The following is a 97,707-nucleotide window of genomic DNA, read 5'->3' as shown; positions in this document are numbered from 1 at the left end:
AGGCCTACCTGCGCCCCGGCGCCCTCCTCGAGGTTGGCGACGTGCGCCTGCGCTTCAGCCCCCAGGTCGCCCCCGTCCAGATCGATCCCTCCGCCGAGGACCGGCTGGGGGATCTCGTCGGGCGCAGCGTCCCCATGCGGCAGATCTTCGCCCTGCTGCAGCGCATCTCCACCACGGACTCCACCATTCTGCTGGTGGGCGAGACGGGCGCGGGCAAGGGCGCCGCGGCCAAGGCCATTCACAAGCTGTCGCGCCGCGCCGCCGGGCCCCTGGTCGTCTTCGACTGCGCCTCCGTCTCCGACTCGCTCATCGAGAGCGAGCTGTTCGGCCACGAGAAGGGCGCCTTCACCGGCGCGGTGAGCGTGCGGCGCGGCAAGTTCGAGCTGGCCCACGAGGGCACGCTCTTCCTGGATGAGATTGGCGACATGCCCCAGGCCATGCAGACCAAGCTGCTGCGCGTGCTGCAGGAGGGCGAGCTGGAGCGGGTGGGCGGCGCGGAGACCCTCAAGGTGAACGTGCGCGTCATCGCCGCGACGAACAAGAACCTGGAGAAGGAGATCGAGGCCGGGCGCTTCCGCGAGGATCTCTACTACCGCATCAACGTGGTGCAGATTCACTCGCCCCCCCTGCGCGAGCGGCGGGAGGACCTGCCGGCGTTGATCGACGCCTTCCTGAAGGAGGCGTGCACGAAGAACGGGCGCCGGCCGCTGTCCCTGTCCCCCGAGGCGCTGGCGGTGATGTCCGCCTATGACTACCCGGGCAACGTGCGCGAGCTGCGCAACCTGGTGGAGCGGCTGGCCATCCTCTGCGAGGGCCCCGTCGTCACCGGCCAGGAGGCCGCCGAGCTGCTGCCCCGGGGCAAGGGGGCCGTGCCGCCGTCCGTGGCTCCGTTCGCCGAGGCCTCCGCGCCGCGTACCCCCGCCGTGCCCGTTCCCACGGCGCCTCCCGCGGCCCCGGCGCCCGGCGGCGGATTCCGTCCTCGCGTGGATCGGACCTTCCGCGAGCAGGTGGAGGACGCCGAGCGGGAGATCATCCTGTTCACACTCGCGCACACGCAGGACAACGTCACCGAGGCGGCGCGGCTGCTCGATCTGGAGCGCGGTCACTTCTACAAGAAGATGAAGGCCCTCGGACTCCGCCGGGGAGGCGGCGAACCGTAAGTACGCATTATTGCTGCCCCTTTCTGGTGCTTCCTGCTGCGTTGCTGACGAGCTTCAGGCGCCGTGTGCTCGCCTTGTGCTCGGGTGCTGAAGCTGGTTCCACCAGCCTCAGGGACTCGACGGCCTGGGAGAGGAAGTCGATGTTCCGGCCCAGGTAGTAGGTGGACGTGACGGCGGGCGTGGAGTGCCCAGCGAGCTGCTGGCCGGCACCGAGGTTTCCCAACGTGTCCGCCAACAGGTGGGTGAGGAACGTCTTCCTCAAGTCATGGAAGGTGAAGCCCCGGGGCAGCTCCACCCCTGCGCGAGCGGCAATCCGGCGCACCAGCTTCGCGGTGTGCCACCCCTCGTTGCGCAACCCGCCCTCGGGCGAGGCGAACACCAGCGGCTCCACGAGCGCCCCCTGCCCGTCCCGGGGCAGCGCCCTGAAGGCGGCCTCGAGCTCCGCCCGGAGCGCGGGGTGCAGGGGGATGATCCGCTCCTTGCCGCCCTTGGTGGTGTCGCGCTTCCAGCTGCGGCGCACGTGGATGAGGCCCAGGGGGCCCTCGTCCCAGTGGATGTCCCCCCAGGCCAGCGCCGCCAGCTCGCCCCGGCGCATGCCGGTGAGCACCGCGGTGAGCAGCAGTAGGCGGTACTGCCCGGCGGCCTGCAGCAGCGCGGCCACCTGCTCGCGCGAGAGGAAGCGGGGCGTCTTCACCGACACCTTCGGCCTGGGGACGCGATCCCAGGGGTTCTCCCGGATGGCGCCGAGCTGCACGGCGTACTTGAAGACGAGACGCGCGCGGATGTGCAACTGGCGCACCGTGGCCGGCTCCTGACCCGCGTCCCTGGACTTCATGAGAAGCGCGTCGCAGTCCGCCGGGGTGACGGCCGCCACGGGCTTCCTCTTGAAGTGCGGCACCAGCCACACCTTCACCTGCGAGCGCATGGGGGCCTGGGAGCCCAGGTGCTTGTTGGCATCCAGGTACCGGGTGAAGAGCTCCTCGCACGTCATCGGCACCGGCGCGGGCGCCGCCAGGCCCGAGGCCACCCGCTCGGCGTGGAGCGCCTTCTCCTGGGCCATCCGCTCGGCCTCGGCCTCCATCCTCGCGGACGTACGCTCGCGCACCAACCGCCCCGCGGCATCCCGGTAGCGGATCCACCAGGTGCCGAAGTCGGGGGCGCGCCGCTGCAGGCGCTTGCCGGCGGCCAGCACCGCCTTCCCCTTCTTGTTGGGCCGGAAGTACGCGCTCGTCACGGCTCAGCCCACCTGCCCGTGCTGCCCGCTCTGGGACGCCAGCCAGGCCTTCACCGCCTCGGGGTTGAAGCGGTAGTTGCGCTCGCCGAGCTCGATGAAGGGCAGCCCCAGGCGCTCGCGGCACTGCTTCCACACCCAGGACTTCGACACCTTCAGGTACTGCGCCACCTGGGCGGTGTCCCAGAGCCCGGCCTCGGGCACCTGCACCAGCTTCGGCCTTCTCTCGTTCTTGTTGCAGTTCGTCATCGTCGTCGGGCGCTCCACGGCAACACGCGGAGCGCGAGCTCCTGTGTCGGCCGTCACGTCTGCGTTGGTGTTTCCCCCGCTCCCCCCCCCGCCTCCCCCAGGTTACGTGCCGTTCACTTGCTAACAACTATTGTGCCAGCGCCCTTGCGCCACTCTGGCACGGGGCATCGCTCCGTTCTGGCGCACCCCGTCCATGGGCTGGCCGCGCTGTCTCGGAAGACGGACTACCGAAAGGGCCGCTCCATAGAGCGCGGTGACAAAACGCGTCAGGCGGCCTGTGAGCTCGGTCACAGGGGACCCTGACGGCGGGCGAACCGGCACATACAAGCCGCGCGTGCCGGTGACGTCTGAGAAAGGATTGAGCACCAATCGAGCCACAACCGGGACGCGTCCACCTCGGACGTGCCACGCGGGCGCTGCGCGCCGGTGCTGTCGGGTGCTACTGCGGACATCCCCCATCGCACACCCCAAAAACAGACGCCTCAGCACCGTCTGCAAGGCCGGTGCGAGGCGTCCGAGGCCGACCCCCAGGGCAGTCCATAGGGGCGGGCTTTCCTGAGGCCGACCAGCACAGAAAAAGGTCGGCGATGTCTTCGGGGTGTTGCTGGTACCTGCTTGCAGTCAGGTGGTCCGGCAACAGGGAACTGCAACTAACGGCAATAGATACGCCTACGGCCGGTCAAACGCAAGCGACTGGCGCGAGAGGGCCCGCGGCGACGACTCCGGCTTGGCAGCCGGCAGGTAGCACTTGCCCCCAAACTCATACAGGCGGTCCGGACAGGGAGCGCGCACCTCGTGGGGCACCCAGCATCCGTTGTTGATCTCCACCTCGAGCAGCTTCTCGCACGGCGGGCGCTTCTGGTTGGAGAACGGCTTCTTGGGCAGTGCGCGGGCCAGGACGATGGGGAGGTCATCGGCGCTGTTGGTGAGCACCATGCCCGTGGCGACCGAGGCGTCATCCCAGCCCCACCCGGCGTCCACGTCGCCCTGGGCCAGTTCGGCGCCGGGCTCGTAGTGGGGGGGCGGCTCGGCTCCGCCCAGGTGGAGGAGCACGGCGGCAGCTGCGGCCACGAGCCCCGCGGCGAGGAAGGGACGGCGCCAGCTCGGGGCGGGGCGAGTTTCGAAATTACGAAATTTCGTAATTTGTTGATCGGGGGTGGTCCGCGCGGCGGGATGCCGGGGTGCGGCGCGCAGGTGCGGCAGGGTCTCGGGGCGGTCCACGACGGCGTTGGCGAGCTGCTCAGCGTCTCCCATCATGACCACGAACTCCTCGGCGACATCGGCGGGGAGGCCAGCTGCGGGCGCGCACTCCACCTCGAGGGCGAGGAAGGCCGGGGACACGGAGGAGGTGACGCGCACCTGCCAGTTGGCCAGGGGCTGCTCGTCCACCTGTCGCTCGGTGCGCTGCAGCACCAGCGCGGGCGCGCCCGTCTCCACGTTGTGGGCCCGGTAGATGCGACCCATGTCCTGCGTGTCCCTGTACCTCGGTCCGAGCTGGTACTGCCCGAGCTGGTTCCCCCGCTGCGTGTCGGCCATGGCGCGTGAATCCCTCCCGCGCCGGGTTGTACCTCACCCGCACCGACGCTGTCTCCCAGTGGATATTCACGTCCACCCCTTCTCCTCGGTATGCCGATGCACCTCACCGAGCGCCACCGCAAGCTGATGGGCCTGCCGGAGCCCGAGGAGCCCGCGATCGTTTACGGCCCGGGCAACCTCGCCCACGTCGTTCGGTGCTGCGCCGAGGCGACCCTCTTTCAGTGCACCTGCGACTGGTACAAGTGGAAGTGCCGGGCGCACGGAGTGGCCGGTGAGTGCCACCCCACCAACAACCACGACTAGAGGCCGACTAGCCCCGGCCTCCGCGAGCCTCGGACGGCCCTCCCCCCGCCGTCCGGGGCTCGTGTCTTTCCACACCCACCCACAAGGAGGACTGCCATGCCCTGCCCCGTTCCGTCGCACCTGCCCACCCCCCCCTCCCTCTCCACCCTCCTCGAGGAGCTCGCGACCGTCGACCTGGCCCGGGCCGAGGCCTTCCGCGCCAACGTCGTGGACGTCGAGACGCGCCAGCTGCAGGCCCGAGAGCAGCTCGCCAAGGCCGAGTCGGCCCTGTCCCTCGTGAAGGCGGACGGCACGCTCTCGGCCCAGGCGGACTGGAACCTGCGTTACATGGAGGTCTCCGGCCGCCGGAAGAACCTCCGGCTCCTGGGGGTGGACGCGGACAGCCTCCGTGGGGAGCTCGAGCGCCAGCTGTTCCTCGCCCGGCAGAGTCAGGCCATCGGCCGCGCCGTCTGCTCGGCGTGCGGTGGCACCGGGGATGACGAGGGCAGCGACGGCGGAACCTCGGTGGTGGTGACGAGCTGCGATCCCTGCCGGGGCACCGGCTACGTGCCGGCTCGCCCCTCGGCATGAGGCGGCACCCCTTCTGGTTCGCACACCAGCCGCATCCCGCGCGCCGGTGCCATCGGAGGTCTCATGCGGTTCATCAGCATGTCGTTCGGAGTCCGGGCCATCGCCATCCTCTCGCTCCTCGGTGCCACCATCGCCTACGCCGAGACGCCCGCGCCCGCGCCGTACAGCATCAACACGAAAACGGGCCTGACGCGCACCGCCGAGCGCAATCTCTACGAGGCCGTCCGGCGGATGGTGGAGCCGGTGGCCAGGTCCCTGGGCTTCAACCAGGCCGAGGAGGAGTGCGCCAACGCCACGGCTGCCGAGAAGCTGATCAAGGCCACCCAGGAGGCCATGTCCGGGAAGCTGTTCGGCCTCACCGGTGCGGACGATGCGCTGGAGCACTTCCGCAACAGCCATGACGACTGGTGCAACAGGCAGGGTGGCCAGCGCGGTGCCGAGGCCATCGCCCCCTATGCCAGCAAGGCCGAGTCGTTCATGCGCCCGTTCCTCAAGGAACTGCTCGAGGAGTTGAAGGCGAAGCAGGTGGAGATCACCCCGGCGGCTGCGGCGGCGGCCATCGCGGCGGCGTTGGTCGCGCTTCCGGTTCTCGCCCCGCTGTAGGCGTTCGGGGTCAAGCGCAGTGGACGCATAGACACAGCTACAGAACAAGGAAGGGCCCGGCTCCGAGGTGGAGACCGGGCCCTTCGTGCTTCAGGGGTTGGTGCAGGTCAGCGCAATCGGATGTCGGCAGGCACGGGCCTCGTGGTCGCCGCCTTCAGCTTGGCTCCCCAGCTGAACAGGCCCGAGGCTCCCGCGGCGGTGGTGAGGATGCCCAGCACCAGCGAGAGCGTCACCGGCCTGCCGGCGCCCAGAGCGGCGGAGAGTTGCAGTCCGGCCGCCGTCACGAGCGCCAGGGCGATGCCGGCCGCGTCCGTCCGCAGCCAGGGCAGCTTGGACACCCCGAAGCGCCGCACCACGTACACGAGCCCGAGCACCACCGCGCAGGCAAGCAGGCCCCAGTTCCGGGAGCTCACGGCCTGGGCCACCAACTTCACCACCTCGCCCAACTGCACCTCGCCGGACGTGGAGGTGTCGGGGGGAGGCGCCTCGGGCAGGGCCACCTTGGGCGCGGTGCTCTGGGTCTGGGCCTGGGAGACCAGGTGCGCGGTGACGAGGCCCGCGCCCGTGGACTCGGCCTGGGGCTCGGCCAGCGCGGGGGCGGACAGGGACAGCAGGGTGATGACGGCGAGGGACGACAGGGACAGGCGACGCATGGGTGCTCCTGGGTGATGGGCGCCGGCACGCCGGGCCCGGGGTGAAAGGGTCAGCGGCTCGCCTGCGGCTTCTCGGTCAGCTTCTCGACGGCGCGCGAGAGGCGGGCGATCTCGCTGTTGAGGGCTCGGAGCTGCTCTTCGAGGCGTCCAGCCTGGATGGCGGCGTTGCTCTGGGTGGCAGCGACGCGGGACAGGTCCGTCTCGACGGTGGTGGTGCGGCGCTCGAGGTGGCGCACGTCGGCGCCCAGCGTGCCCCACTGCACGGCGAGCCCGAGCAGCGTGACGACGATGGGCACCGCCATGGTGAGCCAGGGCGAGGGCTTGGACTCGGGGGTGGTGGGGGTGCTCATGCCCAGCGAGAAGGGGCGAGCGCCTGTCCTACATGCACAGCGTTACCGTGAGAGTGAAACGCAATACATGTCCTACATGTGCGACATGTAGTCACCCCCACCCCAAAAAACCGTACAGTGGGGTCAAACTTTGGATTGCTCGGCGGGTACAATCCTGCGCACCCGGTTACCCCACGGATTTCCCGCCGGAAACTGTCGGACGACCCCCTGAATTTTGGGGTGTAGGGCCGCTACCTGGGCCGTAAACGCGCGGAACCACGTCCGACTGAGCGCCGGGAGGGGGTGTGGATCGGCACGAAAACGGACGAGCCAGCACCCCTTTTCGTGGGTGTCACCTCGCAGTCAGCCCAGGAGGGCATCCATGCCGACCCAGTCCAGCAGCACCGCCACCCCCTACACGCCGCCGCTCGAGATGCTGCAGGCGGCCGAGACGATGCTGGCCCAGGCCACGCCCGAGGACCTCGCCATCGCCGACAAGCTCTACATGGCGTACGGCGGCGTGACGGGGGGGCGCTCCGCCGTCACCGGCGCCGAGCTCCCCGAGTTCGAGATCTGCCGCCCCCTCGTCAAAGCGGGGTGGCTCGCGAGCGTCCGTGAGGCCCGGGCGCTGCTGGGCCAGAGCGCGACGCTCCGCATCGACACCACCGACCTGGACACCCGGCTGGCCGAGTTCAAGGCCGAGGTGGAGGAAGTGGTGAACGGTCCGGAGGGCCGGACCGACCCCTTCCTCATGGGCATCTCGGAGATCGCCTCGGCGACCCGCGACCTGGCCGAGGCCACGAAGTCGGTGGGCGGCGATGAGGAACCGGTGGCCAACCTCATCGAGAGCGTGACGAAGGCGCTGAACGAGCGTGTTCGCGCCCTGGCGACGCCGCCGGCCGAGTCCACCGCGACAGCGTAGCCCGGCGAGGGCAGGCCACCCCTTCTTCAGGGCATGGCCCGCCCTCGGAACCTGCCGCCGGAGCTGCTCGATGGCCCGGATGGGGGCGAGGGCGGGGATGTGCCCCTCGCCCCGGACCCGCTGGAGGGCTACGAGCCCACCGGGCTGCGTGGCCCCCGGACGTCCCTCACCCCGGACATGGTGCTCGTCATCGCCCGGGAGATCGCCCGGACGGGCGTGCTCCGGTCCGCAGCTGCGCGAGCGGGCACCACCGAGGACTGTGTTGGGCAGTGGCTGCGCCGGGGGAAGGACGCGGCGGCTCGCAAGAAGCGCAGCCTCTACACCCAGCTCTACATGGAGGTGGAGTACGCCCGGGCCCACCGGCGCGCGTACCTCATCAACCTGGGCGAGCGCAGCGTCACCGATCGCCACATGAACCCGCGCTTTGTCACCTGGCTGATGTCGGTGACGGAGCCCAAGGAATTCACCGTCCCGCGGGAGGCGGCTCCGACGCAGCAGGCCAATGGGCTTGGAGCCGCCTTCGACCTGGTCACACCCGAGGACGCGGTGAAAGCGATTGAGACGAAGCTCCGGCGGTTCCTCGAACTGGAGGACACGCGCGATGCGCTCTTCGCCAAGGTGCGCGCCGAGGCCGAACAGGGAGAGCAGGCCGATGGCGCCAGCTCCGAGGGGGCGTGATGGCCACCCCTGCTGTCAGCCCCCCGAGTCGCAACCCCTTCGCCGGCATCCCCATCCTCTCCTCGGACAACCTCGGCCGGTTCTCGCTCTCTGACCTCGCGGCGATGAAGTTCCGCGAGCAGTTGCGCAAGGCGGAGAAGGTGGCGGAGGGACTGGCCTCTCACCCCGGCATCGCCGAGCAGCTGCGGTTGAACCAGGCGGAGGTGCTGGCCTGGTACTACGAGCCGCGCTTCTGGCTCCGGCCGGTCCAGCAGCCCCCGCCGGACTCCACGAAGTGGCGCACGTGGTTCTTCCTCGGGGGCCGTGGCACGGGGAAGACGTACGCGGGTTCTGTTGCCGTGCTCGAGGAGGCGCGGAAGGACCCCAACGCGCGCATCCTCATCGTCGGCCCCACCGACTCGGAGATCCGCAAGAACCAGCTCGAGGGCCTGAGCGGCATCCTCACCCTGGCGCCACCCTGGTTCAAGCCGGTGCACCAGCGCAGCAAGCGCACGCTGGTGTTCCCCAACGGAGCGCTTGCCTTCTACGTCCCCGCCCAGGCCGGGCCCGACAAGTTCCGCGGCTACAACGTCACCTTCGTCTGGTTGGACGAGATCGTCGCGTGGAAGAAGAAGCCGGAGGACGTGTACGAGGAGTGCCGGAAGGTGGCTCGCGTGCGCACCCCGCGCATGGAGCAGCTGGACCTGCCGGCCCGGCTCGTCATCACCACCACCCCGGCACCCACCCCGCTCTTCGAGCAGATTCTGGCGGAGAAAGAGGGACTCTACCTCGCGCGCTCCACCACCCTCGACAACGCGGCCAACCTGGACCCGGCGACGGTGCGCCGCGCGCTGCGCCTCATCAACACTACGGATGGCCGGCGCGAGTACGGCGGCGAGCTCTTCTGGGGGATGAGCGCCTGCATCTACCAGTGCGTCAACTGGAACGCCTCGCGGGTGAAGAGCCTCGCCGCCATTCCGGAGCGCCGGGACGCGAAAGGCGAGCTGCGGCCGCTCTTCGACAAGATCGTCGTAGGCGTGGACCCGGCGACGGGCGAAAAGGTGAACAGCGACCAGCACGGCATTGTGGTGGAGGGCATCCGCGAGGAGGCGGACGGGCTCGTCCACACCTACGTGCTCGAGGACCTGTCCATGCGCAGTCCGGAGTCCTCTGCGTGGGCGAAGGTAGCAGTGGACGCGGTGCACCGGTGGAAGCACCTGGCGCCCAGGAGGAAGACGTTCATCTTCGCGGAGACGAACACCGGCGGCAGCCTCGTGAAGGACTGCGTCCGCAACGTGGATGCCACCGTGAAGGTGAAGGGCGAGCGGGCCCGGCAGAGCAAGGCGGAGCGCGCGGCCCCTGTGTCCCAGCTCGCCGAGGCGGGGCTGGTGCACATGGTGGGCAAGCACCACGAGCTCGAGAAGCAACTGGCCAAGTTCACCGGCCAGGAGGGCGGGCACGCGCGGGACGACCGCGCGGACGCCTTCGCGTGGCCCATTTTCAAGTACGTGTGCCCGAAGCGGGAGAACAAGGGCGCCCTCAAGAAGGTGGCCGAGGCGGGCCAGCAGCAGGAGGACGAGGACAACGAGGAGTAGCGGCGCGCCCCTTCTTACCGGGCATGGCTTCCAGGTACAGGCCGTCCCTCTTCGAGCGCTTCAAGGCCGCGTACACCGGCCTCCTGCTGGGCCCGGGCGCCGGGCGCCCCGCGGTGCATGGCATCCCCATGTTCCCCATGTCGCCCCGGCGGGGCTCGCGTGCGGTGCTGGCCTCCTACCGATCCAACGCGTGGCTGCAGGCGGTGGTGGACACCGTGGCCGAGGCCGTGGCCACGCCCCGTTGGCGAGTGCTGGTGCCGGTGAGCCAGGAGGGCAAGGCGCTCGCGCGCGCCTGTAAGGGGATGCCGAGCTCCGAGCGGGACAAGCTCGGCGGGCTGGAGCGTCACAAGGCGCTGGCCCGGGGCCTCGCACGCGGGCACCTGGTGGAGTTGGCGGAGCACGAGTTGCTCAACGTGCTTGAGGCGCCGCACCCCATGTTCACCGGGCGCGAGCTGCGCAAAGTGCAGCAGATTCACCTCGACCTGGCGGGCGAATCCTTCCTCTGGCTGCGCCGAACCCTGGACGGACAGCGCCGCGTGGCTGGCTTCGAGATACTGCCGCCCCAGTGCGTGACGCACATGCCCGGCGCCGCGGGCGAGCCGAGCCGCTTTCTCGTCACCTACAACCGCCTCTCTAGTTCGGTGGAGGAGTCGGAGATCCTCTGGCTGCGCCACCTGGATCCCGAGGACCTGTACGGCCGGGGCGTCGGCCGCGGGCACGCCCTGGGCAACGAGCTCGACACCGCTGAGTCCATTCAGGAGGCGCGCCAGGCGACGTTCGCCCGGGGTGGCCTGCCGGCGGCCACCGTGGGCATCGAGGGCGAGGAGAGTGAGGACGTCGCCGAGGACATGGAGAAGAAGTACACCGAGCGCAGCAACAAACCGAGCAGCGCCGGGTGGGTGTGGTTCGTCCCAGGCAAGGTGACGCTCTCCCAAATCCAGCAGGACTTCCGCGCCCTCCAGATGGACGAGGCGGAGAAGGGCCTGAGGGACTACATCCGCCAGTGCTTCAATATCCCCCCGGAGCTCCTGGGCGATCTCACCAGTTCCAACCGCTCCACCGCCGAGGCAGCGAAGTACACCCTGGCGGAGTACGCCGTGCTCCCTCGCCTGGAGTTCCTTCGCACCGAGTACCAGCTGCGCCTGGTGCCACTCATCGACGCGGACGCGCTCCTAGAGTACCACGATCCGCGTCCCCATTCCTGGGAGCGCACGCACCAGGCCATGACGGCGAGCTACGGGCCGCACGTGCTCCTCAACGAGGCACGCGCCCACGGCGGCCTGCCGCCCCTCAAGCGCTTCGAGGGCGTGCCCTTCATGCCGCTGCCGGGCGCCCAGCCGGTGCAGGACGACGACAAGACACCGAAGAACCCGCCGCCCCCTCGCGGCCCGGAGAAGTAGTCCCGCCCCTTCTCCACGAGCATGAAGCTCAAGCCCACCCCGCCCGCTGATGGCGTCATCAAGGCCCTCGGCCAGCTCGTGCAGAAAGCCGAGGGCGCTGCCGACGCGAAGCCCGTCTTCCGTATCACCTCCGAGGTGTTGGATCGGCACCGCGACCGGGTGAAGACGGGCGCGCTGAAGACGGAGAACTTCGACCAGAACCCCGTCCTGCTCTGGAACCACAACGACTGGGAGCCCGCCATCGGCACCTGTCGCGTGTTTCAGGAGAGCGGCGAGTGGTTCATGGAGCCCGCCTTCGATGGCATCGGCGAACTCTCCAAGGACGTGGCCGCGAAGGTGGCGGCCGGAACGCTTCGCACCTGCAGCATCCGCTTCCGCTTCCTCAAGTACGCGTACAACGAGGAAGGGGGCCTCGACTACGAGGAGGTGGAGTTGCTGGAGGTCTCAATCACTAACATCCCCGCCAACCCGGAGGCACTCCGCGTGAAGAACCAGGCCCAGCAGCAGAAGCAGAAGACCGAGACCCCACCCCCTGCCGAGGGCGATCAGTCCAAGGCGCTCGAGCAGGCGGATCTCGATGCCATACGCGCCGCCGTGGACGAGGCGATGAAGCCCTGCATGGAGGCGATTGCCCGAATCGAGGCGGCCCTGACGAAGCTCCTGGGCGAGGAGACCGCGGAGCAGACGCCCGGCGAGGAGGAGGCCAGCACCGACGCCGAAACGCCGGAGGAGGCCGCCAGCGCGGGTGACGGCGAGGAGATGACGTCCGAGGAGGAGGAGGAGCTGAAGTCCTTCCTCGACGCACTCGTCAAGCCGAAGGCGAAGTGAGCCGCCCGTTCTTCCCACCAACCGAGGCGCGAAGGGCGCCCCTCCACCGGAGACACATACCATGAAGTTTCCCAAGGTCATTCAGCGCGCCATTGCCGCCGAGACCGCCAAGGCGATGGCGGCGGAGTTGGCGCGCCGCACCTCCGCCGCCCCGGCCGACACTGCGGGCAAGGGCGCCAAGGGTCCGAGCCGCGACGAGCTGCGCGTGGCGATGGGCCTGCGCATCAAGTCGCTCTGGGCCAATCACCCCATGCACGCATCCAAGTCCTCGGCGTCGCTGCGCGACTGGGTGAAGAAGAGCGCGAGCGCCTACGAGTCCCTGTTCTCCCAGGGCGGCTCCCTGCTCGCGCAGGAGTACAGCTCGGAGATCATCGAGCTCCTCCGTCCGAAGACGGTGCTGCTGCGCGCCGGTGCCCGGAAGGAGGTCTTCACCGGCAAGCTCAACATCGGCCGGCTCAACGGCGGAGCGACGGCGGAGTTCGTCGCGGAGGGCAAGGCTCCCACCATCAACAAGATCGACACGGGCGCCGTCATCCTGGAGGGCCACAAGCTCATGGCCATCTACGAGCCCTCCAACGACATGCTGCGCAACCCCAGCATCGACTCCGCGGGGATGCTCTCTGATGATCTCCTGGCGGCGATGGCACTGGCGGCCGACAAGGCGGGGTTCATCGGTGACGGTACCGGCGCCAACCCGCGGGGCATCGTCCTGCAGGTGAAGGACTCCAACAAGGTGCCCGGCGTGGCCATCACCCAGGCCAACCTCAACAACGTCATCCGCTTCATCGACACGATGGAGCAGAAGGTGAAGGCCAGCAACCTGGAGTTGGAGGGCAACTCGCCGTTCTGGACCTTCTCCAGCGCGGTGGAGTCGGCGCTGAAGGCGCTGCGCTTCGAGAACGGCGGGTTCATTTACCGGGATCAGCTCGAGTCCGGGAAGCTCAACGGCAAGCCCGTCCACATCACCGAGAGCCTGGGGGACAACTACTTCTTCTTCGGGCTCGCCTCCCAGCTCTACTTCGGCCTCGACAACTCGACGGGTGACATCATCCTCGACATGAGCCAGCCGCACTTCGCCGAGGACCTGACGATGGTCAAGGCCATCTCCAAGCCGGACTGGAAGCTGCGCCACAATACGGCGTTCGCCTACTCGGACAACGTCGCGCTGTCCTGATGCCTGCTGGGCTGGGTGCTGCGCGGGCCCGGTCCGATCCCCCTCTCTCGTCTCACCCCTGGAGAACGAATCATGCACCCCACGTCCACGAATATTGGTGCGTACCTGCGCACCGCGGGCCCCTCGGGGGCCGTGCAGGGCTACCCGCCGTCCACCCTCTCCGCCTCCACCGATTACGGCGACGCCTTCAGCGTGGTGGGCTTCAAGTCGGCCGTGCTCACCGCGAGCACGGGCAGCGCCACGGGCGGGCCCACCACGCAGAGCACCACGGTGTCGCTCCAGTCCTCCACCGCCAGCGCGGCGGATGGCACCTGGGCGGACGTCGCCGGCACCACGGTGACGCTCACCGCCGACGAGAAGAGCGGCGAGGTGGACATCAACCTCGTGGAGTTGCCGTCCGGCCACGGGTACGTGCGCACCAAGGTGGTGGTGGCCTTCACCGGAGGTACCGCGCCCGAGCAGGCCGTGGCCGCCAACCTCACCCTGGCGGGCTCGAGCAACCTGCCCGTCTAACACTGCCGCAACCCTCCGCCGGGGAGCGCCCCTTCTTCTGGGTGTCTCCCCGGTTTCGTTTGGAGGTGCCCGTGCCGACGCCCTACGACTTCACCACGCTGGCCCGCGCCGCCACCCGGATAAGGGTGTCCACCTCGGACGCCGAACTGCCCGCCCTCATCACCGCAGCGAGCCGGGCACTGGCCAACTTCCTGGGCTACGAGGCCCACCTGCGCGAGGAGGTGGACGAGACGGTGGTGGGCCAGGGCGGCGTGTACGTGTGGTTGCGCGCGGGGCAGGTGCGGCAGCTGCATTCGGTGAAGGTGCACGGCGCCGAGCTCGCCGAGGGCGAGGTGGCGATCGACTGCCCCCGGGCCGGGCGCCTGGTGCGCCGCCGCGGGCGCTGGCCCTTCACCGGCAGCAGCACCGCCGGCATCGTCCCCATTCCCCTCCAGGCGCACGACAGCGGGGACATCGTGGTGTCCTTCGACTCGGGGTGGAGGACACCCGGACAGGTGGCCCTGGCGCTGGAGGCGGAGCCCTCCAGCACCCTCACGAGCGAGCTTCCGCCGGAGTTGGAGGAGGCCGCGCTGCTGGTGCTCACTGCGTGGTACCGCCGGCTTGGGCAGGACCCAGACGTCACGACGAAGAGCCTCGGCGACGCCTCTATCTCCTGGGGCGCGGACTCGATGCGTGGCGGCAAGGTGGCCATTCCTCTCATCGCAGCGCAACTCGCAGCCCACCACCGCAAGCCGGGGCGGGGGAGCACATGAGCCTCTGGGCCGGCGACATGAGGGAGACGTTTCATATCAAGCGCAACCTGGGCCCGGACTCCACCAACCCGGACCCGCGGCTGCGCATGGTGGAGCGCTACGGCCCCGCTGAGCCCCACCCCTGCCGATGGCAGCCCGGTGCGCGACTGGTGAAGGCGGCGGACGGGCGCCAGGTGGTGAGCGAGGGGACGCTCTTCACCACCGCCCGCTTTACCTCCAAGGACTTGCTGTGGCTGCCCGGGGAGGACCCCGAGGACGTGGGCGCCAGCAAGCGGGCCCTGCGCGCCTGGGAGCGCAAGGCGCTGGAGACGGGAGACTTCGACCACACCGAGGCCGCGCTATGAGCCTGCGAGACGTGGAGCTCGACGTCGCCCTACTGCTCGAAGCGGCGGGGCTGGGCAGCACCAGCGCCAACCCGCCCACCCTCTACCCGGGCCCGTACCCCGCGACGGCGCCGGACGCGTTCATTGCCTGTCGACACTCGGGTGCGGAGAAGCCGGAGAAGTACCTGGCCAACACGGGGCTGGCCTACCACCGCGAGTCCGTGACGGTGATGGTGCGGGGCACACGGGAGCCGGGCAGTTACGTGACGGACGGCGCCCGCGCCCGCGCCGCATGGAGCGCCCTGTACGACTTACACCCCAGCGAGTACGTGCTGGTGGACCCGGAGGACGGCGGACCCACGTACCTCGGCGATGACGAAGAGCACCGTCCGCGCTGGTCCTTCACCGTGGGGCTGGAGTACCTCTCGGCTACCGCGCCGGGCGTGGTGGTGCCGCTCTCCCGCGACGCCACCCTGCGCGTGGGCGGGCTGTCCGTCACCGGCGAGGCCTCGGTGGCCGGGCTGCTACGCCTGGGCGCCCTTCCCTTCGCGAGCCTCCCCGCCCCTGGTGAGCACCGCGGGGCCCTCGTCTTCGACACGGACGCGGGCCTGCTGCGCGTGTCCACCGGCACCACCTGGCTGGCCCTGGGCGAGCTGCCCCCCATACCCACCGCCGCCGAGGTGCTCGTCATCCCGGCCGGCGAGCTCGCGGCGAGCACAGTCCAGGGGGCCCTCGAGGAGATTCAGGCGGACGTGTCAGGACGGGCCACGGCGGCGCAGCTGGCGGCGAAGGCCGACGCCTCGGCGGTGAATGACGCCCTGGCGCTGAAGGCGAACGCGAGCGCACTCACCAGCCACACCTCGGTGACGGCGGCTCACGGGGTGGTCGGCAGCCTGGTGGGCACCACGGACGCCCAGACGCTCTCCAACAAGAAGCACTCCGGGGTGCTCGAGGTGGTGGACGTCGCCTCGGGCGCGGTGGCCTTCCGCATCCCCGCGGGCAGTTGGCTGAAGCTCGGGGCCGACACCGCGAATGCGGACGTCCTCCTCTGGAACGGTTCCCGCTTCCTCTTCGGCCCGGCGGGTGGCTCCTCTGCCACCGTTGGCTCGCTTATCGTGGGGACGGAGGTTGTGCTGCAGGGCGGCGTTCTGCGCCGCTCCACCACGGGCCTGCTGTCCTATTCATCCACGCCCTCCACCGTCGCGCACCGGTTCACCACCTCGGCCGTCATGGCCGCTGGCGGCGTGCTGGTGGAGTTCACGCAGCCGAGCGGCACGGGCGGCGCCGAGGTGCGCAGGTGGGCGGTGGACAGGGACGGCAAGCCGCTGCTCAACACGGGCGACAGCAGCGCCGCCCCGGGCAACGCCACGCTCAACACCCCGGCAGGGAAGAGCGCCATCCTCGCCGGGGCCTCGTCCGTCACCATCACCAACAGTTGCTGCACGGCCAGTTCGCTGGTGCGCGTCTGGGTGCAGCAGGTGAACGAGGACGCCACCCTCGTCCGCGTGCGCGCCGTCCCGGCGGCTGGCTCCTTCATCATCTACGGCAACGCCTCCGCCACGGCCAACGTCGTCGTGGGCTGGGAAATCACCAACTGAGGAGTGCACATGGGGACACGGACACAGCGGGAGCTGGAGGCGAAGCGCGCGGAGGTGGCGGCGCTCGAGGTGAAGGCAGCCGAGGAAGATGCGGCCCTGGCGTTGGACTCGCCGCACGTGCGCCAGCTGGCGGTGGCCCTGCACACCAAGCTATGCCCGGACAGCCACGACACCCTGGAGTGCTCCTGGTTCCTGGAGGACCCCGTCGCCGCGGATGACCCCGAGGGCGCGGACTGGACGGCTCCGTCGCACTCCGACTGGTTGCGGCGCGCGCGGGGTGGGCTGGCCACCGAGCGCGAGCTCGGCTGGCGCATCTACCCGCCGGGCTCCTCGGAACCGCTCCCCACCCTGCCGTGAGCCGCCCCTTCTCCGGGGCATGGGACGCGGCTTGTACAGGGTGAGGAAGTCCGTCGAGGTCAACGTCCTCGCGCTCAAGCGTCTGCGCTCGCAACCGGAGCGGGTGTTGAGCGACCTGGACAGGCCGGTGCTGGACGCGGCCCAGCGTGGCATGGACCAGGCGCAGTTCCTGGTCCCGCGCGGCGGAGCGCCGGACGATCCGCTGAACCTCGCCGACACGTCATTCGTCAGTGTCCCCCACCACAATCTGGGCGCGCCCCTGAGCACCACCGTCACCACCGGGTATGACCATCCGGAGGCCGGGTCCATTCACGCGGGCTGGCACTGGGGCCACCTGTTGATTCCCCCCGAGTGGTTGCGCCGTGCCTTCAAGAAGGGGGTGCGCCCCCTGCTCATCAAGGGCGTGTCCAGCCAGCTCATGAAGTCTCTCGCGAAGCTCTTTCCCAAGAAGTGAGGCTATCCATGTCCACGCCGATCATCGCCCACAAGGTACCCATCCACATTCACGAGACTGCCGAGGAGGTGCTCTCCGACGCCAATAAGTTGGAGGCCGGATCGAAGTTCTCGGTGACCCGCAACAACGTCCACGAAACCGACAAGTTCCTCAACTCGGACGGCTACGACGAGAACACGATCGTCTGGACGGAGCTCAGCGGAAACATCTCCGGCAAGCGGCGCCAGGGCAGCCCGACCCAGGAGGTGATGGCGGCCGCCTCGGAAAACCAGACGCACTTCTACATCTCCGTCGTGACCAATCCGACTGCGTCCGCCGGCAGCAAGGGCAAGCGCTACAAGGTCTCGATCGAGTCGGACCCGAACGACTTCGAGGCCGGCACCTCGCAGGCGTTCGATTACGGGCTGAAGTTCAGCGGCCCGCCCGTGGCATTCTAATCCCTCTCACCCTCCATCCTCACGCAGAGACCATATGCCCACCGATGCATTCAATTCCCCCCCCCGCCTCTACAAGACGGTCACCATCAACATCGGCGGCACGCCCGTTACGCTCGCCCTCCGGCGCATCTCGCCGTCGCTCGCGGCCATGGTCATGGCCGAGGCCCAGAAGGCCGGGGACGCGGACAAGGACAACAAGCCGATCGGTCTGGATGGCGGCATGCGGGTGATGGCGCGGATGGCCGCGTGCGTCATCTATCTCCCCGACGCCGTGCGCCCCCGGTTCAACCGACGCAACCCCGAGGACCTGGAGACGATCATCGAGTCCGACTGGCTGATGGACCTGCAGGACGACATCAACGGCGCCATGGCCCACTCGGGCGTCGCGCTGGAGCACATCAAGGGAAACTCCGAGGCGACCCAGACCGAGCCCTCGAAGTCCGGGTCGCCAGACTGATGGGGTGGACGCTCGCCACGGCGCGCGAACAGCCCTTCGAGGACATCCTCTCCTTGGCCGCAGACGCGATCATGGAGGCAGAAAGCGTGACGTCCGGACGTGAGCCGCCCGCGCCCCATCGGGACGGACGTCCGATGACCAGTCACTCCACCGTCATCTACGAGGCCGAATAGGCCCGGAGAGGTAGTTGAGCCATGGCCGGCGCGGGAAACGGTCCAGGTGGGTTGAAGGTCGGAGACCTCTACGTCTCCGTCACCGCCGCCATCGGCGAGGCGGTGAAGAACCTCAACGCCATCATGGAGAAGATCGAGGAGACGGCGGACACCATCGAGGAGCACATGTCCAAGGCCGCAGCTGCCCTGGGTGACTTCTCGGACGGCCTGCTGTCGGTGGCTGCCGTTGCTGCCGGCGCCTTCGCCGTAGCGAGCAAGACCTCCGAGCCCGCCAAGAAGGCACTGGATGATCTCACGGGCTCGCTCCAGACGCTGGGCAAGGAGGTGGGTTCCGTCTTCATCCCTCTCGTCCAGGAAATGACGGTATGGGTGAAGACGGCCGTGGCCACCTGGCGCAACCTCACCTCCGAACAGAAGGATGCAATCGTCGCGTTCGTGAAGATTGCGACTGTTGTGGGGGGCTTGGCCAAGGTGCTCGAGCGCTCGCTCGTCTTCACGAAGAGCTTTGCCGAGGGGACGGTGGTGCTCGCGCGGGTGGCCGGGCCTGCCGCCACCGCGGTGAGCAAGGGCTTCTCGTCCATGGCGGCGTCCGTCGTCATGACGATCAATAAGGTGGGAGACCTCACCAAGAAACTGGGCGAGCTCGGCAAGTCCGACGCGAGCAAGACGTTCAAGATGCTCGACGTCGGGCGGGTGAGCTCCGGCTTCGACAAGGTGGTGTCCGCCATCAAGGGCGCCATCGTCGCCATCCCCGCGGCACTCGCCGTGGGCGCGGCGAAGTTCAAGGCCCTGGCGCTCGCGGCCTCTCCGGTCCTGGCCACCGTGGGCGCCATCGCCCTGGCGGTGGGCTCGCTGGTGGTGCTGGCGGCCGTGCTCCGCGACACCTGGGAGCAGTCCGGAGAGGGGATCAAGGCCTGGTTTGAGGGCATCACCCAGGAGGCCGTGGCGCTGGGGAAGACTATCTCCAGCTTTGTCGGGGAGATGTTCTCGTCTCTGACGGGCTTCCTGCGTCGTGGCGTGGAGGCGGCCTTCGAATTCATCGCAGCACAGGTGCGATGGATCGCGAAGATGGCCGCGCCGGTGGCGAAGTGGGTGGGCGCCGACAAGGTGTCCGCCATGTTCGAGGCGATGGCCAACACCTCGGGCAAGAAGATGTTGGAGTACCTGGACCAGGGCGTGACGAAGCTCTGGGACGCGGGCAGCGCCAAGGCGCGCGAGGCAATGGAGGGCGTGCAGGAGATCGCCAACAAGGCGGGCGAGGCCCTGAAGGATGGCGCCTCGGGAGCAGTGGACATGCTCACCACCGCGAAGGCCTCGTACGACAGGGGCATGGCGCTGCTCAAGAAGGACTTCGGATTCAGCGTCGAACTGCCCTCCATCAACCTGCCGGAGATCGGAGACCCCAACACCGTCGAGGGGACGAAGACGCTCGACGAGATGAAGCGGGTAGCGGATGACGCGGCGAAGTTCGCGAAGGATGCACTGGACGTTGCTCGTGACGTGGCCAGCGGACTGGTTGACCTGGCGCTCCAACAGAAAGACTTGATGGAGAAGGCACAGGCATGGCTCGCCCAGAACGTGATGGCGCCTCAGTTTGAGCTGCTCTTCCGGGAGAGCCTGACGCCAGCCATTGCCGCCGCCAAGGAGGCGCAGCAGGCGATCGCCGAGCGGGCAAAGCAGCTCGCTGAGACGCTCGCCCAGGCCCGGGACGCGCTGGCGTCCAAGGCCCTGGGGCGGATGGGCGAGGCACCCGGGATCGTCGAATCCGGCATCCAGGGAGCCACCGTCGCGGGCCCCCTCGGCGCGGTGGCCGCCGTCCTTGGCGATCTGCTCACCCGCTCGGAGCAGTTCAAGACGCTGGTGGAGATGGTAGGCACCCTCATTCAGCGGGTGGCCGACACGCTGGGCCAGTTGGTGGTGCCCCTGCAACCGCTGATCGGCGGGCTCTCCACCCTCGCCATGTCGGTGGTGTCCGGACTGTCCCCCGCGCTCACCGCCGTGGGCGAGGTGCTCGAGCCGCTGGCCCCGCTCTTCCAGCTGCTGGGCACCATGTTGGCCCCGCTCTTCCAGGTGCTCGGCCAGGTCCTCTCCGCCGTCATGCAGCCGGTGAAGTACCTGGTGGAGGTGGCGCTGAAGACGCTCTTCGAAGTGTTCAAGACGGCCGGACTCACGGTGATGACGATCGTCCTGGGCATCCGCGAAGCGTGGAATGGGATTGTGGGGGCGGTACAGGGGGTGTTGCGCAGCCTCGGCGACATCACCCTCTTCGGCGGCAAGCCCCTGGGCTTCCTCCTGGAGTGGGCGGAGGGGCTGGAGGGGGCGAAGTCCGACACCTCGGGCCTGAGGAGCGCCATCAACCAACTGCACCACGCCACCTACGAGACGGCCCTGGCTCAGGCCGAGCAGGCCGCCGCGGTGCTGCAGGCCACTGCGGCGGTGGACAAGATGACGGCGAGCCTCACCAACGTCCCCTCCAGCTGGAAGTATGCCCTGCGCAGCTTCGAGGCGCAGAATGCCCGCCCCTCCCCCCTGCCGCTCCCCACCTCCACGCCTTCAATCCCGGCCGGGGCGGGCGGTGGCGCGGCGCCGAGCTCGCCCGCGGGGCCTGCCCCGGCGCCGTCCGGCCCCGTGGTGGACACCATCAACGTGTACGTGCAGGACGAGAACGCGGCCATGGCCTCCTTGGAGACGCGCCTGGGCAACGTCGCCTACCGCAGCGCCGGCAGCCGGGGCGGGCGCGGCCGCAAGCCGTACGGGCAGGATGTGGGGTTGACGACGCCATGAGCCTCTTGAAGATCAACGGGGTAGCGGTGCAGGCAACGGCCTCCGAGTGGCAACCGGTGACGCTGGGAGAGATGGCGCGCACCCTCAACGGCGCCCCGCGCTCCACGGCCAGGGTGCGCAAAGCAGACCTGCGCTACACCTCGGGGCTACTGATGGTGCCTGAGGCACATTTGCTGCGCGCGCTGGTGCTGGGTGATGGAGATGTGTTGTCATTTGACGACGACACCACACCCGAAGCGTTCCTGTACACATCCCGTTGCGTGTTCCCCGTGTCACATAGCGGCGTAAGTCGTTCTACCGTATTCCCCTGGAGAGGCATTGCCAATCTCCGCATTTCCGCAGGCGGCTCAGTGTCATGGGCGGCGCAGATGGATGGTGGCTTTACGGTTATGTTCTACAGTCGATTTGTGTCCCCCGGCGCGTCTGCCTGGAACCACGTTGCTTGGAATTCATCATCCGGCAGGTGGTATAACGGTATCAATTTCCCATCCGATCCACTACCGCCGGGATTGATATTCAACGAAGACGATCAGGCGTTTGGCTTTACCGTCCCGCCAGGCCAGACTGTCTTCGACGTCGACGACGTCGTTATACTTCCATTCGCAGCACCAGACGCGTGGATGCCAGCATTGTTTGCATTTCACGAGACACGGCCGTGGCCCGCTCTCCCGTACGTGCTGGTGGAGGATCCTCGCCTGCCAGCTGGCGGCGTGCTGTGCCTCGGCGAGGTAGGCCCCTCGCAGGCGCTGCCGCTGCGCACCAGCGTGGCTGAGCGGGTGGAGTTCACGCTCTACGGCACCTGAGCACCGCTTCTCCTGGGCATGCGCCCCCTCACCGAGCAACTGATTCGCATCCTCACGCACCCCGCCGGCTACCACGCCCGCGGCCGGGTGCGCATTCTGGGCCCGGACGGCCAGTGGTGGGATCTCACCAACCTCCTGGGCCGGGACTTCCTTGAGGGCGTGGACGTAGATGAGAACCTCGACATGCCCGTGGGGCAGGCCACCGTCCGCCTCATGCGCCAGGTGCGCGGCCTCTCCCTCGCCCCGCTGATGACGAGCTCCCTGGCCAACAACCTGGCCGGCAGCTACGCGCCGCTCGTGGACCCCAACCGGCGCTTCCGGGTGGAGGTGGCCGTAGGCGTTCGCGGGCAGCCCGTCCTCCCGGTGTGGCTGCCCCTCTTCTTCGGCCGGATCGACTCGGTGGACTCCGGCAACCCGGACATCATCACCTTCACCGGCAGGGACTTGTCCTCCGCCCTCCAGGACGTGTGGACGGACGAGGAGAAGGTGTACGGCAGCGACGGCGGCGTGCCGCTGGAGACGGTGTGCAACGCCATCCTCACCGACGCCCAGCTCTCCGACTTCGCGCTCTACACCCCGGTGGCCTCCGCCCAGGCCCTGGGGAAGTACAAGCAGGACTACGAGCCCTGCATGGACGCGCTCTCGAAGCTGGCCGTGGGCCGGGGCTGGGAGGTGCGCTGGAAGCTGCGCCCGGACACCGGCGACTGGGGCCTGTGGCTGTGGGGCCCGGACAGGACGGCCACCGCGCCCGTGTGGACGTACACCGCCTCGGACTACCAGTACCTCGGCGAGCTGCGCATGGGGCTCGAGGACGTCCGCACCGCGGTGGAGGTGGTGTACCCGGACGCTTCGGACTTGGACGCGGCCGGGCAGCCCAAGCGCAAGACGGTGCGCCGGGAGTCCGCCACCGCCCTCGCCCGCTTCGGCTGGCTGACGAGCGGAGGCACCCGCCTGCACCGCCTCATGCGGGTTACCGAGGGGGCCTCCACCAACCTGCGCACCGCCGCCGAGGCTGGGCGCCTCGCGGACCTGGCCCTGGCCGACCTCTCCACCATGGACGCCGGGGCCACGGTGGAGGTGGGCTTCCACCCGGCCCTCGAACTAGCCGACCTGGTGGCCCTCACCCCCAACGGCGTGAACTTCAACGCCGAGCAGCGCCTGGCCGTCCGGCAGGTGACGCACTCCCTCTCCTCCACCAGCGCCAAGACGACGCTGCGCCTGCTCGGCAAGCCTTCCCTCGGGCCCGCAGCCTGGCTGTCCATGGAGTCCCGCGCCGGCATCGCCCCGGGCGCCCCCTTCACCGGGCCCGCCGCTCCCTCCGGACTCGGCGTCACCAACAGCGTCACCGGCGCGGTGCTCTCCTTCACCGCCCCCAACATCACCTCGGGCGGCCCGCGCGCCGAGGAGTACGAACTCCACGTCTACGATACCCCGGGCGCTGCCCTCTCCAGCGCCACGCGGCGGGAGGTGAGCAACTCCACGTGCTTCGACGTGACGGGACTCACGGCGGGAGCAACGAAGTACGCCCGCGTCCGCTCCCGAGACAGGAAGGGCAACGTGGGCCCGGCCTCGGAGGAGGTGACACTGGCCCCGAGGTACGTCACCCCGAGTGATGTCGCGCAGAACGTCACCTGGTCCGCGCTGCCTCTCAACTCCGACCTCGAGTCCCATCCCGATCCATCCAGCCCTCCGGCCGCATGGCGTTTGGTGGGCGGCACCTGGGGCGTGGATGCGGTGGCGGAGACGAGCACGGTGTTCAGCGGCTCCAGGTCGGTGCGCCTCCAGGGCACGGGCACACCCACGTTGGAGAGCCAGCGATTCACCGTGCGGCCTGGTGACAGGCTGACGCCTTCCGCTGTCGTCTTGGTACCAGCGCCCGAAAACCTCAGCCACACCGCCGCGCTGTGGCTATTCTGGTACGACGCCGCGGGAAGTACCGTGGGCAGCGTGAAGGTGTCCGAGACGTACTCGGCCGGGTCTGACGTCTGGCAGATACTGGGTGTCCGGGCCCGCCCCACCACCGTCCCTCTCGCCGCGCGCTACGCCAGCGTCGGCGTCTCGAAGTCCGGCACCAGCAGCTACTTCGTGTATGTGGACTCGGTGCGCGTCGTCCTCCTCGCGGACACCTTTCTCTACCGCTATCCGCTCGCTGCGAGCGGTGTTGGCTGGGTGCCCCCATCTGGAAAGGTGGCTCCCAGGTATCGGATGAACTCTCTGGGGGAGATCCGCCTGGAGGGGTGTGTCAACACGGGCACGTTGGGGGAGGTGGCGTTCTACCTGGACGCTGGGGATCGGCCTGCCTTCACCGCGGACTACATGTGCGCGGGAGAACTTGGACCGGCCACCATCCGGATCGCCGCAAGCACCGGAGCAGTCACCCCGATACGGGGCAGTTTTCCCATCAACATTGACGGGGTGACGTTCCTGGCCCAGGCGGCCGGCACCCTCTGACTACGGGTAGGGCGTGTTGCTCGCCCAGGTGAAGACGGTGCCGTCCAGGGCGAAGAAGGTGACGGCCTCCGGGCAGTCCCTTCTGCAGGCAGGGCTTCCGGGGCAATAGAGCCACCACTCCGAGAATGACGTGCCGGACGTCTGCGTGGTGTAAATGCACGGCGTACCACACGCTGTCTCCATTGCCGCCGTAGGCCTGCCGAGCATGGCCCGCGGCGAGCAGGAGAGGGGTGGTTGTGGGCCGCTGCTCGTCGTGGTCCCCGCATCCGGCATGGAGGGCAGCGGGGACAACGGGGCAGAGCCACAGGCGACGGCAAGCAGGAGCAACAGGGTACGGGGCATCATCGGTTCTCCGAGGAATGACGTGTGCTCCTCGGAGAAGCGTCGGCGATGCTGCGATTAAAGATCGTCTGCCTTCGCTTGGTTCTGCCTTTCGACCATCTTTGAAGCCAACCGCATACTTGCGTAGGTAATGCTGATCTTCGGCGTGAAGTCCTTCGCCTCGCAATCCAGACGAATCATCGTCTCGCCCGTAATCCACTGCGTCTCAAGCGAGGCATATCCCATTCTCAGGGCAGTCGATAGACCATCAGGGCTATCTCCAAGAAAGCTTTTCCCCTCCCTCCATCTGACAGTATCATACATCGGCGGCCCGTACTTTTGGACAAGCAGCGCCTTGAGGCTGCGATGATCCTCAATATATTGCGCCACCGTTGGACGCGTCGTTTGTAGCTGGATCGCAACGAATGACAAGCGATGATCGCCAAATCCAAATGCCGTCAATGACTTGTGACCGGCCGTCTCGCCGGCGAGCCACATTCCCTGCTCGACAGCCTGCGCTTCAGGATAGACCAGCTTCACCTCGTCTTCGGACATGCCCCAGCGAGCCTTCTGATACCCCTCCGGACTGCGATACCCAGATGGCGGATTGATGAAAGCTGGATTTATCGTACCGTCCGGTAGCCGCATGGGCGTTCCATCAGCAGAGACCGGCCCATTCACAGTCTGGACGGTGGCCACGGGTGCTGGGTTATGGAGTGGTGCGACGGGAGACGCCGTGGACGTTGCAACCGCCTGCATCTCCGCAGCGTGCTGCCCTATTCCTGTTTCCTCTGCGGCGCGGGAGGGAGCCGCAATCCGCTCCTGCCGTTCTTTCTCCCGTGGAGCCCCCATCACAGCAACTGCGGGCGGCGTCGCGGTCGTGTTTCCATGCACTGGGGGAGGGGCAGCGCAGTGGTACTGTGCCGTCATGCCTGGAACGATGCCGGCGGTAAACACACCCAGCAGCCAACCCCAAAAGGGCATATACGTCTCGACCTTGGCAATCCCGTACGTGCACTCGCGAGCGTCGGCCGTCACGGTCGTCAGTCCGATGAAACTCACGCCACCGTTCTCGCCTTGCTGTCCGCTGCGCCCGGCTGGCGAGTCCACAACGACCCGGAAACATCCCGGAAGCAACAAGAACATCACCCCTAAACACACCGCTCTCATAGACTCCCCTCCTCGAGCCCAGAGGCACGACGGCACTCCGAGCAGGAGCGGACCCTACCCAAGCCACGATGTACGTCACAAGCCCGCGCAGCGCGCGCAGTCCACCGCCCAGCGCTTCCCCAGGCCCGGGCCCTTGTCCTCCACCAGCCTGAGGTGACCCTTCCCGGGAGGGACGTGGGTGCCGCAGGTGCAGGTGCCCGCGCGGATGTTGGGACGGTGGCGCGCGGCCCCCTGGGCACACGCGGGCTCCGGGTGGGCGAGCCCCTTGTCCGCCTGGAAGTCGGCGTACTCGCCCTTGCGGACGCGCCCGCCACAGGTGCGGCACGTCCCGTCCTTCTTCGCGACGATGCGAGGCATCAGGCGGCCTCCTGGAGGGCGTTGCGCAGGGCGGCCAGCCCGCGGGCCCGGGCGGCGTGGAGCTCCTCCAGGGTGCACTTCAGCCGGCGGGCGAGCTGAGCGTCCGAGAGCTGCTCGCGGGCGAGGCCCATGGGGACGGCGACGGCCAGGCGCTCCAGCTTCGGCAGGCGCTTGAGGGCGGCCACGGCGGCGAGCTGCTGGGCGCGCTCCTCCCGGTGCTCGTCGCGCTCGTCGGCGTGCTCGAGGTACTCGCGATCCCCGGCCAGGGTGGCCCCCAGCTGCAGCCCGAGGGAGGTGGCCTGGTCCGCGCCCTCCGTCTTCAGGGCCTCCTCGTAGGAGACACTCTCCCGGGCCACGCGGCGGCGCGCGCGGGCGGCCAGCTTCCGCCCCCACTGGGTGGGGCGCACCAGCTTCGCCTCCTCGAGGACGTTGCCCAGGTGCTGGCGGACGGCCTTCATGACGTACGCGGGGTAGAGCGTCTTGCCCGGGCCGGCCCAGCCGGACTCGAAGCCCACCCACAGCCGCTGGGCGCGGGCGAGGGCCTCCTGCAGCAAGTCCTCCTTCTCCAGGTGGGTGCGCGCGTGGTGCGTGTACGCGTGCTCCACCTCGGCCCGGAGGAAGGGCACCAGCAGCTGCAGCAGGGTGGCCTCGGCGGCACGCTGCTGGCGGGACAGCCGGGTGGCGTCCACCTTCACCCGCTGGCCCGTGGCCTTCGCCTGCAGCTGCCGGCGTCCGTTGGCGGCGGGCCCGCGCACCACGGCCAGCGCCCCCTCGATGGACTCGGCGAGCTCCGGGGTGAGGAGCTTCTCCTGCCGCGCGCGGTTGAAGGGCAGCAGGGGTTGGCGAGGCGCCCCGGCGGGAGGGGTGCGCCCGCGCAGGTGCGGCCGGTGGGCCCGCGCCACCCGCCGCTTCTCCCGCGTGGGCACCTCGGCGAGGAAGGCGAAGGGCTCCTGGGCCGAGGCAGGCGCGGCCACCTGCGCGCGTGGCTGTCCCTCGCTCCCAGAGGAGCCAGGCGGGGTGGACGCGGGGGGGACAGGCAAGAGGCGAGCTGCGGAAGCCATACGTCATCCCTCCCAGCGGGGAGGGCTTGCGTCAACAATCCGGCATGCCGGAAACCCAAACCAACTCAGGCAGGTGGCCCGGCGGCGAGCACGGCCCGGCCGTCCCCGCGGCAGTGAATGCCGTGCCTGTTGAGCACGTTCGTCACGGTGCTCAGGCTCAGGCCCAGGCGTTCGGCAATCGCTTGCGCGGAGAGCTCCGTCTCGGAGCGGTAGAGCTGCACAATCCGCTTCACCTTCCAGCGGACGTACTCCACCTCCGTCATCCCGAGCTCGGGCCGCTCGGGGCCCATACCCAGCGAGTCGCGCGCCTCGGGCTCCAGGTGCGCCGGGCGGGAGGGGGTGGGCTCGCCGCGCTGGCGCGCCAGCGTGTGCTTCCACCAGCATTCGTCGCAGCGCCAGGGTAGGCGGCCCTTGGGCTTCACCTGCAGCACCGCGCCGCACGCGCAGGTGACGGTTTTGGGACGACGCAAGTCATTAAAGACTGTCATGGCTTCCTCGGTGAGTGGGTGGAGGGCGAGAGACGCAATTGCTTGCGGTATTTCAACAGGCGGTTGGCGTTGCGGGTCCGCCGGGCCCGGGCGCTGCGCTCGGCGCGCGCGCGGCGGTGGGACTCGGCCTCGGCGGCGGTGGCGAAGGCCTCGCCCTCGAGCAGCACCTCCACGCGGGGGTGCTTGGGGTCGTCGTCCAGCCGGTACCCGTGGTCCTCGGACACCTGGCCGTCATCGAGGAAGCCCCAGCCCTGCAGGGCGTCGAGCAGCACCTTGCGCGTGTTGTCCAGGTCTCCCACCCGGCGCGGGCGGTACACCCGGAGGGTGACGCGGACGGGGCCCGTGAGGGGCAGCACGCCCTCGCGCCGGGCGATCAGCTCGACGGCGGCCTTGTACCTGCGGGCCTCGTCCGAGGGCACCAGCCCGCGGCCCGGGGCGGGCTTCCAGTACGTGTTGGCGCTCGGGGGGTACGGCAGGGTGAGGCGGATGGACTTCGGCAGGGGGCAGCTCATGGCGTGGACTCCAGGCAGCAGGGCGGGGCCACCGGGGCACCGCGGCAGTTCTCCCAGTACGGCACGGCGTGCTGACACCGGGGCCAGGTGGGGTGGCCCTCGAGCGTCACCTGCCGCACGGGCATGGCGCCGTGCCGGCCGGCCGCGTCCACGTGGCGGCCCCGGCCGCATTCCTCGCACCGCACCCAGAGCACCTCCCAGCCCCCGGCGGCAGGGCGCTGGGGTGCCTCCGGCTGACGTTTCGGCACGGGGCGAGGCGCCGCGGGCAGCTCGGCGCGGGCCTGTGGTGCGGCCGGCTGGGAGGTGGGCTCGGCAGGAGGGGCGAGTGGCAACGCCGCCTGCTCTGCCCGTCGAGAGCTGGTGTCCGCCGGGCGGCGCTTGCGGCCGGTGCTCATGGCGCGCCCTCCCCGTCCGGGCTGACGAAGCGCACGCCGGAGAGTCCCTGAATCTCGGCCATGCGCCCGAGCAGCCCGCCGTAGTGGTCGCTCAGCCAGTCCACGTGGAAGCGGTCCGTGCACTCCAGCACCAGCACCCCCTCGTCCACGCCCCGCGCGCGCAGCTTCGCCAGCCAGTTGAGCGCGTAGTGCTTGCCGTCCGCGCGCAGGGCCTCGAGCATCTGCCGCCAGGCGCCCGCCGCGGGGGTGTCCTCGGCCGGGGCGGAGCTCTCGGCGGCCGGAGTCCCGGGCAGGGGCTGCTCGCCCCGGGGCTCCGGGTCAATCGTCCACTCCCCGCCCAGCAGCTTCTCGGCCCAGGTGTACCCGTCCCGGGTGGTGCCCACGAGCAGCTTCACCACCGTGGCCCGCTGGCCGCTGGAGAGCTCGCCGCGGCACACGTTGGAGCGCGGCACCAGGGCGAAGGCCTTGAACCACTCCTCGAGCGGCCGGCGCTCCAGGGCGGTGAGGGCGTCCCGCAGCAGCTTCGCCGAGGTGCGCTCCCCCCAGGGGGCGAAGCCATGGGGCGCGGCGAGCTCGTTCCACCCGTTGCGCAGCGCCTGCACCTCGGGCGGGAGGGTGTCCGGGGTGCGGTGCTCTCGCGGCTTCTCGCGCTGGGAGTCACGCGCGTTCGCCGTGACGAGCACCAGCGTCCCTCGGGCCTCCGCGCTGGAGGGAGGAGGAGGGAGGAGGGTTTCTATACTTCTATTCTTCTCTTCCTTCCTCCGTGTCACGCTGGGTGTCACGCTGTCACGCTGGCCTGTCACGCTGCGCTTCCGCGCCCTCTCATTCTGCTTTCTCACTGTGGCGAGCGCCTGTTCCCGCTCCTTCCCGGTGGGGGGTGTCACGCTGGCTGTCACGCTGTCACGCTGCTCGGGGCGTGACGGGGCGTGACGGGGGGCGGGGGCCTCCACCTGGCGCCCGGACAGGAAGAGGGCGACGGCCTCCCGAAAGCCCTCGAGCTTCGCCTCGACCCGGGCCCGGGCGAGCCGCTCCAGCTCGAGCTGGGCACGGAGCTCCAGCACCTCCTGGGGCATGCTGGCGCACGTCATGGTGTGGCCCCCGCGAAGCTGAAGAGGTCCGACTGTCGAGCCGGCTGGCAGTGAGGGGAGAGCCAGATGCGCTCACGCTGGGCGTTGGCCTTGTTGCCGGCGCTCGCCGCGTACCCCCCCGGGGCCTTCCACGCCACGCACCGCCAGCTGCCCGGCATGGCGTGCTCGCCCTCGTAGCCGCACAGGGCGATCCGCAGCTTGGGGTTGTCCCCGTTGGCGAGGGCCCACTCGCGCACCGCGTGGGCGACGTCGAGGTCCTCTTCCGCGTAGATGCTCGGGTCCCGGCCAGCGGCCGCGCTGTACGGCGGATCCAGGAAGACGGCGGTGGTGCCGATCGCCTCGGTGACGGACGGCGTCAGCACCCGCTTCCAGTCCCCGCAGCAGACGCGGACGTAGCGGAGCCGGGCGGCCAGGGCCTGCATCCACTCGAGGATGGTTCCCTTCTTGCCTGAGGCGTGTACTCCGGCCCCGGCGGCCCCGCTGTCGCCGCGGAGCATCGGCATCTGCTGCCGGGGTCTGAAGCACCTGGCGTGCACCCCTTGTGAACTCCCCTTTCGGAAACCTCCAGTCCAGTTCACCGAGTTCGCGAGCGACACGTTCCAGTCGTAGGAGAAGGTGCCCTCGCGGTACGTGCCCGTCTCCCGCGCCGCGAGCTGGTGCACGCCCCGGCCGGGCTTGTCGAGTGCGGGGCGCTTCTCGTACTCGGCGGTGTGGATGCCGCACGTCTTCTCGGCGCCGGCGGCGTCCTGCTCCTCCCACGCGGGCTGAGCGCACCAGCCCGAGCCGATCCACTGGCTGATTCCCCACACCCAGCGCCCGGCTACCTCGGCGTCGAAGTAACTCTCATCCTTGCGCAGTCGCTCGCGCAGCGCTGCACCCAGCGGGCGCCCTTCGAGTTGGCCGGCACGGAGCGCCGCTTGAGCCGCCGCCACGTCCCCCGAGGTGAGGGCCTGCAGCGCCACGTTCGACGCCTTGCGCAGACGCGCCGCCTCGTCCTCCCCGTTGATGAGCCATCGGTGAGTCGCGTGCAGGTCCGCCTCGTTGACAGGGCTGTCCGCCCAGTAGGCCACCTCGTCCGGCGAGGCCTGGACGGCCCGCCAGAAGTTGGCGAGGTAGCAATCCTTGTCGTTGACGGTCTCCACCCGCGGAGGCGTGGGCCGGGCGAGCAGCACCGCGAGGCTGCCGGCGAAGGGCTCCACGTAGTTGGCCACGTCCCCGAAGGCCTGCCAGACGAGAGGGGCCGCCCGGGACTTGCCACCGAACCAGGGGAATGGAGCTCGGAGCGCGCTCACGCAGCCTCCCGCGCGGGCATCCGCTCGCCCAGGTTGGCGCGCACCAGCGCCTCGGCCACCTCGGGGCAGACGCTGTTGCCAATGAGGCGCACCTTCTCGGCCTTCGAGCGGGCGGCGATCATGTCGTAGGCGTCCGCGAAGCGGCCGAACTGCGCCCGGAGGAGTTCGTGGGGCTCCAGCATGCGCATGCCGATGTCGGTGATCTGGTAGTCCACCCCCTCCACCGTCACGAGTCCCAGCCGGGCCTTGGCGGTGATGGTGCGCAGGGGCCGGTCCACCCGCTGCCCCACCGAGCCCTCGCCGTAGTACGTTGTCAGGAAGGCACGCACCTCGGTGGTGCGGTCCGAGCCCCCCGCCGAGCCCGGCACCCCGAGCGTGGCGGTGGCCAGCGCGTGGTGGTCCGTCGCGGTGACGGTCGACATCGGCTCGGTCATGGGGATCCCGGGCCGCTGCCCCCTGTCCCCGTAGTGCTTCGCCAGGAAGGCGGCCACGAGCCCGTGCTTGCAGCCCCCGGCCACCACCGTGCCGAGTGGGGTGTGCAGGTCCAGCGTTCTCGCTTCCTGGCCCTTCCGCTCGCCATACCCCGTCTGGATGAGGGTGGGCACGCAGAGGGCCCTGTCGTTCTTCGCGGTGATGGTGCCCACCGGTGCGTCAACGGGAGTCGCGGACGACTGACCAGCTCGCCCACCTACGCCGACGACGAACGGCCGGGGGTTCTCCAGGACGTACTTGCGGATGCCCTCGGCGATGCGCCACATCGTCTTCTCGGCCAGGGGCCGCTTCCGCTCGAAGATGGATGGGCACGGAATGGACCAGTCGATGCACTGCGCCGCCGTCCGGTAGGGGTGGGCGCGGCCCGGGCCGTGCGTGGGCTCGGGCCAGGTGATGGGCTGCCCATCCTTCCGCGCCACCAGGAAGAGGCGCACTCGACTGGTGGGCGCGCCGTAGTGACAGGCATTGAGCAGCCGCCAAGCCACCGAGTACCCCAGGCCTCCGAACTCGCTCACGAACTCCCGGAACGTCTCCCCCTTGCGCTCGGGGATGGGCGTGCCGATCAGCCTGTCACCCTCCTGCAGCACGCGGCCGTCCGGCGCGACGTGGCCCACCTCGTACAGCGGCCCCCAGTCCACGAACTCCCCCACGTTCTCCAGCATGATGACGTCCGGGCCCACGTCCCGGGCCCAGTCGCGGACGACCCACGCGAGGGAGCGGATGCCCTGCTCGCGGGGCTTGGCACCCTTCGCCTTGCTGAAGTGGGTGCAGTCGGGACTCGCCCACAGCAAGCCCACCGGCCGCCCGGCAGCCACCGTGCGCGGGTCCACCTCCCAGACGTTCGCGACATGGTGCCGCGTGCGCGGGTGGTTGGCCCTGTGGACGGCCATGGCGACGGCGTTGTGGTTGGCGGCCTCGTCCACGGGCCTGCCCAGCGCGGCCTCGATGCCCGTGTCTGCGCCACCGCCGCCCGCGAAGAGCACCACGGCGATCGGCTTCATGTGCGCCGCGATCCTCACGCCACCACCTCCTGGCGCAGCTCGAAGATGAAGCCCCGCCTGATGAAGTCCTCCGCCTCCGCCACCACGCCCTCGTTCTCGGCAGACCAGTCCAAGGCCTCGGTGTCGGCCGTCGTCAGGTGCCCGTCAGGGCTCAGCACGAAGGGTCCAACCCGGAGCTGCACGTCGCCGCGCGCGGTGGGCGAGACGAAGTCAACGTGAGGCTCTGCCTTCTCCCCCTCCCCCTCCCATGCCTCAAGCGTCCGGCAATTGGAGAGGGCGTAGATGTGCGGCCCGGCGCCGAGCGTCTCGGGCTCGTACACCTTCAGTCCCGGCACCCGGCCCTCGCGACAGTCCTCGGCGAGCGGCTTCACCACGCTGTCCGCGTTGTCCGCCCACCAGGACTCCAACTCCATGTGGGCCGCGAGCTGCTCGCCCTCCAGTTTGCCGGAGAGGTGGTGGCTTCGACGCAGCGAGGACACCCCGCTCCACCAAGTGGCCGGCTTGCGCTCGCCGGTGGCGTCGTTCACAAGCCAGAGGCGAATGATGGTGTGTCCCTCATTGCGCTCCGGCAGCTCGACGCGCCACGTGACCGGGGCCGCCGGTGCAGTCACGGGCTCGGAGGCGGGGAGGGCCGGTGCTGGAGCCTCCTTCGGAGTGCCCTTCGAGCGGCGCGTCTTTGACGCCTTGGTGGTGGGGAGGAGCGCCTCAGTGCAGCGCTGGCACTTCCACCGGCTGAACATGACGGCGCCGGCCTTGGGGTCCTTCTCCGCCTCCCACGTCGTCCCGCCCTGGGGCCGGTGCCGCCGCGTGAAGGACAGCCGGGCCCGGGTAGGAGGATCGCTGATCGCTCCCTCTCCACACCCATCGCAGGAACTGTTGGTGCCTGTCACCTCGAGCTCGTCGAGGTACTCCATGGAGGAACGGCGTGGCCCTTCAAGGAAGTCGAGCAGCGCCGTCTTGTCGAGCGCCTTCGTCCAGTCGGGGGCCGGGAGCGGCGCCTTGCGCTGGCTCTCCGCACGGCGCAGCTTGTCGTCCAGGGAATCCTTGGCGTCCGGCTTGGCGCTGTCGAAGTCGTCCACCTCCGCCTTGCAGGGCGCGCAGTAGAAGCCCCTGCTCTCCCCCTCACCCACCGGCTGGAACTCCGAGGCCTTGAAGGTGCTGCCGCACCCGTCGCACTCGCACGGGTGGTCCGGCGTGGTCTCCATGCGCGGCAGTTCCTCCGTGGGCTCGGCGGCGGGCGAAGGCTCGGCAGACGCCTCCTGCTTCTCGGGCCACGTCGCTCCCAGGTACTCGGCCACCGCGCGCAGCACCGGCCTGGGCACCCAGTTCCAGCGCGTGTCCTTCTCGTACGTCAGCGTGGTGGCGCTCTCACCCAGGTAGCTGTAGACGCAGTTCACCGCCTCACCGTCCTGGAAGGCCAGGCCGTAACCCGGCACCCACCACACCGGAGGGGTCTCCGACTCTCCGCCTTGCCACGTCGCCACGATGGTGCACCCCTGCTCTCCGCCCCGCCCGGTGCTCAGGCTGCCCTTGTGGGGGCGCACCTTCCACCCCGGCCACCCCCCGAGCTCGACAGCCGCGGGGGTGAAGCGCTTGCACTTGCACTTGCTCATCCCCCTCACACGGAGGCACCGGCCCGTGCCGTCCTTATGGTCCGCCACCGAGTCACCGCACTCGCAGCACGGCACGCGAGGAGCCGGCACGGAGTCGTCCACCTCCGCCCCCGGGCTGGCGTTGGCTTGGGCGCTCGAGGCGGTCCGGGCCGAGTTCGCCGCGGCGCGCTTCGTTCCCTTCTCCTCCGGTGCACCCTTGCGCGAGCGGGAGCGGCTCTTCCCGCTGGGAGACGAAGGAGGCGGCTCGTCCTCGTCAGCGGAGGCCGTCGCGGTGGTCTGCACCGGAGACACCGGGGAGGCGTCGGCGAGCGGCAGGGACTGCTGCTCGGGCGCTTCGGGGCTCACCCCCGTGGTAGCCGCGCGCATCAACCGCGCGTGCTTCTGGCGCATGGCGTCGGCCATGGCCTCCAACTCGGCGAGCAGCCGGGCCTTGAGGTCCTCCAGTTCCTTCAGGCCGTCCTCGAGCGCCAGGGCCGCAGTGAAGGCCTCGCCCCGCTGCGCGTGGGTCAACATGGTAGGGATTGCGTTCGACATCCGAAGCTCCAAGGGCGAGGCACAGGGCCCCGCGGAAGGGGATGGAGCCGCCGAGTTCGCGGCGGCCGGGGTGGCGGTGAGCGCGGCTCGACGGGCCTTCAGCCACGCCAGGCGATGGCCCTGGCCGAGTCCCTCCATCGGGGCGGCCACGACCCAGGAAGCAGGCAGGTGCGCGCGAAGAGCGTTCACGTAGGCCGCGCCCGCGTACACGGTGAGGTGCGCCGGGGTGCCCAGGTCATCGTCCGTGAGGTTGCGGATGACATCGCGCCCCCAGTCGAGCAACTCGTCGCCCGTGAGGTCATCGAGGTGAAGGTCGTACGGCTCCAACACCTCGTCCAGGTCGGTCAGCCCGTACTTGGCGCTGAGAATCCAGACGTCGGCGCCGAACTCAGCCTCGGCCACCTCAAGCGCGGCCCGGAAGAGCGGCCCCGTGTAGAGGTCCCGCGCCGGGGCGGCCCGGTCCAGCTTCTCCTTTCCACAGCCCACCAGGGCATAGCGGCGCGGGTCGCTGGTCATGGGTTGGCGACCTCCACCCGGCGGAACTCCACCACCCACACCCAGGGGTTGGCGCGCCATGACTCCAGGGTGTTGATGGACGCCCACAGGTTTTGGAAGTGGTACTTCCAGTGCTGGCTCGGCGTGACGATGCGGCACACGTCTCCGCGCAGGCCGAGGTTCTCGCAGACGACACCCTCCGCCTGTGCATCTGCCTCGGAGATGTCGTGCAGGCGCTCGACGCGCACGCCCGTCACCTCCAGCGTGATTCTCGAGGCCCACCGGGGCATGTGGATGGAGGGACGCCACTTCCCGCGCCGCTCATAGGATCCCCGCCACTGGTCCATGTGGACCGTCATGGTCCGCTTGGCGAGGTCGGCCGAATACTCAACGTGTGCCGTAAACTGATCTTCGGCAGACGCTTCCCGGATGTTGCCGAGCACCCCCCACGACTCGCGCACCCACAGCCGGTCCCCGGGCCGGCCGTAGGGGCAGCGCCACCGAGGCTCGGTGCCGAGCAGCTTGCGGACCGCCCATACGGGACCGGCAACGGTCCAGGTGCCATCCCTCATGAGGTGCGGACTGAAGCCGTCGCCGGACAGTGACCGCACAGCCTCCATGCTTGGGGGCTGCGGCTTCACCACGCGCCGGGTCTGCGTCTTCCGGCCATGGAGAATGGCCCTCACCATGGGCCCGGAGAACAGGATGGGCCGCTCGCGAGGCTCAGCCATGGTCCACGTCCTCTCCGCTGGGCAGACCCGGCATCTCGGGCTCCAGCGCGTGCTGGGCGGTGAAGGCCTCGGGCGGAGCGGCGAGCGTGGCCCGGAGGGCGTCGAGCGTCAGGCCGAGTTGCTGCAGCCGCTCCTCCGTCTGGGCACCGGTGGTGACGCTGTCGCACACCCCGAGGACAGCGCGCGCGGCCAACTCCATGGGGCGGAGCCGCTCCAGTTCGCGGGTGACCTCCATCAATGCCTGACGCATCCGCTCGTGGTCGCGCTGCTCGCGGTCCAGCGCGTCGGCGAGGTCCTCGATGTCGGAGGAAGGCAGAGGGCAGGTGTTCATGCCGCACCTCCCACCTTCAGCACGCCAACGACGTGGCGCACGCGCTCATGCAAGGCCTTGTCGGCCTCGATAGCCGCGACGTCCAGCGACTCCCAGTCGGCCACCTCGGCGAGCAGTTCGGCCAGGGCGATGGCCTCGTCCTGCTCCTGCACCCTCGTCACGCGCCGGCCGGTCCGGTCCTGGGTGATGCACCAGTAGGGCCCGGGGGGCCAGAAGTCGACGCCGGGGTGCACCGAGAGCCCTCGGGCGCGCCACACGGCGGGCACGCGCACCAGCCCGTCTGGGGTGACCGCCCTCACCAACCCCACCGCCGTGAAGTCCGGGGAGAGACAGGACCAGCGGACGGAGGCGTCGAAGTCCACGCGCTCCGGGCAGTCGAGATAGGCCGCCTTCTCCGGGTCCTCGTACTTGATGCAGTCCGGGCAGACACCACGGAGCGCCCAGGACCACGTCACCGTGGAGCACTGGAGGAGCGACTCGTAGAACGCCACCTGACGACGCCAGTGCCGGTGCTCGCCCAGATCCGGACGCACCATCTCATGGAGCTGCTTGACGAGCTCGGCCAGCCACTCGCCCACGGCCTCCGGCTTCGGGCACTTCACCCGCTCGCAGACGCGGCACGTCGTCTGCCAGTCCTTCCACTCGGGATACTCGAGGGTGGTCATGCCGCACCGCCCTTCCCGCCCCGGGGCGCGCGCACGTTCTGCGTGGGCGCGCGCAGGTCCTGCGGGCTCGTCAGCTCGCGGATGACGGAATCAAGGATGCCTTCGATGGTGTCCGGACTGAGCGGCACCACATCGACGACGCGGGCTCGCTCGCACGCCCAGGACCTGCCGAGCGCGATGACGTCCGGGTCGTGCTCGAACTGGCCTTCGGGCACCACGCGGTACACCCAACCTCCACCCGGGTACATGGCGGCGAACACCTCCGCACCGACGTACTCGGAGGCCACGTACACCCGGGTGGGCTGGTACCCGGGCCGGCTCGTCGCCCCGTCCTCATACGCGGAGAGGATGAAGCGCGTCCGCGTGATGCTCGGCGGGAGGACGTAGTCGCCGACCTTCAGCCCCGGCACGCCACCATGCCAGTAGGTCTCCCGTGTGCTCGCCGTGTGCTCACCGGCAACAACCGGCGACACACCCGACGCAACCCGGTGAGGTTCCGCCTCGCCGCTCACCCCAGCGAAACCAACACCTTGCAACTCGGCGCCACTGCTGCAAACGCACGAACCACCCCGGTCCTTCTTCAAGAAGATGAAGGCCCTGGGCCTGCGGCGCGGCGCGGAGAAGGACGCGGGCCCCAGCGGAGGTGAGGGCTGAGGGCGTGACACCGGCCCCCGCACCTTCTGCACCCGGCCGCCCGCACGCATGCAGGATTTGCGGGCAGCCCGGCGCCTCTCCGGACGGCCACCACCTCGCACGCTTGCTGCATCACGGCGGCACCGGTCCCAGATCGTCTGTGATCCGCCGCGAGGTCCCCACATGCTTCCGGTCCCCCACTTCCGCCCCGCCCGGCTGGCGCGGTCATCGAAGCAGTCCCGCGGCCACCGCGCGGCGCTGACGCCCGATGATCGCGCGCTGCTCGACACGTGGCTGGCCGAGGTGCGGCGGCATCCCCTCCTGTCCCGCGAGGAGGAGGCGGCGCTCGCCCGGCACTTCCGCGAGCACCACGATCCCAAGTCCCAGGCCCGGCTGGTGGCCTCGAACCTGCGGCTGGTGTTGAAGCTGGCCCGCGAGCACCACCGCCCTCCCCTGCTCCTCATGGACCTCGTCCAGGAGGGCAACCTGGGCCTCGTCATCGCCGTGGAGCGCTTCGAGCCGGAGCGCGGCGTGCGGCTGTGCACCTACGCGGCCTGGTGGATCCGCGCCTACCTGCTGCGCTTCATCATGGAGAACTGGCGGCTGGTGAAGCTCGGGACCACGGACGTGCAGCGCAAGCTGTTCTTCCGGATGAGGCAGGAGGAGGGCCGCCTGCTCGCCTCGGGGCAGGAGGTGAGCCCCCGGCTGCTGGCCGCCCGGCTGGGCGTCCCCGAGGAGGACGTGGTCGAGATGGATCAACGGCTGCGCCAGGACGAGCTGCGGCTGGACGCGGCCTCGCCCGAGGACGACTCGGGCCGCCCCACGCCAAGCCGTGCCCTGCCCTCGGGAGCGCCGGACGTGGACGAGGAGCTCGGGCGGCGGGAGCTCACCCACTGGTTCCAGGGGAAGGTCCACGACTTCGCCCACGCGCTGCACGACGAGCGCGAGCGCTACATCCTGGAGCACCGGCTCCTGGCCGAGGAGCCCGAGACGCTGCAGACCATCGGACAGCACTTCCGGGTCAGCCGCGAGCGGGCGCGCCAGGTGGAGGCCGGACTCATCTCGAGCATGCGGGAGTACCTGCACGAGCACATGCCGGACTTCACCTGGCTGGGCGCGGAAGCAGGCTCCAGCCAGCACGCACCGGCCTGAGCCGGGCCTTCCCACCCGTGGCGGAGGAATTGCATGTGAGCATCGGGGAACACATGGGGACGCGGAGCGCCCCGAGGAGGCGGCAGATGCGCATCGGCGAGCTGATGACGAAGAGCCTGGAGACCATCGAGGCGGATGACACCCTCCGCGAAGCGGCCGAGCGGATGCGCTCGTACGGCATCGGAGCGCTGCCCGTCATGGACGGAGAGCAGATGGTGGGAATGCTGACGGACCGGGACATCACCGTGCGCGCGACGGCCGCGGGCAAGGACCCGAACCGGACGCCGGTGCGCGAGGCGATGACCCATGCCGTCATCACCTGCGACGCGGACGCCCCGATCTCCGAGGCCGAGCACCTGATGGAGGAGAAGGCGGTGCGGCGCCTGGTGGTGCTCGACGCGTACAAGAAGCCGGTGGGCCTCATCAGCCTGGACGACCTGGCCACGATACCCGGCGAGGCGCGTCACGCCGGAGAGGTGCTCCGCGAGCTCAACACCCCTCAGTAGGCGCGGCGTCGAACCAGTCGAAGAGGGACAGGGTCTCTCCGCTCAGCCGGGCCAGGGTGTCCTCCATGGCATCCTGGTTGCCCCAGAGGATGTCCCCGTCCCCGTGCTTCTCCAGCAGCTCGAGGATGAAGTGGCACCAGTTGCCCTTGTCCCGGCTCACGTAGAAGCCATACGTCCGGCAGGCCATGGGCCGGTGCGCGTACACCCGGCAGCCACCGGACTCGCGATCCAGGAAGGGGCAGGTATAGGGCCGCCGCGTGCCCTTCAGCCCGGCCACGCGGGCCCGGACCTCGGCGCGCACCTCGGGAGGCAGGGCCTGGAAGCCCTCCCAGAGGTACGTCCACTCCAGCCGGGTGACGGGCAACGGCGCCGCCAGGTGACGGCAGCAGTGGTCGCACCCCTTCCGGCAGGGCCACCAGGCATGCGCCCCGGTGATGGGCGCCACGCGCTCGTCGATGCGCCGGTAGAGGTCTTCCAGTGTCTTGCGTTGCGCTTCGGTGAGTGGCTCCATGAGCGCATAGACTGCCGCCCCATGTCCGAGCTTGTCGAGCCGCTGCCCCACCCGCCTCCCGAAGCGCCGCCCCCGGCGCCCCTGCCAGAGCCGGAGGTCATCCTCCGCACCCGGGGCCTCACCCGCGCCTTCCTCGACGTGAAGGCGGTGAACGGGGTGGACCTGGAGCTGCGGCGGGGCGAGGTGTACGGCTTCCTCGGCCGCAACGGCGCGGGCAAGACGACCACGCTGCGGATGCTGATGGGCATCCTCCGTCCGGACTCGGGCGACATCGAGCTGATGGGCCAGAAGGTCCGCCGGGTGGGCGCGGCCCAGAAACAGCACCTCGGCTACGTGTCGCAGGAGCAGGTCTTCTACCCGTGGATGACGGCGCTCGAGCTGGGGCGCTTCGTCTCCGGCTTCTACCCGCACTGGGACGACGCGCGCTTCCAGCAGCTGCTCCACGTGCTGGACGTGCCGAAGGACCGCAAGTCCGCGCAGCTCTCCGGCGGCACGCGGATGAAGCTGGGACTGGCGCTCGCGCTCTCCCACCGCCCGCCGCTGCTCATCCTCGACGAGCCCACCGCCGGGTTGGATCCGGTCGCGCGGCGCGAGTTCCTCGACATCCTCCGCGACCAGGTCCGGCGCGAGGGGCAGACCGCGCTCTTCTCCTCGCACCTCGTTGGCGAGGTGGAGGAGGTGGCGCACCGCATCGGCATCCTCCACGAGGGCCGGCTGCGCTTCCAGGGCAGCCTCGACACGCTCCGCCAGTCCGTCCGGCGCGTGGGGGTGGAGAGCGCACCGGAGCCGCTCCCGCAGGGCCTGTCGCTCGTGAGGCGCGAGCGCCTGCCGGATGGGCGCCTGACGCTGGTGCTCTTCGGGACTCCCGGGGAGTGGGCCACCGCGCCCTTCGCTCCGGAGGCGGTGGAGACGCTGTCCCTGGAGAACATCTTCCTCGCCTACGCGCGGCGGTCGGACGAGTCATGAGCCGGGCCCTCCTCCTCAAGGAGTGGCGCGAGCACCGGATCGCGTGGCTCCTCCTCAACCTCCTCCTCGGGGCCGTGCTGTTCCTGCTGCTCGTGGCGCAGAAGGACATCGAGGACAAGGGCAGCCTGTTCGCGCTGCTCCAGGTGCCCGCCGTCTTCCTCTCCACCGTGGGCGCCCTCTTCGTGGGGCACCGGCTGGTGGTGCGCGAGTACGGCCAGCGGACCCAGCTCTTCCTCGAGGCGCTTCCGCTCTCGCGCCCGCGCATCCTCGCCACCAAGCTGGTGCTCGGGGCGGCCGTGCTGCTGCTCCCGCTCGCGGCGTTCCTCCTCTACCTGTGGAGCAGGGCCCGCGCCCACGAGGACGTCACCGCCCGCTTCCTCCTGCTGCTCTCCCTTCGCGCGGCCACCCCGGTGCTGCTGGGCTGGAGCTCCTTCGCGCTCGCCGGGCTGCTCGGCCGCTACCGCAACCCCCTCTACATCTTCCTGTTCCTCGCCGCCGTCACGCTGGACCAGCTCACCGAGTTCGAGCTCTTCGAGTCGGGGCCCTTCGCGCTGCTCGGCAATGACTTCGCCTTCGAGCGCCAGCGCATCCCCTGGGAGCACCTGCTGCCGTGCTGGGCCCTCATGGCGGGGGTGGTGGCGCTCTGCTTCGGGCTGGTCCTCTACCGGGATGGAACGCTGACCGAGCTGTTCTCCCAGAAGATGAGCCACCGGGAGAAGGTGTTCATCGCGTGCCTCGTCACCGGGTTCATGACGGCGAGCACCCTGCTCGGCAAGGCGAAGCACCGGGAGCCCTTCTCCCTGCGCGATGCGGAGCAGACGCGCGTGAAGGAGTCGGCCCTCCAGGTGGCTTCCGGGGTGGGCTTCCCACGGGAGCGGGCCCGGGCGCTGTCGGAGCGGCTCGCGCGGGAGCTGCTCGCGCTGAGCGACTACCTCGGGCTCGAGCGGCTTCCGGCCGTGGCGGTGCTGCCCATCCGCGAGCTCGACGCGGACGTGTTCCAGCGTGCGAAGCTCGAGAAGGCCGATGGCGTCGTGGTGCGGGCGAACCTCTCGGCTCCGGACTTCGATGAGCGGGCCTTCGAGGCCTTCCTCTTCCGCGAGGTGCTCATCCACCTCAGCGAGGGCGTGGTGCTGCGGGAGGAGCGGCAGTGGCTGCTCGATGGCTTCACCACGTGGTGGGCGCACCGGAGCGGGCAGGAGCAGCGGCTGCCGGCGAGGGCCGCGGTAGCCTCGCGGGAGGGCTTCGACGCCCGGAGCTGGTTGAGCACGCGCGAGCGCCTCGGGCCGTGCCTGTCGGGAGCGCTGGCGGCCCGGGGAATCCAGGCGCTGCACACGCGGCTCGGGGAGGCCTCCTTCCAGGCGCTGATGCGGCACACCCTGGCGCGGCCCCCCGGCACGGGCTTGTGGGGCTTCTGGACCGAGCCCCGGCTGGCCTCGCTGCTGCGTGAGCAGGGCGGATTCTCCGAGGAGGAATTGCTGCAACGCTGGTCCGAGGCCCTCCGTGAGGACCGCGAGGCCCACGCGAAGGAGCTGGAGTGGGTGGCGGGGATGACGCCCTCGTTGTCGCTGGTGGCGGAGTCGGAGGAGACCTTCCGGCTGGAGCACACGCTGCAGGCGGCTCGAGGCCAGACGCTTCCCACCCGGTACGCGCTGCTCCACCACAAGCTCGAGCCCTTCGAGAACGAGGTGGCCGCGCACGAGCTCTCCCGGCAGGACACGGTGCCCTCGGCGAGCGGGACGCGGCTTCCGCTGGGGCTCGCGCGAGGAGACCGGTGGCTCTTCGTGGTGCAGGTGGAGTCCGAGACGCTCGGGTGCCCCATCCGCCTGCTCGCGGAAAGGAAGGAGATCCGATGATCCGCCCGCTCGTGGCCAAGGAGGTGCGAGACCAGCGGCCGTTCCTGTGGCTCGCGCTCTTCTTCATCGCGCTCGACGTGGTGTCGGACCTGTGGACCGAGCCCCTGGGGTTCTCGCCCTACGCGGACACCTTCGACCGGTTCAGACCGGGCGGCGACCTGTCCATGATGACGTTCATCCTCGCCTTCGCGCTGGGCTGCGGCCTGCTGGTGCGCGAGCAGGATGACCGCACGCTGGAGTTCCTCGACGCGCTGCCCACGTCCCGCTGGACGCTCTTCTGGGTGAAGCTGCTCGTCGCGCTCGCCACCGTGCTGGTGTTCCCGCTGGGGACGATGCTGTGGATGATCTTCCACCAGCTCGTGTCCAGCACCTCGCTGGAGCCGGGCCTGCACCTGGACATGATGGCGGTGGCCGCCGTGCTGCGGGTGGCACAGGCCTTCACGGTGCTGGCGCTGGCCCTGGCGCTGGCGCCATTGCGGCGGCTGTGCTGGACGGTGCTGGCGGTGCTGATGCTGACCCAGTCGGTCCTCGAGGAGCGCGAGCCGTGGCTGGCCGTGCTCAACCCGCTCCGCTTCACGGCGCCGCGATTCGAGGGCACCACGTGGCGCTGGCCCGTGGAGGCCCTGCGCCTCCAGCTCTCGGTGGCCTGCGTGCTGCTAGGCCTGGCCCTGGCGCAGTTCCTCGGGTGGGGCGAGCGGCTCACCGCCGCCGTCCAGCGGCGGATGCAGGGCTCGTGGCTGGGGACGCTGGCCACGGTGGCCACCGTGGGCCTGTTCGTCTGGCTCTTCGGCCGGTGGTCCGCGAGCGACGACACGAAGCAGGACAGCGGTGACAAGGGCCCCCGGGTGGAGTTCCCCACCATGGCCACCGCGCAGGCGGCGACCGGGCATTACCAGTTCAGCTACCCCGCGAGCCTGCGCAAGCGGGCCGAGCCGCTGCTGGATGGAGCGGATGGCGTCTTCGAGAAGACGCGGACCTTCCTCGGAGTGGAGGCGGGAGACATCATCCGCGCGGACCTCAACGGGAGCGCGAGGCACACGTCGGGCACGGCCTACTGGAACACGCTGCGGATGAACCTCGCCGGGCTCTCGGATGCCGAGGAAGGGCTCGCGGTGCTCGGACACGAGACGACGCACGTGCTCGCCCAGCGCATCGCGGGGGTGGACGCGGCCCCGCGCCTGTCGGCCCTGAAGCTGCTCAGCGAGGGATTGGCCAGCTATGTGGAGTACCGGCTCTTCTACCCTCCCGGCGCGGAGGAGGAGTTCCAGCTCATCGCCGCGGCGGCGCGGGCGCGGCGGGAGGTGAAGACGGAGGAGCTGCTGGACTACGAGAAGCTCGCGGCCGAGCGGGACGAGAATCAGGTGTACCCGCTGGGCAGGGCCTTCATCGAGGTGCTGGTGCGGCGGCATGGGGACGGAGCCCCGGCGCGCGTCATCTCCGCGCTCGGGAGGAAGGACGCCCCCGAGGGACTGGAGGGCGCGCTGGCGTGGCAGGACGCGTTCCAGACGGCGGGCATCGACCTGTCGCAGGTGTTCGACGACTTCTTCGCGTACCTGGACGAGCAGGTGGAGCTGCGCCGCGAGGTCATCGACTCGCTGCCGCGCCCGCGAGGAGCCGTGGAGCGTGATTCAGGGCGGGTGGGCATCCGGGCCATCGTGGACGGACCGGTGCCCGATGACTGGGAGGTGGTCTGCCGCTTCCGTTCGAACGAGACGTCCAACCGCCACACGTTCGACGGGCCCTACCTCGGAACGGGCCCGCACTGGCGAACGCCGGCGAACATCTCGGAGGGCCGGCTCTGGTATCAGCTCGGGCTCAGGACTCCTCGGGGACAGGTGCTCTACGAGCCGTGGACGATGGTGCGGGTGGAGTGAGGTTCGCTTGAATACACGAGCCAAGGACTCAGAGCGCTAAACAAGAGTAAGGGCTGGGCCCTCCCGTCAGTGGGGGAACGCCCCTCAAATCTTATTGCAGCTCATTCGCGAAGGCGCACACCGTCTTGCCAATCCGCATACGGGTGGCATGGCCATCTGGGGTGGAGGATACCGCCAGCCCTCGCCTGGGAGAGGAACCTCGAAATGAACATCCGCTGGGAACCCTATGTCTGGAAGGAATCCCACCCTGCAGCGCCTGCTGAAATCGCGGAACTCGAAGCGGCCTGGGGCGTTCAGTTGCCCGAGGAGTACAAGCAGCTCGCGCCCCAGCACCAGGGCATGCGTCCCACCCCCAACGTTTTCGACATCGGGGAGAGTGACAATGCTTTCACCTGTCTGCTGACCCTTTCCCTGGAAGAGTCCAAGGAAGGGTATGCCATCCCCACCAGGTACAGCATCATCAAACCCTACGTACCATCGGGCATCTTCCCTTTCGGAATGACCCCGGGAGGAGAAAGCATCTGCTTTGACTATCGCGAAGTACCACCTGGGCAGCCCAGGATCGTCCTCGTCACGACGGAGATGGAGGTCTACCTCATCGCCAACAACTTCCGCGAATTCCTGACGGGGCTGCACGAGCTGCGCGATTGAGCAGCACGGACCGCACATGAAAACGGCGCGGGGGCCTCGTTGCCGCCCCCGCGCCGCCGGGAATTCCAACCCCTGTCTCGAGCGATTACCGCGTGATGCTCACCGCGGTGTCATCGAGGAAGAAGCTCGTGGCCAGCGACGAGTCCTCCGTGCCGTTGAAGTACACGCGGATGCTCTGGCCCTTGTACGCGCTCAGGTCCAACGTCTTCTGCACGTAGCCCGTCGACTTGTTCAGGTTGCTGTAGGTGGCCAGGGTCGCCAGCACCGTGCCCGCGCTGTTGCGCACCTGCACCGCCAGCTTGTCGTAGGCCGTGGTGGTGGTCGTCTCGGAGGTGGTGATCTTCACCCAGAAGCTCAGCGAGGCGCTGCACGCCGTGGAGGGGATGGTCACATCCTGGTACACGTACTCGGTGCGGGTGGTGCCGGCACCGCCCAGCCACGCCTTGTAGCTGCCCGTGAGCGCCGCGCTGCCCGACGTGGTGCCGTCGATGACGCCCGTGCTCGCCGTCCAGCTCACGTTGCCGCCCTCGAAGCCGGGGTTGGCCAGGAGCTGCTCGGAGAGGGAGCAGCTGCCCGTGCCGTTGCTCACGGTGACGGACACCGTGGACGAGCTGCCCACGTTGCCTGCGGCGTCATACGCCTTGGTGCTCAGCACGTACCCACCGTTGGCCACGCCCGTGGTGTTCCAGTCGAAGCTGTACGGGGCCGTGGTGTCGCTGCCGAGCAGGCTGCTGCCCAGGTAGAACTCCACCCGGCTCACGCCCACGTCGTCCGAGGCATTCGCGCTGACAGTGGTGGTGCCGCTCACCGTGGCGCCGCCCGCCGGAGCGGTGATGGAGGTGCTCGGCGCCGTGGTGTCCCCGCCGCCGCCACCCCCGGTGACGAACATGCTGTAGAGCAGCAGGTTCGGCGAGCCCGTTCCCGGGCTGGTCACCTTGTTCGGGGTGGCGTTGGTGGTGAGCGCCGACATCGTCTGGGCCGGGGTGGACGAGGGGTTGGCCTGCAGGTACAGGGCCGCCACGCCCGCCACGTGCGGCGAGGCCATGGACGTGCCGCTCATGGAGGTGCTGCCCGTGTCGCTGGAGTACGAGGCCGAGGTGATGCTCGAGCCCGGCCCGAAGATGTCCAGGCAGGTGCCGTAGTTGGAGAAGGACGAGCGCGCATCACTGCTCGTGGTGGAGCCCACGGTGAGCGCGTTGGGTGTGCGGGACGGCGAGTAGCTGCAGGCGTTGCCGCTGTCGTTGCCCGCGGCGACGGCCGTCACCACGCCCGCGGCGATCATCCGCTCCACCGCCTCATCCAGCGCCGGGGACGGGTCTCCACCGAGGCTCATGTTGGCCACGGCCGGCTTGACGTGGTTGGCCGCCACCCAGTCCACGCCTGCGATGACCTGGGCGTCGGAGCCGTAACCCGTGCAGTCCAGCACGCGCACCGGGTGCAGCGTCACCTTCTTCGCCACGCCCCAGGTGGTGCCGCCCACCGTCCCCGCCACGTGCGTGCCGTGGCCGTGGCAGTCCGACGCCGTGCCGCCCGCGGTGATGGAATCGAAGCCGTTGCCCACGCGCCCGGTGAACTGCGAGTGCGTCAGCCGCATGCCCGTGTCGAGGATGTACGCGTGCACGCCCGTGCCATCGAAGTTGTAGTTGTACGTCGAGTCACGCGGCAGGTTGCGCTGATCGATGCGATCGATGCCCCACGTCGCGCTCGTCTGCGTGGCCGACGCCGACACCACGCCGTTCTCCTCGACGTAGGCCACCCGCGGATCCTCCAGCAGCTCGCGCACCTGGGCCTCGGACATCTTCACCCAGAAGCCCTTGAGCGCCCGCTCGTACGTGTGCAGCACCTGGCCGCCACGCGCCGCCACCAGCTCGCGCGCCACGTCCGAGGAACCGCGCAGCGCCACGTCCTTCACGTCCTCGCGCAGCACGACGATGTACTCGCCCGGAATGGCCTTCGGCTTGCGCAGGAGCTGCGCCATCTGCCCCACCTCCTTCGACGGGAGGACTCCCTCCTCCTCGGGCAGCGGGCCACCGCAGGCGGCCACGCTCAGCAGGGAGCAGGTGAACAGCGCACGGCTCAGCTTCAGCTTCATGAACGGCCTCCGGGGGGGTCGAGGACTACGGGTGAAGAAAACGAGCCCAACCGGTGGAATTAGTCTTTCCCGGACCCACCGGTCAAGGCGGCTAATCTCGTTTTCTCCGATTCCGTCTCCCCGGAGGCCGTGCGGCTACTACTGACCCGGAGCCACGTTGGGCCCGAAGCCCAGGGCCAGGGTGGGCAGCACCTTCCACTCGGTCCACGCCGGGCGGGCGCCATGGGCACCTCGTAATGTCACCCGGAGCATCCACGAGGCCGCAGCCCGTGGCCAGCAGCAGCGCGCAGGTGAGCGCGCCTCTTCGATTCCACCTGGTTGCCGTCATGGGGGGCCCGAGTCGTACCACGAGCGCTCCCCCACCAGCCATGCAACCGCCGTGAAGCTCACGCGCCAACGGCGGTGGGACGCGCGGCGATCTCCCGCACGGGCTCGTCCACCTGCTGCCGGGCGGGGATGAAGGTCATGGCGCGCTCGGCCAACGCGGTGATGGTGAGCGAGGGATTCACCCCCGGGTTGGCGGAGATGGCCGAGCCGTCGATGACGTACAGGCCCTCGTAGCCGAAGAGGCGGTGCTGGGAGTCGATGGTGCCCGTCTGGGGCGAGTCCCCCATGCAGCAGCCGCCGAGGATGTGGGCCGTGGTGGGGATGCCCATCACCGACTCGGAGGCCAGCGTCATGGGCAGGCCGTCCAGCTTCTCGGCCACGCGGTGGGCCAGCTCGGTGGCCTCGGGGATGTGCGCGGTGGGCGCGGGGCCCTCCTGCAGGCCGGTGGTGAGGCCCTTCGTTCCGCCCGTGAAGAGCCCGCGCCCGCGCCGCATGCGCAGGTGTCCGTCCAGCGTGCGCATGTAGAGGAGGATCATCGACCGGCGGGCGAAGTCGCGGGTGAACCAGGAGCGGAACACCTTGAGCGGGTGGCGCAGGAAGAGGCCGGCCAGGTTCGCCATGCGCGACAGGGCGGTGGTGCCTCCGACGTGGGGCGCCATCAGCGAGCGGAAGAAGTCCGAGCCCGCCGCGTAGCGCACCGGCTCCAGGTGCGAGTGCGCGTCCGTGTGGAGGATGGAGCCGATGGCGATGCCCTTGGACAGGTCCTTGTCGTGGAAGCGCTTGCCGGCGATCACTCCGATGAGCGCCTCCGAGTTGGTCCGCACGCCATCGCCGAGCCGGTCCGACAGCCGGGGCAGTCCGTCCGGGTGGGCCTTGAGCTTGAGCAGCAGGTCCACCGTGCCCAGCACGCCGCCGGAGAAGATGACCTGGCGCGCGGTGAAGCGCCGCTTGCGGCGGGAGAAGCGCGAGGTGCCCTCGAGCGCCTCCACCTCGTAGCCGCCACCGGGCAGCGGGCGCACCCACGTCACCTCGGTGTCCGCGTGGAGTTGGAGGCCGCGCTTCTCGGCGAAGTAGAGGTAGTTCTTGTCCAGCGTGTTCTTGGCGTTGAAGCGGCAGCCCGTCATGCAGCCGCCGCACGCGTTGCAGCCGGTGCGCTCGGGGCCCTCGCCGCCGAAGTACGGGTCCGGCACCGTCACCCCGGGCTTGCCGAAGTAGACGGCCACCGTGGTGGACTGGAAGTCCTCGCGGCCCATGTCCTTGCCCACCTGCTGGATGATCTCGTCCGGCAGCGTGCGCAGCGGGTTCACCGTGGCCCCGAGCATCTTGCGCGCCATGGCGTAGTGCGGCGTCAGCTCCGTCTTCCAGTCCGCCAACGCCCCCCAGGAGCGCGCCTGGAAGAAGTCATCCTTCGGGATGGGCAGCGTGTTCGCGTACACCAGCGAGCCTCCGCCCACGCCCACGCCGGACAGCACCGTGACGTGGCGGAAGAACGTCATCTTGAACAGGCCCCGCCACCCGAGCTGCGGCATCCACAGCCACTTCTTCAGGTTCCAGTTCGTCTCGGGGAAGTCCTTGGCCCGCAGGCGCCGGCCCTTCTCCAACATCACCACCCGGTAGCCCTTCTCCGTCAGCCGCAGCGCGCTCACGCTGCCGCCAAAGCCCGAGCCGATGATGAGCCAGTCGCAGTCGAAATCCATCGTGTCCTCCCCCCCTACCGGGGATGGTTCACAGACTACCCGGGAGCGCGCTGGATGCGCTCATCTTCCCGCTCGGAGGGCAGGCACCCGGGCACGGGTGGGAACCCGGGGCCCGTGGCACCCTCACCCTGTCCCTCTCCCGAAGGGAGAGGGGAGATGGGGTCGGTGTTACTCCAGCGAGGTCTGTCCACCCTCGGAGGGCGTCAGTTTCTGGCGGGCCGTCTCCCGCCGCTTCGCTCGCACCTTGCCCGCGACGTTGAGCAGCAGCCGGTCCCTCTCCCAGCGCTCGCGCGTGGGCGCGGCCACCTGCTCCCAGAGCGTCCCCAGCCCGTCCACCCGTCTCCGGAGCAGGTCGATGGCTCCCGCCAGGGCCAGGTGCACCGCGGGTGACGCCGCGTCCGCCTGCGCCAGTCCCCGCATCGTCACCGCGAGCGCCAGCAGTTCCTCGCGCACCTCGTCCGGCCAGCCCGAGCGCCGCGCCACCTGCAGCAGCCACCCGAGCACCGCCGCGAACACGTGGCAGTCCTCCACCGTGCGGAACGGTTTGACGTAGCGCTCGTAACCATCGCCCGGCAGCACCTCCTCGGGCGCCACCGCCACGTCGTGCAGCCGCAGCTCCGCGTGGGGCACCTCGGGGACGAAGGGGGTCTCGGGCAGCTCGGTGACCGTCACCCCCGCGCGCCGGGAGTCGATTCGCACCAGCCGCAGCCGGTTGCGCCCTTGTGCGTCCTGTCCCTCGCTGGCCACCACCAGCAACTCGTCCGCCGCGGTGCCCAGGGTGACGAAGGCCTTGGTGCCCTCCAACCGCGGCTCGCCCTTGCCCGAATCCGTGAGCCGGGTCTGCATCGCCGCGGGGTGTCCGCCCCCGGCCTCGGTGACGCACAGCGCATAGCGATGCCGGGGCGGCAGCTGGGGCAACAAGGCGCGCAGGGCCGAGTGGTAGCCCGAGGCGAACGCGTAGCCCAGGCGATCCGCCGCGAAGCCCCCGGCGAACGCTACGTCCACGGGCAGGGAGAAGCGCGAGGACAGTTGAAGGTGCCGCGTCCACCAATCCCCGACGGAGCCGAGGGGTGCTGGCGTGGGGGGCTCGGAGAGGAGGAACCGCAGGAGCTCGTCCATCCGGCCACTCTAGACGAATCCCGGAGGCCGGGGACCTGCCGGACTCGAAGTCGAGCAACTGGTCCGATTGTCGGACCAGTTGGGGAAGCGCGCGCCCGGAAGGGGGGGCACCGGCTGCTGCCGCGCGTGGAGCTTGGCCACGAACTGCTTGCCCCTCCGAGAGGCCGCGCGCTTCTTCGTGTCCGTCGCGCGCTGTCCGGCCCCTCGCGTCCGCGTCAGTCCTTGAACTCGGTCCACACCGGCGCGTGGTCCGACGGCTGCTTCCCCTTGCGCGCGTCCCGATCCACTCCCGCCGCCACCAGCCGCTCCACCAGCGGCGCCGTCGCGAAGATGTGATCGATGCGCAGCCCCTGGTTCTTCGGGAACGCCAGCATCCGGTAGTCCCACCAGCTGAACTTCTGCTCCGTCGGGTACAGCTTGCGGAACGTGTCCGTCAGCCCGAACCCGCACAGGTGCTCGAGCGCCTTGCGCTCCTTGTCCGTGCAGAGCGTCTGCCCCTGCCACAGCGCCGGATCCCACACGTCGATGTCCGCCGGCGCCACGTTCCAGTCTCCGCACAGCACCAGCGGCTCGCCCGGCTTATGCCGTGTGTCCAGGTAGCGCCTCAGCCGCCCGTACCACTCCAGCTTGTACTCGTACTGCTCCGAGCCCACCGACTGCCCGTTCGGCGCGTACGCGCTCACCACCCGCACCCCGTTCACCGTCGCCGCGATCAGCCGCGCGTGCGTGTCGTCCACCCCGTCCGACAGGCCCTTCACCACATCCTGGGGCTCCGTCTTCGCCAGGATGGCCACCCCGTTGTACGTCTTCTGCCCGTGCACCGCGGCGTGGTAGCCCGCCTCCCGCACGGCCTCCATCGGGAACTCGGTGTCCTGACACTTCAGTTCCTGCAGGCACACCACGTCCGGTTGAGTGCTCTTCAGCCAATCCACCAGCCGGTCCAGCCGGGCGCGGACCGAATTCACGTTCCAGGCAGCGATCTTCATCCCGCCCAACGTCGCACGTCACTTTCCACCCCGCCACGGTTTTTCCCCTCCTCCCCACCGCGGCCCCCTCGTGGGTCCTGTAGCGCACTGTCGCACCGCGGCCCTCGGGCCCCGGGTTTCCCCGGTGTGGCCCACCGGCCGCACGGAGGCTGTCCGGGGAGCGGGGAGGCGTCCTCGGAGACCCTCACCCCCGCCCTCTGCCAGAGGGAGAGGGAGTCCGCGACACGGCTGGCACGGGCGTCGCAATGAGCTCCTCCCGACAAGGAGCCGCACCATGAGGAATACCGTCCTGTCCGCCTGCTTCGCCGCCCTCTCCCTCACCGCCTGCGACGTCAGCCAGCTGCGGCGGCCCCAGGGGCTGCTCCCGTCCACCGCCAACCGCCTCGACAACCGGGTGCTCCCCTCCCGCGAGCCCACCACCGAGGTCGCCTTCTCCACCCCGCCCTCGCTCCCCTCGCCGGGCGATGCCCTGCCCGAGACGGCCGGCCTCCCCCCGCCTCCCCAGATGCCGGACGAGCCCCTCTCGCGAGCCGAGGAGCTCGCCCCCGCAGAGCCCGCGGACTCCCTCTCGCTCCCGCACGAGCCGCACCTCTACCCCGTGGCCCACCTCGACCGCGCCCGCGCGCTGCGTGAGGAGGGTGACCTCTCCGGTGCCCTCACCGAGGCCCGCCGCGCCGTCCACGACGCCGGTGACGACGTCGACGCCGCCGAGCAGGCCCTCGATGCCCTCATCGAGCTCGCCCGCCTCTCGGGCCAGAAGCAGCTCGCCGCCGACGCGTACCGCGAGCTCGCCGTCCTCTTCCCCGACGGCCCCGAGCCCCTCGTCCAGCAGGCCCGTCTCCTCCTGGAGCTCGGCGACACCGAGGGCGCCTTCCGCGCCGCCGAGGCCGCGCTCGAGCTCGACCGCGAGTACCCCGAGGTCTACCAGGTGCTCGGCCGCATCCACCTCGCCGCCGGCCAGCTCACCGAGGCCATCATCCGGTTCAAACAGGCCGTGCACCTCGACCCGTACCACGGGTATGCCCTCAACAACCTCGGGCTCACCTACTTGCAGACCGGCCAGGACGCACTCGCCGTCGAGGCGCTCGCCCAGGCCGCCTGGCTGCTTCCCCAGGTGGGCTACGTCCACAACAACCTGGGGCTCGCCTACGAGCGGCTCGGCCGCTACGAGGAGGCGCGCATGGCCTTCGACACCGCCACGCGGCTGTCCCCGGGGGACCTCAAGGCCCGCCTCAACCTCCAGCGGTTGAATCGCGAGGCCCGCGCCTCCGTCGATGTCCAGGCGATCCTCGGGGGACGGACGTCCCCGGGGTGCCCGGAATAGTCAGGGGCCCCGCGTGTCTCGGGAGGCCCCCCGCCCGGTGGGCCTCCTGCCCATTCCGGTTCTCCGCCCGGCGGTTTAACGTCGCCCCCCCCTTTGTTGTCCCCGCGTCCCATGAACCCGGCCCGAGAGATGAGCTCCCAGCCCTCCCCCCTTCCTCCCGCCACGCCTCCGGCACCCCCGGCTCCTCCGGCCCGTCCCGGCCTGGGTGCCCGGTTGTGGCGATGGACGAAGCGGCTCCTCGTCCTCGGCGCCGTGGGCCTCGTGCTGCTCGCGCTCACCGTCCTGGGCGCCTACCTGTACTACAGCCGGGATCTCCCCTCGGTGGAGGCGCTGCGCAACTACAGCCTGCCCCAGGTCACCAAGGTCCGCTGCGCCGACGGCTCCATCTGCTCCGAGTTCTTCCAGCCGCAGGGACGCCGCACCGTGGTGGACGTCAAGGAGCTGCCGCCCCACGTGCGCAACGCCTTCCTCGCCGCCGAGGACGCCGACTTCTACAAGCACGAGGGCCTCGACATCTTCGGCATCATCCGCGCCGCGGTGAAGAACCTCATCCCCGGCAGCCGCAAGTCCGGTGCCTCCACCATCACGCAGCAGGTGGTGAAGAACATGCTGCTCACGCCCGAGCGCAGCCTCGCGCGCAAGATTCGCGAGTGGATCCTCACCCCGCGCGTGGAGCAGGCGCTCACCAAGGATCAGATCCTCGGCCTCTACATCAACCAGTCCTATTACGGGCAGGGGCGCGATGGCATCGAGGAGGCCGCGCTCTACTACTTCGGCAAGCAGGCCAGGTTCCTCACCGTGGGCGAGGCCGCGGTGCTCGCGGGCACGGTGCAGTCGCCCAACCGCATCAACCCGGAGAAGAACATCGTCAAGGCCAAGCAGCGCCAGCGCTACGTGCTGGGGCAGATGGCCGGGCAGGGCTTCGTCCCCAAGGAGACCGTGGACAAGGAGATGGACAAGCCCATCGTCCTCTCCCCGCGGCCTCCTCCCGAGGTGGGCTCGTACTACGCCGAGGAGATCCGCCGCACGCTGGTGGCGCGCTACGGCGGTGACGCCGTGCTCACCGGCGGCCTGCGCGTGGACATCGCCATGGATCCCAAGCTCCAGGTGATCGCCGACGACGCCGTGCGCAAGGGACTCGAGGCCGTGGATCGACGCCAGGGCTACCGCGGCCCCGTGGGCACGCTGGAGCCCGCGCGCTTCGAGCAGCTCAAGCCCCTCATCGCGAAGCAGATCGAGGAGGCGGGCCGGCGCCAGAAGGAAGGCGCCTACGTGGCCGACCTGGCCTCGCTCGCGCAGTCCCCCACCACGCCCCCGCCGCCCGAGCAGACGCCCGCGGTGGTCACCGAGACCGAGCAGGAGGAGGAGGCCCGGCTCTCCGCCGACGAGAAGCTCGCGCTCGCGGTGCAGCTGCAGCCCCTGAAGGAGGGCCTGAAGGTGCACGGCTTCGTCTCCCAGGTGGATGACACGGGCAAGAAGGCCCGCGTGGAGCTGGTGGGCCGCGCCGCGGAGATCACCTTCTCCACCGTCACCTGGGCGCGTTTCAAGGGCAAGGGCGCCCCTTCGAAGATGTCCGACGTGATGAAGCCCGGCGACATCGTCCGGGTGCGCATCACCCGCGCCACGCCCTCGCCCGCGCTGCTCGAGGCCACGTTGGATCAGGTGCCGCTCGTGCAGGGCGGCCTCGTCGTCATCAACCCGCGCAACCGCTACGTGGTGGCGCTGGTGGGCGGCTACGACTTCGCCGCCTCGCCCTTCAACCGCGCCACACAGGCCAGGCGCCAGCCCGGCTCGTCCTTCAAGCCCTTCCTCTACGGCGCCGCGCTCGGCAGCGGCCGCTTCACCCCCATCAGCACGGTGAACGACGCCCCCGAGGCCATCCGCGATCCGTACACCGGCAAGACGTGGAAGCCGCAGAACTACGACCGCTCCTTCGACGGCCCCATGACGCTGCGCCAGGCGCTCACCAGGTCCAAGAACACCGTGTCCGTGCGCCTCATCGAGGCGATTACCCCCGCCACGGCCATCGACTTCGCCCGCCGCGCGGGCATCCGCTCGGAGCTGCCGGAGAACCTCACCCTGGCGCTGGGCACCGGCGAGGTGACGCTGCTGGAGGCCGCCAACGCCTACGCCACCCTGCAGGCCAACGGCCGCTACGCCGAGCCGCTGATGATCCTCAAGGTGGCGGACGCGCGGGGCAAGGTACTCGAGGAGCACCAGCCGGCCTTCGAGGAGACGCTGCCCCCGGCGGTGGCCTACCTCACCACGTCGCTGATGCGCAGCGTGGTGGAGGAGGGCACGGCCCGCGCGGTGACGGAGCTCAACCGCCCCGCCGCCGGCAAGACGGGGACCGCCAACGAGAGCCGCGACACGTGGTTCTCCGGCTACACGGCCGACTGGGTGGCCAGCGCGTGGGTGGGCTTCGATGACCACTCGCCCCTGGGCAGCTCCGAGACGGGTGGCCGCGCCCCGCTCCCCATCTGGCTGGAGTTCATGCGCGCCGCCCACGAGGGCCTGCCCTCGCGCGAGTTCGAGATTCCCCCGGGCGTGGTGCAGGTGCGCATCGATCCCGTCACCGGACTGCTCGCGGGCAACTCCGTGCCCGGCCGGCTCGAGTCCTTCCTGGATGGCACCCAGCCCACCGCCGAGGCGCCCCCGCCCGGCCACGTCAGCCCGAGCGACTTCTTCCTCCAGGAAGGTAGCCGGGGGGGTTTGTGAGCCGGGCCCTCGCCGCCGCCCTCCTGTTGGCCGCGCTGCCCGCTCCGGCCGCCCAGACTCCCGCTCCGCCACCGGCCGCCACGACGGCCCCGGCCACGCCCGCCCTCGAGCGGCTCGCCCAGGCCGTGGCCACGGACGTGCGGGCGATGAAGCCCGAAGCCCCCGTGGCCCTCCACCTCTCCGGCGCTACCCCCGAGCTGCGGCGCGCCTTCGGAACGCTGCTCGCCTCGCGCCTCGCCTCCGCCGGGCTCGCTCCCTTTGTCCTGGAGATGCTGGAGGCCCCCTCGCCCGAGGCCGCCGAGACACTCGCCCGTGAGCAGGGCGCCCGGGCCCTCGTGCGTCTCAGCTTGAGCGTGGAGGCCGGCGAGCTGCGCGCCCGCGGCGATGCGTTCGGCACCTGGGTGAACTTCTGGTCCGGCCGCACCGCCCCCCGCGCGCCCTCGCCCGCCGCCGCCATCGCCCAGGCCGTGGAGGCGGATGCCGCGGCGCTCGCGCTCGCCGCCGTGGAGCCTCCGCGCACGCCCACTCCGGCCCCCGAGGAGCCGCGCCCCCTGCGCCTGCTGGGTGCCGTGCTCGCGCGCCTGCCCTCTCCGCCCGCCGCGCTCGCCGCGGGAGATCTCGACGGGGACGGCAAGGACGAGGTGGCCGTGCTCACCGCGCACGCCGTGCACGTCTTCACCGCCGAGGGGAGCCTCCTCGCGGAGCGCTCGCTGGACATGCTGCCCCCGGGCCCCGCCCCCACCCGCGAGCCCTTCGGGGCGCTCGCCGTGCTCTCCGGGCCACCGCGCCTCGCCGCCTGGTCCACCCGCTTCGCCCACGGCGAGGTGCTCACGCTGGAGAACGGCGCACTGCGGGGCGTGTCCCGAATCGAGGCCGTGCCGCTGGGCCCCGATGCGCGCGGCAGCTTCGTCCCGGGCCAGACGGCCTTCGCCCCCGAGGTGCGGCTCGGCACCGGCGAGCAGCGGCTGGCGGTGACGTCCCGCATCACCACCTTCAGCGCCGCCAACTCCCGTGTGCTCCTCGTCCACCCGGATGGCTCGGCCTCCTTCTTCTCCCAGCCCTCGGTGGCGCCCGTGCCGCTCTCCGGGCTCGGCGCCGGCAGCGCGCTCGGAGACCTGGACGGGGATGGGACGCCGGAGCTGCTCACCACCTCGCCCGAGCTCCAACCCTCGCCGGACGCCCTGCGCGTCTTCAAGACGAATGGGAGCGAGCCCACCGCCCATGAGCCCCTGTGGCAGGGCTCCCTGCCCTCCGGCCGCGCCCTGTCCGTGGTGACGGCCAACCTGGACGGGGACAAGCGCCGCGAGGTGGTGGTGGGCCTCACGAAGCCGGACGGCACCGGCGAGCTCTTCCTCCTGCGCCAGGGTGCGCCATGACGCTCCGCCACGCCCTCGCCAGCCTCCTCCTGCTCGGGGCCACGCCGTCGCTCGGCGCTGGCCGCATTCCGTACGGAGGCGAGCTGCGCGTCGCCCACACCGGCCCCGCCGAGCCCGGTGAGCCGGCCCTCGCCGACAGCCCCCTCGAGGCCACGCTGCTCGGGCTGCTCTCGCGGCCCGCCTGCCAGCTGGCCCCGGACGGGCACGCATCACCCGCGCTCGCTCGCGAGCTGTCGCGCCCCGCTCCGCAGGTGGTGCGCCTCACGCTGGCCTCGCCCGCGCAGGCCACCGCGCTCGCCCGGGCGTGGATCCGGCTCGCCGGCACCGAGGCCCCCTCGCCCTACCGCGCCCTGCTCTTCCCACTGCGCGGCGAGGGCCGGCTGCTCTCCCCCACCGGCGACACCCTGGAGCTTGCGCTCGGCTTCCCGTGGCCGGACATGGAGCGCGCGCTCTGCCACCCCGCGCTCGCTCCGCCGCGCTCCGTTCCCGCCGCGCTCGGCCCGTTCTCCGCCGTCGGTGCCAACACCGTGGAAGCGCGGCTCGCGTGGAGCCAGGGCCGGCCCTATCTGGACAGGGTGCGCCTGCAGGCCACCGATGAGCGGGGACTGTCGCGCCTGTGGTCGAACCAGGAGGCCCAGGTGGCGCTCGGCGTCCTGGCCGACGCGGGCACGCCCTCGGGCGCGGCGCTGTACGCCACGTACCTGGCCTGGTCTCCGAGGCGCGTGCCCCCGGACTTCCGGCAGGCGGTGGAGAGCGCCCTGGAGCGCGAGGATCTCACGCGCCTCTTCGTGCGCGGGCCGGCCGTGCCCATGCCGAACCTGCTTCCGCCCGCGCTGCTCCCGGTGTCCCCGGGTGCGCGCCCCACACCGCCGCCCACGGCCCAGGCCGGACGCAAGGTGACGCTCGTGTACGACGCGGGCAACGAGGACCAGCGCGCGGTGGCCGAGCGCCTCCAGGTGCGGCTGCACGACCGGGGCTACACCGTGGCCCTGGAGCCCCTGCCTCGCGCCGAGCTGCGCGCCCGCTGGGCCCGGGGCGAGTACGAGCTGATGCTGCACTCGCTGCTGCTGCCGCCCGTGCCCGGCCCGGCGCTGGCGGTGGTGCTGGACGCCGCGGGCCGGAAGGATCTGCTCGGGGTGGAGCTGCCACGCATCGGCGCCCTGCCCGACGCCGCGGCGCGAGACACGCGGGCGAGGGAGCGGGCCCTGGCGCTCGCCGCGTCGGTGCCGCTGCTGCCGCTGTACGCGCAGGGACTGGCACTGCGCGCGGCGCCGGAGGTGGGAGGCCTCGTCTTCGACGCCCAGGGGCTGCCCATGCTGGACGGGGCCTGGCTGCAACCGGCGGTGACGGGTGTCCCGGGAGCCCGGAGATGAGACTGAGGACGAGGCTGGCGCTCGCCTTCGCGCTGCTGGCGCTGGTGCCGCTGGCGGTGATGGTGCCCTTCACGCTGACGGAGCTGCGCACCACGCTGTCGCGAGGGCTGGACGCGCGCATGGAAGGCGCCACGGCCTCGGCGCAGGAGGCCGTCGAGCGAGCCGCCGCCAACGCGCGCCGGGCGGTGGAGGAGCTGGTGGAGAGCTCCGCCATGGAGGACCTGGCGCGCGAGGCCCGTGAATCGCCCGCCCGGGCCATCCGCGCGGACACGGCCCAACCGCTCATGAAGAGCCGGGGCCTGACGGTGCTGTCGCTCTTCGATCGCAAGGGCACCACGCTGTCCTCCGGGCACCTGCCGGCGCGCCGGGGAGATCCGGATCCCGCGCTCTTCGCGGTGACGAAGGAGAAGTCCCCCAAGCCGGTGCCGGTGAAGGTGGCGGTGCGAGGGGACCAGGGATTGCGCGAGGTGCCCGCGCTCGTCACTGCGAGGCCGGTGGACTACGGGGACTCGCGGCTGTGGGTGGTGGGCGGGGTGCTGCTGGACCAGGGGCTGGCGGCGCACCTGTCGAGGCTCACGGGGGCGGAGGTGGCGCTGCTGTCGGGGGACACGGTGGTGGCGAGGGCGGGGAGCGTGACGCCGCCCACGGTGGCGCGCGTGTTGCCACTGGGCGAGGCCGCCACGGTGCGGCTGGTGTTCAGCCGGGCGGCGGAGCGGGAGGCGACGGTGGGCGTGTTCCGCTCGTTCCTGTTGCTGGCCGGATTGGGGTTGAGCTTCGCGGTGCTGCTGGGGCTGCTGATGTCGAGGCGGATCACCCAGCCGGTGGAGGCACTGACGTCGGGAGCGAGGCGCGTGGGCGAGGGGGCGTGGGACGTGCAGGTGCAGGTGAAGGCCACGGGCGAGGTGGGCGAGCTGGTGAAGACGTTCAACCACATGACGACGGAGCTGCGCTCGACGACGGAGCGGCTGGTGGCCACGGAGCGGGTGGCGGCATGGCAGGAGGTGGCGAGGCGGCTGGCGCATGAGATCAAGAATCCGCTGACGCCGATCCGGATGTCGCTGGAGACGCTGATGGCGGTGCAGGACGCGCGGGACGCGCGCTTCCCGGCGCTGTTCCGGGAGAGCGCGGGCGTCATCCTGGAAGAGGTGGACCGGCTGAAGCGGATCGTCGACGAGTTCAGCCGGTTCGCACGGTTGCCCAAGCCGCAGTTGGAGCCGGTGGACCTGGGCGAGCTGGCGCAGAGCGTGTTGTCGCTCTACGCGTCACCCCCGGAGGGAATCAGCATCCACTCGGAGGTGCAGCCGGGGGTGGTGGCGAAGGCGGACCGGGATCAGCTGACGCAGGTGCTGGTGAACCTGGTGAAGAACGCCGAGGAGGCGATGGCGAAGGGAGGCGGAGCGCTGCACGTACGGGTGCGAGGCAGCGAGCAAGAGGCGGTGGTGGAGGTGCAGGACAGCGGCCCGGGGATTCCGCCCGAGCACAGAGCGCGCATCTTCGAGCCCTACTTCACGACGAAGGAGGGCGGCACGGGCCTGGGACTGGCAATTGCGGCGAGGATCCTCCAGGAGCACGGCGGCAAGCTGGACGTGGGCGGCGAGCCCGGCCAGGGCGCCTGCTTCACCTTGTCGCTGCCGCGCGAGCGCTGACGACGCCGCAGAAACCAAGGTGTAAGGGGTGCCTGCCGCATTTTCTCCGCCCAGATGAGTTCCTAATAGATTTCGGCTTGCCACATCACCTAAGACGTTGGCACAATCTACCCACCTTTTAGGTAATTACCTCGGAAGCGGGCTCACACTGTGCGGCAGAAGCACGGCTCAAGAAGCACTTTCAAGCATGTAGCGCTCTACTCCTGCCAAGCAGGGCTCTATAGTCCGCGCGGAAATCGGGAGTTCAGGTCCGTTTGTGAGATGGGACGACTGACACTCAGGGAGGAAGCGTGCGGAGAGGTATAAATGAACCAGCAGTGATCAGCCTCTTTACTGGTGCTGGAGGTCTCGACTACGGATTCGAGGCCGCCGGCTTTCGGACCGCGATTGCGGTAGAGATGGATGCTGACTGTTGCCGGACGCTGAAGGCCAATCGAAAGGACTGGCCTCTCATGGAGAACGATCTCACTAAGGTATCCACGGACAAGATCCTGGAAAAGGCAGGCCTTGAGAAGGGGCAAGCGGCACTCGTGATTGGTGGGCCGCCTTGCCAGCCTTTCAGTAAAGCTGGTTATTGGAAGCGACAGGACACACTTCGTCTGGCAGACCCAAGAGCTAATACCCTGGAGCATTTCCTCCGCGTAGTAGAAGAAGCACAACCTCAAGCCGTGTTGCTTGAGAACGTTGTAGGGCTCGGATACCGCGGCAAGGACGAAGGCCTGCAAATGCTGCTCAAGGAGTTCGAGCGCATCAACCATCGGACAGGCAGCAATTACATACCGAAGTATAAAATCCTTAACGCCGCGGATTTTGGTGTGCCTCAAATCCGAGAAAGACTTTTTGTGATTGCAGCGAGAGATGGGCGCGCCTTCACGTTCCCATCACCCACCCATGCAAGTTCGCCTCCCCCAGACTCCGCATTGGAAAAGTACCGTACTGCGTGGGATGCAATTGGAGATCTTAAAAACGACACCTCGCCTGAACTCAAGGTAAAGGGCAAGTGGGCGGACCTGCTGCCCTCAGTTCCGGAGGGGAGCAATTACCTGCACCACACTCCAGAGGGCGAAGGAGAGCCGCTATTCGGATGGAGATGCCGGTACTGGAGTTTCCTACTGAAGCTTTCTAAGCAGCTTCCTTCATGGACGATTCCCGCACAACCAGGGCCTGCTTCCGGCCCATTCCACTGGAAGAACCGCCGGCTCAGTATGCGGGAACTCTGTCGGCTTCAAACGTTTCCCAACGAAGTGAATATTCTAGGAAGCATAAACACCATCCAGCGACAAGTCGGCAACGCAGTACCCTCGCTCTTGGCTGAAGTACTCGCGAGAGCTATTCGAACGCAGTTGCTAGACCTACCTGATATTGAACACCCCCCAAGGCTACGCCTATCCCAAAGATTCGACGTGCCGCGTAAAGAGCGGGCTCGCAAAGTTCCTGCGGCCTACTACAAATACAAGGGGAAACACGAGGCACACCCCGGAGAGGGGAAAGGGCCCGGAGCACGCGCACTCTCAGGCACAAATTCCGATCACCCAACCATTTAACCATCATAATACATGCAATGAGCACGCCTGCTCATGGGGACTTCGCTCAGCTGGTATACTCCTCGCTGAGTATCGCGGCTGCACCACGTCTGCTAAGAAGGATGTTCGCTGGTAGCCACGCCGCTCCGAGTTCATCTAGCGGGTGTACGCAATACTGATCACGAGCCACGTACGCACAAGTCGGACAGCCATCTGCACACCCCTGAGCACAGCCAAGTGTCAAGTCACGCGCAGCTTCAACGAGCTGCACGAGGCCTGCGCCTCCATTAACGAGTTGGATGACGCCTCCACGCCCAACTGAACTCTTCTCGAACAGCACCACCGTAGCAGTTGCTGGGAAAAGGCGCGCACCGAGTGTTTCACTTCCAATCTGACGCATTGCTGCGTTAAGGAGGGCATGCTCTACCGCATGCAGTGCCCGGTAAGCGCGAATTGATTGTCCCTCTGTAGTCAAGAGATCGCGTACTTCTCGACTGGAGATAGATGCCGACTCTTGCGCGAGCACATCCTCCAGCGTGCTCGTCGAATCGAGACCAAGGCGTTCCAGGACACGCACAGGATCGAATTGCAGCACAAGGGCACTGCCAATGGTCGAGTGAGAGAAGGCTCGGAAGCGAGAGTAGCCCTCCGGATCACCAAAAAGAGTAGCGAGACGCTCATCGGGCGCGACCCGCGACTGAGGATGTGCGGCAGCATTGCCCGGTTTATACCCGTATGCCACAGTCACAGCTGACACTCCACCGACCAAGAATGCACGCGCAATACAAGCGTTACGTAACGTGGCGAGTGCCTCATTATCGAGGGAATCTGCGGGCGCCTGTTCCCTGTCTGCTATGTCAACCAGAAATGCATCTGACATACGACGTGTAACCGCTTCACGAGCAGCAGCGTGGAGCGTTACTGGGTCAACCGGACGATTGTTGACGTACATTTCCTGGTGTACCAACGATTGCAAAGCATTGGGCGCGCTCGCAGGCACTGCGTTCATAAAGATGACGCTCCCTTGGGCATCCCCGGCAGATGGCAGAGCGCAACGCAGGCAGCGCTGCTGTAGTACGATTTGATAGCCACAACGTGCGGTGCAGCGCCATTCCCATTGTGCGACCTGGTTGGTCCCGTGCTTCTCAAGATGCACGTGCCCGCGCCCGCAGTCTGGACACACAGTCGCTGCACCGAGGGCATGTTCGGCCATCCCAGGGCGTCGCATGTCACCACGCCGTTCAAGTGGTGGAACTAGTTCACGCATGTCGCCGCATCGGCCACAAACGAAGATAATAGGCTCAACGCGCAGCATGCTCTGTCGGCAACATGGGCATCCGAGAGTAGAAGGCACATTGCTCGGATCCAGCAGGAAAAAATGCCCACAGCGCTGACAATGAACAGTCCTTGGAAAGACTCGCGTTCGAACGATCGCGTCCTCATCAACCTCAATCAAGCTGATGTCTCCCTCAGCAGGGAGCTGCGGCTGAGAAGGCGTACTATTGTCCGTCCCACCAGTGCTCTCTGCGCTGGGATTTTCTAAAAACGCATCAAACCCATCAGGGAGCACAAAATCAGGCTCAGGTTGGGGCAGAGCCCCTACGGCGGCGCTGCTGCCAGCAGCGTTCCTGCGTAAAACACGGCGCGCTGCGAGATCCGTGTCATGCTGATATCGACGTTGCAGCTCAACCAAGATGCGCCGCGCCAGAGAGCGGCGCACCAATCCACTCAGAGGATCTTCACGATCACCACGAGAGGAAACGATCGTCCGCACACGCGTTATCTGGCCATGCACAAAGCGCACTGCATCTGGAAATGCTTGATATAGAACCTGCAAGGGAGAAATACTTTGAGGTCGAGACATGGTTTTACTCAGTGAAAGCGTTCAGAATACCAATGTTCAATTGGAGACCAGCGTATCATCGCCAAGCTCGTCTTCTGGCTGTCCCCCCTCAGGTGCGCGAAGACGAGCAAGCAGCGCATCGTCAGCACACGTCACTCGGACCACGTTTCCTGGACGCCCACGAAGACTCCGTATCAGCCAATCGGATGTCGGCGCAGTCATGATGGCAGAAAGAAAGGCGTTCTGTTGAGACAGCTGGTCCATCAACGCGCGGAATCGCGTATCAACGAGGTCACGAGTATCCGCAAGCAACTGAGGGTCATCGCAGAGCAACCCAGCAAGCCCACCACGTATCTGCGCATCCCTGCCGCCAAGTGCATCGCGGACCCCAATCGCATTTGGCCAGCGAGGTCGCTGGGGACGGAAACAAAGGCCCACAAGAGTGGCCTTCACGATATTTCCGAACATTTCACCGGCACAGAACAGATTCGTACTCTTAACCGGTAGCACGTCGTAATAGCCGCTCACATCAGAGAGCACTGCGTGAAAGTGACGGTACACATACGCATCACGAGGATTGAACGGCTGGAGGATCACATGCACGTGACCACTTGAGCGCAGTCCGCGCCCCGTCCGTCCGGCAGTTTGCACGAATTCAGTGAAGCTCTGCGTCATCCCGAGCATGACCATGTGGTTTAACCCGTGGATATCGACACCCAGACTAATTACGAGATTCGCTAGCAGGATGTCGATTTCACCTTGCAGTGCTCGCGTCAGAATGTTGCTGATCTGGTCCTTCGGAGCCTCTCCGCTCAAGAACTCGACTCTCAGGTCATCTCCCACAGTGTTGCGGTACATGTCACGCAAAGCACGCCGCATGTCCGCGCCTTCCTGCTTTTTGAAGAGATAACCGAGGAGAAAACGCCAATCCTGAGAATGTGGCGTCATCGATGCTAGCCGTGGTTCAAGGTCGGCTCGCTGGCCGTGCAGGTGCTCGTAAGCATTCAGGATGGATTGGATGAATGCCCGTTTAGAGGAAGTACGCGTTGGTAAAGTAACGAGCACTCGATGGCGGACTGATGGATTGACGATTTGGAAATAATCGTGCGCCTGTCCCTCTGCTGGAATCAAAAGAATTTCACCAACTGACTGACGCCGTCTCGTGAGCGCTTCGATAAGCTCCGTCTCGTTGGATATAGTTGCAGTCGCCGTCTCAAATCGAATACCAACACCATTTTGACCGCCCTCTCGCCGCTGAGAGAGGAATACTTGTAGCGCCTGAAGGCTGGCCAGGAACATTGACAGGTAGGTTGCAGTCACACCATAAAGACTGTGCACCTCATCGAAGCCCATGTACCGAATGGGACGAACCTCTATCGGCCCTCGTGTAGTCCCAGGACAACCAGCGTTCCTATGAAACTGCTGGCAGCGCATCGCATCCGGTTTGAGTTGCAGATGGACATCTGGGCATGCACGCCCACACAAAGTACAGCGGCGCACCGGCGCGCCAAAAAGCCCTATGCGATAAGTTTCGTGCTTCTGGACAGTGGCCTCGTAGAGCAACTTGTCGGGTGTTGCAATTACAATGTCGGGCAGAAATGGCTCGACTTCAAACGTCGTGAACATGTAGTCCACGCGGTGTCCACATGCAGAACATGCTGGCAAAATGCGTCCTACACTTGCGCCAGTGCCAATCACTGCTGTTAGCGGCGCATGGTTATTACATGCGGGGCACCGCCCGAAGTGATGCATTGGTTCGCCTTCATCTGGTGCGAGCAACACACGATAAAGCGGGTCACTTGTCCCCATGAGAAGCCCCCCTGTCGCGGTCGCTGTAGACTCGTGAGTGCGGAGGGCGTACACAAATGCGGTGAGTCGCCGGAACATGTCCTCGTTCAAAAGGCGTGTCGGGAAAACAAGAACGGCGCTTCCCGGCTCTTGAGGGCAAAGCGCTGAGACCGCGGCGTTCACGAGGAAAACGACCGTCTTCCCTGCACTAGTTGGTGCGCGAACAACCGTGACAGGACGGTGCGCCCCGCTAGCAACAAACTTGAGATTTGCCTGGATGGCGTCCCATTGGAACCGGTGTAGTCGAGTGAAGCCGAACGCCGAACCAGCAGCCCTCAACACGGCTTGAATGACAGTCCAGCGATTCGTGACAAGCGCACGAACCTCTTCGGTTGGTATGTTTATCTCTGCAAGTAAAGACGCAGGCGAAGTGGTCAACGCCGCCAGTTCTGGTCCTGGGGCAGGCATTTCACGGGGCGTATCAAATACGCCGAACGTCGTAAGAACAACGGTGTTGGGCTCGGCAGGTGATCGGGTAGCAATACACCCCGACTGGCGTACAGCGTAGAGCCGCCGGGTAGACTCCAGCCGTCGAGCATCCTCGTCGGCTAGCGAAATCAATCCCGCCTTAGCTTCCGCATATTGTTGTGGCGGGAAGTCTGGCATGCCACCCAGCGTGGTTACGAGCAAGTGCGGCATGAGGAGCGCTCCCAACATCGGGGCGCTTGCGCGGTCATCCTCTCGCTCAGGGGTAACATTGCGAAGGCTCACAGTCACGAGTACCCGGTTTGCGCGTTGACGCACCCATGAGACGCGAAGCTGAACTGCCGCCTCCCGCGTCTCAGCCCAGAGATAGAGTGGCTGTGCTCTCCGAGTGTCGCGCACCATGGGCCGCCCGATGAATGAATCACCTTCGCCCCGGCTTGCCAGAATGGTCCCGTGTTCATCCACGGTCCCGTAAACCAAGTCAAGGGCAGGGCTATTGAGTCGCCGCTCGACCTCTCCAGTTTGTCGATCAAAGCCGACGACCACATCGTGAAACACTTCGCGGAGCGGGCCCGCGACGGCACGCAGGCGGTCACCGTCTGGCTCACCGAGTTCATGGTCCGTACCCCCAATGCGGAAACGCTTAAATTCTTGGGGTATCGAGCGGTTTGGGTTTACGACCTTCTCTCGACCTCGTTCACCGATCTTCAGCTCTGACCCCTGACCCCAACGCGCCACAACTCGCACGCCAAGCAGTCCTCCAGTGTCATCAACATCGAGCGGGAAAGTGACGCTCATTGCAGAGGGGCCACCTACTCGCTCGGATTGCTCGACATACTGAGGAACAAGAGCGTGCGCAGCAAGACACGCATCTATCGGCGCGCCTTGCTGGTAGGCGAGATCGAGTACTTCTGCCGCGGTAATCTCATCAAGAGTGCGGGCATCAGGACCAATCGGCGTGATGCGCTCAAGAAGAGCACGCACCCATGTATCAAGCACTGCACGAGCATCAGAGAGTTGGTAGAGCATTGACTCAGAATGGTCTGCCGCCGGAGCGCAACGCGGCGGGTACGTGGGGACATCTATCGGCTGCTCGCTGCGTCACGCGTTGGAGCAACCGCGCCGATACAACACGATCCAACACAACCGGCAATACCTCTAATGCACCTGACTCGCGCAGCATATGCGCAACACCTGCCATCGTATGTCCAGTCGTCACAGTGTCATCGAGCAGAACGATCCGTCGACCAACTACACGTGTACCCGGCTCTGGCACGACTCGATATTCGTTCGAGGCAATTCTCGCTCGCGCTTCAGCAACGCTCCCTCGCGTCGATCGGCGTTTGTCCCGGGCGAGTAGACCTTCGATAAATGGAAGGCCAAGCTGAACCGCAACGTTCGCAGCAACACTAGCAAAGACATCAGCCCCCGTAGCGCCACTCATGGGAATGTGGGCAACAACCGTATCAACTGCATTATAGATGCCTCCTCTGCTCATCCGGAGAGCATCTCTGGCAGCAATGGCGAGTAGGCGGCTCACCAACACATTTGTGCGCGATCGCACACGCCGGAGGTCGTCCCGTAGCGCCTCCGAAGTGCCTGATGCCCAGCCAACCACGGACAGCACTAGACCGGTGGCGTGCAGTGCACAGTACGCCTCATGCGCATCGCCGACACGTCGTACGGACTGACACGAGTGGCAGACGGTATGCGTACCAATAAAGGCCGCTGGCAATGTTACTGGTGTAGCCACTGCGCGAGCCAACGAGGCGTCATCCAGAGCGCTAAGCGCTGCGAAGCACTCGGCACATAGCACGCGGGAAAGTGGACTCACACTCACAGGACCAAACGCTCCACATTCTTACAGGGTCGAATTCGAGTGGGCTGGAACCTCATGGCTCGTAAGCATACCTGCTATTTACGCGCAAGGCCCGCTTGGAGACACCGTATCTTTCTGGGGCGGGCTCATCTGCCGATGATTCGGAACGAAGCTGTCGGAGCGGTAGACCGTCTCTAGCTCATCGGCATACCCCACGTTCCCTGCGTATTCACGCTCTGCTCCCAGAGAGAGCACCAACCAGGCACGTCCTGTCTCCATGCCCGCAGTGGAGGGTCCTACGCGGCAGACAGTGAAGGACTCCAGGCATGGGGTGGAACCACCTCATCTCTGGAGACACCTGGGACTCCGCAGGTCGCTCAGTGTTACCGCGCAAGCTGGTTGATGGGCGCGTGAGCGAGCTGGTTGATGGGCATCACGCCGATGGTGGTGTACCACCGTGGGTGATGGGGAGGGGTCCGGGGAGGGGGGACTCGTGGATTACAGGGGGGGCGGTGTCAGGTGGCAGGAACATTGATGCACTCGGCGGCAGTAGCTCCGACCCGACTCCGCCAGTGGTGAGGCCTCCGGCCTCACGCGGTCGGCCCACCACTCGGTGAGGACGCTGTCCAGGGGCGCGTAGCGACTCGTGAAAGCGAGCCTGCCCTGGACGGCGCCGCAGGAGCGGGGCACACGAGGCAGGGCGCCGCGCGCCGAGCCCAGGGGGTCAACGTTGGTGACGCGAGGGGGAGCGTGTCTACTCTCGCGCCACAGGCGGCCGACTCCCCGCCGTGGGGGATGATGGAGCCGCGGCGAAAGGAGCCGGGCTGCGCTCGCGCAGCCTGTCCAATCCATCGAAGTGGAAGCTGTCCCGGATGCGCGCGGTAGCACCCCCAGCGGCAGGGCACACCCGTCCCGTCCAGCCTTGCTGTCCGACGCGCAGCCAGGGGCGTGGGCGTGCGGAGGCAGGCCGGATTCGGGCAGCGTATGCAGTCCGGCTCCCCCCAACCCGGTGGGCGGTTCGGAGCCTGCGCCGGAGCGCTGATGCCCATCAGTTCACATGGCTGGCCCCGGCGAACGCCTGGTGGGGCAACCCGGCGGCCCGTACCCAGGGCGGTGCCAGGCCGCACAAGGCCTGTGCGACACGTGCCGCCACCTGCCTGGGTTCACCCTGGGCCCGCGAATCCAGCGACGCCCAGAGCGTCCCGTCCGCTACCTGCCGGACCCAGCGCGCCAGCGTCCGCCATCCTCGCGACGGGCCGCCTGTCTGCATCCGGCCCCCCACCAGGGCTCGTACCTGGGGCCGCGCTCCAGCCACACAAGCCCCAGAGCGCCAACGCCAGCGCCATCGCCGCTCCCGAGAAGTGCTTGCGGGCCAGCGCGGCCTCCGGAAGCACCGTCAGTACGGCCGTACACGCCTTGCAGCGGTAGCGGCGGCACGCCACCTCCCGCTTCACTCCCACCCCTCCTGGGGACACGGGCCCTCTCTGCTGCCGCTGCACCACTCCATGCCCGTGTATCCACACCTCTCCTCCCTCGTAGGCTGGCTGGCCGCACATCGGACACGTGCGTGGACGGGCCGCATCGGCGCTGGGCAGCGACACCTCGATCCGCCCGCTCATGGGCGGGCTCCCCCCGCCTGCTGGCTTCTGCTCCATGTTCGTCTTGTCGCGGAACCCAGGGACGGGTGGCTCTGTCCACCGCGGGTCTCCCCCCTGCTCATCCGCCATGCAGCTCCGCTCTCCTCGGGCAACCGCTCTACTCCTGCTCCTGGTCGTTGACACGGACCGGCCAGGATGGGAGCGGCTCGCCCAACCCACGGGCTCGTGGCCATCCCATCAGCCAACGTGCCTCGCCTTTCCAGTCTCGGTGATGGGCTACCCCTGCCCGCTGAAGGCTTGCCCATCACCCAGCGCTCTCATTCTGGCCCGCTTTTCCCTCATCCAGCGTGCTCGGTAACAGCTCAGCACGAGCACAGCATCGAGTAGCAGGAAGCACGCATCTCCCGAGTGATGCGCAAGAGGCCCATTCACATTTCTCATCGGCCCTCCGTCAGGAGGCTCGGTGCCCGGCCGTGTGGTGCCGCGCGATGACCCAGACCCGACTGATTCCTCTCCTCGCGCTGCTCCTCGTTGGTTGTCCGTCTTCCCCCACCGTCGACCCGGATCCTGATGGCGGCTCAGGGCAGAACCCCACCGGTCCCACCTTCACCGTCCACGCTCCGAGCGAAGTCACCTCCACCTTTCAGCTGTACAGGAACGTCGACGTGCTGCTCGGCGATGGCAGCAAGTACCGCGCGCGCCTCGATAGCAGCGGCGTGGTGCACTTCCGGGACCCGGCCATCACGGGGCCGCAAGACGTGACGCTGGTGATGGTGCGCTCCACCGGAACGGTGGAGGCGAAGACCTACCTCGCGCTCAACGGACCCGAGGTCTGGCTGCCGAGCTCGCTCTATCTCCTGGGCGCCATCCCCTTCACGAAGCAGGGCACGATCACCGGCAAGGTGACGGGCGCGTCCAATCCCAGCAACCTCTCCGTCACCGTGGCCGGCAATGGCCTCTACGGCACCACGACCCTGTCCGAGGACGGCTCCTTCAGCATCGACATCCGCGGTGACGCTCCCGGCAAGGTGGACCTCTTCGCCCAGGAGACCACCGGCACCGAGGGAACGGTCGTCCGGGTCGGCCTCGCGCGCGACATCGCCGTGAGCGCCGGCACCACCGTCAGCGGGCGGGACGTCGCACTCGACCACCCCGTGGACCAGTCGTTCGGTGTGACGGTCGCGAGCGGCGAGATCCCCGACACCACCCTGAACGCCTCGCTCCGGTACATCCTGGGCGGCCGGCTCCTCTTCGGCACGAGCGCCTCCGGGACGCAGCCCCTCTCCGTCCCGATGATTGCCCGGACGGCACCCTTCGACACCGTCACCCCGATGCTCCGCGTCTCCTCGGGTGAGGCGGCGAAGCTCCCGGGGGGTCAGGTCGAGACGAACATGCCCGTGAGCACCGGCTCGTCCGCGCAGGTCACGTTCCTGAACCCGCCGAGCATCACATCTCCCGCCGTGGGAACCCTGGAGGACCCGCCCAGCGCCTCGCGCGCCGGCCTCGTCCTGCGCTGGAGTCCCGATGCCTCCGCGCACCTGACGGAGGTGGAGCTCGCCGCGACGATCGGGCCGGGTCCCCTGGATTGGACCGTGGTGGCCCCCGCGGACAGTGCCCCCGTCACCACCTTCCCCGCGGGCTCCTACCGCGTGTGGGCCGCCACCAGCTGGCAGGCCAACGCGAGCGGCTACGCGAGCTTCTTCACCGGAAGCCTGTCCAGCGACCCGTACGTGGAGACCCGGACGACCCGGCTCCTCACCTACGTCGAGCTCCAGTAGCCCTGAAGCACCGGGCTCGCGCCTCCCGCCTCACTTCCGAGGCGCGCGCCCGTGCGACCGCGCGTGACGGCCCGGAGCCTGTCCCGTGTCCCGCTTGGACATCCCGTGGTCCTTCTGCGGCGGGCCCGGGTCTCTCTGCGCGGCCTGGTGGCGCTCCCACTCCGCCTGGAAGACCGGGTCCTCGCGTGGCACCGTCGCGCGGGGAATCCCGGCCCGCATGATCTGCTCGATGCGCTCGGTCATCAGCCGGTCCTTCGCCGTGACGAACGTCGAGGCCACGCCGCTCGCCGAGGCCCGCGCCGTGCGGCCGATGCGGTGCACGTAGTCCTCCGGTGCGTGCGGCAGGTCGTAGTTGATGACGTGCCCCACGTCCTCCACGTCCAGCCCGCGCGCCGCGATGTCCGTGGCCACCAGACACCGGTACGTCCCCTCCCGGAAGGCCTTCATCGTCTGGTTGCGCTGGCTCTGCGTCCGGTCCGCGTGCAGCACCCCACAGCTGTACCCCGCCCGCTCCAGCGCCTTGTGCACCTTGTCCGCCCGCTCCTTCGACGCCGCGAAGATGAGCGCCGTGGCCTCGTCCCTCGCCAGCAGCGTCAGCAGCAGCGCGGACTTCTCCTCGGGCTTCACCACGTACAGCCGCTGCTCGGCGCGCTCGGCCGGCGTCCCGCTGCGCGTCACCTCCACCCGCACCGGCCGGTGCAGCTCCTCGCGCGCGAAGTGGCTCACGTCCGGCCCCAGCGTCGCGGAGAACAGCAGCGTCTGCCGGCGCCTCGGCAGCGCCGCGAGAATGGTCTCGAGCTGCGGCTGGAAGCCCATGTCCAGCATCCGGTCCGCCTCGTCCAGCACCAGGGCCTCCAGCTGCGGAAACGCCGCGATACGCGCCCCCAACAGGTCCACCAGCCGCCCCGGCGTGGCCAGCACCAGCGTGGGCCGGCGCTTCAGGGCCTCGGCCTGCGCCGCCATGTCCTCGCCGCCGATGACCACCGCGTGCGTGACGCCACGCGGGCCCCCGAAGAACTCCACCGGCCCGGCGATCTGCTGCACCAGCTCGCGGGTGGGCGCCAGCACCAGACCCAGCGTGCCCTTGCGGCCGGCGAAGCGCTCCACCAACGGCAGCACGTACGCGGCCGTCTTCCCCGTGCCCGTGGCGGCGCAGCCGATGACGTCCCGGCCCGCGAGCGCCGGAGGAATGGCTTGCGCCTGGATGGGCGTGGGCCGCTCGAACCTCGCGCGGCGGATGGCGTCGAGGGACTCGGGGGACAGGCCCAGCTGGTCGAAAGTGTCGCTCACGCTCTGGGGGTACCACGCCGCCCCCTTCGGGGCCACCCGGCTCGTGCTCCGTTCGTCCTGTCCGTGGCGCTGTCGGGGGCCGGACGCCTCCCCAGCCCACGAGCCCTCAGAAGCAACCGGCCAGCACCAGCGCCTGGTGGTGGGCGGAGAGGACGACGGCCGGCCGCAGCTGGAGCCCCACCGCCTTCTTCCGGAGGCCGGAGGAGAGCTCGTACCCCAGGAAGGCGCCCACCACCGGCAGGGGGATGGCCACGCCCTTCAACACGCCGGAGAGCGGCTGGCCCGAGCGCTCGGACAACGCCCACAGCCCCACCGTCCCGAGCCCTCCCACGGCGGCTCCCCCGAACGTGGCGAGCAGGCCCCCGTCTCCCGCCATCAGCTCGCCGCCCCACCAGACGCCCAGCGGAAAGCCGAGGGCCGCTCCGGTGAGCAGGAAGGGAAGCACCGTCGGGCCCTCCTCGGGCTGGATGAGCCGGACCCCGCTCCCGAGCATGTACGTCCCCAGGCCCACGAGCGCTCCCGCGAGGCCCGTGCCCACGCCCGCGCCTCCCTCGACGAGCAACCGTTGCCACAAGGGGTGCACGGGTGGCGCCACGGGCACGGGGTCCGGGAGGAACCTCGGCGGGGTCTCCACGATCGGAGGCTGCACGAGCCGCAACCTCGACCCCTGCCCCGCCCGGGCCACCGTGGGGAGCAGGAAGAGCAGCACCAACATGCACCGCACGGCCACGCATCTGGACAAGGGGAGCCTCCCGCCCGGTGTCGTTCAGGCGGGCCTTAGCACACGCGCTACCTGCCCGGCGTGGGCAGCCCCACGGCCGCGAGCTGGACTTCGTAGAAGTCGCCATTTCCGTTGCCCGGCGACTCCAGCTTCGTGGCGAACTCCTTCGTGGTCAGCGGGCGCTCGGGCGTCTCGGAGAGGAAGGGCCGCCGCTGGGCGTAGAGGAGCGTCCCCCGCGCGGGCACCACCGTCGGGGTGAGCCCCCCGTCGAGCCGGTTGATGGCCGGTCCGAGGTTGCGCGGCACGCCCCACTGCCCGTCCTTCCGCTCACTGACGTACAGGTCGTAGGCATCCGGCGTCAGCCCTCCCGGCCGTTGCGAGGAGAAGACGAGGTAGCGCTCGTCCGCGTCCACGAAGTGGTTGCCGTCCCCGTGGCCCGAGTTGATGACGTCCGGCAGCGGCTCGCCCGGGCCCCACCCTTCTCCCTGGGGCGCATGCCGGTAGATGCGCCGCTTGCCGTCCTTGGGGCTGCGGGTCACGTAGACGGCGCCCTCGCGCGTCACCGAGGTGTTCGTCTCGGACTCCGGGGTGTTGAGGCCCTCGGCCAGCCGCGGCGTCCCCCAGCCCTTGTCCGTGCGCTCGACGAACCAGATGTCGAAGTCCGCGTGCACCGCCTCGCCCGAGGACTGGGGCCGCACCGAGGCGAAGAAGAGCCGCCTGCCGTCCGGCGTGAAGGCCGGGTCGATGTCCCGGTAGCGGCCCGAGAAGGGCAGCACCTCGGGCGCCGTCCAGCGGCCGTCCCGCCAGTGCGAGACCATCAGCAGCTGGAACTTGAAGCGCGTGGGATCCGCCCGGTTGAACACCACCGTGCGCCCATCCGGCGAGAACGTGATGCCGAACTCCTCGTGGGCGGTGGACACCACGCCCGGGGCGAAGAGCACGGGCTCGGGGGTGGGCGTGGGAGCGGCGTGGAGCAGCAGCGCGAGGGGAAGGGACAGGAGTGAGGACATGGAGATTCCTTTCCGCCCGGAAGCGAGTCCGGGCGGGCAGTAACGGCCAGGGTGGAAGGGAGTGTCAGGCCCGGCGCAGGACGAGCACGGGCGTGGAGATGAGGGCCAGGCCCGCCACCAGCCCGAGCACTCCGCTCAGGCCGTAGAGGACACTGCCCAGGGAACCGCACAGTGTGGCCACCAGGCCCGAGGCCAGGAGGAAGCGCTCATGTCCCTCGGAGCGCCGGAGCGCCGTGAACGCGAGGACGGCTCCGGCGGCCAGCCCTCCGCCCACGCAAGTCATCAGACAGAAGGCCCGGCAGCCGCCGGTGTAGCAGACATGCCCCGCCCCACTGACCACGAAGGGGAGCAGCAAGGGAAACAGTCCGGCGAGCAGCCCGGGAGTCACCGCGCGGTCCCACTTCCGCCCCCACCAGCCCAACCCGAGGCACAGCAGCACCAGCAGTCCACCCAGGACGAGCAGGGCGGGCCGCACCCGGTGCTGGAGCACGGCCGCCATCACCAACAGGCCCAGCGCATGCAAGGCCCCGGGCATCGCGGCCCGGAAGCGTCCCCACTCATAGGACCAACGCGCGCGCCGCTGGAGGCGCTCCAGTTCACTCGACACCATGACGCATCCTCCATGCCTCGCGCAGCCGCCCGAGCGAACGCTCGAGCCGTTTGCGGAACGTGGCGCCAGGAATCGCGGGCCGCTCCCGCTCTCCCATGGCCGCCTCCAGGGTCTCCACATCCTCCGGCCTCAATCCGCCCATCACCTCCGCCAACGCGTGCCGCAGGTCCTCCGCGAGCAGCCGCGCCTCGGGCCCCGCGGCCCCGTCCACCACCTCCGTGCCCTCCGTCTCGGGGGCCTCGCGCCGGCGCGCCCGCGCCTTGAGCACGGTGCGGCACTCGTACGCGGCGATGCCCAGCACCCACGGCAGGGCCTCGCGCGACACGTCGTACTCCGAGGCCCGGGCGAACACCTTCAGCAACGCCGCCTGCGCCGCGTCCTCGGCGTCCTCGCGGCACGGCAGCAGCCGCGCGCAGAAGCGCTCCAGCAGGGGCTGGAGGCAGGCGAAGGCCGGCGTGAAGGCCTCGCGGTCGCCCTCGGCGAGCCGCGTCATCCACCGCCGGAGCTGTTCCCGCGTACCGTCGTCCACTGCATCGTCCCCCTCGGTCCGAGCCGTCGTGCCCTTTATAGGCCGCCGCCGGAAAAGCGTGACACCCCTGGCGCCGGGGTCGTCACCGCCGTGAGGTGTCATGAGGAGCGCCGCTTCAGGAGACGGGGGCGGCGCTCTCTCATGGAGGGAAGTGGGCGAAGACATCCCCTCTCCCCTCGGGCGAGGGGAAATAACCGCGGTCAGGCTACGGGGGCGCGTACGTCCGTGCGCGGTGGGAAGTCCTCTCCAGCATCCGCGGACATCGGTCCGGGGGTGTCCTGGGGTCGGGGGCTCCCCTATTGGCGGCCGAAAGGCCGGGGTTCGACTCCCCAACGGAGGCACCGGGAGCCAGCGCCCTCGAGGCGCACCGTGCGGAACGGCCATGCGGGCGAAGAGCCCCCGCCGCGCCGCCGGGGCTCCCGGGGCCGACGTCTTTCGCTGAACGAGGTAGGAGCCGGTGGACACGTTCCGATTCATTCCGCTGCTGGTGGTGGTGCTCGTGCTGGGCGCGGTGGCCTACAAGCTGCTCGTGCTGAAGGTGGTCGTCCCCGAGGGCTTCACCGCCCTGCTCTACCGCCAGGGCCGCTTCGTGCGCGTGCTGAGGCCCGGAGCCCATCGGGTGTTGCGCCAGCTCCACGGCACGCAGCAGGTGGACATGCGCCAGCGCTACCTCACGGTGCCCGGCCAGGAGGTGCTCAGCCAGGAGCAGGTGGGCCTCAAGGTGAGCCTCGCCGTGCGCTTCGCGGTGGCCGAGCCCGAGCCCGCCCTGCACCGCGTGCAGAACTACACGGAGGCGCTCTACCTGGCCGTGCAGCTCGCGCTGCGCGAGGAGGTAGGCCGCCATCCCCTGGAGGAGCTGGTGGCGGGCCGCGTGGACCTGGGGCAGCGGATGCGCGAGCGCGTGGCCGGCGAGGTGCGCGCGTTCGGCCTCTCGGTGGAGTCCGTGGAGGTGAAGGACGTGATGCTGCCCGCGGAGCTGCGCCGGGCCTTCTCCGAGTCGCTCAAGGCGAAGAAGGAAGCGCAGGCCATGCTGGAGAAGGCACGCGGCGAGTCGGCGGCCCTGCGCAACCTGGCCAACGCGGCGCGGCTGGTGGAGCAGCACCCGTCGCTGCTCGACCTGCGCATGCTGCAGACGCTCGGTGGCGCGAGCACCACGCCCGGCAACACCTTCGTCCTGGGCGTGGGCGCGGAGCTCGCCCCCCGCGCGCGCAAGCACCCGGCTCCGGGTGGAGCACCGGTACCGCCCTCCGAGGAGGACGAGCCCGGCTCCACCTGAGCGCCAGGCCTCACTTCTTGCCGAGTCCCGCCCGCTCCGCCGCCAGGGCCCCGAGGGCCGACCAGTCCAGGTCTCCCCTGCCCTGGGCCACGCCGCCCAGGTAGTGGTCGCGCAGGAGGCTGGCCAGGGGCATGGGCACCTCCGCGGCCCCGGCGGCCTCCAGCACCAGCCGCACGTCCTTGAGCCCCAGCTTCAGCTTGAAGCCCGCGGGCTCGTACTGCTCGTTGGCGATCAGCACCGCGTAGCGCTCGAAGATGGGCGAGCGCGCGAACACCGACTGGAACAGCTCCAGGAACACCTGGGGCTCGACGCCCGACTTGCGCGCCAGCGCGAAGGACTCCCCGAGCGCTTCGATCATCGAGGCGATCAGGAAGTTGCCCGACAGCTTCACCACGTTCGCCGAAGAGGCCTTCTCCCCGAGCACCGAGAGCCCGCGGCCCAGGGCCTCCAGCAGTGGCCGGCACCGCTCCACGTCGGCCTTCGCGCCCGCGGCCACCACCCAGAGCTGCCTGGCCTCCGCCGCCTCGGGCCTGCCGAACACCGGCGCCGACACGTACCGCTGCCCGGCCTTCGCATGCGCCTCGGCCAGCCGCTCCGAGAGCGCCACCGAGAGGGTGCTCGACGACACGTGGAGCGCCCCCTTCTCCAGCCCGGCCAGCAGGCCCGAGCCTCCGAGCACGGCGGCCTCCACCGCGGCGTCATCCGAGAGCATGGAGAAGACGACCTCCGCTCCACGGGCCGCGTCCGCTGGCGAGTCCGCGACGCGGGCCCCCTGCTGGCGCAGCGCCTCGGCCTTCTCGCGCGTGCGGTTGTAGACGACGAGCTCATGCCCCGCGGCGCGCAGATTCCTCGCCATGGGCTGGCCCATGTTGCCAAGTCCGACGAAGCCCACCTTCATGTGCACCTCCTCGAAAGCGAGCCGCCACAGCTAGCAGGAAATGCGAGAGGGCCCCAGGTCGCGGAGACCTGGAGCCCTCGGGAGACAACACTGTGGCGCCGGAAGCGTCAGTCCTTGACGGGCGTCGCCTTGAGGGCGGCCTTGCCCTCCTTCACGTACACCTGGAAGCGCACCGTCTTGCACGCGTACTTCTGGACGAGCTGCTCCTTGTTCTTGCGCAGCTTGGCCACGAACTTGTCGTACGTGAGGCCGTCGTTGGGCTCACCGCACTGATCGCGCGTCACGACGAACTCGCGGAAGACGTCCTGGAAGTGCTGCTCCTCGGCCAGGGCGATGGCGCCGCTGCCCGTGGGAGGCGGGGGCGGCATGCCCGGCATCTGCGTGCCCATGACGGGCGTGGGCGCCGAGGACGGAGCGGCCATGCCGGGGTGGCCCGGCCGCTGGGACGGGAGGGGAACCTCGGCCGTGTTGGGACGCGCCGAGCGCGCCAGCAGCTCCTGCGGAATGGCGGCCACGCGGGTCGTCTCGGGAGGCGAGTCCTCGCCATAGAGCGGCGGCGCGTTGCCCGCCTGCGCGGCGGCCGCGGCGAACGGATCCGCCGCCTGCTGCAGCGTGTAGGCCGCCGTCGGCTGGTCCTCGAAGGCGAACGCGCCCCGGCGAGCGGCCGCCGTGGCCACATCCGAGCCCGAGTCCCCCGTGGGGAACGGGAACGCATCGCCGGAACCGCCCGACGCGGCGAACGGATCCTTGCCCGGCACCGTGGGCGAGCCGTACGGATCCGCCACCGGAGGCGGCGTGGGGAACGGGAACGCATCCCCCCCGGAAGCCGCCGGAGCCGGCGGCGCGGGGAACGGGAAGGCATCGCTGTCGGCGGCGGCCGGCGCGGCGCGGGCCGGGAAGGGGAAGTCGTCCGGGCCGGGAACGGGCGGCTCCTGCACGGCCGCCACGGGGAGCGGCGCCGCGGCCTGGGCGGGCGCCGGAGCCGGGGCCTCCTCCTGGCCCTTCTTGCCCTTCTTCTTCTTGCTGTCCTTCTTCTCCTTGGCGGCGGCGTCGGCCGGTGCGGCGGCGCGGCCCGAGCCCATCACCAGCAGCCACACCAGCGAGAAGCCCAGCAGGCACATGAGCGCGAAGAGGGCCACCTGCTGGTAGTCCGCCAGCGCCGTCATGAAGGGCAGCACGCTGCAGACGGCCACGACCTCGAGGCCACCCTCGAGCGCCCGGCGCGAGCCCACCGCGAGCGGAGCATCGCCCCCCTTGACGTCATCGGCGCGGGTGAACATGGGCAGCTTCACCTGCGGCACCTGGGAGAGCCACCCACGCACGCTGCCACTGCGCACCACGTGGCCGTGCTGGCCCTTGCGCAGCACCTTGATGCCCTCGGCGGCCAGCTCCTTCTGCGCGCCCGCGGTGCCCAGCACCGTGTCGCCCCGCACCAGCGCGAGCGCGGCGACACCGGAGGACAGCGCCGCGCCCTCCAGCGCCTTGGCGTCCACCAGCGGCGCGCCCACCACCAGCGTCGCGGCCACCTGGGACTGGCCGCCCTCGGCGTTCCACAGCACCGGCACGGAGTAGAAGACATGGGGCGCGTCGAACGCGTCCACCACCACGCCCTCGCTGCCCGCCTTCAGCAGCGCCTGCACGTCCAGCGTGTCGTCCGAGACGGGCTCCCCGTCGGCGCGCACGTACAGCGAGCCCTCGGTGGTGGAGAGCGCCAGCACGAGCGAGCCCGCCAGCGGCGCGGGCACCAGCTCCCTGGCGGCGGCGCGCAGGTTGGTGAAGCGCTCACCCGTGGGCGGCTCCACGACGCGGATGCCCTTGCCCTTGGGCAGCGGCACCACCTGCGGCTGCACGGCGGTGGCCACGTCCGGACTGGCCGCGAGCTTCAGCGCCAGGCCCTGCACGGCGAGCCGGCGCGCGTCGAATGCGCGGGAGAGCTCGGCGATGGCCGCCGTGGCGGGGGCCGCGGCCTCCTGGGTGGCGCGCTCGCTCAGCGCTCCCGAGACCAGCGGGAGATGCGCCACCCCGAGTCCGAGGACCAGAAGTGCGAAGACGAAGAACTTGAAGCGGACCATCGCCGACCTTTAGCCCGGGGGGTGTGAAGTGTCCGCTTATAGCTTCCACCGCTCGGGGCCAGCAAGAAACCGGGAAGGGTCCGCCTGGGAGCCCGGACACCAGGCGAGGGATCCGGGCTCCGTCCGCGCGCTAGAAGCGCACGTCCTGGGGGAGCCCCTGACTGCTCTGCTCCCGGCGCTTCTCCAACGTCCGGGTGATCATCTTCTCCAGTGTGTCACGCGCCGCGTCGATGGCGTGGAACATGGTCTCCGCCGTCTCCGTCACGTGCATGCCCGCGAAGCCCGGCATCCGCACCGTCACCCGGCACTCCTGGTCCACGCCTCCCTTGGGACCATTGATGTCCACCATGGCGATCTCGATCTCGGTCGCCTCGTCGTCAATGAACTTGACGAGGGGATCCACCAGATGCCGGTTGGCGTAGTCCCTCAGCTCGTCCGTCAGTGACAGGTGGACTCCTCGCATCAGTACCTTCATCGCGTCACCTCCCTTGGACCCTCAAGATGGGCAGCCCGCCCACATTCGGTGAGCGGCGGACGTGCTCGCTCCCTTGGCCGCCCTCGCGGCGAGGGACGGAGCGCTGAAGAGGCGTGGACGTTTCAGGAGGGCTCCCGGGTTGCCCAGTCGCATGGGAGAGCGAATCAAGGTGTTGCTGGTCGAGGATGACGGCGACAGCCGGGAGCTTCTCGCGGAGCTGCTGGAGATGGACTTCGACGTCGTCACGGCGGCGGACGGGCTCGCCGGGCTGCGGGCCTTCGAGAACGATCACCCCGACGTGGTGGTCACGGACGAGTCGCTGCCCGGCATGTGTGGCACCGAGCTCGCCCAGGAGGTCAAACACCGCCAGCCCAAGGCGGGCGTCATCCTGGTGTCCGGTTACACCAATGTGGACGCCGGCTGCTGTGACGTGGTGATGCGCAAGCCCATTGATGTCGAGCGTTTGTCAGCCGCCGTGGGAAGCCTGGGGGAAGCAGCCAGGCATTGAGGCCGCGCGTGCTAACCTCGGGCCCGGTTGCCAGGGTGTGGTTCCTGGAGGGAGGCACGATGAAGTACTGCATGCAGTGCGGTTCCGAATACCAGGATGGCGTGAAGACGTGCGCCGACTGTCCCGGCAGTGAGCTGGTGGACGCCGAGGCGATGCGCCAGCGCCACATCCCGCTGTCCAGCGAGAGCGACACCCGCAAGTTCGTCCGGGCCACCACCGCGGATGATCCCCTCACCGCCGAGGACTACGTGCGCGTGCTGGAGGCCGAGCGCATCCCCGTCTTCGTCCGGCCGCGCCGCGGAGGCGCCGTGGACGTGCTCACCACCGGCGCCCTGGAGCCCTGGTGGGAGATCATGGTCGGCGAGGAGCACCTGCAGCGCTCCCTCACCCTGCTGGCGCAGGAGAAGGCCCGCCTGGACTCCACCTCCGACGAGGCCGCCCGCGCCGCCGAGGAGGAGGAGCTCGAGACGGAGGCCACCGCGCCCCCGCCCGGCACCCTCTGAGGGACGGCCGCGAGCAGCACGGCCCCGGAGCCTGGCGGGGAGCACCGTCTCCGTTCCAGGGCTCCGGGTCCTCTCCTGCCCGCCAGGCGGGCAGCTTCCCGACACCCGGGCCCGGGGACCCGGCGGAAGCATCCCCCCTCCCTCATGAGTTTTCGTCACATGACAAGCCGCTCCTATCAGTCTGATTGACCGGATTGACCGGTCCATCGAACTGAAAAAGGAGAAGCACCATGTTGCAGGAGAAGGCTGTCAGCCGATTGGGGGAGATCGGTGCGGCGCAGGTCCTCGCGAGCGCGCTGAACGTCAGGAGTGGCCCGGGCACCAGCTACCGGATTCTCACCGTCGTCTATCGCGGCGAGTGGGTCGATATCCTCTCGGGAGACTACGGCTCCTGGACGCGCATCAGAACCGCCGGCGGGGTCATCGGCTACGTCGCCTCGCAGTACCTCGGTAACCATGTCGGCCCGTGACCGGCTCGTCCGGCTCCCGAGGGGGGCAAGGCCGTGAAGGGCAGGACGCGCACAGGTTCCGCCGCCCTGCCCCGACACACCGCGGCCCGTCCACGCATCACGGAGAGCGCACCAGCTCGCCCCCGCCCGCGTCGGGGCGGCGCGGCTCGTAGAGGCTCACGCCGGAGACCTTCCACTTGTCGTACTTCGCGTTGCGGGCGACGTTGCCGTCCACACCGCGCCGGGCGTGGCGCAGCCAGGTACGCTTGCCCTTCTGCACCACGAAGCCCAGGTGCGTCACCCGCGTGGCCTTGAGCGGCAGATCCTCGCGCAAATACCCCCTGACTCCTGGCCGTCCAGCAGTGGCTCACTCGTAGTCGACTACAAGCGGCAGGTGCGACACCTGCCCACAACAATCGAAGTCACTACGAACGGAGACATAACCCTCACCAATCCACACCTCCACCCACATCACTCATGGTCGACTACGAGTAAAGCGGCGGTTGCAGCCCACCCATCGGGCCAGCAGACTCGCCATGCCATGCGACTGCGGGCCGCGTTCGAACACGAGCGTAACAGTGCTGGCCGTCGCAACGCCTGACCAGCTAGGTTCAGTCGCCGATGATGACCTCCGCCATCGGCCAGCTACGGAACGTTGTCCTGGTTGCTCTTCTGGTGGTGTCCGCTACGAATGCGGCCGCCCACGGGCATCTCGCCCTTGATTCGGAACGAACAAGGCCAAGAACCCTCTACCTGTCGAAGGACCCCAGGCATGAAGTGCCCCAGGTCTTCGTTGCCGGCGGCAGGGTGTCCACGCTTCGGTTCACGACCGACTGCGAGCCAGGTCAGACGAAGCTACTCGGGTGGGAAGGCCGCTTCGAGCCGCTGCTCGTGGGCGGAAGGTCCGTAGTCATCGTTCCATTTCAGGATCTGGACCCGGACGACCGCTTCATGCTGCTGGTGACTCTCAAGGACGGCACGTCACTGCCTTTCACCGTCACGGCCCGTGCGGGTTACGTAGATGGGCAGGTCAACGTCTTCCCGGACCCGGAAGCACCCGAGGCGGTACTCACGGCATTGAAGGAGCAGCACGAGGAGAACGAGGCGCTTCGTGCCGAGAACCACCGCCAGCGTGAGGAAGGAATCTCGGTGGATCACGCCATCGCGGCGCTCCTGGCCAACGACAAGGTCGACCTGACCCCGTTCACGGAAGGCGAGAAGTGGGTACTGCGGAGGGAGGAAATCGAGGTCGAGATCCTCATCTTCGTTCCCAAGAAGACCCGGAGGAAGGTGGCCGAGACGAAAGCCGGTGTCGTCTTCAAGGTGACGAACAAGGATCCCTCGAGACCCTGGGCTTTGCAGGAGGCACGGCTCTCGACCCTCACCACCCAGCAATCGAAGCCCTTCGCGCTGCGCGAGACCTCACCCGTCATCGCCCCAGGTGAGACCGGCCGCATCGCCATCGTCACCGACCTGGCCACATTCGATCCCGCCAGAGATGGCGACAAACTCGCTCTGGAGCTCTTCAGGGATGGAGGGCTGCGACAGGCCTACGTCGAGCTGATTCCCGCCAATCTGCTGCGTTGACGTCAGCGCGCTGATGAACCCGCTCTGGTAGGACTCCTCCCATGTTTCTCATGAAAAAACCGTTCCTTTCCGCCCTCGGAATCTGCTGCCTCGCCCTCGGCTGCACAACATCCGGCGTCTCCCTGCGCCCGGACGGCGGCCCGGGACCGCAGAAGTGTCCGGAGAAGGCCCTGGAGGCGATGAGGATCCTGCGGCTCCGCCCAGGCGATAGCTCCACGGTGGTAATCGACGCGAACCAAAGCAGCCAGAGCCCGATCATCGTCAACGACGGTCCTGTCGAGAGCCACCTACGGGACGAAATGGGATTCCTGGATGCCGGGACCCGGATGTACGGACAGATCTGGACTGGTGGTCCGAACGTGGTCATCCGCTACTACGAGGCGCGACCACCAGACGCAGAGCCGATCCCGATCTGTGCTGTGGCCCGCCTGGGTCATGGCCAATTGAAGAAAAAGCAAGGACCTGCCCCAGGAACCGCCGAACTCGAATTCTCTATCGCGGGCATCTACATCGTAGACGGCTTCCGCTAACCCTCCTGCTGTGCCTTGCTCTCGGGGCATTGGTGGGGCGCCTCCACCCACGACAACCATGAGAGATGTATTTGATTCCAGCGCTTGCCCTTCATCCAAGACGAAGCAGAGTCGATTGGATGAGACCAACCACTTATCCTCGGCAATAAGTAACGAAGGCTGTGCCCCTGGGCCATGGTCGAAACTGAGGTACCGCGAAAGCTCTTGATGATTGTAGTAGCTGGGATTTATCAGCTTGGCGCCACTGAGCGATGAGAACGTTGCTGTGGAAGCATCATCTGGCGAAGTGAGTCAGGAAATCACGCTATTGAGATACAGGGTGATGACTTTCATGGCCATTTCAGAAGCCAAGGACGTCGTTGATGCCACCGGATACGAATCTTCAAACTTGGACGCACGAACACGTGCAAACTGACATGCACGCACATAGGCTCGCTCACTTGTCCATGGACACAATGAGCGCCATTGCGGCAACCCACTCGTAGTCGGCTACGAGCGGTGGGTGAGATCTACACCCACATCATTCATGGTCGACTACGAGTGAGGGTGGGGCAGGGCCGTCACGGAGAGCTCACGAGCTCGCCCCCGCCCGCGTCGGGGCGGCGCGGCTCGTAGAGGCTCACGCCGGAGACCTTCCACTTGTCGTACTTCGCGTTGCGGGCGAGGAAGGTCTCCAGGTCCTCGTCCACCACCCGGCCGTTGCCGTCCACACCGCGCCGGGCGTGGCGCAGCCAGGTGCGCTTGCCCTTCTGCACCACGAAGCCCAGGTGCGTCATCCGAGTGGCCTTGAGCGGCAGATCCTCGCGCAGCACCACGAGGATGGTGCCCGAGGGCACCTGGCGCGCGTGCGCCATCACCCGCTCCAGGGGAATCATGTCCAGGCTGTAGGTGCCGCGCGGCTGGCGCGTCTTGGGCAGCCCCAGCGCCAGCGAGGAGCGGGACGTCCACGTCACCGCGGTGAGCGTCTTCTGCACCTTGACGGTGTCCTCACCGCCGTAGCGCCGCGTCACGTCCACCAGGAAGCCCTTGCGCTGGTTGTTGGGCAGCCACTGGGCCTCCATCAGGTGGTTGCGATCCTCGTAGGTGGGCGTGCTCGCGTAGCGCAGGCGCTCGAGCACTCCGGCCACCTCGGGCTCGGCGGTGGCCAGGCTCATGGCCAGCGCCTGCTCCACGAAGGTGAGGCAGTCCACCGCGTCCAGCCGGAAGGTCGGATCCGGATCCACCCCGCTCCCCTCGCCCAGCGGAGAGTGGACGTAGGGCGTGCCCAGGAAGCGCTCGCTCACCCGCAGCAGCCGCTCCTTCAGCGGAAGGGCCGCGTCCCCGGTGAGGAACGAGGCGCGCTCCTGGGGGCTGAGCGAGGCCCACACCACCCGGGGCTCCTTCACGGGCTCCTTGAGCGTATTGCGCGCCAGGGGTTTCCCGGTCACGGCCGGAGCCGGCGCGGTGGCGGCGGCGGGCGTCTGGGCCAGCAGCGCCGAGACGAGGGCGAAGGCCTTCACTTCACGACCCCCGCCTTGCGCAGCAGCGCCTTGCGCTCGTCATCCGCCAGGTGGAGCGTCTCCAGCTCCTTCTCGTAGGCGAGCTTCTCCTCGCCCTTCGCGTTCCACGAGGCCAGCACCAGCCAGGACATCATCGTCTTGTCCCCTCCCTGGTAGAGCACGCGGGCCGCGCCGGCCGCGAGCGTGCGGTCCTTGTCCTCCAGCAGCGGCCGGAGCGCGGCCGAGGACTGCTTCACGGACACGCCCTCGTAGAGGGCCAGGCCCTGGCGGCGCACGTGCTTGTCCTCGGAGGCCAGCAGCTTGCGCGCGAAGGCGAAGCCCTCGGGGTCCCCCAACAGGCACAGGCCCCGGGCGGCGGCGAAGCGGGTGCTCTCCGAGCTGTCGTCGAGGAAGGTCTCGAGGCCCGGCGCCTGCTTCTTGTCACCCGCGGCCCCCACCGCCTCCAGCATCATCACGCGCGTCTGCGGATCCGCCTCCGCGCGCGCCGCGGCCAGCAGCGCCTTGCCCACCTGGGGGTTGCCGGTGGCCCCGAGCGCGCGCGCCACCTCCCGGCGCACCCCGAGCGACTTGTCCTCCAGCAGCGGCAGCATCACGTCCACGCGCCGGCTGCGCACCTTGCCCAGGCCCTGGACGGCGTACATGCGCACCGGGCCGTCCTCGTGCCCGGCCAGGTCCACCAGGGTGGGCTCGGCCGCGCGCGTCTCCAACCCGGCCAGCACGGCCGTCACGTCCCGCAGCCGCCGGGGCTCCAGCACCTGGTCGATGTTCTCGATGATCAACCCCGCCGCGAAGGCCTCCTCCCGCAGGATGCGCAGCCGGGAGATGGCGGTGGGCACGGGCAGCCTCCCGTCGAGCACGTCCTTGACGAGCGCGCGCGTCTCCCCCCGGCGCTCCTGGCGCTTCTGCACGGAGGGCGGGGTGGCCAGGACGGCCGACGAGGTGAAGGCGAGGACGAGCAGCAGGCAGGCTGGCAGGGTGCGCACGGCCGGCCACGATGACAAGGCCGGAGCGAGGCTGTCAAAACCCCGGCCGGGCCCGCTCCCTCCCTCGGGGATGTACGACTGACCGATTCTTGACCCTCCCCGAGTCGATTGATACGACCCATCTCCTAGTGTCTTCCAGCCCTTATCCCGAGGCCCCTTCCATGAAGCGACTCCTGGTCCTGGTGGCTGCGGCGGGAGCCGTCGCCGGGTGCGGTCCCCTGAGGTCCACTTCGAACCTGTTGGACGCCGAGGTGCAGATCCAGGCGGCCCGCACGGCTGGCGCCGAGAAGCTCGCCCCGTACGAGTGGACGGCCGCCAACCTCTACATCCGCAAGGCGCGCGAGGAGGTCGGCTATTCGGACTTCCAGGCCGGGGTGGACTTCGCCGAGAAGGCCGCCCGCTTCGCCACCGAGGCCCGCGCCAAGGCCATGGCCAACGCCAACGCGGAAGAAGCCGCTTCCCAAAGCCCCAACCCCTGACGCGAGAGCACCCACCCGATGCGACGTCTCATCGCCTCTTCGTTGCTGCTGCTCTGCGCCGCCTGCGTGAGCGGTAACAAGGTCCGCGCCCAGTCCGAGGTCCTCCAGGCGGATATCGAACGCGCGCGCCGCAGTGGCGCCATGCGCTGTGCCCCGGTGGAGCTCGCCACCGCCGAGGCCCACCTCGACTTCGCCCGCGGCGAGCTGAGCCAGGGCACCAGCTACCGCGCCTCCGAGCACATCCGCGTCTCCGAGGAAGCCATCAAGAAGGCGCTGGAGCTCTCCAAGGGCTGCGCCCCCGCCAAGGTCACGGTCAAGGACAAGCCGGACGCCACCACCCCCCCGCAGCAGCAGACGGGCCAGCCGCCCACCGTGGAGATCACCCCCAAGCCGTCGCAGCAGGTGGTGGTGCAGATCGAGGAGAAGGACTCCGACGGCGACGGCATCCTCGACAAGGACGACCCGTGCCCGGACCGCGCGGAGGACCGGGACGGCTTCGAGGACACGGACGGCTGCCCCGAGCCGGACAACGACCGCGACGGCGTGCTGGACGGCAACGACAAGTGCCCGCTCACGGCCGGTCCGCTCTCCAACCAGGGCTGCCCCGAGGAGGCCCCTGGCGACAGCGACAATGACGGCATCCCCGACAACCTGGACAAGTGCCGCGACCAGGCCGAGGACAAGGACGGCTTCGAGGACTCGGACGGCTGCCCCGACCCGGACAACGATCAGGACGGGCTCATCGACACCGCGGACAAGTGCCCGGATGCGGCCGGCCCCATCCAGAACGTGGGCTGCCCGCGCACCGACAAGGACGGGGACAACGTCGAGGACTCGCTGGACAAGTGCCCGGAGGAGCCCGAGGACAAGGACGGCTTCCAGGACGAGGACGGCTGCCCGGACCTGGACAACGACTCGGATGGCATCCCCGACGGCCTGGACCGCTGCCCGCTGAAGGCCGGCCCGCTGGAGAACGGCGGCTGCCCGGACGATGACAAGGACGGCGACGGCGTGGTGGACCGCATGGACGTCTGCCCGGATCAGCCCGGCCAGAAGGAGATGCGCGGCTGCCCCGACCCCGACAAGGACAGCGACGGCATCCCGGACCGGTTGGACCTGTGCCCGGATACGGCCGGCCCCGCGGAGACGCGCGGCTGCGCGGACGTGGACACGGACAAGGACGGCCTGGTGGACCGCCTGGACGTGTGCCCGAACGAGGCCGGTCCCAAGGAGATGCGCGGCTGCCCGGATCCGGACAAGGACGGCGACGGCATCCCGGACCGAGTGGACGTGTGCCCCGAGGAGCCCGGCATCAAGGAGGAGCGCGGCTGCGCCAAGAAGTACAAGATGGTCATCGTCAAGAAGGGCAAGATCGAGATCAAGAAGCAGATCAAGTTCGGTTCCGGCTCGGCGAAGATCATCGGCAAGGAGAGCTTCACCATCCTCGACGACGTGGCGCAGGTGATGCGCGACATGCCCACCATCAAGAAGCTGCGCATCGAGGGCCACACGGACTCGCTGGGCAAGGACCTGGCGAACCTGAAGATCTCGCAGGCGCGCGCGGACTCGGTGATGGCGCAGCTGCTCAAGCGGGGCATCGACCCGGGCCGGATGGAGGCCGTGGGCTTCGGTGAGGAGAAGCCCATCGACAACAACGCCACCGCCAAGGGCCGCGCCAACAACCGCCGCACCGAGTTCAACATCATCGAGCAGTAACCCCCTCCCCCACCGGGAGGGATTCAAGAGGGTGCCGCGAGCCTCCGGGCCGCGAGCACCCTCTTCCTTTTGCGGGACCGGGCTCACCGCCGATTTCAAGGATTCCCGAAAGAACGTGTTGAAATCCCAAATGCGTTCCAAATATATATGCGCCGAATCCGGGCCGGAGAGGTCCGGGTTTTCCATGGTGATTCTGGTCCGGAAGACGCCACAGCCCCGCCGGGGGGCTGATGACGGTACCGGAAGCGTGTCGTTTCCAATGTCTTAGACGACTCGAACGATGGGCCGGTGGCCCGCGGTGGGGGGATGTCGCGCACAGGCAGGTAGTGCAGTGTCCGACCACGTCTGGTGTTGACGTGGAGGGGCACGCGTGTGCCTCGCCGCGCAGTGTCTGCTCCTCCGGCCCTCTTTCATTGCATGCCTGAGCGACCCGTGCCGCACACCAGAACGCGGCAGCGGGACATGTGTGTCTTTTGAAGGGAAGAACGTGCGGCAATTCAAACATAGACAGTGGTTGGCCGTAGGACTCTGGGTGGCCCTGGCCGCCGGATGTGGCGTGGAGCTCCCGGGCAACGGAGAGGCGGGCCCCGGCGAGGTGGCCTCGGAGTCCCAGGAGCTCATTGTTGACGGGGCCGCGTGCAATGCGGGAGCCCTCGACGCCACGACGTGCTCGGGTCCGTACGAGTACCAGATGCAGTGCTACGCGTACCGGACGAACTCCTTGTACTGCGGACTGAAGGGCTATCAGCAGATGGACTGCTGGAATCAGTGCACCCTGAGCGCCCCCGTCAATGACGGGCCGTACAGCACGACGGTCAGCCCCCGGATCTATTACGTCCAGGTCTGCAGCACGCCCGTCTACGAGTGTGATTACGACCGGAAGCCGCCCTGCCAGTGGTCGGAGTCCATCTGCCAGGACGAGCCGCGGTACGACTACGCCACGCCCTGCCAGCAGTTGGCGGAGTCGGAGCGCACCAGGCTCTACCCCAACCAGCCCGGCGTCACCTACACCTACAGCGTCAGCGGCAGCACGTGCACGTACAGCTTCGGCGGGACGAGGACCTACCCGTCCGGCGTCAACAACCCCGCCTGCGGTGACGCCTACAAGTACTCCTGCGACAACCCGCAGCAGGCCATCTACTACGACTGCCGCCACTCCGCGCACGGCGCGGCGCCCCTCAGCGAGTGCGCCAACAGCACGCTGATCGGCACTGGCTGGAGCCACACCGACTCGGGGCTCACCGCCGCGCAGGCCACCACCCAGGTCCAGTCGCGCTGGACGACTGCCCTCGCCAACAAGGAGCCGGCGCCGGTCCACGTCGTGGCGCCCCGCTGCGTCACCTGTGAGGACGTGGCGAACGCATCCGACAAGCTCGCCTGCCTGAAGCGGGGGCTCCTGGAGCGCAACTGGCAGGACAGCTACGGCAACACCCACCTCGATGACACGCGGCTCAAGCTGCGCCAGCGGCTCATCCTGCTCCACGAGCTCCGGGGGCACGAGCTGACCGAGGCGCAGCGCACGGAGCTGCGCGGCCTGATGGAGTCGCAGCCAGTCTCCAACATGTGCGGCCGCAACCTGGAGAACAGCACGGAAGCCAACCCCGACTGCGACGCGCTGAAGGCCTGGTACTCGGAGCTCAACAGCTGCATCCGGCTGACGTCCTCGCATGTGCCGATGACGACCCGGCACGCCTTCTACGACTACTGCGCCGGGCTGGAGTCCACCGTCTTCAACCAGAGCTACGGCACCTGCCAGACCACGGACACCTGGCACCAGGACTACGTGGAGGGCCTCCGGACGCTGGCCGCCAGCATCGTGACCGAGCCGATCCCCGCCAACACCGGGTTCACGCAAGCGCAGATCCAGCTGCGCCTGGAGGCCATCCAGCGCTGGTACGACGCGGCCCGCGGCTACTACGGCTCCGGCCTGGCGGCCAACCCCGTCCTCTGGAGCAAGCTGGATGGGCTGATGGGGACCTTCTGGATGACGATGTACGACCAGGAGGCGCCTTTCGACTCCAATGGCCCCGCGGCCGGAGGCATCCGCACGCCCAGTGAGTTCATCCAGGAGAGCCTGGAGGTGGACCGCAAGGTGCTGAGCGCCGCCATCACCAGCATGTCCCGGACGAGCGGCACCCGCCTCGAGGAGCTGCCCCTGCTGCTGACGCTGGGCGGCGGCCTGCGCGCCCTGTCCAACCGCCTGGACGACATGGCCGTGCTGCACGACCTGGGCTGCCGCTTCCGTGACTGCAAGCCGCTCGACTCCCGCACCATGATCAGCGAGACGATGGGACTCATCGGCTCGCTGCACGACGTGTCCGCGCTGAACACCCGCGTCAGCCGCGTCACGGCCTCTGGAGTGCTGAGCGCCGGGTGGCGCAACGTCTTCTCCGGATTGAACACCCAGCATGCCCGCATCCAGGAGGCGCTGACGGCGTGGATGGGCGTGCCCACCCCCCCCGGCACGGTCGCCACGCTCTTCCTGAAGACGCCGGACGCCGTCTGGCCCTCGCTCGCCCTGGACTTCGTCCAGCTGGTGAAGGACGCGGCGCAGCGCTCCGCCAGCTACGACGCCACCGGCCGCTTCGCCACGGGCCCCGCCAACGTGCTGCACACCGGCATGCAGGACACGCAGTTCCAGACGGCACGCGGCCTGCTCACCCAGTACCGCACCGCCCTGAAGGCCTCCGTCGATGACTACAACCAGAACGAGGTGCTGTACGTGGAGCGGCTCCTCGCCCAGATGGGGAACGAGACGGAGCAGCGCAACCTCAAGGCACAGTTCGAGCAGCGCTCCCTGCAGATGGCCCAGCTCTATGAGGATCTCGCGGGCCTGAAGATCAGCTCCGCCCAGGACGAGGCCCGTTTCGGCGACTTCATGAAGACCTTCGTGGACGCCGCCCAGGCGCAGCGTGAGGGCCGGCCCGCGTACCAGCTGCTGCTGGAGGACCAGAACTACTCCCTCACCGCCGCCTCGAGCGCCCGCTACAAGGCCGTGGTGGACAACCAGCTGGTGGACGGCTTCGACATCTCCAAGCTGGCGGTGCCTGGAATCCAGCCCGTGAGGCTGAAGGCGGGCGATGTGCTGTACATCAACACCTCGGGAGCCTGGTCTCCGACCTGTGCGCTGAGCAAGGTGAATGCCTCCACCTATGGCGCCTTCCAGGGCTTCGACTTCGCGAGCGTGCCGACGACGCCCACGGGACCGGAGGGCTACCTCATCCAGCGGTCCACGAGCGGGACGACGGCCGTCAGCAACCAGGCCGTGGCCTCGGCCGAGGTGTACGGGAACGTGTCGGCCAGCGTCCGCTCGTGCGCGGGTGCGCGTGCGGACGTCACGGCCAAGAGCCCGGATCCGTTCGGCGCGGCGCCCGTCGTGGCCTCGGCCTCCGTCTACGGGATGATCGAAACGTGTCAGCAGGTCGAAGCGGGCGTGAGGTTGGGCGTGAGCGCGTCGATGAGCCAGGACACCTCCAGCCAGATGGGGATGTCGGCCAGCTTCGCCATGGGCATCCGCTCCAGGGAGGCGCCCTTCACCAACCTGCCCACCGGCAGCCTGCTGGCCGTCCTCATGGCGCCGGACGCCCCGAAGACCCCCGGCCAGATCCAGAATATCCACCTCGTGCAGTCCCCCAGCACCTCCATCGTCGCCAAGGACGAGGTGGACGTGTACCTGGTGGCCAACGAGCTGGCGACCTGCGCGAACCTCGATACGACCCGGGCGCTGTCGGTCAACCTCCGGCAGCTGCGCCCGGAGACGACGGACACGCTGGCCACGGTGGCAACGGCCGCCATGGCGGAGCTGAAGAAGCTCCGGCTGGCCGCCCAGCAGAAGCTGGCCCAGGGGCGTCTGATACCCGAGGACACCATCACCCTGCGGGATGACTTCTGGTCCAACATGAGCACCGTCCAGGGCGTCACCGTCCCGGAGCCCCTCCGGGAGCTGGTGGATCAGTGGGTGACGCGCGAGCTGGCGGAGCTGAGCCGGGCCATGGAGCGTCAGGCCATCCTGCGCCAGCTGGAGCAGCTGAAGCTGGAGCAGCGCGCCATCAACGAGGGCCTGCAGGACAGCCAGCGCAAGGCGGCCCTGCTCCAGTGGCTCCCGCGCCGCGCGCTGCAGAACATGGACGCGGAGGAGCTGCGGCTGAACGTGCGCAACGTGTCGGTGCTGCTCAATGACTACCTCTACCCCATCTTCGAGCTGCGCTACCCCGTCGTCCTGCAGTCGCTGCGCAACCAGACGGGTGTGAACGGGGCCATGGACCTCATCGACGACTTCATCCACGTGGACTTCACCACGTCCTACCCGGTGCTGGCGGACAAGCTGGCCCACGTCGCCGCGCTGGTGGAGTCGGAGACGAACCTGATGGGGCTGCAACAGAAGGGCAATCCCACCATCAGCTACCACTACCTCAGCATCCCCCGTCCCACGTGGCAGTGGGATCCGGCGCCCCAGCCGCCGCCGGCGCCCCAGCCGCCGGCGACGGTGTACCAGACCGTGACGCCCTCCGTGTCCGAGGCGGTGTGGGACCGGATCAACCGCACCTCCATCGCCACCATCCCGGTGACGCCCGTGGACTTCTTCCACGTGGATGGAGACAAGCGCCTGTGGTGCGAGAAGGACGTCCCCATCATTCGCAACATGATGGTGTTCTTCAACCTGCAGCGCTCCTCGGACGTGGAGACCGCCCGCTCGAAGATCATCGATCTGCCGCTCAGCGTGGACGGAGAGCTGGTCTTCCCGAGGGTGAGCGGACCGCAGCGCTACCGCATGGTGAACGCGGCCTGGCTCAACCAGTCCTTCGGACGGCCGCTGTACGGACGCTTCAACGAGGCTCCGGCCGTCTATACGAACTGGCGCAACACCACCACGGGCCAGCTGGCGTCGGTGGCGGACGGCCTGTCGCCGTTCACCCGCTACGACATCAACCTGCGCGCGCTCAAGAACAACAACCTGCTGCACCTGGTGACGGACATCGTGCTCATCTTCGAGGTGGAGACGCGCTCGGGGACGCCGCCGATGTTCCCGTGGATCGAGTCCTGCCAGCAGACGGCGAGCACGTCGTCCCTGATGTCCCCGGTCCAGGTGGCGCCGGAGCTCTGAGCCACCTCTCCTGAAACACCCCTCCCCCGGGCGCGTGTGCGTCCGCCCGGGGGAGGGCGCAGTCCCCACGCAATCCCTCAAATTTCCGGGTGCCAGCAGGCCGCTCGCCGTGCCGCGGCATCCCCCGTGCGGAGAGAAGAACGTGAAACAACCATCCGTCCTGGCCGGAGTACTGGCCTGGGTATGCCTGGCCCTGGCCACTCCGGCCCTGGCCTCCGGCCCCTTGGAAGACATGCTGGTGCAGCCGCCCCAGCTGTCGGCGCCTCAGCGCGGCAGCCTGGTGGGCCAGCTCGCCAGCACCGCCTTCGGCCCCGCGGACGTCAGCCGCGGCGCCTTCTCCCTGCCCTCGCCCTTCAGCGTCCCGGAAGACCGGGGCATGCTGCTGGCGCCCGTCATGCCCACCTACGCTCTGGACTCCGGCGCCTCCGAGTGGGGCGTGGGCTGGAGCAACTCGCTCTCCCTCGAGCGCTGGCGCGCCAAGGGCGACCCCGACTACCTCACCGATGACCTCTCCAGTCCCTGGGGCCGCCTGGCCCAAGGGACCGACGGCGCCTGGTACCCCCAGGGCCTGTCCACGCTGGCACGCGTCGTGGTGGACGGCTCCACCGCCACCGCCTACCTGCCCGATGGCTCCACCTGGACCTTCGGCGGCACTGCTCGCGTGAACACCCCGCGTGGCACCTATGCCTGGTACCTCACCGACGTGGTGACGGCCCTGGGCCGCCGCACCCGTCTGGAGTGGGCGCCCAACGCCTCCGGCCGCCTCTTCCTCCAGCGCGTCCGCTACGGCGGCACCGGCACCGACTTCCAGTACCGCGTCGAGCTGCAGTACCAGCCCCTCCCCATCCCCTTCGTCGACTACCGCTCCGGCGTGGGCCTGTCCCTCGACCAGCGCGTCGCCACCCTCACCGTCTTCTCCCGCGACCAGAGCACCGGCGCCGACGCCGAGCGCTGGCGCTACACCCTCACGCACGAGGGCGACGGCTTCGGCCCCGCCTTCTACCTGACGCAGGTGTCCCAGCGCTTCGCCTCCGGTGAGACGCCGCCCCCCACCCGCTACACCTACCACTCGGCCCGCCAGAAGCTGCTTCAGCCCGAGTGGTTCACCAACCCCCGCCTCGACGCCGTGCTGCAGTACTTCGGCGAGGACGCCTTCCAGCCGAACAAGGCCACCTTCCTCGACGTGGACGCCGACGGCCTGCTCGACTTCGAGCACGCCTATGACGGCACCCTGGTGCGCCAGAGCACCACCGGCTTCACCCTCGAGCCCCTGGCTCCCGCCTCCTCCGGCACCTTCTACGGCTGCCGCTCGTCGCCCTCGCACAACAACCTCCCCCGCCACCTGGCGCAGATGTTCCCCGACCAGCGCGCCTTCCAGGTGGTCTGGCTCGAGTTCAACTCCGTCTCCTCCTCCACCGACCTGGCCGTCTGCGAGCGCTCCGGCCAGTTGATTCACGGCTCGATTCTGCCCGGCCTCTGGGAGCTGGACGCCAACACGCGTCTGGTCGACTTGGACCGCGACCACCGCCCGGAGCTGCTGCGCGTGGAGGCTGGCGGCTTCGAGGTGCTGCCCAACACCACCACCGGCACCACCATCTCCTTCGGCCCGGCGCGCCAGGGCACCCTGGCCAGCGCCAGTGGTGGCTCCTACCAGCCCCTGGCCTCCTGGGTGCAGGACATGAATGGCGACAGCATGCCGGACATCGTGGTGCGCCACTCCAGCGGCCTGGCCGTGTGGTGGGGCCTGGGCCAGCTGAACTTCGAGCCCATCGCTCAGGAGTACTCGCTCATCAACCTCTCGGACAACTACGTGTCGCCCGAGGGGTACGCCTTCCACTTCATGGACGCCAACCGTGACGGCCTCACGGACGTGCTGCTGGTGGCCCAGGCCGACGTGCGCCTCTTCGTGAGCTCGGGCCTGTACTTCAAGGAGGTGGATGTCCCCTCCCTCTACTACCTGGGCTACGGCTCCACGCCCCCGGTGGTGGGTGACTTCCGCGGCAGCGGCAACACCGAGGTGGCCTACGCCTACTACGGCCTGGGCTATGGCGTGGCGCTCGAGGCTCCCGAGACGGGCCTCATGGCCACCGCCGATGACGGCCGCGGCACCCTGCTGCGCTTCACCTACGCGCGCGGTCCCGCGGGCCTCGACGTGCGCCAGCGCCCCGCCGTCCTCTCCTTCCTCACCGTGGAGTCCAGCGGCTACGACTCCGTCCAGTACGGCTACACGTACGCCCAGCCCACCCACCACTCCGTGGGCCGCTTCCTCGTGGGCTACGACACCGTGGTGCGCCAGGACGGCGTCCTCACCACCACCGAGGACTTCCTCAACGGTGACTTCTACGCCGGCCTGTCCTCGTCCTCCTCCGAGCAGGACGCACGCACGCCCGACCTGCGCACCCTGGCCTCGCGCCAGTATGACAATGCCCTCTTCCGCGGCATCCCCTGGAAGCGGGTGAAGGAGGAGTACCAGGGCTGGACCAACGGCGCGGGCACCACCACCCTGCAGGAGCGCACGGAGTACCTCGCCTACGAGGCGGACGTGTGCCCGTCCCACACGGTGCGCCACACCTCGTCCGGAACGCTCACCACCCAGCGCCGGCGTGCCGTGGTGAGCGGCCTGTCGCAGCACCTGCACTGCCTGGAGGACCGACTCATCCTCAGCGGGCGGCACTCCGACAGCTCGCTCAACTTCGACCACGAGGCGTGGCTGACGCGCAACACGGTGGGCCTGGTGGAGCGGGTGGAGAGCCTGGGCGAGGACGGCCTGCTGACGCTGCAGGAGATGCACTACCGGCCGGACTACTCGGTGGAGTCCGTCTCCCAGCCCGGCCGCGGCGGCACGCTCTTCGAGCTGGAGCCCGGCGGTACCCTGCTGCGCAAGGTGACGTCGCCGAATGGCTCGGTGCTGGAGGTGACGGCGCGGGATGCCCGCACGGACGCCATCCTCGCCCTGTCCAGCCAGCACGGCACGCAGGCCTATACCCAGTTCTTCCGCCATGACGGGCAGGAGCGCCTGCTGAAGCAGTGGGACAGCCTGGGCAATGCCACGGAGACCCATCCCTCGTTGCTGCTCGCCTACGAGTTCGCCACGGCGCTGGAGCCGGCGGCCGTGCACCTCTCCACGCTCGTGGACGCACTGTCCGGAGCGAAGCGCCGCTCGGTGGAGTGGAGCACGGCGGGCGGTGAGCAGGTGGCCAGCGCCCAGCTCATCCCCGAGGGCTGGGCGTTCGACGGTGTGACCACGCGCCACCCGGCCCTGCGCGAGACCCGGACGCACAACCGCCCCACGGAGCCGGCCAGCACCAACCTGGCGGGGCTCACCCATGCGGCGCTGCGCACGGGAATCCAGCGGGTGGGCAGCACGCGCCTCGCCGGCTTCGGCCACGCGGTGGAGTCGCTGTCCAAGCTGCATTCGGACGTGGAGCGCCAGGTGGCGACGAGCCTCGGCCTGGACGCGGGCCTGCTCCGGCGCGAGTCGCTGGAGAACGCCACGTACCGGACGCGCTTCTGGCTGAACGCCTCGGACGAGGTGCTGCGCCGCGAGCAGGCGGATGGCACCACCTACGACTTCGACCGGGACGCGCTCGGCCGCGTGCGCCGCGTGCACCTGCCGGATGGGAAGACCCACTCCGTCACGCATGACGCGCATGGCCGCGTGAAGCGCGTGGAGCGCGAGGGGCTCGCCACCCTCGTCTACGACTACGCGCCCACCACGGGCCTGCTCAGCAGCCTGCGGTACCTGTCCGCCAACGGCGTGGCCCAGCGCTCGGAGACGTGGACGTATGACGCCATTGGCCGCAAGGAGGTGGAGCTGCACACGGACCTGGTGCTCGGCACCACGCGGAGCTACCGCTTCTACTACGACGGCGCCACGCCGGACGCGCCCGCCCGGCGCACGTACCTCGGCGAGGTGTCCGCGGTGGAGGGAGAGGGCTACCTCAAGACCATGGACTACCGCGCGGACGGCAAGCTCGCCCGGTACGTGCTGCGGCTGGATGGCTGGCGCACGGTGGAGTCGGACCTCGAGTACACCGACGGTGGCGAGCTGAAGCAGGAGGCCATCTCCGTGCGTGCGGCGGATGGCACGCTGCTGTCCGTCTCCACCAAGGAGCAGCGCTGGGACACCTACGGCCGGCTGCGGGAGGTGTGGCTGAACGGAAACCCGCTGGCGACCTTCGGCTACAACGCCAACGGCCAGGCCGCCCAGGCCACCTTCATCTCGGGCGACAGCGTGCTGCTCGGGTACGATCCGCTGACGCGCAGGCGGCTGTCCCAGTCGCAGACGACGGCGGGGTGGAGCTCCTCCAACTCCTTCCGGTTCAATGCCCGGGGCTTCCTGGACGTGGAGTCGTTCGTCGTCGGCGGGAAGAACCTGCAGCGGAGCTACGGCTACTCGCCCCAGGGTTTCCTCACGAGCGCACATGACGCGGAGAACGCCTACGACTACGAGTTCGACGGCTTCGGTCTGCCCACGGCCATCGAGGAGGCGGGCGTCCGCCGCGAGCTGCTTCCCGGCAACGGCACGCTCACCGCGGGGGACGTGACGTACACCTTCGACGCGCTCGGCCGCACCCGCGCGAAGGGAGACCTGACCTTCCACTACGGGCCCAACGGCCACCTCGAGCGCGCCACGCGCGGCACCAACGAGTGGCGCTTCCTGTATGACGAGACGGGCCAGCGGCTGCTGAAGCTCTCCGGGAATACGCCGGTGGCGGCATACCTGCAGGAGGGCGCGTACCTGGACGCGAGCGGCCTGGCCGAGCCCTTCAAGTTCGCCGGGCAGCTGGTGGGCCTGGTGCAGGGGGGCGTCTTCCAGATGCTCGCCGCCGACGCGCGCGGCACCGTCATGGCGGACCTGGACGGGACGGCGCGGCTGGCCTCGCCGTTCGGCAACCGGACGGTGCGCCCGGACAGCTCGGCGGTGGTGGACTACGTGCAGAAGGGCTTCGACGCGGACCTGGGCCTCAT

Annotated in this window: 83 protein-coding genes and 1 pseudogene (1 of these 84 cut by a window edge); 45 read left to right on the top strand and 39 right to left on the bottom strand. The window is 68.9% G+C overall.

Annotation, left to right across the window (positions count from 1 at the left end):
* Window positions 1-1,160, top strand: a 1,160-nt coding sequence (locus AC16DP_RS22310; protein WP_483956852.1) for a sigma-54 interaction domain-containing protein, incomplete at its 5' end; no start/stop codon positions are given.
* 7 nt (window positions 1,161-1,167) lie between these two features.
* Here AC16DP_RS22310 and AC16DP_RS22305 read toward each other — a convergent pair.
* The 3 genes from AC16DP_RS22305 to AC16DP_RS22295 form a co-directional block, all read right to left on the bottom strand.
* Complete coding sequence (locus AC16DP_RS22305) at window positions 1,168-2,394, bottom strand: tyrosine-type recombinase/integrase (RefSeq protein ID WP_329730645.1); 1,227 nt, start codon at window positions 2,392-2,394, stop codon at window positions 1,168-1,170.
* Between the two features lie 3 nt (window positions 2,395-2,397).
* Window positions 2,398-2,640: a helix-turn-helix transcriptional regulator gene (locus AC16DP_RS22300; protein WP_329730646.1), complete on the bottom strand. Its 243-nt coding sequence runs from the start codon at window positions 2,638-2,640 to the stop codon at window positions 2,398-2,400.
* Between the two features lie 669 nt (window positions 2,641-3,309).
* Window positions 3,310-4,176: a hypothetical protein gene (locus AC16DP_RS22295; protein ID WP_329730647.1), complete on the bottom strand. Its 867-nt coding sequence runs from the start codon at window positions 4,174-4,176 to the stop codon at window positions 3,310-3,312.
* 96 nt (window positions 4,177-4,272) lie between these two features.
* Here AC16DP_RS22295 and AC16DP_RS22290 point away from each other — a divergent pair, with 96 nt between their 5' ends.
* From AC16DP_RS22290 to AC16DP_RS22280, 3 genes are all read left to right on the top strand, one after another.
* Entirely contained in the window at window positions 4,273-4,479 is a 207-nt protein-coding gene (locus AC16DP_RS22290) for a hypothetical protein (RefSeq protein WP_329730648.1), read from the top strand.
* Window positions 4,480-4,575: 96 nt separating this feature from the next.
* Window positions 4,576-5,049: a DnaJ-like cysteine-rich domain-containing protein gene (locus tag AC16DP_RS22285; RefSeq protein WP_329730649.1), complete on the top strand. Its 474-nt coding sequence runs from the start codon at window positions 4,576-4,578 to the stop codon at window positions 5,047-5,049.
* Window positions 5,050-5,112: 63 nt separating this feature from the next.
* A complete protein-coding gene (locus AC16DP_RS22280; RefSeq protein ID WP_329730650.1) occupies window positions 5,113-5,652 on the top strand; it encodes a hypothetical protein in 540 nt (179 codons plus the stop codon).
* A 107-nt stretch (window positions 5,653-5,759) separates the two neighbouring features.
* Here AC16DP_RS22280 and AC16DP_RS22275 read toward each other — a convergent pair whose 3' ends face one another.
* Both AC16DP_RS22275 and AC16DP_RS22270 read right to left on the bottom strand, forming a co-directional pair.
* A complete protein-coding gene (locus AC16DP_RS22275; RefSeq protein ID WP_329730651.1) occupies window positions 5,760-6,305 on the bottom strand; it encodes a hypothetical protein in 546 nt (181 codons plus the stop codon).
* Between the two features lie 50 nt (window positions 6,306-6,355).
* A complete protein-coding gene (locus AC16DP_RS22270; RefSeq protein WP_329730652.1) occupies window positions 6,356-6,655 on the bottom strand; it encodes a hypothetical protein in 300 nt (99 codons plus the stop codon).
* 361 nt (window positions 6,656-7,016) lie between these two features.
* On the opposite strand from AC16DP_RS22270, the gene AC16DP_RS22265 reads away from it, so the two are divergent.
* The 17 genes from AC16DP_RS22265 to AC16DP_RS22185 all read left to right on the top strand — a co-directional run bounded on the left by AC16DP_RS22265 (window position 7,017) and on the right by AC16DP_RS22185 (window position 24,312).
* A complete protein-coding gene (locus AC16DP_RS22265; protein WP_329730653.1) occupies window positions 7,017-7,556 on the top strand; it encodes a hypothetical protein in 540 nt (179 codons plus the stop codon).
* Window positions 7,557-7,589: 33 nt separating this feature from the next.
* Window positions 7,590-8,234, top strand: coding sequence for a hypothetical protein (locus AC16DP_RS22260; protein WP_329730654.1), 645 nt, complete (start codon window positions 7,590-7,592; stop codon window positions 8,232-8,234).
* Window positions 8,234-9,808, top strand: a complete 1,575-nt coding sequence (locus AC16DP_RS22255; RefSeq protein ID WP_329730655.1) for a terminase large subunit domain-containing protein — start codon at window positions 8,234-8,236, stop codon at window positions 9,806-9,808. The genes AC16DP_RS22260 and AC16DP_RS22255 overlap by 1 nt, the downstream gene beginning before the upstream one ends.
* Before the next feature lie 23 nt (window positions 9,809-9,831).
* Complete coding sequence (locus tag AC16DP_RS22250) at window positions 9,832-11,208, top strand: phage portal protein (protein ID WP_329730656.1); 1,377 nt, start codon at window positions 9,832-9,834, stop codon at window positions 11,206-11,208.
* Window positions 11,209-11,229: 21 nt separating this feature from the next.
* Window positions 11,230-12,036, top strand: coding sequence for an HK97 family phage prohead protease (locus AC16DP_RS22245; protein WP_329730657.1), 807 nt, complete (start codon window positions 11,230-11,232; stop codon window positions 12,034-12,036).
* Between the two features lie 61 nt (window positions 12,037-12,097).
* Complete coding sequence (locus tag AC16DP_RS22240) at window positions 12,098-13,210, top strand: phage major capsid protein (RefSeq protein WP_329730658.1); 1,113 nt, start codon at window positions 12,098-12,100, stop codon at window positions 13,208-13,210.
* A 72-nt stretch (window positions 13,211-13,282) separates the two neighbouring features.
* Window positions 13,283-13,723, top strand: coding sequence for a hypothetical protein (locus AC16DP_RS22235; RefSeq protein ID WP_329730659.1), 441 nt, complete (start codon window positions 13,283-13,285; stop codon window positions 13,721-13,723).
* A 71-nt stretch (window positions 13,724-13,794) separates the two neighbouring features.
* Window positions 13,795-14,475 (top strand): hypothetical protein, encoded by a 681-nt coding sequence (locus AC16DP_RS22230; RefSeq protein ID WP_329730660.1) that lies wholly within the window; start codon window positions 13,795-13,797, stop codon window positions 14,473-14,475.
* Window positions 14,472-14,819 carry a hypothetical protein gene (locus AC16DP_RS22225; protein ID WP_329730661.1) on the top strand — a complete coding sequence of 116 codons (348 nt, stop codon included), beginning with the start codon at window positions 14,472-14,474 and terminating at the stop codon, window positions 14,817-14,819. Before AC16DP_RS22230 ends, AC16DP_RS22225 begins: the two co-directional genes overlap by 4 nt.
* Entirely contained in the window at window positions 14,816-16,396 is a 1,581-nt protein-coding gene (locus tag AC16DP_RS22220; RefSeq protein WP_329730662.1) for a hypothetical protein, read from the top strand. The genes AC16DP_RS22225 and AC16DP_RS22220 overlap by 4 nt, the downstream gene beginning before the upstream one ends.
* A 9-nt stretch (window positions 16,397-16,405) precedes the next feature.
* Window positions 16,406-16,753: a hypothetical protein gene (locus AC16DP_RS22215; RefSeq protein WP_329730663.1), complete on the top strand. Its 348-nt coding sequence runs from the start codon at window positions 16,406-16,408 to the stop codon at window positions 16,751-16,753.
* A 40-nt stretch (window positions 16,754-16,793) separates the two neighbouring features.
* Entirely contained in the window at window positions 16,794-17,207 is a 414-nt protein-coding gene (locus tag AC16DP_RS22210) for a hypothetical protein (protein ID WP_329730664.1), read from the top strand.
* Window positions 17,208-17,215: 8 nt separating this feature from the next.
* Window positions 17,216-17,644, top strand: a complete 429-nt coding sequence (locus tag AC16DP_RS22205) for a phage tail tube protein (RefSeq protein WP_329730665.1) — start codon at window positions 17,216-17,218, stop codon at window positions 17,642-17,644.
* A gap of 34 nt (window positions 17,645-17,678) precedes the next feature.
* The gene (locus AC16DP_RS22200; RefSeq protein WP_329730666.1) at window positions 17,679-18,101 is read left to right on the top strand and encodes a hypothetical protein; all 423 of its coding nucleotides are present in this window, start codon (window positions 17,679-17,681) and stop codon (window positions 18,099-18,101) included.
* A gap of 194 nt (window positions 18,102-18,295) precedes the next feature.
* Window positions 18,296-21,058 carry a phage tail family protein gene (locus AC16DP_RS22195; RefSeq protein WP_329730667.1) on the top strand — a complete coding sequence of 921 codons (2,763 nt, stop codon included), beginning with the start codon at window positions 18,296-18,298 and terminating at the stop codon, window positions 21,056-21,058.
* Window positions 21,055-21,861: a hypothetical protein gene (locus tag AC16DP_RS22190; RefSeq protein WP_329730668.1), complete on the top strand. Its 807-nt coding sequence runs from the start codon at window positions 21,055-21,057 to the stop codon at window positions 21,859-21,861. The genes AC16DP_RS22195 and AC16DP_RS22190 overlap by 4 nt, the downstream gene beginning before the upstream one ends.
* An 18-nt stretch (window positions 21,862-21,879) precedes the next feature.
* Window positions 21,880-24,312: a hypothetical protein gene (locus AC16DP_RS22185; protein WP_329730669.1), complete on the top strand. Its 2,433-nt coding sequence runs from the start codon at window positions 21,880-21,882 to the stop codon at window positions 24,310-24,312.
* A 399-nt stretch (window positions 24,313-24,711) separates the two neighbouring features.
* On the opposite strand, the gene AC16DP_RS22180 is transcribed toward AC16DP_RS22185, so the two are convergent.
* The 14 genes from AC16DP_RS22180 to AC16DP_RS22115 form a co-directional block, all read right to left on the bottom strand.
* Complete coding sequence (locus AC16DP_RS22180) at window positions 24,712-25,188, bottom strand: hypothetical protein (RefSeq protein WP_329730670.1); 477 nt, start codon at window positions 25,186-25,188, stop codon at window positions 24,712-24,714.
* Between the two features lie 690 nt (window positions 25,189-25,878).
* Window positions 25,879-26,160, bottom strand: coding sequence for a hypothetical protein (locus AC16DP_RS22175; RefSeq protein WP_329730671.1), 282 nt, complete (start codon window positions 26,158-26,160; stop codon window positions 25,879-25,881).
* On the bottom strand, window positions 26,160-27,134 hold the full coding sequence (locus AC16DP_RS22170; protein ID WP_329730672.1) for a hypothetical protein: 975 nt from the start codon (window positions 27,132-27,134) through the stop codon (window positions 26,160-26,162). The genes AC16DP_RS22175 and AC16DP_RS22170 overlap by 1 nt, the downstream gene beginning before the upstream one ends.
* 152 nt (window positions 27,135-27,286) lie before the next feature.
* Window positions 27,287-27,691 (bottom strand): helix-turn-helix domain-containing protein, encoded by a 405-nt coding sequence (locus AC16DP_RS22165; RefSeq protein WP_329730673.1) that lies wholly within the window; start codon window positions 27,689-27,691, stop codon window positions 27,287-27,289.
* Window positions 27,692-27,705: 14 nt separating this feature from the next.
* The gene (locus tag AC16DP_RS22160; RefSeq protein WP_329730674.1) at window positions 27,706-28,221 is read right to left on the bottom strand and encodes a RusA family crossover junction endodeoxyribonuclease; all 516 of its coding nucleotides are present in this window, start codon (window positions 28,219-28,221) and stop codon (window positions 27,706-27,708) included.
* Complete coding sequence (locus tag AC16DP_RS22155; RefSeq protein ID WP_329730675.1) at window positions 28,218-28,616, bottom strand: hypothetical protein; 399 nt, start codon at window positions 28,614-28,616, stop codon at window positions 28,218-28,220. Before AC16DP_RS22155 ends, AC16DP_RS22160 begins: the two co-directional genes overlap by 4 nt.
* Window positions 28,613-29,704 carry a DnaA N-terminal domain-containing protein gene (locus tag AC16DP_RS22150; RefSeq protein WP_329730676.1) on the bottom strand — a complete coding sequence of 364 codons (1,092 nt, stop codon included), beginning with the start codon at window positions 29,702-29,704 and terminating at the stop codon, window positions 28,613-28,615. Before AC16DP_RS22150 ends, AC16DP_RS22155 begins: the two co-directional genes overlap by 4 nt.
* On the bottom strand, window positions 29,701-30,996 hold the full coding sequence (locus AC16DP_RS22145) for a DNA adenine methylase (protein WP_329730677.1): 1,296 nt from the start codon (window positions 30,994-30,996) through the stop codon (window positions 29,701-29,703). Before AC16DP_RS22145 ends, AC16DP_RS22150 begins: the two co-directional genes overlap by 4 nt.
* On the bottom strand, window positions 30,993-32,489 hold the full coding sequence (locus AC16DP_RS22140; protein ID WP_329730678.1) for a DNA cytosine methyltransferase: 1,497 nt from the start codon (window positions 32,487-32,489) through the stop codon (window positions 30,993-30,995). The genes AC16DP_RS22145 and AC16DP_RS22140 overlap by 4 nt, the downstream gene beginning before the upstream one ends.
* 14 nt (window positions 32,490-32,503) lie before the next feature.
* On the bottom strand, window positions 32,504-35,152 hold the full coding sequence (locus AC16DP_RS22135) for a DUF6884 domain-containing protein (protein ID WP_329730679.1): 2,649 nt from the start codon (window positions 35,150-35,152) through the stop codon (window positions 32,504-32,506).
* Entirely contained in the window at window positions 35,149-35,862 is a 714-nt protein-coding gene (locus AC16DP_RS22130; protein ID WP_329730680.1) for a hypothetical protein, read from the bottom strand. The genes AC16DP_RS22135 and AC16DP_RS22130 overlap by 4 nt, the downstream gene beginning before the upstream one ends.
* On the bottom strand, window positions 35,855-36,193 hold the full coding sequence (locus tag AC16DP_RS22125; RefSeq protein WP_329730681.1) for a hypothetical protein: 339 nt from the start codon (window positions 36,191-36,193) through the stop codon (window positions 35,855-35,857). Before AC16DP_RS22125 ends, AC16DP_RS22130 begins: the two co-directional genes overlap by 8 nt.
* Entirely contained in the window at window positions 36,190-36,858 is a 669-nt protein-coding gene (locus AC16DP_RS22120; protein WP_329730682.1) for a hypothetical protein, read from the bottom strand. Before AC16DP_RS22120 ends, AC16DP_RS22125 begins: the two co-directional genes overlap by 4 nt.
* On the bottom strand, window positions 36,855-37,331 hold the full coding sequence (locus AC16DP_RS22115) for a hypothetical protein (protein ID WP_329730683.1): 477 nt from the start codon (window positions 37,329-37,331) through the stop codon (window positions 36,855-36,857). The genes AC16DP_RS22120 and AC16DP_RS22115 overlap by 4 nt, the downstream gene beginning before the upstream one ends.
* Before the next feature lie 343 nt (window positions 37,332-37,674).
* Between AC16DP_RS22115 and AC16DP_RS22110 the strand changes: the two genes are divergently transcribed.
* Window positions 37,675-38,643 carry an RNA polymerase factor sigma-32 gene (locus tag AC16DP_RS22110; RefSeq protein ID WP_329730684.1) on the top strand — a complete coding sequence of 323 codons (969 nt, stop codon included), beginning with the start codon at window positions 37,675-37,677 and terminating at the stop codon, window positions 38,641-38,643.
* Between the two features lie 86 nt (window positions 38,644-38,729).
* Window positions 38,730-39,149, top strand: coding sequence for a CBS domain-containing protein (locus AC16DP_RS22105; protein WP_329730685.1), 420 nt, complete (start codon window positions 38,730-38,732; stop codon window positions 39,147-39,149).
* Here the strand turns inward: AC16DP_RS22105 and AC16DP_RS22100 are convergent.
* Window positions 39,133-39,660 carry a YkgJ family cysteine cluster protein gene (locus AC16DP_RS22100; RefSeq protein ID WP_329730686.1) on the bottom strand — a complete coding sequence of 176 codons (528 nt, stop codon included), beginning with the start codon at window positions 39,658-39,660 and terminating at the stop codon, window positions 39,133-39,135. The genes AC16DP_RS22105 and AC16DP_RS22100 overlap by 17 nt on opposite strands.
* A 21-nt stretch (window positions 39,661-39,681) precedes the next feature.
* Between AC16DP_RS22100 and AC16DP_RS22095 the strand changes: the two genes are divergently transcribed.
* From AC16DP_RS22095 to AC16DP_RS22080, 4 genes are all read left to right on the top strand, one after another.
* Window positions 39,682-40,626 (top strand): ABC transporter ATP-binding protein, encoded by a 945-nt coding sequence (locus AC16DP_RS22095; protein WP_329730687.1) that lies wholly within the window; start codon window positions 39,682-39,684, stop codon window positions 40,624-40,626.
* On the top strand, window positions 40,623-42,479 hold the full coding sequence (locus AC16DP_RS22090; RefSeq protein WP_329730688.1) for a hypothetical protein: 1,857 nt from the start codon (window positions 40,623-40,625) through the stop codon (window positions 42,477-42,479). The genes AC16DP_RS22095 and AC16DP_RS22090 overlap by 4 nt, the downstream gene beginning before the upstream one ends.
* Complete coding sequence (locus AC16DP_RS22085) at window positions 42,476-44,353, top strand: ABC transporter permease subunit (RefSeq protein WP_329730689.1); 1,878 nt, start codon at window positions 42,476-42,478, stop codon at window positions 44,351-44,353. Before AC16DP_RS22090 ends, AC16DP_RS22085 begins: the two co-directional genes overlap by 4 nt.
* Before the next feature lie 204 nt (window positions 44,354-44,557).
* Window positions 44,558-45,004 carry an SMI1/KNR4 family protein gene (locus AC16DP_RS22080; RefSeq protein WP_329730690.1) on the top strand — a complete coding sequence of 149 codons (447 nt, stop codon included), beginning with the start codon at window positions 44,558-44,560 and terminating at the stop codon, window positions 45,002-45,004.
* A gap of 85 nt (window positions 45,005-45,089) precedes the next feature.
* Here the strand turns inward: AC16DP_RS22080 and AC16DP_RS22075 are convergent, their stop codons facing one another.
* From AC16DP_RS22075 to xth, 4 genes are all read right to left on the bottom strand, one after another.
* Entirely contained in the window at window positions 45,090-47,096 is a 2,007-nt protein-coding gene (locus AC16DP_RS22075) for a S8 family serine peptidase (protein ID WP_329730691.1), read from the bottom strand.
* A 386-nt stretch (window positions 47,097-47,482) separates the two neighbouring features.
* Window positions 47,483-49,120, bottom strand: coding sequence for a GMC family oxidoreductase (locus AC16DP_RS22070; RefSeq protein WP_329730692.1), 1,638 nt, complete (start codon window positions 49,118-49,120; stop codon window positions 47,483-47,485).
* Window positions 49,121-49,288: 168 nt separating this feature from the next.
* Entirely contained in the window at window positions 49,289-50,239 is a 951-nt protein-coding gene (locus AC16DP_RS22065) for an acyl-CoA dehydrogenase family protein (protein WP_329730693.1), read from the bottom strand.
* 215 nt (window positions 50,240-50,454) lie between these two features.
* Window positions 50,455-51,225, bottom strand: a complete 771-nt coding sequence (gene xth, locus AC16DP_RS22060) for an exodeoxyribonuclease III (RefSeq protein ID WP_329730694.1) — start codon at window positions 51,223-51,225, stop codon at window positions 50,455-50,457.
* 274 nt (window positions 51,226-51,499) lie between these two features.
* On the opposite strand from xth, the gene AC16DP_RS22055 reads away from it, so the two are divergent.
* The 6 genes from AC16DP_RS22055 to AC16DP_RS22030 all read left to right on the top strand — a co-directional run bounded on the left by AC16DP_RS22055 (window position 51,500) and on the right by AC16DP_RS22030 (window position 61,206).
* The gene (locus tag AC16DP_RS22055; RefSeq protein WP_329730695.1) at window positions 51,500-52,549 is read left to right on the top strand and encodes a tetratricopeptide repeat protein; all 1,050 of its coding nucleotides are present in this window, start codon (window positions 51,500-51,502) and stop codon (window positions 52,547-52,549) included.
* Between the two features lie 129 nt (window positions 52,550-52,678).
* Window positions 52,679-55,267: a penicillin-binding protein 1A gene (locus tag AC16DP_RS22050; protein ID WP_329730696.1), complete on the top strand. Its 2,589-nt coding sequence runs from the start codon at window positions 52,679-52,681 to the stop codon at window positions 55,265-55,267.
* Entirely contained in the window at window positions 55,264-56,643 is a 1,380-nt protein-coding gene (locus AC16DP_RS22045; RefSeq protein WP_329730697.1) for a VCBS repeat-containing protein, read from the top strand. The genes AC16DP_RS22050 and AC16DP_RS22045 overlap by 4 nt, the downstream gene beginning before the upstream one ends.
* Complete coding sequence (locus AC16DP_RS22040; RefSeq protein WP_329730698.1) at window positions 56,640-58,016, top strand: peptide ABC transporter substrate-binding protein; 1,377 nt, start codon at window positions 56,640-56,642, stop codon at window positions 58,014-58,016. The genes AC16DP_RS22045 and AC16DP_RS22040 overlap by 4 nt, the downstream gene beginning before the upstream one ends.
* A complete protein-coding gene (locus AC16DP_RS22035) occupies window positions 58,013-59,662 on the top strand; it encodes a sensor histidine kinase (RefSeq protein ID WP_329730699.1) in 1,650 nt (549 codons plus the stop codon). The genes AC16DP_RS22040 and AC16DP_RS22035 overlap by 4 nt, the downstream gene beginning before the upstream one ends.
* 290 nt (window positions 59,663-59,952) lie before the next feature.
* A complete protein-coding gene (locus AC16DP_RS22030) occupies window positions 59,953-61,206 on the top strand; it encodes a DNA cytosine methyltransferase (RefSeq protein WP_483956851.1) in 1,254 nt (417 codons plus the stop codon).
* Between the two features lie 1,879 nt (window positions 61,207-63,085).
* Here AC16DP_RS22030 and AC16DP_RS22025 read toward each other — a convergent pair.
* Window positions 63,086-64,654 (bottom strand): helicase-related protein, encoded by a 1,569-nt coding sequence (locus AC16DP_RS22025; protein WP_329730736.1) that lies wholly within the window; start codon window positions 64,652-64,654, stop codon window positions 63,086-63,088.
* Between the two features lie 237 nt (window positions 64,655-64,891).
* Window positions 64,892-65,284, bottom strand: a pseudogene (locus tag AC16DP_RS22020) (DEAD/DEAH box helicase); the annotation flags it as partial.
* A gap of 471 nt (window positions 65,285-65,755) precedes the next feature.
* Between AC16DP_RS22020 and AC16DP_RS22015 the strand changes: the two are divergent.
* Window positions 65,756-66,019, top strand: a complete 264-nt coding sequence (locus AC16DP_RS22015) for a hypothetical protein (RefSeq protein ID WP_329730701.1) — start codon at window positions 65,756-65,758, stop codon at window positions 66,017-66,019.
* A 316-nt stretch (window positions 66,020-66,335) separates the two neighbouring features.
* Here the strand turns inward: AC16DP_RS22015 and AC16DP_RS22010 are convergent, their stop codons facing one another.
* Both AC16DP_RS22010 and AC16DP_RS22005 read right to left on the bottom strand, forming a co-directional pair.
* On the bottom strand, window positions 66,336-66,842 hold the full coding sequence (locus AC16DP_RS22010) for a phosphoribosyltransferase family protein (RefSeq protein ID WP_483956850.1): 507 nt from the start codon (window positions 66,840-66,842) through the stop codon (window positions 66,336-66,338).
* 1,442 nt (window positions 66,843-68,284) lie between these two features.
* A complete protein-coding gene (locus tag AC16DP_RS22005; protein WP_483956849.1) occupies window positions 68,285-68,740 on the bottom strand; it encodes a hypothetical protein in 456 nt (151 codons plus the stop codon).
* A gap of 467 nt (window positions 68,741-69,207) precedes the next feature.
* Between AC16DP_RS22005 and AC16DP_RS22000 the strand changes: the two genes are divergently transcribed.
* Window positions 69,208-70,497: a hypothetical protein gene (locus AC16DP_RS22000; RefSeq protein WP_329730702.1), complete on the top strand. Its 1,290-nt coding sequence runs from the start codon at window positions 69,208-69,210 to the stop codon at window positions 70,495-70,497.
* A gap of 30 nt (window positions 70,498-70,527) precedes the next feature.
* Here AC16DP_RS22000 and AC16DP_RS21995 read toward each other — a convergent pair whose 3' ends face one another.
* The 5 genes from AC16DP_RS21995 to AC16DP_RS21975 all read right to left on the bottom strand — a co-directional run bounded on the left by AC16DP_RS21995 (window position 70,528) and on the right by AC16DP_RS21975 (window position 74,657).
* Window positions 70,528-71,787 carry a DEAD/DEAH box helicase gene (locus AC16DP_RS21995; RefSeq protein WP_329730703.1) on the bottom strand — a complete coding sequence of 420 codons (1,260 nt, stop codon included), beginning with the start codon at window positions 71,785-71,787 and terminating at the stop codon, window positions 70,528-70,530.
* Between the two features lie 106 nt (window positions 71,788-71,893).
* Window positions 71,894-72,529 (bottom strand): hypothetical protein, encoded by a 636-nt coding sequence (locus tag AC16DP_RS21990; protein WP_329730704.1) that lies wholly within the window; start codon window positions 72,527-72,529, stop codon window positions 71,894-71,896.
* A 47-nt stretch (window positions 72,530-72,576) separates the two neighbouring features.
* Window positions 72,577-73,518 (bottom strand): hypothetical protein, encoded by a 942-nt coding sequence (locus tag AC16DP_RS21985; RefSeq protein WP_329730705.1) that lies wholly within the window; start codon window positions 73,516-73,518, stop codon window positions 72,577-72,579.
* A 64-nt stretch (window positions 73,519-73,582) separates the two neighbouring features.
* Window positions 73,583-74,128, bottom strand: a complete 546-nt coding sequence (locus tag AC16DP_RS21980; protein WP_329730706.1) for a hypothetical protein — start codon at window positions 74,126-74,128, stop codon at window positions 73,583-73,585.
* Window positions 74,115-74,657 carry an RNA polymerase sigma factor gene (locus tag AC16DP_RS21975; protein ID WP_329730707.1) on the bottom strand — a complete coding sequence of 181 codons (543 nt, stop codon included), beginning with the start codon at window positions 74,655-74,657 and terminating at the stop codon, window positions 74,115-74,117. The genes AC16DP_RS21980 and AC16DP_RS21975 overlap by 14 nt, the downstream gene beginning before the upstream one ends.
* A 457-nt stretch (window positions 74,658-75,114) precedes the next feature.
* Between AC16DP_RS21975 and AC16DP_RS21970 the strand changes: the two genes are divergently transcribed.
* A complete protein-coding gene (locus AC16DP_RS21970) occupies window positions 75,115-75,933 on the top strand; it encodes a slipin family protein (RefSeq protein WP_329730708.1) in 819 nt (272 codons plus the stop codon).
* Between the two features lie 10 nt (window positions 75,934-75,943).
* On the opposite strand, the gene AC16DP_RS21965 is transcribed toward AC16DP_RS21970, so the two are convergent.
* The 3 genes from AC16DP_RS21965 to hpf all read right to left on the bottom strand — a co-directional run bounded on the left by AC16DP_RS21965 (window position 75,944) and on the right by hpf (window position 79,378).
* Window positions 75,944-76,831 (bottom strand): NAD(P)-dependent oxidoreductase, encoded by an 888-nt coding sequence (locus AC16DP_RS21965; RefSeq protein ID WP_329730709.1) that lies wholly within the window; start codon window positions 76,829-76,831, stop codon window positions 75,944-75,946.
* Between the two features lie 107 nt (window positions 76,832-76,938).
* Complete coding sequence (locus AC16DP_RS21960; RefSeq protein ID WP_329730710.1) at window positions 76,939-78,903, bottom strand: MXAN_5187 family protein; 1,965 nt, start codon at window positions 78,901-78,903, stop codon at window positions 76,939-76,941.
* Between the two features lie 130 nt (window positions 78,904-79,033).
* The gene (gene hpf, locus AC16DP_RS21955) at window positions 79,034-79,378 is read right to left on the bottom strand and encodes a ribosome hibernation-promoting factor, HPF/YfiA family (RefSeq protein WP_047856419.1); all 345 of its coding nucleotides are present in this window, start codon (window positions 79,376-79,378) and stop codon (window positions 79,034-79,036) included.
* A 151-nt stretch (window positions 79,379-79,529) separates the two neighbouring features.
* On the opposite strand from hpf, the gene AC16DP_RS21950 reads away from it, so the two are divergent.
* The 3 genes from AC16DP_RS21950 to AC16DP_RS21940 all read left to right on the top strand — a co-directional run bounded on the left by AC16DP_RS21950 (window position 79,530) and on the right by AC16DP_RS21940 (window position 80,859).
* The gene (locus AC16DP_RS21950) at window positions 79,530-79,886 is read left to right on the top strand and encodes a response regulator (protein WP_329730711.1); all 357 of its coding nucleotides are present in this window, start codon (window positions 79,530-79,532) and stop codon (window positions 79,884-79,886) included.
* Window positions 79,887-79,945: 59 nt separating this feature from the next.
* Window positions 79,946-80,389 carry a putative signal transducing protein gene (locus tag AC16DP_RS21945; RefSeq protein WP_329730712.1) on the top strand — a complete coding sequence of 148 codons (444 nt, stop codon included), beginning with the start codon at window positions 79,946-79,948 and terminating at the stop codon, window positions 80,387-80,389.
* A 230-nt stretch (window positions 80,390-80,619) separates the two neighbouring features.
* Window positions 80,620-80,859: an SH3 domain-containing protein gene (locus AC16DP_RS21940; RefSeq protein WP_329730713.1), complete on the top strand. Its 240-nt coding sequence runs from the start codon at window positions 80,620-80,622 to the stop codon at window positions 80,857-80,859.
* 97 nt (window positions 80,860-80,956) lie between these two features.
* Here AC16DP_RS21940 and AC16DP_RS21935 read toward each other — a convergent pair whose 3' ends face one another.
* Window positions 80,957-81,172: a hypothetical protein gene (locus tag AC16DP_RS21935; RefSeq protein ID WP_414640751.1), complete on the bottom strand. Its 216-nt coding sequence runs from the start codon at window positions 81,170-81,172 to the stop codon at window positions 80,957-80,959.
* A gap of 287 nt (window positions 81,173-81,459) precedes the next feature.
* Here AC16DP_RS21935 and AC16DP_RS21930 point away from each other — a divergent pair, with 287 nt between their 5' ends.
* Together AC16DP_RS21930 and AC16DP_RS21925 are read left to right on the top strand one after the other, a co-directional pair.
* The gene (locus tag AC16DP_RS21930; RefSeq protein ID WP_329730714.1) at window positions 81,460-82,425 is read left to right on the top strand and encodes a DUF2381 family protein; all 966 of its coding nucleotides are present in this window, start codon (window positions 81,460-81,462) and stop codon (window positions 82,423-82,425) included.
* Window positions 82,426-82,466: 41 nt separating this feature from the next.
* Complete coding sequence (locus tag AC16DP_RS21925) at window positions 82,467-82,955, top strand: serine/threonine protein kinase (protein ID WP_329730715.1); 489 nt, start codon at window positions 82,467-82,469, stop codon at window positions 82,953-82,955.
* 560 nt (window positions 82,956-83,515) lie between these two features.
* Here AC16DP_RS21925 and AC16DP_RS21920 read toward each other — a convergent pair.
* Window positions 83,516-84,454 carry an N-acetylmuramoyl-L-alanine amidase-like domain-containing protein gene (locus tag AC16DP_RS21920; RefSeq protein ID WP_329730716.1) on the bottom strand — a complete coding sequence of 313 codons (939 nt, stop codon included), beginning with the start codon at window positions 84,452-84,454 and terminating at the stop codon, window positions 83,516-83,518.
* The gene (locus tag AC16DP_RS21915; RefSeq protein ID WP_329730717.1) at window positions 84,451-85,437 is read right to left on the bottom strand and encodes a HEAT repeat domain-containing protein; all 987 of its coding nucleotides are present in this window, start codon (window positions 85,435-85,437) and stop codon (window positions 84,451-84,453) included. The genes AC16DP_RS21920 and AC16DP_RS21915 overlap by 4 nt, the downstream gene beginning before the upstream one ends.
* A gap of 161 nt (window positions 85,438-85,598) precedes the next feature.
* On the opposite strand from AC16DP_RS21915, the gene AC16DP_RS21910 reads away from it, so the two are divergent.
* The 4 genes from AC16DP_RS21910 to AC16DP_RS21895 all read left to right on the top strand — a co-directional run.
* A complete protein-coding gene (locus AC16DP_RS21910) occupies window positions 85,599-85,916 on the top strand; it encodes a DUF4398 domain-containing protein (RefSeq protein WP_329730718.1) in 318 nt (105 codons plus the stop codon).
* 18 nt (window positions 85,917-85,934) lie between these two features.
* On the top strand, window positions 85,935-87,632 hold the full coding sequence (locus AC16DP_RS21905; RefSeq protein ID WP_329730719.1) for an OmpA family protein: 1,698 nt from the start codon (window positions 85,935-85,937) through the stop codon (window positions 87,630-87,632).
* A 532-nt stretch (window positions 87,633-88,164) separates the two neighbouring features.
* Window positions 88,165-92,736 (top strand): hypothetical protein, encoded by a 4,572-nt coding sequence (locus tag AC16DP_RS21900; RefSeq protein WP_329730720.1) that lies wholly within the window; start codon window positions 88,165-88,167, stop codon window positions 92,734-92,736.
* Window positions 92,737-92,878: 142 nt separating this feature from the next.
* Window positions 92,879-97,707, top strand: the 5' portion of a protein-coding gene (locus AC16DP_RS21895) for a polymorphic toxin-type HINT domain-containing protein (RefSeq protein ID WP_329730721.1). 1,276 nt of this gene lie beyond the right edge of the window; 4,829 of the gene's 6,105 nt are visible here — the first part of the coding sequence; the start codon lies at window positions 92,879-92,881; its stop codon lies beyond the right edge, outside the window.

Source organism: Archangium sp., assembly GCF_057119385.1.
This window is presented reverse-complemented; position numbering and strand designations above follow the sequence as displayed.

Excerpts from the sequence above, each read along its gene's own strand:
- AC16DP_RS21940 (WP_329730713.1), top strand. The coding sequence starts at position 80,620 with ATGTTGCAGGAGAAGGCTGTCAGCCGATTGGGGGAGATCGGTGCGGCG.
- AC16DP_RS21950 (WP_329730711.1), top strand. The coding sequence starts at position 79,530 with ATGGGAGAGCGAATCAAGGTGTTGCTGGTCGAGGATGACGGCGACAGC.
- AC16DP_RS22195 (WP_329730667.1), top strand. The coding sequence starts at position 18,296 with ATGGCCGGCGCGGGAAACGGTCCAGGTGGGTTGAAGGTCGGAGACCTC.
- xth (WP_329730694.1), bottom strand. The coding sequence starts at position 51,225 with ATGAAGATCGCTGCCTGGAACGTGAATTCGGTCCGCGCCCGGCTGGAC.
- AC16DP_RS22290 (WP_329730648.1), top strand. The coding sequence starts at position 4,273 with ATGCACCTCACCGAGCGCCACCGCAAGCTGATGGGCCTGCCGGAGCCC.
- AC16DP_RS22240 (WP_329730658.1), top strand. The coding sequence starts at position 12,098 with ATGAAGTTTCCCAAGGTCATTCAGCGCGCCATTGCCGCCGAGACCGCC.
- AC16DP_RS22280 (WP_329730650.1), top strand. The coding sequence starts at position 5,113 with ATGCGGTTCATCAGCATGTCGTTCGGAGTCCGGGCCATCGCCATCCTC.
- AC16DP_RS22255 (WP_329730655.1), top strand. The coding sequence starts at position 8,234 with ATGGCCACCCCTGCTGTCAGCCCCCCGAGTCGCAACCCCTTCGCCGGC.
- AC16DP_RS22270 (WP_329730652.1), bottom strand. The coding sequence starts at position 6,655 with ATGAGCACCCCCACCACCCCCGAGTCCAAGCCCTCGCCCTGGCTCACC.
- AC16DP_RS21930 (WP_329730714.1), top strand. The coding sequence starts at position 81,460 with ATGATGACCTCCGCCATCGGCCAGCTACGGAACGTTGTCCTGGTTGCT.
- AC16DP_RS21960 (WP_329730710.1), bottom strand. The coding sequence starts at position 78,903 with ATGGTCCGCTTCAAGTTCTTCGTCTTCGCACTTCTGGTCCTCGGACTC.
- AC16DP_RS22245 (WP_329730657.1), top strand. The coding sequence starts at position 11,230 with ATGAAGCTCAAGCCCACCCCGCCCGCTGATGGCGTCATCAAGGCCCTC.
- AC16DP_RS22250 (WP_329730656.1), top strand. The coding sequence starts at position 9,832 with ATGGCTTCCAGGTACAGGCCGTCCCTCTTCGAGCGCTTCAAGGCCGCG.
- AC16DP_RS22235 (WP_329730659.1), top strand. The coding sequence starts at position 13,283 with ATGCACCCCACGTCCACGAATATTGGTGCGTACCTGCGCACCGCGGGC.
- AC16DP_RS22220 (WP_329730662.1), top strand. The coding sequence starts at position 14,816 with ATGAGCCTGCGAGACGTGGAGCTCGACGTCGCCCTACTGCTCGAAGCG.
- AC16DP_RS22005 (WP_483956849.1), bottom strand. The coding sequence starts at position 68,740 with ATGAGCGGGCGGATCGAGGTGTCGCTGCCCAGCGCCGATGCGGCCCGT.
- AC16DP_RS22265 (WP_329730653.1), top strand. The coding sequence starts at position 7,017 with ATGCCGACCCAGTCCAGCAGCACCGCCACCCCCTACACGCCGCCGCTC.
- AC16DP_RS22215 (WP_329730663.1), top strand. The coding sequence starts at position 16,406 with ATGGGGACACGGACACAGCGGGAGCTGGAGGCGAAGCGCGCGGAGGTG.
- AC16DP_RS22070 (WP_329730692.1), bottom strand. The coding sequence starts at position 49,120 with ATGGATTTCGACTGCGACTGGCTCATCATCGGCTCGGGCTTTGGCGGC.
- AC16DP_RS22180 (WP_329730670.1), bottom strand. The coding sequence starts at position 25,188 with ATGTCCGAAGACGAGGTGAAGCTGGTCTATCCTGAAGCGCAGGCTGTC.
- AC16DP_RS22300 (WP_329730646.1), bottom strand. The coding sequence starts at position 2,640 with ATGACGAACTGCAACAAGAACGAGAGAAGGCCGAAGCTGGTGCAGGTG.
- AC16DP_RS22125 (WP_329730681.1), bottom strand. The coding sequence starts at position 36,193 with ATGAACACCTGCCCTCTGCCTTCCTCCGACATCGAGGACCTCGCCGAC.
- AC16DP_RS22295 (WP_329730647.1), bottom strand. The coding sequence starts at position 4,176 with ATGGCCGACACGCAGCGGGGGAACCAGCTCGGGCAGTACCAGCTCGGA.
- AC16DP_RS22110 (WP_329730684.1), top strand. The coding sequence starts at position 37,675 with ATGCTTCCGGTCCCCCACTTCCGCCCCGCCCGGCTGGCGCGGTCATCG.
- AC16DP_RS22135 (WP_329730679.1), bottom strand. The coding sequence starts at position 35,152 with ATGACCAGCGACCCGCGCCGCTATGCCCTGGTGGGCTGTGGAAAGGAG.
- AC16DP_RS22100 (WP_329730686.1), bottom strand. The coding sequence starts at position 39,660 with ATGGAGCCACTCACCGAAGCGCAACGCAAGACACTGGAAGACCTCTAC.
- AC16DP_RS22040 (WP_329730698.1), top strand. The coding sequence starts at position 56,640 with ATGACGCTCCGCCACGCCCTCGCCAGCCTCCTCCTGCTCGGGGCCACG.
- AC16DP_RS21980 (WP_329730706.1), bottom strand. The coding sequence starts at position 74,128 with ATGGTGTCGAGTGAACTGGAGCGCCTCCAGCGGCGCGCGCGTTGGTCC.
- AC16DP_RS22200 (WP_329730666.1), top strand. The coding sequence starts at position 17,679 with ATGCCCACCGATGCATTCAATTCCCCCCCCCGCCTCTACAAGACGGTC.
- AC16DP_RS22190 (WP_329730668.1), top strand. The coding sequence starts at position 21,055 with ATGAGCCTCTTGAAGATCAACGGGGTAGCGGTGCAGGCAACGGCCTCC.
- AC16DP_RS22155 (WP_329730675.1), bottom strand. The coding sequence starts at position 28,616 with ATGAGCACCGGCCGCAAGCGCCGCCCGGCGGACACCAGCTCTCGACGG.
- AC16DP_RS21905 (WP_329730719.1), top strand. The coding sequence starts at position 85,935 with ATGCGACGTCTCATCGCCTCTTCGTTGCTGCTGCTCTGCGCCGCCTGC.
- AC16DP_RS21945 (WP_329730712.1), top strand. The coding sequence starts at position 79,946 with ATGAAGTACTGCATGCAGTGCGGTTCCGAATACCAGGATGGCGTGAAG.
- AC16DP_RS21965 (WP_329730709.1), bottom strand. The coding sequence starts at position 76,831 with ATGAAGGTGGGCTTCGTCGGACTTGGCAACATGGGCCAGCCCATGGCG.
- AC16DP_RS22275 (WP_329730651.1), bottom strand. The coding sequence starts at position 6,305 with ATGCGTCGCCTGTCCCTGTCGTCCCTCGCCGTCATCACCCTGCTGTCC.
- AC16DP_RS22055 (WP_329730695.1), top strand. The coding sequence starts at position 51,500 with ATGAGGAATACCGTCCTGTCCGCCTGCTTCGCCGCCCTCTCCCTCACC.
- AC16DP_RS22140 (WP_329730678.1), bottom strand. The coding sequence starts at position 32,489 with ATGAAGCCGATCGCCGTGGTGCTCTTCGCGGGCGGCGGTGGCGCAGAC.
- hpf (WP_047856419.1), bottom strand. The coding sequence starts at position 79,378 with ATGAAGGTACTGATGCGAGGAGTCCACCTGTCACTGACGGACGAGCTG.
- AC16DP_RS22050 (WP_329730696.1), top strand. The coding sequence starts at position 52,679 with ATGAGCTCCCAGCCCTCCCCCCTTCCTCCCGCCACGCCTCCGGCACCC.
- AC16DP_RS22150 (WP_329730676.1), bottom strand. The coding sequence starts at position 29,704 with ATGACGTGCGCCAGCATGCCCCAGGAGGTGCTGGAGCTCCGTGCCCAG.
- AC16DP_RS22185 (WP_329730669.1), top strand. The coding sequence starts at position 21,880 with ATGCGCCCCCTCACCGAGCAACTGATTCGCATCCTCACGCACCCCGCC.
- AC16DP_RS22285 (WP_329730649.1), top strand. The coding sequence starts at position 4,576 with ATGCCCTGCCCCGTTCCGTCGCACCTGCCCACCCCCCCCTCCCTCTCC.
- AC16DP_RS22090 (WP_329730688.1), top strand. The coding sequence starts at position 40,623 with ATGAGCCGGGCCCTCCTCCTCAAGGAGTGGCGCGAGCACCGGATCGCG.
- AC16DP_RS22260 (WP_329730654.1), top strand. The coding sequence starts at position 7,590 with ATGGCCCGCCCTCGGAACCTGCCGCCGGAGCTGCTCGATGGCCCGGAT.
- AC16DP_RS22000 (WP_329730702.1), top strand. The coding sequence starts at position 69,208 with ATGACCCAGACCCGACTGATTCCTCTCCTCGCGCTGCTCCTCGTTGGT.
- AC16DP_RS22065 (WP_329730693.1), bottom strand. The coding sequence starts at position 50,239 with ATGGACGAGCTCCTGCGGTTCCTCCTCTCCGAGCCCCCCACGCCAGCA.
- AC16DP_RS22120 (WP_329730682.1), bottom strand. The coding sequence starts at position 36,858 with ATGACCACCCTCGAGTATCCCGAGTGGAAGGACTGGCAGACGACGTGC.
- AC16DP_RS22025 (WP_329730736.1), bottom strand. The coding sequence starts at position 64,654 with ATGTTCACGACGTTTGAAGTCGAGCCATTTCTGCCCGACATTGTAATT.
- AC16DP_RS22225 (WP_329730661.1), top strand. The coding sequence starts at position 14,472 with ATGAGCCTCTGGGCCGGCGACATGAGGGAGACGTTTCATATCAAGCGC.
- AC16DP_RS22075 (WP_329730691.1), bottom strand. The coding sequence starts at position 47,096 with ATGAAGCTGAAGCTGAGCCGTGCGCTGTTCACCTGCTCCCTGCTGAGC.
- AC16DP_RS22095 (WP_329730687.1), top strand. The coding sequence starts at position 39,682 with ATGTCCGAGCTTGTCGAGCCGCTGCCCCACCCGCCTCCCGAAGCGCCG.
- AC16DP_RS22085 (WP_329730689.1), top strand. The coding sequence starts at position 42,476 with ATGATCCGCCCGCTCGTGGCCAAGGAGGTGCGAGACCAGCGGCCGTTC.
- AC16DP_RS21910 (WP_329730718.1), top strand. The coding sequence starts at position 85,599 with ATGAAGCGACTCCTGGTCCTGGTGGCTGCGGCGGGAGCCGTCGCCGGG.
- AC16DP_RS22175 (WP_329730671.1), bottom strand. The coding sequence starts at position 26,160 with ATGCCTCGCATCGTCGCGAAGAAGGACGGGACGTGCCGCACCTGTGGC.
- AC16DP_RS21925 (WP_329730715.1), top strand. The coding sequence starts at position 82,467 with ATGTTTCTCATGAAAAAACCGTTCCTTTCCGCCCTCGGAATCTGCTGC.
- AC16DP_RS22130 (WP_329730680.1), bottom strand. The coding sequence starts at position 35,862 with ATGGCTGAGCCTCGCGAGCGGCCCATCCTGTTCTCCGGGCCCATGGTG.
- AC16DP_RS22105 (WP_329730685.1), top strand. The coding sequence starts at position 38,730 with ATGCGCATCGGCGAGCTGATGACGAAGAGCCTGGAGACCATCGAGGCG.
- AC16DP_RS21985 (WP_329730705.1), bottom strand. The coding sequence starts at position 73,518 with ATGTCCTCACTCCTGTCCCTTCCCCTCGCGCTGCTGCTCCACGCCGCT.
- AC16DP_RS22160 (WP_329730674.1), bottom strand. The coding sequence starts at position 28,221 with ATGAGCTGCCCCCTGCCGAAGTCCATCCGCCTCACCCTGCCGTACCCC.
- AC16DP_RS22205 (WP_329730665.1), top strand. The coding sequence starts at position 17,216 with ATGTCCACGCCGATCATCGCCCACAAGGTACCCATCCACATTCACGAG.
- AC16DP_RS22080 (WP_329730690.1), top strand. The coding sequence starts at position 44,558 with ATGAACATCCGCTGGGAACCCTATGTCTGGAAGGAATCCCACCCTGCA.
- AC16DP_RS22035 (WP_329730699.1), top strand. The coding sequence starts at position 58,013 with ATGAGACTGAGGACGAGGCTGGCGCTCGCCTTCGCGCTGCTGGCGCTG.